The sequence below is a fragment of the Corynebacterium marinum DSM 44953 genome (genome assembly GCF_000835165.1).
In the GTDB taxonomy this organism is placed as follows: domain Bacteria; phylum Actinomycetota; class Actinomycetes; order Mycobacteriales; family Mycobacteriaceae; genus Corynebacterium; species Corynebacterium marinum.
Map to the genome: position 1 here is coordinate 1131959 of NZ_CP007790.1, position 114280 is coordinate 1246238.

The 114280-nt window shown below is 67.6% G+C and carries 104 protein-coding genes, 2 tRNA genes, 3 rRNA genes and 1 pseudogene (2 of these 110 cut by a window edge); 77 read left to right on the forward strand and 33 right to left on the reverse strand.

What is annotated here, in order from left to right; translation table 11 throughout:
- Positions 1–513 carry the 5' portion of an NUDIX hydrolase gene (locus B840_RS05445; protein ID WP_042621306.1) on the reverse strand. Its footprint begins 492 nt before the window's first position, so the window shows 513 of its 1005 coding nt (coding positions 1–513); it begins with the start codon at positions 511–513; its stop codon lies beyond the left edge, outside the window.
- 107 nt (positions 514–620) lie between these two features.
- Between B840_RS05445 and B840_RS05450 the strand changes: the two genes are divergently transcribed.
- Together B840_RS05450 and B840_RS05455 are read left to right on the forward strand one after the other, a co-directional pair.
- Positions 621–1661 (forward strand): NAD(P)H-dependent glycerol-3-phosphate dehydrogenase, encoded by a 1041-nt coding sequence (locus B840_RS05450; RefSeq protein WP_042621307.1) that lies wholly within the window; start codon positions 621–623, stop codon positions 1659–1661.
- A gap of 6 nt (positions 1662–1667) precedes the next feature.
- Positions 1668–2753 (forward strand): D-alanine--D-alanine ligase family protein, encoded by a 1086-nt coding sequence (locus B840_RS05455; RefSeq protein WP_042621308.1) that lies wholly within the window; start codon positions 1668–1670, stop codon positions 2751–2753.
- Here B840_RS05455 and B840_RS05460 read toward each other — a convergent pair.
- Entirely contained in the window at positions 2725–3651 is a 927-nt protein-coding gene (locus tag B840_RS05460; protein WP_042621309.1) for a DUF3515 domain-containing protein, read from the reverse strand. The two genes, B840_RS05455 and B840_RS05460, sit on opposite strands and share 29 nt — an antisense overlap.
- Here B840_RS05460 and B840_RS05465 point away from each other — a divergent pair.
- From B840_RS05465 to B840_RS05500, 8 genes are read left to right on the forward strand one after another with little or no spacing between them, the layout of a single operon-like run.
- Positions 3650–4648 carry a thiamine-phosphate kinase gene (locus B840_RS05465; protein WP_042622544.1) on the forward strand — a complete coding sequence of 333 codons (999 nt, stop codon included), beginning with the start codon at positions 3650–3652 and terminating at the stop codon, positions 4646–4648. The two genes, B840_RS05460 and B840_RS05465, sit on opposite strands and share 2 nt — an antisense overlap.
- Complete coding sequence (locus tag B840_RS05470) at positions 4633–5295, forward strand: uracil-DNA glycosylase (RefSeq protein WP_042621310.1); 663 nt, start codon at positions 4633–4635, stop codon at positions 5293–5295. The genes B840_RS05465 and B840_RS05470 overlap by 16 nt, the downstream gene beginning before the upstream one ends.
- An 11-nt stretch (positions 5296–5306) precedes the next feature.
- Positions 5307–6749: a DAK2 domain-containing protein gene (locus B840_RS05475; RefSeq protein WP_042621311.1), complete on the forward strand. Its 1443-nt coding sequence runs from the start codon at positions 5307–5309 to the stop codon at positions 6747–6749.
- 2 nt (positions 6750–6751) lie between these two features.
- A complete protein-coding gene (locus B840_RS05480) occupies positions 6752–8842 on the forward strand; it encodes an ATP-dependent DNA helicase RecG (RefSeq protein WP_042621312.1) in 2091 nt (696 codons plus the stop codon).
- Positions 8843–8852: 10 nt separating this feature from the next.
- Positions 8853–9062, forward strand: coding sequence for a biotin/lipoyl-containing protein (locus B840_RS05485; protein WP_042621313.1), 210 nt, complete (start codon positions 8853–8855; stop codon positions 9060–9062).
- A complete protein-coding gene (rsmD, locus tag B840_RS05490; protein WP_042621314.1) occupies positions 9059–9631 on the forward strand; it encodes a 16S rRNA (guanine(966)-N(2))-methyltransferase RsmD in 573 nt (190 codons plus the stop codon). Before B840_RS05485 ends, rsmD begins: the two co-directional genes overlap by 4 nt.
- Positions 9628–10113, forward strand: coding sequence for a pantetheine-phosphate adenylyltransferase (gene coaD, locus B840_RS05495; RefSeq protein ID WP_042621315.1), 486 nt, complete (start codon positions 9628–9630; stop codon positions 10111–10113). The genes rsmD and coaD overlap by 4 nt, the downstream gene beginning before the upstream one ends.
- A 60-nt stretch (positions 10114–10173) precedes the next feature.
- On the forward strand, positions 10174–10869 hold the full coding sequence (locus B840_RS05500; RefSeq protein ID WP_042622545.1) for a sulfite exporter TauE/SafE family protein: 696 nt from the start codon (positions 10174–10176) through the stop codon (positions 10867–10869).
- Positions 10870–12156: 1287 nt separating this feature from the next.
- On the opposite strand, the gene B840_RS05510 is transcribed toward B840_RS05500, so the two are convergent.
- A complete protein-coding gene (locus B840_RS05510) occupies positions 12157–12849 on the reverse strand; it encodes an SDR family oxidoreductase (protein ID WP_042621316.1) in 693 nt (230 codons plus the stop codon).
- A 23-nt stretch (positions 12850–12872) separates the two neighbouring features.
- Here B840_RS05510 and B840_RS05515 point away from each other — a divergent pair, with 23 nt between their 5' ends.
- Both B840_RS05515 and B840_RS05520 read left to right on the forward strand, forming a co-directional pair.
- A complete protein-coding gene (locus B840_RS05515; protein WP_156971851.1) occupies positions 12873–13541 on the forward strand; it encodes a TIM barrel protein in 669 nt (222 codons plus the stop codon).
- Positions 13541–14065 (forward strand): NUDIX hydrolase, encoded by a 525-nt coding sequence (locus B840_RS05520; protein WP_042621318.1) that lies wholly within the window; start codon positions 13541–13543, stop codon positions 14063–14065. The genes B840_RS05515 and B840_RS05520 overlap by 1 nt, the downstream gene beginning before the upstream one ends.
- Here B840_RS05520 and B840_RS05525 read toward each other — a convergent pair.
- The 5 genes from B840_RS05525 to B840_RS05545 form a co-directional block, all read right to left on the reverse strand.
- On the reverse strand, positions 14062–14826 hold the full coding sequence (locus tag B840_RS05525) for an amino acid ABC transporter ATP-binding protein (RefSeq protein ID WP_042621319.1): 765 nt from the start codon (positions 14824–14826) through the stop codon (positions 14062–14064). The genes B840_RS05520 and B840_RS05525 overlap by 4 nt on opposite strands.
- Complete coding sequence (locus B840_RS05530; protein ID WP_042621320.1) at positions 14823–15728, reverse strand: amino acid ABC transporter permease; 906 nt, start codon at positions 15726–15728, stop codon at positions 14823–14825. The genes B840_RS05525 and B840_RS05530 overlap by 4 nt, the downstream gene beginning before the upstream one ends.
- Positions 15725–16618, reverse strand: coding sequence for an ABC transporter substrate-binding protein (locus B840_RS05535; RefSeq protein ID WP_042621321.1), 894 nt, complete (start codon positions 16616–16618; stop codon positions 15725–15727). The genes B840_RS05530 and B840_RS05535 overlap by 4 nt, the downstream gene beginning before the upstream one ends.
- Complete coding sequence (locus B840_RS05540; protein ID WP_156971852.1) at positions 16618–17535, reverse strand: DUF368 domain-containing protein; 918 nt, start codon at positions 17533–17535, stop codon at positions 16618–16620. Before B840_RS05540 ends, B840_RS05535 begins: the two co-directional genes overlap by 1 nt.
- Positions 17536–17599: 64 nt before the next feature.
- On the reverse strand, positions 17600–17869 hold the full coding sequence (locus B840_RS05545; protein WP_042621323.1) for a hypothetical protein: 270 nt from the start codon (positions 17867–17869) through the stop codon (positions 17600–17602).
- Between the two features lie 111 nt (positions 17870–17980).
- Between B840_RS05545 and B840_RS05550 the strand changes: the two genes are divergently transcribed.
- Positions 17981–20005, forward strand: a complete 2025-nt coding sequence (locus B840_RS05550; protein ID WP_042621324.1) for a glycoside hydrolase family 3 protein — start codon at positions 17981–17983, stop codon at positions 20003–20005.
- On the opposite strand, the gene B840_RS05555 is transcribed toward B840_RS05550, so the two are convergent.
- Positions 20006–20082 (reverse strand) — tRNA-Leu (locus B840_RS05555).
- 96 nt (positions 20083–20178) lie between these two features.
- Between B840_RS05555 and polA the strand changes: the two genes are divergently transcribed.
- The gene (polA, locus tag B840_RS05560) at positions 20179–22800 is read left to right on the forward strand and encodes a DNA polymerase I (protein WP_042622547.1); all 2622 of its coding nucleotides are present in this window, start codon (positions 20179–20181) and stop codon (positions 22798–22800) included.
- 121 nt (positions 22801–22921) lie between these two features.
- Here polA and B840_RS05565 read toward each other — a convergent pair whose 3' ends face one another.
- Both B840_RS05565 and B840_RS05570 read right to left on the reverse strand, forming a co-directional pair.
- Positions 22922–23854 carry a hypothetical protein gene (locus B840_RS05565; RefSeq protein ID WP_052491103.1) on the reverse strand — a complete coding sequence of 311 codons (933 nt, stop codon included), beginning with the start codon at positions 23852–23854 and terminating at the stop codon, positions 22922–22924.
- A 71-nt stretch (positions 23855–23925) separates the two neighbouring features.
- On the reverse strand, positions 23926–24675 hold the full coding sequence (locus tag B840_RS05570; RefSeq protein WP_042621325.1) for a class I SAM-dependent methyltransferase: 750 nt from the start codon (positions 24673–24675) through the stop codon (positions 23926–23928).
- 212 nt (positions 24676–24887) lie between these two features.
- Between B840_RS05570 and rpsA the strand changes: the two genes are divergently transcribed.
- From rpsA to coaE, 3 genes are all read left to right on the forward strand, one after another.
- Complete coding sequence (gene rpsA, locus B840_RS05575; RefSeq protein ID WP_042621326.1) at positions 24888–26348, forward strand: 30S ribosomal protein S1; 1461 nt, start codon at positions 24888–24890, stop codon at positions 26346–26348.
- A 367-nt stretch (positions 26349–26715) separates the two neighbouring features.
- Positions 26716–28701, forward strand: a complete 1986-nt coding sequence (locus B840_RS05580) for a glucose PTS transporter subunit IIA (protein WP_042621327.1) — start codon at positions 26716–26718, stop codon at positions 28699–28701.
- A gap of 20 nt (positions 28702–28721) precedes the next feature.
- Complete coding sequence (coaE, locus tag B840_RS05585; protein WP_042621328.1) at positions 28722–29318, forward strand: dephospho-CoA kinase; 597 nt, start codon at positions 28722–28724, stop codon at positions 29316–29318.
- Here coaE and B840_RS12850 read toward each other — a convergent pair.
- The gene (locus B840_RS12850) at positions 29315–30145 is read right to left on the reverse strand and encodes a YdcF family protein (RefSeq protein ID WP_052491104.1); all 831 of its coding nucleotides are present in this window, start codon (positions 30143–30145) and stop codon (positions 29315–29317) included. The two genes, coaE and B840_RS12850, sit on opposite strands and share 4 nt — an antisense overlap.
- 53 nt (positions 30146–30198) lie before the next feature.
- On the opposite strand from B840_RS12850, the gene B840_RS05595 reads away from it, so the two are divergent.
- Both B840_RS05595 and B840_RS05600 read left to right on the forward strand, forming a co-directional pair.
- On the forward strand, positions 30199–30561 hold the full coding sequence (locus tag B840_RS05595) for a DUF4259 domain-containing protein (protein WP_042621329.1): 363 nt from the start codon (positions 30199–30201) through the stop codon (positions 30559–30561).
- Positions 30558–31178: a cation efflux transmembrane domain-containing protein gene (locus B840_RS05600; protein ID WP_042621330.1), complete on the forward strand. Its 621-nt coding sequence runs from the start codon at positions 30558–30560 to the stop codon at positions 31176–31178. The genes B840_RS05595 and B840_RS05600 overlap by 4 nt, the downstream gene beginning before the upstream one ends.
- A gap of 4 nt (positions 31179–31182) precedes the next feature.
- Here B840_RS05600 and B840_RS05605 read toward each other — a convergent pair whose 3' ends face one another.
- Both B840_RS05605 and B840_RS13680 read right to left on the reverse strand, forming a co-directional pair.
- Positions 31183–31833 carry a hypothetical protein gene (locus B840_RS05605; RefSeq protein WP_052491105.1) on the reverse strand — a complete coding sequence of 217 codons (651 nt, stop codon included), beginning with the start codon at positions 31831–31833 and terminating at the stop codon, positions 31183–31185.
- Positions 31755–32264 carry a hypothetical protein gene (locus B840_RS13680; protein ID WP_169745262.1) on the reverse strand — a complete coding sequence of 170 codons (510 nt, stop codon included), beginning with the start codon at positions 32262–32264 and terminating at the stop codon, positions 31755–31757. Before B840_RS13680 ends, B840_RS05605 begins: the two co-directional genes overlap by 79 nt.
- A 139-nt stretch (positions 32265–32403) precedes the next feature.
- On the opposite strand from B840_RS13680, the gene B840_RS05610 reads away from it, so the two are divergent.
- Positions 32404–32886, forward strand: a complete 483-nt coding sequence (locus tag B840_RS05610) for a heme-binding beta-barrel domain-containing protein (protein ID WP_042621331.1) — start codon at positions 32404–32406, stop codon at positions 32884–32886.
- Here the strand turns inward: B840_RS05610 and B840_RS05615 are convergent.
- Positions 32883–33416, reverse strand: coding sequence for a hypothetical protein (locus tag B840_RS05615; protein WP_042621332.1), 534 nt, complete (start codon positions 33414–33416; stop codon positions 32883–32885). The two genes, B840_RS05610 and B840_RS05615, sit on opposite strands and share 4 nt — an antisense overlap.
- A 406-nt stretch (positions 33417–33822) precedes the next feature.
- Between B840_RS05615 and B840_RS05620 the strand changes: the two genes are divergently transcribed.
- Positions 33823–34743 (forward strand): LppP/LprE family lipoprotein, encoded by a 921-nt coding sequence (locus B840_RS05620; protein ID WP_042621333.1) that lies wholly within the window; start codon positions 33823–33825, stop codon positions 34741–34743.
- A 236-nt stretch (positions 34744–34979) separates the two neighbouring features.
- Here B840_RS05620 and B840_RS13060 read toward each other — a convergent pair whose 3' ends face one another.
- Positions 34980–35825, reverse strand: coding sequence for an HTH domain-containing protein (locus B840_RS13060; RefSeq protein ID WP_211255107.1), 846 nt, complete (start codon positions 35823–35825; stop codon positions 34980–34982).
- A 180-nt stretch (positions 35826–36005) separates the two neighbouring features.
- Here B840_RS13060 and uvrB point away from each other — a divergent pair, with 180 nt between their 5' ends.
- The 3 genes from uvrB (at position 36006) to B840_RS05635 (ending at position 39065) form a co-directional block, all read left to right on the forward strand.
- Positions 36006–38096 (forward strand): excinuclease ABC subunit UvrB, encoded by a 2091-nt coding sequence (uvrB, locus tag B840_RS05625; RefSeq protein WP_042621334.1) that lies wholly within the window; start codon positions 36006–36008, stop codon positions 38094–38096.
- Between the two features lie 9 nt (positions 38097–38105).
- Positions 38106–38561: a universal stress protein gene (locus tag B840_RS05630; RefSeq protein ID WP_042621335.1), complete on the forward strand. Its 456-nt coding sequence runs from the start codon at positions 38106–38108 to the stop codon at positions 38559–38561.
- Positions 38562–38624: 63 nt separating this feature from the next.
- Positions 38625–39065 (forward strand): universal stress protein, encoded by a 441-nt coding sequence (locus B840_RS05635; protein WP_042621336.1) that lies wholly within the window; start codon positions 38625–38627, stop codon positions 39063–39065.
- An 85-nt stretch (positions 39066–39150) separates the two neighbouring features.
- Here B840_RS05635 and B840_RS05640 read toward each other — a convergent pair whose 3' ends face one another.
- The 6 genes from B840_RS05640 to B840_RS05665 form a co-directional block, all read right to left on the reverse strand.
- Positions 39151–40995 carry a DUF262 domain-containing protein gene (locus tag B840_RS05640; protein WP_042621337.1) on the reverse strand — a complete coding sequence of 615 codons (1845 nt, stop codon included), beginning with the start codon at positions 40993–40995 and terminating at the stop codon, positions 39151–39153.
- A gap of 87 nt (positions 40996–41082) precedes the next feature.
- Entirely contained in the window at positions 41083–42663 is a 1581-nt protein-coding gene (locus B840_RS05645) for a DNA/RNA helicase domain-containing protein (RefSeq protein WP_229676571.1), read from the reverse strand.
- A gap of 160 nt (positions 42664–42823) precedes the next feature.
- A complete protein-coding gene (locus tag B840_RS05650) occupies positions 42824–43144 on the reverse strand; it encodes a nucleotide pyrophosphohydrolase (protein ID WP_042621339.1) in 321 nt (106 codons plus the stop codon).
- Positions 43145–43363: 219 nt separating this feature from the next.
- Positions 43364–45532 (reverse strand): HelD family protein, encoded by a 2169-nt coding sequence (locus B840_RS05655; RefSeq protein ID WP_042621340.1) that lies wholly within the window; start codon positions 45530–45532, stop codon positions 43364–43366.
- A gap of 120 nt (positions 45533–45652) precedes the next feature.
- Positions 45653–46561 carry a DoxX family protein gene (locus B840_RS05660; RefSeq protein ID WP_042622550.1) on the reverse strand — a complete coding sequence of 303 codons (909 nt, stop codon included), beginning with the start codon at positions 46559–46561 and terminating at the stop codon, positions 45653–45655.
- Positions 46562–46636: 75 nt separating this feature from the next.
- Entirely contained in the window at positions 46637–47239 is a 603-nt protein-coding gene (locus B840_RS05665; RefSeq protein ID WP_042621341.1) for an MBL fold metallo-hydrolase, read from the reverse strand.
- A gap of 101 nt (positions 47240–47340) precedes the next feature.
- On the opposite strand from B840_RS05665, the gene uvrA reads away from it, so the two are divergent.
- Together uvrA and B840_RS05675 are read left to right on the forward strand one after the other, a co-directional pair.
- Entirely contained in the window at positions 47341–50190 is a 2850-nt protein-coding gene (gene uvrA / locus B840_RS05670; RefSeq protein ID WP_042621342.1) for an excinuclease ABC subunit UvrA, read from the forward strand.
- Positions 50191–50196: 6 nt separating this feature from the next.
- Positions 50197–50928: a DUF1648 domain-containing protein gene (locus tag B840_RS05675; RefSeq protein WP_042621343.1), complete on the forward strand. Its 732-nt coding sequence runs from the start codon at positions 50197–50199 to the stop codon at positions 50926–50928.
- Here the strand turns inward: B840_RS05675 and B840_RS13065 are convergent.
- Positions 50809–52761 carry a DUF2339 domain-containing protein gene (locus B840_RS13065; protein ID WP_156971853.1) on the reverse strand — a complete coding sequence of 651 codons (1953 nt, stop codon included), beginning with the start codon at positions 52759–52761 and terminating at the stop codon, positions 50809–50811. The two genes, B840_RS05675 and B840_RS13065, sit on opposite strands and share 120 nt — an antisense overlap.
- A 76-nt stretch (positions 52762–52837) precedes the next feature.
- Here B840_RS13065 and B840_RS12855 point away from each other — a divergent pair, with 76 nt between their 5' ends.
- The 34 genes and pseudogenes from B840_RS12855 to xerD all read left to right on the forward strand — a co-directional run bounded on the left by B840_RS12855 (position 52838) and on the right by xerD (position 88948).
- Positions 52838–53419, forward strand: a complete 582-nt coding sequence (locus B840_RS12855; protein WP_052491106.1) for a hypothetical protein — start codon at positions 52838–52840, stop codon at positions 53417–53419.
- A 35-nt stretch (positions 53420–53454) separates the two neighbouring features.
- Positions 53455–54264 carry a hypothetical protein gene (locus B840_RS05685; RefSeq protein WP_052491107.1) on the forward strand — a complete coding sequence of 270 codons (810 nt, stop codon included), beginning with the start codon at positions 53455–53457 and terminating at the stop codon, positions 54262–54264.
- Positions 54265–54501: 237 nt separating this feature from the next.
- Positions 54502–55068, forward strand: coding sequence for a translation initiation factor IF-3 (gene infC, locus B840_RS05690; protein WP_042621344.1), 567 nt, complete (start codon positions 54502–54504; stop codon positions 55066–55068).
- A gap of 34 nt (positions 55069–55102) precedes the next feature.
- Positions 55103–55297, forward strand: a complete 195-nt coding sequence (rpmI, locus tag B840_RS05695) for a 50S ribosomal protein L35 (protein ID WP_042621345.1) — start codon at positions 55103–55105, stop codon at positions 55295–55297.
- Positions 55298–55351: 54 nt separating this feature from the next.
- Positions 55352–55738 carry a 50S ribosomal protein L20 gene (gene rplT / locus B840_RS05700; protein ID WP_042621346.1) on the forward strand — a complete coding sequence of 129 codons (387 nt, stop codon included), beginning with the start codon at positions 55352–55354 and terminating at the stop codon, positions 55736–55738.
- A gap of 165 nt (positions 55739–55903) precedes the next feature.
- The gene (locus B840_RS05705; RefSeq protein WP_084602816.1) at positions 55904–56296 is read left to right on the forward strand and encodes a TM2 domain-containing protein; all 393 of its coding nucleotides are present in this window, start codon (positions 55904–55906) and stop codon (positions 56294–56296) included.
- A gap of 172 nt (positions 56297–56468) precedes the next feature.
- Positions 56469–57287, forward strand: coding sequence for a TrmH family RNA methyltransferase (locus tag B840_RS05710; RefSeq protein WP_042621347.1), 819 nt, complete (start codon positions 56469–56471; stop codon positions 57285–57287).
- A gap of 64 nt (positions 57288–57351) precedes the next feature.
- Positions 57352–58398: a phenylalanine--tRNA ligase subunit alpha gene (gene pheS, locus B840_RS05715; protein ID WP_042622554.1), complete on the forward strand. Its 1047-nt coding sequence runs from the start codon at positions 57352–57354 to the stop codon at positions 58396–58398.
- A 32-nt stretch (positions 58399–58430) separates the two neighbouring features.
- Complete coding sequence (gene pheT, locus B840_RS05720) at positions 58431–60938, forward strand: phenylalanine--tRNA ligase subunit beta (protein WP_042621348.1); 2508 nt, start codon at positions 58431–58433, stop codon at positions 60936–60938.
- Between the two features lie 109 nt (positions 60939–61047).
- Positions 61048–61518, forward strand: coding sequence for a hypothetical protein (locus tag B840_RS05725; RefSeq protein ID WP_052491108.1), 471 nt, complete (start codon positions 61048–61050; stop codon positions 61516–61518).
- A gap of 63 nt (positions 61519–61581) precedes the next feature.
- On the forward strand, positions 61582–62622 hold the full coding sequence (gene argC / locus B840_RS05730) for an N-acetyl-gamma-glutamyl-phosphate reductase (protein ID WP_042622556.1): 1041 nt from the start codon (positions 61582–61584) through the stop codon (positions 62620–62622).
- Between the two features lie 22 nt (positions 62623–62644).
- A complete protein-coding gene (gene argJ / locus B840_RS05735) occupies positions 62645–63805 on the forward strand; it encodes a bifunctional glutamate N-acetyltransferase/amino-acid acetyltransferase ArgJ (protein ID WP_042621349.1) in 1161 nt (386 codons plus the stop codon).
- Between the two features lie 10 nt (positions 63806–63815).
- On the forward strand, positions 63816–64757 hold the full coding sequence (gene argB, locus B840_RS05740) for an acetylglutamate kinase (RefSeq protein WP_042621350.1): 942 nt from the start codon (positions 63816–63818) through the stop codon (positions 64755–64757).
- Positions 64750–65934 carry an acetylornithine transaminase gene (locus tag B840_RS05745; protein WP_042621351.1) on the forward strand — a complete coding sequence of 395 codons (1185 nt, stop codon included), beginning with the start codon at positions 64750–64752 and terminating at the stop codon, positions 65932–65934. The genes argB and B840_RS05745 overlap by 8 nt, the downstream gene beginning before the upstream one ends.
- Complete coding sequence (gene argF / locus B840_RS05750) at positions 65931–66899, forward strand: ornithine carbamoyltransferase (protein ID WP_042621352.1); 969 nt, start codon at positions 65931–65933, stop codon at positions 66897–66899. The genes B840_RS05745 and argF overlap by 4 nt, the downstream gene beginning before the upstream one ends.
- 5 nt (positions 66900–66904) lie before the next feature.
- Positions 66905–67381 (forward strand): arginine repressor, encoded by a 477-nt coding sequence (locus B840_RS05755; RefSeq protein ID WP_042621353.1) that lies wholly within the window; start codon positions 66905–66907, stop codon positions 67379–67381.
- Between the two features lie 75 nt (positions 67382–67456).
- Complete coding sequence (locus tag B840_RS05760; protein ID WP_042621354.1) at positions 67457–68656, forward strand: argininosuccinate synthase; 1200 nt, start codon at positions 67457–67459, stop codon at positions 68654–68656.
- A gap of 3 nt (positions 68657–68659) precedes the next feature.
- Positions 68660–70093 carry an argininosuccinate lyase gene (argH, locus tag B840_RS05765; protein WP_042621355.1) on the forward strand — a complete coding sequence of 478 codons (1434 nt, stop codon included), beginning with the start codon at positions 68660–68662 and terminating at the stop codon, positions 70091–70093.
- Between the two features lie 111 nt (positions 70094–70204).
- Positions 70205–70393, forward strand: a complete 189-nt coding sequence (locus B840_RS05770) for a Trm112 family protein (protein ID WP_042621356.1) — start codon at positions 70205–70207, stop codon at positions 70391–70393.
- Positions 70394–70433: 40 nt separating this feature from the next.
- Positions 70434–71702, forward strand: a complete 1269-nt coding sequence (gene tyrS, locus B840_RS05775; RefSeq protein ID WP_042621357.1) for a tyrosine--tRNA ligase — start codon at positions 70434–70436, stop codon at positions 71700–71702.
- 666 nt (positions 71703–72368) lie between these two features.
- A 16S ribosomal RNA gene (locus tag B840_RS05780) occupies positions 72369–73886 on the forward strand.
- 474 nt (positions 73887–74360) lie between these two features.
- Positions 74361–77443, forward strand: a 23S ribosomal RNA gene (locus B840_RS05785).
- A 148-nt stretch (positions 77444–77591) separates the two neighbouring features.
- A 5S ribosomal RNA gene (rrf, locus tag B840_RS05790) occupies positions 77592–77709 on the forward strand.
- The 16S, 23S and 5S rRNA genes sit together here, the layout of an rRNA operon.
- Before the next feature lie 116 nt (positions 77710–77825).
- Positions 77826–78737, forward strand: a pseudogene (locus tag B840_RS05795) (hypothetical protein); the annotation flags it as partial.
- 47 nt (positions 78738–78784) lie between these two features.
- A complete protein-coding gene (locus B840_RS05800; RefSeq protein ID WP_042621359.1) occupies positions 78785–79768 on the forward strand; it encodes an HAD-IIA family hydrolase in 984 nt (327 codons plus the stop codon).
- Positions 79762–79926, forward strand: coding sequence for a hypothetical protein (locus B840_RS13685; protein WP_169745263.1), 165 nt, complete (start codon positions 79762–79764; stop codon positions 79924–79926). Before B840_RS05800 ends, B840_RS13685 begins: the two co-directional genes overlap by 7 nt.
- Positions 79927–79936: 10 nt before the next feature.
- The gene (locus tag B840_RS05805) at positions 79937–80761 is read left to right on the forward strand and encodes a TlyA family RNA methyltransferase (RefSeq protein WP_042621360.1); all 825 of its coding nucleotides are present in this window, start codon (positions 79937–79939) and stop codon (positions 80759–80761) included.
- Positions 80758–81696 (forward strand): NAD kinase, encoded by a 939-nt coding sequence (locus tag B840_RS05810; RefSeq protein ID WP_042621361.1) that lies wholly within the window; start codon positions 80758–80760, stop codon positions 81694–81696. The genes B840_RS05805 and B840_RS05810 overlap by 4 nt, the downstream gene beginning before the upstream one ends.
- Positions 81697–81741: 45 nt before the next feature.
- A complete protein-coding gene (gene recN / locus B840_RS05815; protein WP_042622557.1) occupies positions 81742–83469 on the forward strand; it encodes a DNA repair protein RecN in 1728 nt (575 codons plus the stop codon).
- A 50-nt stretch (positions 83470–83519) separates the two neighbouring features.
- Positions 83520–84704 carry a putative cytokinetic ring protein SteA gene (gene steA, locus B840_RS05820; protein ID WP_042621362.1) on the forward strand — a complete coding sequence of 395 codons (1185 nt, stop codon included), beginning with the start codon at positions 83520–83522 and terminating at the stop codon, positions 84702–84704.
- A 15-nt stretch (positions 84705–84719) separates the two neighbouring features.
- The gene (locus B840_RS05825; RefSeq protein WP_042621363.1) at positions 84720–85655 is read left to right on the forward strand and encodes a copper transporter; all 936 of its coding nucleotides are present in this window, start codon (positions 84720–84722) and stop codon (positions 85653–85655) included.
- 85 nt (positions 85656–85740) lie between these two features.
- Entirely contained in the window at positions 85741–87375 is a 1635-nt protein-coding gene (locus B840_RS05830) for a CTP synthase (protein ID WP_042621364.1), read from the forward strand.
- A gap of 5 nt (positions 87376–87380) precedes the next feature.
- Positions 87381–88046: an NUDIX domain-containing protein gene (locus B840_RS05835; protein WP_042621365.1), complete on the forward strand. Its 666-nt coding sequence runs from the start codon at positions 87381–87383 to the stop codon at positions 88044–88046.
- Entirely contained in the window at positions 88043–88948 is a 906-nt protein-coding gene (gene xerD / locus B840_RS05840; RefSeq protein WP_042621366.1) for a site-specific tyrosine recombinase XerD, read from the forward strand. Before B840_RS05835 ends, xerD begins: the two co-directional genes overlap by 4 nt.
- Here the strand turns inward: xerD and B840_RS05845 are convergent.
- Positions 88896–90416, reverse strand: a complete 1521-nt coding sequence (locus tag B840_RS05845; RefSeq protein ID WP_042621367.1) for an ABC-F family ATP-binding cassette domain-containing protein — start codon at positions 90414–90416, stop codon at positions 88896–88898. The two genes, xerD and B840_RS05845, sit on opposite strands and share 53 nt — an antisense overlap.
- Before the next feature lie 199 nt (positions 90417–90615).
- Here B840_RS05845 and B840_RS05850 point away from each other — a divergent pair, with 199 nt between their 5' ends.
- The 3 genes from B840_RS05850 to B840_RS05860 all read left to right on the forward strand — a co-directional run bounded on the left by B840_RS05850 (position 90616) and on the right by B840_RS05860 (position 93393).
- Complete coding sequence (locus B840_RS05850) at positions 90616–91569, forward strand: hypothetical protein (RefSeq protein WP_052491109.1); 954 nt, start codon at positions 90616–90618, stop codon at positions 91567–91569.
- Between the two features lie 148 nt (positions 91570–91717).
- The gene (locus tag B840_RS05855) at positions 91718–92599 is read left to right on the forward strand and encodes a ParA family protein (RefSeq protein WP_156971854.1); all 882 of its coding nucleotides are present in this window, start codon (positions 91718–91720) and stop codon (positions 92597–92599) included.
- The gene (locus B840_RS05860) at positions 92596–93393 is read left to right on the forward strand and encodes a segregation and condensation protein A (protein WP_042621368.1); all 798 of its coding nucleotides are present in this window, start codon (positions 92596–92598) and stop codon (positions 93391–93393) included. The genes B840_RS05855 and B840_RS05860 overlap by 4 nt, the downstream gene beginning before the upstream one ends.
- Positions 93394–93406: 13 nt before the next feature.
- Here the strand turns inward: B840_RS05860 and B840_RS05865 are convergent, their stop codons facing one another.
- Positions 93407–93970 (reverse strand): GNAT family N-acetyltransferase, encoded by a 564-nt coding sequence (locus tag B840_RS05865; RefSeq protein WP_042621369.1) that lies wholly within the window; start codon positions 93968–93970, stop codon positions 93407–93409.
- Positions 93971–94057: 87 nt separating this feature from the next.
- On the opposite strand from B840_RS05865, the gene B840_RS05870 reads away from it, so the two are divergent.
- From B840_RS05870 to der, 5 genes are all read left to right on the forward strand, one after another.
- The gene (locus B840_RS05870) at positions 94058–94822 is read left to right on the forward strand and encodes a sulfurtransferase (protein WP_042621370.1); all 765 of its coding nucleotides are present in this window, start codon (positions 94058–94060) and stop codon (positions 94820–94822) included.
- A complete protein-coding gene (scpB, locus tag B840_RS05875; RefSeq protein ID WP_042621371.1) occupies positions 94807–95373 on the forward strand; it encodes an SMC-Scp complex subunit ScpB in 567 nt (188 codons plus the stop codon). The genes B840_RS05870 and scpB overlap by 16 nt, the downstream gene beginning before the upstream one ends.
- A 61-nt stretch (positions 95374–95434) precedes the next feature.
- Positions 95435–96373, forward strand: a complete 939-nt coding sequence (locus tag B840_RS05880; RefSeq protein ID WP_042621372.1) for a pseudouridine synthase — start codon at positions 95435–95437, stop codon at positions 96371–96373.
- Positions 96370–97065, forward strand: coding sequence for a (d)CMP kinase (gene cmk, locus B840_RS05885; RefSeq protein WP_042621373.1), 696 nt, complete (start codon positions 96370–96372; stop codon positions 97063–97065). Before B840_RS05880 ends, cmk begins: the two co-directional genes overlap by 4 nt.
- Positions 97062–98609, forward strand: a complete 1548-nt coding sequence (der, locus tag B840_RS05890; RefSeq protein ID WP_042621374.1) for a ribosome biogenesis GTPase Der — start codon at positions 97062–97064, stop codon at positions 98607–98609. Before cmk ends, der begins: the two co-directional genes overlap by 4 nt.
- Before the next feature lie 30 nt (positions 98610–98639).
- On the opposite strand, the gene B840_RS05895 is transcribed toward der, so the two are convergent.
- The 3 genes from B840_RS05895 to B840_RS05905 form a co-directional block, all read right to left on the reverse strand.
- Positions 98640–98981 (reverse strand): hypothetical protein, encoded by a 342-nt coding sequence (locus tag B840_RS05895; protein ID WP_156971855.1) that lies wholly within the window; start codon positions 98979–98981, stop codon positions 98640–98642.
- A gap of 346 nt (positions 98982–99327) precedes the next feature.
- Positions 99328–99939 (reverse strand): fasciclin domain-containing protein, encoded by a 612-nt coding sequence (locus tag B840_RS05900; protein ID WP_042621376.1) that lies wholly within the window; start codon positions 99937–99939, stop codon positions 99328–99330.
- A gap of 104 nt (positions 99940–100043) precedes the next feature.
- Positions 100044–100907 (reverse strand): class I SAM-dependent methyltransferase, encoded by an 864-nt coding sequence (locus B840_RS05905; RefSeq protein WP_042621377.1) that lies wholly within the window; start codon positions 100905–100907, stop codon positions 100044–100046.
- On the opposite strand from B840_RS05905, the gene B840_RS05910 reads away from it, so the two are divergent.
- The 7 genes from B840_RS05910 to B840_RS05940 all read left to right on the forward strand — a co-directional run bounded on the left by B840_RS05910 (position 100906) and on the right by B840_RS05940 (position 108776).
- Positions 100906–102366, forward strand: a complete 1461-nt coding sequence (locus B840_RS05910; RefSeq protein WP_042621378.1) for an ABC transporter transmembrane domain-containing protein — start codon at positions 100906–100908, stop codon at positions 102364–102366. The two genes, B840_RS05905 and B840_RS05910, sit on opposite strands and share 2 nt — an antisense overlap.
- A complete protein-coding gene (locus B840_RS05915; protein ID WP_042621379.1) occupies positions 102363–104111 on the forward strand; it encodes an ABC transporter ATP-binding protein in 1749 nt (582 codons plus the stop codon). Before B840_RS05910 ends, B840_RS05915 begins: the two co-directional genes overlap by 4 nt.
- Complete coding sequence (locus tag B840_RS05920; protein ID WP_052491110.1) at positions 104108–104944, forward strand: CE1 family esterase; 837 nt, start codon at positions 104108–104110, stop codon at positions 104942–104944. The genes B840_RS05915 and B840_RS05920 overlap by 4 nt, the downstream gene beginning before the upstream one ends.
- A gap of 11 nt (positions 104945–104955) precedes the next feature.
- Complete coding sequence (locus tag B840_RS05925) at positions 104956–106002, forward strand: diacylglycerol/lipid kinase family protein (protein WP_042621380.1); 1047 nt, start codon at positions 104956–104958, stop codon at positions 106000–106002.
- A 91-nt stretch (positions 106003–106093) separates the two neighbouring features.
- Positions 106094–107074, forward strand: a complete 981-nt coding sequence (locus B840_RS05930; RefSeq protein WP_042621381.1) for an ABC transporter substrate-binding protein — start codon at positions 106094–106096, stop codon at positions 107072–107074.
- Complete coding sequence (locus tag B840_RS05935; protein ID WP_042621382.1) at positions 107071–107982, forward strand: ABC transporter permease; 912 nt, start codon at positions 107071–107073, stop codon at positions 107980–107982. The genes B840_RS05930 and B840_RS05935 overlap by 4 nt, the downstream gene beginning before the upstream one ends.
- Positions 107983–107984: 2 nt before the next feature.
- The gene (locus B840_RS05940; protein WP_042621383.1) at positions 107985–108776 is read left to right on the forward strand and encodes an ABC transporter ATP-binding protein; all 792 of its coding nucleotides are present in this window, start codon (positions 107985–107987) and stop codon (positions 108774–108776) included.
- A gap of 54 nt (positions 108777–108830) precedes the next feature.
- Here the strand turns inward: B840_RS05940 and B840_RS05945 are convergent, their stop codons facing one another.
- On the reverse strand, positions 108831–109208 hold the full coding sequence (locus B840_RS05945; RefSeq protein ID WP_042621384.1) for a thioredoxin family protein: 378 nt from the start codon (positions 109206–109208) through the stop codon (positions 108831–108833).
- Positions 109209–109359: 151 nt separating this feature from the next.
- On the opposite strand from B840_RS05945, the gene B840_RS12860 reads away from it, so the two are divergent.
- Positions 109360–110712, forward strand: a complete 1353-nt coding sequence (locus B840_RS12860) for an HNH endonuclease signature motif containing protein (protein WP_156971856.1) — start codon at positions 109360–109362, stop codon at positions 110710–110712.
- 71 nt (positions 110713–110783) lie between these two features.
- Here the strand turns inward: B840_RS12860 and B840_RS05955 are convergent.
- From B840_RS05955 to B840_RS05970, 4 genes are all read right to left on the reverse strand, one after another.
- A tRNA-Pro gene (locus tag B840_RS05955) sits at positions 110784–110857 on the reverse strand.
- Between the two features lie 67 nt (positions 110858–110924).
- Positions 110925–111584, reverse strand: a complete 660-nt coding sequence (locus B840_RS05960; protein ID WP_042621385.1) for a type 1 glutamine amidotransferase — start codon at positions 111582–111584, stop codon at positions 110925–110927.
- Positions 111585–111623: 39 nt separating this feature from the next.
- On the reverse strand, positions 111624–111995 hold the full coding sequence (locus tag B840_RS05965) for a YchJ family protein (protein ID WP_042621386.1): 372 nt from the start codon (positions 111993–111995) through the stop codon (positions 111624–111626).
- Entirely contained in the window at positions 111992–113152 is a 1161-nt protein-coding gene (locus B840_RS05970) for a bifunctional alpha/beta hydrolase/OsmC family protein (RefSeq protein WP_042621387.1), read from the reverse strand. The genes B840_RS05965 and B840_RS05970 overlap by 4 nt, the downstream gene beginning before the upstream one ends.
- 99 nt (positions 113153–113251) lie before the next feature.
- Here B840_RS05970 and secA2 point away from each other — a divergent pair, with 99 nt between their 5' ends.
- Positions 113252–114280, forward strand: the beginning of a protein-coding gene (gene secA2 / locus B840_RS05975; RefSeq protein WP_042621388.1) for an accessory Sec system translocase SecA2. It continues 1212 nt past the right edge of the window; 1029 of the gene's 2241 nt are visible here — the first part of the coding sequence; the start codon lies at positions 113252–113254; its stop codon lies beyond the right edge, outside the window.

Sequence of the window (114280 nt, forward strand, 5' to 3'; positions counted from 1 at the left end):
CGGCAGGCGGAACCGCTTCTCGGCCTTGTCCAGCACGTGCCGGTCCACCTCGTAGCTCAGCAGCGCCCGGGCCTCCGGCAGCGGCAGCCAGCGCAGCTCATCGACCTCCTCGTTGGGGGTGAACCCGCCGCCCAGGACCTCGCCCGTCCAGTAGTAGACGATCTTCGTGCGGTCGAGCACCGGGTAGGTCACCTTGCCGAGCAGCTTGCCCAGGCGGATCTCGTAACCGGTCTCCTCCAGGATCTCCCGGGCCGCGGTCGTGGGCAGGGACTCGCCCGGATCCACCTTTCCCTTCGCCAGCGACCAGTCGTCGTAGGAGGGGCGGTGGATGACGGCCACCTCGACGGTGTCCAGATCGTGGATGTCACCGCGCCACAGCACCGCGCCGGCCGCCAGCATCGAACGCTTGAACTCCTTCGCCGGGTCAACCGGGATCACCTGATGACGGCCGTTGACCAGCAGTTCCGGCCCCTGATCCTTGTCCACCTCGTGAGGTTGCGGATTCTTCGCCATGTTTCTCCTTCGGCGGTGTCGGTTACGATTCCCCCCATTTTCACCCACCGCCGCGCGGTTCGCACGGCCAACCCGCCCTTTGCTTCCTTTAAGCTGGCTTGCGGACAGTGGTCGAACGAGTGAGGGAGCAACGCGTGGTCAAGGTCGCGATCATGGGCGCAGGTTCGTGGGGCACCACCCTGGGCAAGGTGTTCGCCGACGGCGGCAACACCGTCACCCTGTGGGCGCGCCGCCCCGAGCTGGCGCGGCAGATCCAGAAGACCCGCGCGAACCCGGACTACCTCCCGGACATCAAGCTCCCGGACTCGGTGACCGCCACCGACGACCCCGCCCTGGCCCTGGCCGGTGCCGACATCGTGGTGTTCGCCGTCCCCAGCCAGACGATGCGCGACAACCTCAAGGTGTGGACCCCGTTGCTGCCCCCGGACTCCACCCTGGTGAGCATCTCCAAGGGCGTGGAGACGGGCACGCACCTGCGCATGAGCGAGGTCATCGCCGAGATCACCGGCGCCGGCACCAACCGCATCGCGGTGCTCTCCGGCCCGAACCTGGCCCGGGAGATCGCCCAGGAGCAGCCTGCCGCCACCGTCATCGCGTGCGCGGACGAGAACCGCGCCAAACTGGTCCAGGCCGCCGCCGGAACCCCTTACCTGCGCCCGTACACGAACACCGACGTCGTCGGCGTGGAACTCGGCGGCGCCTGCAAGAACGTCATCGCCCTGGCCTGCGGCATGTCCGCGGGCCTGGGCTTCGGCGAGAATTCCATGGCGACCCTGGTCACCCGCGGCCTGGCGGAGATCTCGCGGCTGGGCGAGGCACTCGGCGCCGACCCCCGCACCTTCGCCGGGTTGGCCGGCCTGGGCGACCTGGTGGCCACCTGCACCTCGCCGCTCTCGCGCAACCGTTCCTTCGGCGTCCGCCTCGGCGAGGGCGGCACGCTGGCGGAGGCCAAGAAGGCCACCCACGGGCAGGTGGCGGAGGGCGTGATCTCCTCCAACTCGATCTTCCAGCTGGCGGAGGCGCACAAGGTGGAGATGCCCATCACCGAGGCCGTGTACGCCGTGTGCCACCGCGGGCTGGACGTGCGCGACATGATCGCCGCACTGATGGGTCGTTCCAGGAAAGCGGAATACAACCCGGTAGGCTGACCCCTCATGGAACAGCCACAGCGCATCACGGTCGGGGTCATCTACGGGGGACGCAGCAGCGAACATTCAGTGTCCTGCGTGTCTGCGGGTGCGGTGATGTCGCACCTCGACACGGGCAGGTACGCGGTGGTGCCCATCGGCATCACCCCCGAGGGGATGTGGACTGCGGGGGAGTCCGACCCCAACGCACTGATGATCCGGGACGGGCGGCTGCCGTCGGTGGAACCCGGCGCGGAGCTCGCCCTCTCGCTCAACCCGGCCGACCGCGGCCTGGTGCGCAACCTCGCCACCGGCGCCGAGCACGCGCGTCTTGACGTCGTCTTCCCCGTCCTCCACGGCCCCTTCGGCGAGGACGGCACCATCCAGGGCCTGTTAGAGCTCGCCGGGATCCCCTACGTGGGCACCGGGGTGCTGTCCTCGGCGTGCGGGATGGACAAGGAGTTCACCAAGAAGCTCGCCGCGGCGGAGGGCCTGCCCATCACCGCCGAGGTGATCCTGCGCGGGACGGGGACCGACCTCGACGAGGCCCAGCGCGACCTGCTGGGCCTGCCCGTCTTCGTCAAGCCCGCCCGCGGCGGCTCCTCGATCGGGGTGTCCAGGGTGAGCGACTGGGCGGACCTGCCCGCAGCCGTGGAACTGGCCCGGGAATCGGACCACAAGGTCGTCGTCGAGGCCGAGATCATCGGCGCCGAGGTGGAGGTCGGTGTGCTCGAGCACCCGGACGGCTCCCTCGTGGCCTCCGTGCCGGCGAAGCTCAATAACACCGGCGACTCGGACGAGGGCTTCTACGGTTTCGAGACCAAGTACCTCGACAACGTGGTCACCCCCACCATCCCGGCGCCCTTCGGCGAGGAGACCAACGACCTCATCCGGGCGATGGCGGTCGACACCTTCCGCGCCCTGAACTGCCAGGGCCTGGCTCGCGTCGACTTCTTCCTCACCGACGCCGGCCCCGTGCTCAACGAGATCAACACCATGCCCGGCTTCACCCCGATCTCGATGTACCCCCAGATGTTCGCCGCCTCCGGGGTGCCCTACGAAGAGCTTCTCGACATCCTCGTCGCTACTGCTCTGCAGTCCGAGCGGAGATAACCTCGCCCAGCGCGACGACGGCGGCGTTGCCGGTCTCCTGCGGGACGCTGACGGCGATGTCGACGTCGCGGCCCAGGGCGAACCACGTCGATGACGTGGTGCCGTTGGCCAGGGTGGTGTCCTCGAACCAGACGATGTCGTTGACCTGGTTGAGCTGGATGCCCGGCTGGTAGTTCTCCGGCGGGGCGACGCCGCAGCGCAGGACGACCGGCTCGAGGCCGTTGGCGGCCCACGCGGCGGTGAGGGGCTCGGCGACGTCGATACGCGAATACTCCTCGGCGAGGGTGTCCGGCAGGTTGTCCAGCAGATCCCCGCACCGGGCGCCGTCCCCGGCGGCGAGCTGCGACAACGGCGCGGGGAAGGGCTCGTGGCCGGCCGCCGGCAGCGCGGAGGCTCCGAGGTCCTCGACCGGGTTGTCCGCGCGGCCCAGGGACTCCTCGTCCGCGGTGACGGCGACGACCGGGGTGCGGTCCACGGTGAACCAGGACGCGAGGGTGGAACCGGGGGTGGCGTCGGTGATCAGCAGCCACTCGACGCCGTCGATCGTCTCGGTCGGGGCGTAGTCGGTGTACTGCAGCGGCAGGTCGACGCCGCAGCGCAGCGTCACCCTCTCGACCGAGCTGGAGGCCCAGGCGGCGACACCGTCGGGGGCGGGCTCAGCGATCTCGGCGCGGTCGTGGCCGATGAGTTCGTCGGGGAGTCCGGCGATGAAGTCGGCGCATTCCGGTGAGTCAGCCAGCGGCGCAGGAAGGTCGCTCATGGCCACGGGCTGTTTGGCGGCGCGGTCGAACACCAGCTTCGCGCCGACGACGACACCGAGGACCAGCGCCACCGCCAGCACCAGGGAGAGGTAGATGGCGGTTCGTCCGGAGCGGCTAGGTTGATAAGTGGAGCTCATGAACTGGAAGTCTATCGAAAGGGATGGCGTGACCATCTTCCCCGCCCACTATTCCGGCCCGACCCTCGGGGAGGTCGGCGAACACCGGGCGATCGAGGCGATCATCACCGCCGCGCCCTCGTCCCGCAACGGCGACGACGCCGCCGTCCTCAACCACGCCTCGCCGAACTCCCGGGCGGTGGCGACGACGGACATGCTCATCGAAGGCCGCCACTTCCGGGCGGACTGGTCCACGCCGGAGGAGATCGGACAGAAGGCGATCGTGCAGAACTTCGCCGACATCGAGGCCATGGGGGCCCGGCCCATCGCCGCCCTCCTGGCCATCGCCGCCCCGCCGCACACCCCGGTGTCCTACATCCGCGGCATCGCGGCGGGCATCAACGAGCGGGTGGGGGAGTACTCCGCGGAGCTCGTCGGCGGGGACCTCACCTCCGGGGACCACCTTGTCCTCTCGGTCACCGCCATCGGCTCCCTCGGCGGCTCGCGCCCCGAGCTCACCCTCGACCGCGCACGGCCGGGGCAGCGGGTCGTCGCCCACGGCAGCATCGGCTGGTCCGCGGCCGGCCTGGCCCTGCTGGAACGATTCGGGCGGGACGCCGTGCCGGAACAGTTCACCCCGCTCGTCGAGGCCCACTGCGCCCCCCGCCTCAACCCCGGCCGCGGCGTCATCGCGCGCGCGACCGGCGCGACCGCCATGACCGACAACTCCGACGGCCTCATCGCCGACCTGGGCACCATCGCCCGCCGCTCCGGGGTGGGCATCGATCTCCACTCCGCCGACGTCGCCCCGGCACCGCTGGTGGCCGAGGCCGCCGAGCTGCTGGGCGCCGACCCCTGGGAGTGGGTCATGTCCGGCGGGGAGGACCACACCCTGCTGGCCACCACCGCCGGGGATCCGCCCTCGGGTTTCCGCTCCATCGGCCGGGTGGTGCGCGGCGACGGCGTGACCATCAACGGCGAGGACCCGAAATACACCCACGGATGGGTGAGTTTCTGACCATGCTTCCCGTGCACTCCACCTGGCGGCCGGCCCTCGCCCCCGTCGAAGACCAGATCCACGAGCTCGGCGATTTCCTGCGCACCGAACCGGACTACCTTCCCGCGGGCGGCGACATCCTGCGCGCCTTCCAGGATCCCTTCGACGAGGTCAAGGTGCTCATCGTCGGCCAGGACCCGTACCCCACCCCCGGCCACGCCATGGGGCTGAGCTTCTCCACCCGCCCCGGGGTGCGCCCCCTGCCGCGCAGCCTGGCCAACATCTACCGCGAACTCAATTCCGACCTGGGCCTGCCGATCCCGGAGGACGGCGACCTCAGCGCCTGGTCCCGGCAGGGGGTGCTGCTGCTCAACCGGGTGCTCACCGTCCGGCCCGGCGAACCCGCCTCCCACCGGGGAAAGGGCTGGGAGCAGGTGACGGAGGCGGCGATCCGGGCGCTCGTCGACAGGCGACGGCCGCTGGTGGCCATCCTCTGGGGACGCGACGCCCAGACCGCCGGCCGTTTCCTCGGCGACACGCCACGCATCGAGTCAGCACACCCCTCCCCGTTGTCGGCTTCCCGGGGCTTCTTCGGGTCCCGGCCCTTTTCCCGGGCGAATGAGCTGCTCGTGTCCGCCGGGTCAGAAGAGGTGGACTGGCGGCTGTAGACTACGGCGTTATGTCCCATCCGCGAGAGCTCAACGGCAGCCGACTCCACGACTGGGCGGCCCGGGCCGTGGCCGAGCTGTCCGCCCGCCGCGCGGAGATCAACGCCCTCAACGTCTTCCCCGTCCCGGACGCGGACACCGGCTCCAACATGGCGCACACCATGGAGGCCGCCCTCGCGGAATCCGGCCGGCTGGCGGGGGAGCCCAGCGTCGGGGAGGTCGCCCGCGCACTGGCCGTCGGCAGCGTCCGGGGGGCGCGGGGCAACTCCGGGCTCGTGCTCAGCCAGGTCCTGCGGGCCATCGCGAATTCCACCAACCACGGCAACGTCGACGGCACCTGCATCGCCGAGTCGCTCACCCTGGCGGTGCAGCTGGTCGACCGCGCTATCGCGGAGCCCGTCGAAGGAACCGTGATCACCGTCCTGCGGGCCGCCGCGATCGCCGCCGAAGCCGCTGAAGCCGCGGGCAGCGACCTGCACGAGGTCGTGTCCTCCGCGGTCGACGCCGCCCGCACGGCGCTGGCCAACACCCCCTCCCAGCTCGACGTCCTCCGGGAGGCCGGGGTCGTCGACGCCGGGGGAGCGGGCTTCGTCGTTCTGCTGGAGGCCCTGCTCGCCGAGATCGAGGGGGCCGCAGCCGCCGCATCCACCGCCCCCGAACCGGGCTCCGTCGGCCCGCAGCTGGAGGTCATGTTCTTCTTCGACGGCGACCTCGGCACCCTCGAGTCCGCCCTCGCAGGACTGGGCGACAGTCTCGTCATCGCGCGCGCCGAGGAGACCAGCGGCCGAGTGCACATCCACTCGCACACCGCCGGCCGGGTCATCGAGAAGGCCTTCGCCCAGGGCGGGGTCTCCGACCTGCGGATCGAGGTGCTTCCCGACGCCCCCCAGGTCGCCACCCCGCGCCGCGTCGTCGTGGCGGTCACCCCGCCCGGCTCAGTCGCCGACCTGTACCGCGAGGCGGGCGCGGTCGTCGTCGCGCCGGGCGAGGACGTCGTCTCCGACATCCTCTCCGGGGTGCGGAACTCCAGCGCGCAGGAACTGATCCTGCTGCCCAACGGGCTGCTCGACCACCGCCAGCTTGTCTCCGTGGAACGGGCCACCCACGCCTTCGAGCAGTCCATCACCATCGTGCCCACCGGGCGGTTGGTCTCCGGCATCGCGGCCCTGAGCGTCCACGACGCGCAGGCTCCCGTCGGGGTGGCGGCCTACACCATGTCCGAGGCCGCCGCCTCGATGCGCACCGCCACGCTCAGCGCCGAAGACATCACCACCACCGTCGAGGACGCCGTGGAAGCCGCCTGCCGGACCCTGCTCGCCGAGGGGGGCGAGCACGTGATCCTGCTGACGGGGACGCAGGTGGACGTCGAGAAGCTCGACGAGGCCCTGCGTGTCGACGTCATGGCGTACCCGGCCGACGGGCTGGGCCATCTGGTGGAGATCGGGGTCGAGTAGCGGTGCTCGGCTGGACCGACGACCGGAAGCTCGCCGACGTCCTCCCCGACAAGGAGGCCAAGGCGCTGACCAAGGCCCTCGGCTACGTCACCTGCCACGACCTGCTCGAGCACACCCCGCGGGCCTGGTCGCGCCACGGCTCCGGCGTGCTCGCCGAGGACGCCCTCGAGGGCGACATGATCACGTGCGTCGGCGAGGTAATCGCGGTCCGCGAGTTCCACACCCGCGACGGCAAGACCGTCACCCGCCTGACCATCAACGACGGGCGCACCGTCTTCACCGCCTCCTTCTTCAACTCCGCCTACGTCACCCGGCTCCTGCGCCAGGGCTCGAAGGCGATGTTCTCCGGCAAGCTGAAGTTCTACCGGGGCGAACCGCAGCTCCAGCACCCGGACTTCCTCATCCTGCCCGGCCCCGGAGAGAAGGCCGCCGGGTCGCTGAAGGCCTTCACCCTCTACGGCGACCCCGACGAACAGCTCCGCGACCTCGATTTCGTGCCCATCTACCCGGCGACCGCGAAGATGGCCTCGTGGCGCATCATGGCCGCCATCCGGCACATCCTGCGCACCCTCGACCCGGTGCCCGAGCCCCTGGGGGAGGTCCCCGCGGGGCACGTCAGCTTCGACGAGGCCATCCGCGGCGTCCACTTCCCCGGCCCCGAGGGCCCCGAACCGCACCTGGAGCGGCTCAAGTACAACGAGGCGCTCACCCTCGGGCTGGTCATGGCTCTGCGCCGACTGGAGACCCTGCGCCGCACCGCCCCCGCCCTGCCCCCGGTCGAGGACGGGCACCGCACGCGCCTGCTTTCCGGACTCCCCTTCGAGCTGACCGACGGCCAGCGCACCGTCATCGCCGAACTCGAGCAGGACCTGAGCCAGGGCGAACCCATGAGCCGCCTCCTGCAGGGCGAGGTCGGCTCCGGAAAAACGGTCGTCTCGCTGGTGGCCATGCTCCAGGCAGTCGACGCTGGCCGGCAGTGCGCCCTGCTCGCCCCCACCGAGGTGCTCGTCGCCCAGCACGCCCGCACCCTCACCGGCCTGTACACCGGCGTGAAGATCGTCGCCCTCACCGGCTCCATGCCCGTGGCCGCGAAACGTCAGGCCCTGCTGGACATCGTCTCCGGCGAGGCGGACATCGTGGTGGGCACGCACGCGCTCATCCAGGACACGGTCGAGTTCTTCGACCTGGGGCTGGTCGTCGTCGATGAGCAGCACCGCTTCGGCGTCGAGCAGCGCGCCCGCCTGCGCGCCAAGGGCCGCGACGGCAAGACCCCGCACCTCCTGGTCATGACGGCCACCCCCATCCCGCGCACCATCGCCATGACCGTGTTCGGCGACCTCGAGGTCTCCACGCTGCGCGAGCTGCCCGACGGCCGGCGCCCCATCGAATCCGTCGTCGTCCCGGAGTACAAACCCGCCTGGGTCCGCCGCGCCATCACCCGCATCGGGGAGGAGGTCGAGGCCGGCCGGCAGGCCTACGTCGTGTGCCCGCGCATCGACGGCGAGGGCGGAGTCCTCGAGGTCTTCGACATCCTCGGCCGCGGCCCCTTCCGCAATTTCGTCGTCGGCTACCTCCACGGCCGGATGTCGGGCGAAGAGAAGGACTCCGTCATGAGCCGTTTCGCAGCCGGGGAGATCCATATCCTCGTGGCCACCACCGTCATCGAGGTCGGCGTCGACGTACCCAACGCCACCGTCATGCTCATCCGCGAGGCAGAGAACTTCGGCGTCTCCCAGCTCCACCAGCTGCGCGGCCGCGTCGGCCGTGGCGGCCACGCCTCGCTCTGCATCTTCCACACCCTCGCCGAGGAGAACTCCGAGGCCGACCGCCGCATCCGCGACGTCGCCGCCACCTCCGATGGTTTCCAGCTCGCAGAACTCGACCTCATCCACCGTCAGGAGGGAGACGTCCTGGGTACCAGCCAGTCCGGCACCACCCGCACCGTCCGGCTGCTCAACCTGCTCGAGGACTACGCCATCATCGAACGCGCCACCAGCGACGCCGCCGTCCTCGTCGGCAGGCATCCGCTGCTCGCCCAACGGTTGGTCCTGGAGATCGACCGCACCGACCGTGAGTTCCTGGAGAAGAGTTAGGGTGTAGGGCATGGATATCTGCGCCCCCTTCGCCGGCATCGTGCGCTACCACGTAGCCACCGGCGACACCGTCGCCACCGGCGACGCCCTGGCCACCGTGGAGGCAGTCAAACTCGAGGCACCGGTCCTCGCGCCGGGCCCCGGCACCGTCGGTTCCCTCGCCCGCGGGGATTACTCGGACGTCGTCGGCGGCGAGTTGCTCATGGAGGTCTCCGAATGACCCGCATCATCTCCGGGGAGGCCCGAGGCCGCAGGCTCAAGGTCCCGCCCGCCGGCACCCGCCCCACCTCCGACCGTGCTCGGGAAGGCCTCTTCTCCTCCCTGCAGGTGCGCTTCGGCTTCGGGGACGCACGCGTGCTGGACCTCTTCGCCGGCTCCGGCGCCCTCGGCCTCGAGGCCGCTTCGCGGGGCGCGGCCGAGGTCGTCCTCGTGGAGAGTGACCACGCTGCGGTGGAGGTCATCCGGCACAACGCGGGCGTCGTGAAGCATCCGGCGGTGCGGATCGAGGAGATGAAGGCGTCGACCTACCTCGCCAACGCGCCGCGCGACTACTTCGACATGGTGCTGGCGGACCCGCCCTACGAGCTCGCCGACGAATCCGTCCGCGAGATGCTCGAGGCGCTGGAACCCGCGCTTGTCGACGGCGCGGCTGTCGTCGTCGAGCGCCACGTCTCCTCGCCGGAGACCGACTGGCCCGCCGGATTCGAGCCCACCACCCAGAAACTGAAGAAGCGCACCTACGGCATCGCACGCATGGACATGGCCGTCTACCGAAAGGACACCCAGTGAAAGCCGTCTGCCCCGGTTCCTTCGACCCGGTGACCATGGGCCACCTGGACATCTACCGCCGCGCCGCCGCCCACTTCGACGAGGTCGTCGTGCTGGTGACCGGTAACCCCAGCAAGAAGTCCGGCCTGTTCACCATCGACGAGCGGATGGAGCTCATCCGCGAAGTGACCAGCGACGTGCCCAACCTCCGCGTCGACTGGTGGGGCGGCCTGCTCGTCGACTACACCACCGAGCACGGCATCCATGCGCTGGTCAAGGGGCTGCGCACCGCGCTCGACTACGAGTACGAGCTACCGATGGCGCAGATGAACCGGCGACTGACCGGCATCGACACCTTCTTCCTGCTCACCGACGAGAAATACGGCTACATCTCCTCCTCACTGCTCAAGGAAGTGGCCAAGTACGGCGGGGACGTGCACGGCCTGCTGCCCGATGCGGTCGTCGACGCGGTCAAGGAGAAGTACCGCACGATAGACGGGTAGTCTGTTCGGGTGCCAGCCGAACTTCTCCTCATTTTCCTCATCGTCGCCGTCGGTTCCGCCATGCAGCGGATCTCCGGCATGGGCCTGGGCCTGATCGCCGGCCCGGTGCTCGCCGTGACGATGGGTCCGGTCGAGGGCATCCTCGTGGTCAACGTGCTGGCGTTCTTCAACGCAGCTGCCACGACCGCCACCGTCCGCGAGTACGTCGACTGGCGCAAGTTCGCCGTCATCGCCTCGGTCCTCGTCGTCGGCGCCGTGCCGGCCGCCCTCCTGGTGCGCGAGGTCTCCGGCTCCCTCCTCCAGGCCTTGGTGGGCAGCCTGCTCCTCATCGCCCTGGCGGTGACCACCTTCGGCAAGAAGTACATCCCCCGCGCCGAGGGCACCGTCCCGGCGGTCGTCGCCGGCATCGCGGGCGGCTTCATGAACACCCTCGCCGGCATCGCCGGACCGGCGATCACCGTGTACGCGCAGGCGTCCCGCTGGCCGCAGCAGTCCTTCGCCGCCACACTCCAGCCGATCTTCATGGTGGCCGGCGCGCTCTCCTTCATCACCAAGATCCTTTCGGGCGCCGGGTCACTCACCGACACCGACTGGCTCATCTGGCCCGTCGGCCTCCTGGGCATGGCCCTCGGCCTGTGGGTCGGTGTCCGGCTCAGTGAGAAGGTCAGCCGACCACGGGCACGCAACATCGCCCTCGTCCTCGCCTCCGCCGGCGGCGTCACCGCCCTCGTCCGCGGTGTCTCGGGTCTGCTCTAACAGCTCATCCCTGGCCCGCTTCCGGGCCTGTGCCGCCTGCCGGGCGCGCTGGTTGCGGGCGTCGCGGCGCTGCACGAAGGTCTGCACCCACCGCCTGGAATCCGCGGCGAGCGGCCCCTCCGGGAGGTCCTCGACCCAGATGCCGTTGGGCAGCAGCCAGATGACGTGGCCGGTGACCGCGTCGAGGACGTAGCGGATGTGGCCGGCGGTCTTGAGGTTGTGGTGGTGCCGGCACAGGTTGACCAGGTTGCCGGCCGAGGTCGTGCCGCCGTCGGCGTGGTTGAGCATGTGGTCGTTGTCGCAGAACTGCGCCGCCACGGAGCAGCCCGGGTAGCGGCAGACGCCGTCCCGGCCCTCGATGAGCGCCTCCAGGAGCGCCGGGGTCTGGTACGCGCCGGTGCTGGTCTCCGCAGCGGCGTCCAGGTCGCGGACGGTTGAGACCTTCGCCAGCCACTCCGCGGCCCGCTCGGGGTTGAGCCATCCGGCGCGGGGCAGATGCACGGGGGCCTCCGCCACGTCGTGCGCCCGGTAGAGGTTCAGGTGGACTTTTACACCCGCGTCCTCACCGGTGAGCAGGAGCGCATGCGCCGCCGCGTGGCCGATCTTGCGTTCCTTGGCCAGGGCCCGCACGCGGGCGTCGATGGCGGCTGCGGTGGGGACGTCGAAACGCGCGAAGAGGTCGGCGGTGCCGTTGTCGTGAATCTTCATGGAGTAGGTCGTGCTGGGCAGTTCCGGGTCCTCCTCGTCGGTGGCGAGGGAGGCGTCGAGCTCGTCGAGCAGAGCCTTGATCCTCTGGCGGATGGCCTTCGGCGACGGCAGCGGCTGGTTGGGGCGGGTGGCGGTGAGGTAGCGGGTCAGGCGGGCGTCGAGCTCCGGGAAATACGCCCGGTCGGCCATGGCGAGGGCTGATTCGATGGCGCGCAGCCGGGACATGTCCAGGTGGTGGAGCTGCTCCTGGTGGGCCCGCAGCGCGGGCAGTTCGTCGAGGGTGGACATGGCCATCAGGGCGAGTTCCACCGTGTGCCGGCCGAGGCCTGTGCTGCGGCTGATGGTGGCGTAGGTGACATCGCAGTCGACGGTCTCGTCGACCGTATCGGCGAGCATGCGCCAGAGACGGTAGGTGGCGCGGGTGACCTCGTGGGAGGCCACGGCGTGGGGGTCGTCGGGATTGTTGACGGAGTAGTAGTTCCTGATCGGAGCTCATGTCCTCACGTGGCATCGGCGGTTCGATCGGCTGTTCGACACGCACGCTAGACCACGACCCCGACACGCCACCCCCTTCCGGGGTTAACCCCGGCCCAGGTAGGGCATCCCGGCGGCGGTCACGGTCACCTGGTCCACGCTGACGTCGGCGGGCATGGAGGCCACCGCCACCAGCAGACGTGCGGCCTCGGCGGCATCGAACATGGGCTCGGAGCCGGTGAAGGAACCCAGCAGGGCGGTGCGGGCATTGCCGATGTCCAGTTCCGTCGCGGTGATCCCGTAGGGGCGGCCGTCCAGGGACGTGGACACCGTCAGGCTGGCCACCGCCGCCTTCGACGCCGCGTACGCCGCGACGCCCGCACGCGGGGAGTGGCCCGCGATGGAGCCGTTGTTGATGATCCGCCCGCCGCCGTTGGCGGCCATCCACTCGAAGGCCTGCTGCGTGCACAGGAAGGTGCCGGTGATGTTCGTGTCGAAGGTGGCCCGCCACTCGGCCGGGGGGACCGTGTGCAGCTCGCCGGTGGGGCCCGGCACCCCGGCGTTGTTGACCAGCAGGTCCAGTCGCCCGTAGTGCCCGGTGACCTCCCGGAAGGCGGCGGCCACGCTGGCCTCGTCGGAGATGTCGCAGGGCACGGCCAGCCCGCACCCCGTCTCCTCCAACGTCTTCCGGGTGCGGCCCAGGAGGGCGAGGTCCCAGCCGTCGGCGGCCAACGCCCGGGCGAACATGCGGCCGAGGCCGGCACCGGCCCCGGTGACTACTGCAACCTTCTTGTCCATGCGCCCATCGTAGAGTGGGCGGTGTGATCACTGCGATGAACTGCTCCATCGGCCGCGCGAGCCTCACAGAAGGCCTCGACGCCGCCACTACGCCCGCCGTCGAACTCTGGTGGCCCTTCGCCGTCCCCGATCCCTCCCGCGCGGAGATCGACGCCGTCGTCGCCGAGCTGAGGAAACGGGACCTCACCCTGGTGGCGCTGAACATGTTCGGCGGGGACCTGGCGAAAGGCGACCGCGGAATCCTCCACGAACGCGACATGCCGGCCGCGCATATCGACGCCGTCGAACGCTTCCACGACCTCACCGGCGTCCCGCGCTTCAACCTGCTCGTCGGCCGCGGCGGGCCGCAGCTCACGGCCGCGCAGGTGGACAGGTTCGGGGCGGTGGCCGGCGACGTCGAAAAGCGGTTCGGGGGAGTGGCGATGATCGAGCCGCTCTCCGGCGCCGCGGACTACCCCGTGAAGTCGCTTGCCGACGCCGCGCTGCTCCCCGGCGCCCTACTGCTCGACCTGTACCACCTCGCCGTCAACGGCCCGGTGGACCTCACGGGTGTCATGCCCGAGCACGTGCAGGTCGCGGACAGCCCGGGGCGAGGTGCCCCGGGCACGGGCACCCTTCCGCTGGCGGAATGGGTGCGGCAGCTCCGCGGCGCCGGCTACGAGGGGCACGTCGCGGGGGAGTGGCTGCCCTGATGGAGATGTGGGACCTCTACGACGTCGACCGCATACCCACCGGGGGAACCGTCCGGCGGCAGAACGGCCTGCCGGAGGGGCAGCTGCACGTCGTGGTGCACGTGTGCCTGTTCGACGAGGCGGGAAGGCTGCTCATCCAGCGCAGGGACGAGGGCAAGCAGAACTGGCCGGGGCTGTGGGACTTCAGCGTCGGCGGCAGCGTCCACGCGGGGGAGACCAGCCGCGCGGGCGCCGTCCGCGAGGTGAGGGAGGAGCTGGGCCTTGAGCTGGATCTCGCCCGCCCCAGCTTCACCTTCAACTTCCAATACGGCTTCGACGACTTCTATCTCCTGCGCACCAACGCCGCCCTGTCCGACCTCGCCGTCCCCAACGACGAGGTCGCCGAGGTCCGCTGGGCGGATCTCGGCGAGGTGCTGCAGCTGCTGCGCTCCGGCCGGTTCATCAACTACCGGGAGCCGGTGGTGCGCTTCGTCTTCGACTTCCTCGACCAGCGCAACATCTTCGACCTCCGGCAGGGCATCTAGAACAGGGAGGACAGGAACGCGCGGGTGCGGCCCTCCCGCGGGTTGTCCAGCACCTCGGCGGGCGGCCCCGCCTCGACCACCCGGCCGCCGTCCATGAACACCACTGTGTCGGCGACCTCGCGGGCGAAACCCATCTCGTGGGTGACCACGAGCATGGTCATGCCGTCGTCGGCCAGCTTGCGCATGACGCGCAGCACCTCACCGACCAGCTCGGGGTCGAGGGCGGAGGTGGGTTCGTCGAAGAGCATGAGCTTCGGTTCCATGGCGACGGCGCGGGCGATGGCCACCCGCTGCTGCTGGCCGCCGGAGAGCTGCACGGGGTAGGCGTTGGCCTTGTGAGCCAGGCCGACGTCGTCGAGAAGCTCCATGGCGCGCTCTCGGGCCTGTGCGGACGGGACGCCCTTGACGTGCACCGGCGCCTCCATGATGTTCTCCAGGGCGGTGCGGTGCGGGAAGAGGTTGAACTGCTGGAAGACCATGCCGATGTCGGCGCGCTGCCTGGCGGCGTCCTTCTCGGAGATTTCGTGGAGCACGCCGTCGCGCTCGCGATAGCCGATGAGGCCACCGTCGACGTAGAGGCGCCCGGCGGTGACTTTCTCCAGGTGGTTGACGCAGCGCAGGAACGTGGACTTGCCGGAACCGGAGGGGCCGATGAGACAGGTGACCTCGCCCTTGCGCACCTGCAGGTCGATGCCCTTGAGCACCTCGAGCTGGCCGAAGGACTTGCACACCTGCTGGGCGTCGATCATCAGGTCGGTCATGGGGTCTCCTTCACGGTGACGTTGCCGGGGATGGTGCCCTCGGCGTCGGCGAGCGAGGCGAGCTGTCGGGCGGTGAGTTCGCGGCGCGCACCCTTCTCGAAGTGCTTCTCCAGGTAGTGCTGGCCCACCATCAGCAGCGAGGTGACGGCCAGGTACCAGGTGGCGGCGACCAGGAGCATCGGCACCGGCTCGAAGAGCGCGGCGGCGATGTCCATGGATCGGCCGTAGAGCTCCAGCGTGTACGGGATGGCGACCACCAGCGAGGTGGTCTTGAGCATGGAGATCAACTCGTTGCCCGTCGGCGGGATGATGATGCGCATCGCCTGCGGCAGGACCGTGCGGCGCATCGTCATCCCCCAGCTCATGCCCAGGGCCTTCGACGCCTCCATCTGGCCCTCCGGCACGGACGAGATGCCGGAGCGGACGATCTCGGCCATGTACGCGGCCTCGTTGAGGCCCAGGCCCAGGACGGCCAGCAGGAAGGCGTTCCTCAGCAGCGGTTCCAGCTCCACCTCGGCGAAGCCGACGTTGATGGTCTGGTATAGGGATCCGAGCAGGCCCCAGAACACCAGCTGCACGTAGACCGGGGTGCCGCGGAAGATCCACAGGTACACCCATGCCACGCCGCGCAGCACGGGGTTGGGCGACATCCGCATGACGGCCAGGGTGGCGCCGAGGGCGACGCCGATCAGCATCGCCAGGACGGTCAACGCCAGGGTGTGCAGGGCGGCGGTGGCGACCCGGGTGTCGAAGAGGTAGGCGCGGTAGGTGTCCCAGCCGTAGGCCTCGTTGGTCAGCGCGCCGATCACGAACCAGGCCGACAGGCCCAGCACGATCGCCGCGAGGACCCAGCGTCCCGGGTGGCGCAGCGGTTTCGCCTGGATGGGGGCGGGGGTGGTCATGCGTCGGGCTCCTTCTCGTTGATCATGGCCTGCTCGACCAGCCCGGTCTCCACGCCCCACTGGGCGAGGATGCGCTGATAGTCGCCGGTGTCGATGAGGTGCTGCAGGGCGGCTGCCATGGCCGGGCCGAGCGGGGAATCCTTCGGCACGGCCCAGCCGTAGGGGGCGGCGGCGAACATGTCGCCGGTCAGTTCCAGTTCCCCGTCGGAACGGGCGACGGCCCACGCGGTGACGGGGGAGTCGGCGGACAGGGCGTCGGCGCGCCCGATGAGTGCGGAGAGCGCGGCGTTGTCGGAGGTGTCGTAGGAGAGGATGGTGACGGGCTCTTCGCCGGCGGCCTCGCAGGCCTCCGACTTCGGCCGGACGTCGTCGGTCTCGGAGACGGTGGTGCGCTGCACGGCCACGGTCAGCCCGCAGGGGTGCTCCGGGTCGACGTTTCCGCCCGCCGGCTGCGCCCACTGGATACCGGCGTAGAGGAAGTTGACGAAGTCGACGGTCCGGCGGCGTTCCTCGTTGTCCGTGAACCCCGAGACCCCCACGTCGACGGTGCCGGCCTGCACCGCCGGGATGATCATGGCGAAGTCCTGCTCAACGGGCTCGAACTCCAGGCCCATCACCGCCGCGACGGCGCGGGCGAGGTCGATCTCCATGCCGACGATCGATCCGCCGGAATCCTTCACCTCGAAGGGCGCGAAGGGCGGGTTGGTGCCGCCCGAGAGAACACCGTCGGCGGCCACGGATTCCGGCACCATGGCGGAGATCTCCGGCACGGCGTCCGGGGTGATCCGGGTCCATCCCTCGGGATGGACCTCCTCCACGTTGGTCACGCAGGCGCTCATGCTTATCGACGCCGCCGCGATCGCCGCCAGCGCGCTCAAGCGGCGGCGCATCACGCCGGCAGGATTTCTGCGATGATTTCGGACTCGCGGCGGGTGGTGGCCACGCGGTCCGCGACGATGAAGACCGCCACGATCACGGCGCCCAGCACGACCAGTCCGACGATGGCCAGGACGTTGCCGCCCGGGGACAGCAGGTCGGCGGTGTCGGACTGCCACGGCCACAGGGAACGCAGCGACCCGAGCATGAGGCCCGCCATCAGCGTCAGAGAGATGGTGCGGTGCTTCTCCAGGGCCCAGGTGAGCACGCGGATGAACAGCGCGATGCCGACCAGAGCGCCGGCCATGAAGGTGAAGATCACCGGCCACTCACGGTCGGAGATGGCTCCCATGACCGGCGCGTACAGGCCGACGGCCAGCAGGAAGAAGGACCCCGAGACACCCGGGAGCACCAGAGCGCAGATAGCAATGGCGGCGGCGAGGAAGATTACGATCAACGGGGGGTTGTCCTGCGGCGCCGATGTCAGGCCGGTGCCGAAGAAGCTGATCAGCGCCGCCCCGAGGAACAGCGGAATGACCAGCTTCCACTTCCGGCTGACGTCCTTCGGGTCCATCATCGCCACCGGAACCCAGATGGATACCGCCACCATGCCCATGAACAGGGCGCGGGCGTACTCGGGGGAGTTCTCCACGAAATCGTGCAGCACCGTCGACATGGTGAAGACCGCGGCGACCATGCCCACACCCACGGCGATGAGGAAGGGCCAGTCCACCGCCTTGAACTGCCGGCGGAACAGCTGGTTGCCGGTGTTCAGCGCACGTTCGTAGATGCCCACGACGAGTGCGACCGTGCCGCCGGAGATGCCCGGCACCAGTTCGGCCATGCCGATCAGCGCGCCGCGGACGATATTGGCCACGACGGACAGCGGGGTACGCGGCGTCTTGGCGGGGTAATGATGAGGGGTGGTCATGGCTTCTCGGCGCACGCCTTCCATGATGAGTCGGCTCGAATTGTCAGCCCCTTACCTTACGGCACTAACGCAGCGCCGCCGAGACGGCCTGAATGACGCTGCCCAGCACCGCGACCCCGATGAAGCCGACCAGCCAGTCGCGGCCGATCAGCGCAGCGCCCTCCTTCATCTGTTCCTCCGACGGGTTGGAGGAGAGCAGCTGGGCTCCGGAGGAACCCAGGCGCATGTCGGCCGGAAGCTCGTTGAGCTGCGAGGAGGGGGTGGCCTGCACGGCAGGGACGACGCCCAGCGTGAGGGTGGCGGCAGTGCTCAGGGCAATGAAAGTACGGCGCATGTGGCGGAATCCTTGGTAGGTGGGAAACGGGACCCGTCCACTTTAACTGTCGATGCGCGGAAACTTCCGGCAACGTCGGCGTTATGACGCGGGCGTCGATACGGTGGGATCATGACTGCCTCCACACCGATTCAGCCGACCCTGGGCACCCGGACCGGGCGCCTCATCACGCAGGACGGACTGCAGTTCCGCGACCTCAACGGCGACGGCGAGCTCAACCCCTACGAGGACTGGCGCCGGAGCCCCGAGGAACGGGCGGTCGACCTCGTCCGCCGTATGACCCCGGAGGAGAAGGCGGGCCTGATGATCATCGGCTCGCACCACCCCGGATACTCCTCATTTCTGCCGCACGCGGAGGAGGGGCAGCTGCTCAACCCGCAAGACGTCTGGCGCGACGCCAACCCCATCACCTCCCAGCCCTACCCCGAGCCGGTCCTGGTGACCTCCTCGACGGACAACGCCATCCACCTCCGCCACCAGCGTTTCCTCATCTGCCGCGACAACCTCGAGCCGAAGGACCTGGCGACCTGGACCAACGCCGTCCAGGAACTCGCCGAGAACTCCCGCCTGGGCATCCCCGCGGTCTTCGCCTCCAACCCCCGCAACCACGTGGCTCTGGTCGCCCAGTTCGGCGTCAACGAATCCGCGGGTGTGTTCTCCGAGTGGCCCAACGAACTCGGCCTCGCGGCGCTGGAAGATCCGGGGCTGATGGAGACCTTCGGCGAGGAGATCGCCAAGGAGTGGCGCGCCGGGGGGCTGCACAAGCTCTACGGCTACATGGCCGACGTCGCATCGGAGCCGCGCTGGTCCCGGTTCAACGGCACCTTCGGCGAGGACGTCAAGCTGGTCACCTCCTACATCGGCAACCTCGTGCGCGGCATGCAGGGCGAGGAGCTCTCCGAATCCTCCGTCGCCTGCACCATCAAGCACTTCCCCGGCGGCGGCGTCCGCCTGGACGGCCACGACCCCCATTTCGAGTGGGGCCAGACCAACGAGTACCCGACCGAGGGTGCCCTGGAACGCTACCACCTGCCGCCCTTCCAGGCCGCCTGCGTCTCCGGCGCGAGCTCGATCATGCCGTACTACGCCAAGCCGGTGAACACCTCGGCCGCGCAGCTCGACGAACAGTTCTGGCAGGGCCCGACCACCCAGTTCGCCGAGGTGGCCTTCGCCTACAACGAGGTTTTCCTGGAGGAGCTCCTGCGCCGCCGCCTGGGCCACCGCGGCTACGTCAACTCCGACTCCGGCGTCATCGACGCCATGGTCTGGGGTGTGGAATCCCTGACCAAACCCGAGCGCTTCGCCGCGGCGGTCAAGGCCGGCACCGACGTCTTCTCCGACATGGCGGACCCCGCCGAGCTCATCCGCGCCATCGAACAGGGCCTGCTTTCCGACGCCGACCTCAACCAGGCCTGCATCCGCCTGCTCAGCGAGATCTTCGCGCTGGGCCTGTTCGAGAATCCCTACGTCGACCCCGAGGCCGCCGAGACGGTCATCGGCGGCGGGGAGGTCGCGGCGCTGGGGGAGAAGGCGCAGCGCCAGTCGGTCACCCTGCTGCGCTCCTCGGAACTGCTGCCGCTGAAGCTGGCGCGCGAGGTGAAGGTGTACCCCTTCGTCACCGGCCGCACGCTCATCGGCGACGTGCAGGCCAAGCTGGAGGAGTCCATCACCCGCGTCTGGTCCGGCGCCCACATCGTCGGGACGCCGGAGGAGGCGGACATCGCCCTGGTATGGGCCCGCCCCGAGATCGCCCTGTTCGAAGACGACCGGGAGGGCGTCCCGCTGTCCGTCGACCCCCGCGCCGACGGCGTGGACGTGGACCGGGTCCGCGCGATCGAGCAGACCGTGCCCACCCTCCTCGTGGTCAACTTCACCAACCCGTGGCTGCTCGGCGAGATCGAACCCGACGCCGCGGCGGTGGTCGGCTCCTTCGAGATCCACCCCGACCACCTGATCCGCTCCCTGGCGGGGGAGGACGGCGGCCCCGCCGGGCGGCTGCCCATGAGCCTGCCAGCCTCGGTCGAAGCGATCGAGAACTCCCCGCGGGACGTCCCCGGCAAGTACTGCGGGGAGGACTACCCCTACCGCGACCGCGACGGCAATGTCTACGCGCAGGGCCACGGCCTGCGCTTCTGATGGTGCCCCCGGTGGGACTCGAACCCACACTGAACGGGTTTTGAATCCGTTGCCTCTGCCAATTGGGCTACGGGGGCGGCAAGTGGTCAGTTTAGTGCACGGCCCGCCCGTCGTGGGAATCGGGCTGGCTACACTTGGCTCTTGTGACTGAGACGACCGAGAACAACCGCCTTCTGCTCATCGACGGGCACTCGATGGCCTTCCGCGCCTTCTATGCCCTGCCCGCCGAGAACTTCTCCACCACGGGTGGCCAGCACACCAACGCGGTGTACGGGTTCCTCTCCATGCTGGCGAACATCCTGGCCGAGGAGAAGCCGGCGCACGTGGCGGTCGCCTTCGACGTCGGGCGCAAGACCTTCCGCACGGAGATGTTCCCCGAGTACAAGGCCCAGCGCGAGGCCTCGCCGCCGGAGTTCAAGGGCCAGGTGGACATCCTGCAGGAGGTCCTGGGCACGCTCGGCATAACCACGCTGAGCATGGAGAACTACGAGGCCGACGACATCCTCGCCACCCTGACCACGGCCGCCAAGCCGTTGGGGTACGAGACGCTCATCATCACCGGTGACCGCGATTACCTGCAGCTGGTCGACGAGATGACCACGGTGCTCTACCCGATGCGCGGCGTGTCCAACCTCCACCGCTTCACCCCGGCGGCCGTGGAGGAGAAGTACGGCCTGACCCCGGAGCAGTACCCGGATTTCGCGGCTCTGCGCGGCGACCCGTCCGACAACCTGCCCAACATCCCCGGTGTCGGCGAGAAGACCGCCACCAAGTGGATCCAGCAGTACGGCACCCTGGACAACCTCCTCGACCACGCCGCGGAGATTAAGGGCAAGGCCGGCGAGAACTTCCGCGAGCGCATCGACCAGGTCCGTCTCAACCGCCGCCTGACCCACATGCTCACGGACATGGAGTTGCCCGTGGGCCCGGACCAGCTGGTGCTCCGGCCGGCGGACGTCGCGGCCGTGGCCCGGCGTTTCGACGATCTCGAGTTCGGCGCCAACCTCCGCGAACGCGTCCTGGCCGCCGTGCCCACCGAGGGGGCCGTCGAGGCCTCCGAGGAGCTTGCCGACGTCGTCGTCGACCACACCCCGCTCGCCGACTGGCTAGCGGCCCGTCAAGGCCAGGGACTTGCCCTGTACGTGACGGGCACGGCGACGCCGAACCAGGGGGATACGGGGGCGATCGCGGTCGTCGATAAGCAGCGGCACGCGGTGAGCGCCGAACTCGCCGACCTCAACCCCGCCGACGAGAAGGCCCTGGCCACCTGGCTGGCCTCCGGGGACCCGAAGTACCTCCACGAGTCGAAGGCCGCGTTCCACATGCTCGCCGGACGCGGGATGGAGCTGCACGGCGTGGCGCACGACACCGCCATCGCCGCCTACCTCCTGCGCCCTGGGCAGCGCACCTACGACCTCAAGGATGTCTACCAGCGGCACCTGCAGCGCCAGCTCGCCGAACCCGAGGAGCAGCTCTCCCTGCTCGGGGACTCCACGCTCGTCGACTCCGCCGCTGCCGTCCTCGAACTCACCGAAGAACTGACCCGGCAGCTGCAGGAGATCGACTCCTTCGAGCTCTACCACGACCTGGAGATCCCGCTGGCCGGCATCCTCGCCCGGATGGAGGCCACCGGCATCGCCGTGGACGTGGACACCCTCGAGGAGCAGCTGGCCACCTTCGTCGGGCAGGTCGCGGAGGAGGAGGCCGCCGCGCGCGAACTCGCCGGCGACGACACCCTCAACCTCTCCAGCCCCAAGCAGCTGCAGACGGTGCTCTTCGAGACCTTCGGCATGCCCAAGACCAAGAAGACCAAGACCGGCTGGTCCACCGCCGCCAAGGAGATCGAGCAGCTGGCGGTCAAACACCCGCACCCCTTCCTCGACCACCTGCTGGCGCACCGCGAGTACCAGAAGATGAAGACCACGCTCGAGGGACTGATCAAGACCGTCCAGTCCGACGGCCGGATCCACACCACCTTCAACCAGACCGTCGCCTCCACCGGGCGGCTGTCCTCCACCGAGCCCAACCTGCAGAACATCCCCGTGCGCACACCGGCCGGCCGGAAGATCCGCTCCGCCTTCGTGGTGGGCTCGGGTTACCAGACGCTGCTCACCGCCGACTACTCGCAGATCGAGATGCGCGTCATGGCGCACCTCTCCCAGGACCCCGGCCTGACCGAGGCGTACAAGGAGGGCGAGGACCTGCACAACTACGTCGGTTCCAAGGTCTTCGACGTGCCCATCGACCAGGTCACCCCCGAGCTGCGCCGCCGGGTCAAGGCCATGTCCTACGGCCTGGTCTACGGACTCTCCGCCTTCGGCCTGTCCCAGCAGCTCAACATCCCCGCCGGCGAGGCCAAGACCATCATGGACAACTACTTCGAGCGCTTCGGCGGCGTCAAGCGCTACCTGGCGGAAGTGGTCGAGCAGGCACGCAAGGACGGCTACACCTCCACTCTCTTCGGTCGCCGCCGCTACCTGCCCGAACTCAACTCCGACAACCGCGTGGCCCGCGACAACGCCGAGCGGGCCGCCCTCAACGCGCCGATCCAGGGGACTGCGGCGGACATCATCAAGGTGGCCATGATCCGGGTCGACCGTTCGTTCCGTTCGGCCGGGGTGAAGTCGCGGGTGCTGCTCCAGGTCCACGATGAGCTGGTCGTCGAGATCGCCCCCGGTGAGCTGGAGCAGGTCCGGGAGATCCTCGAACGCGAGATGGGCTCGGCCATCACCCTCCGCGTACCGCTGGAGGTCTCCGCGGGCTCCGGGGTGAACTGGGACGCGGCGGCGCACTAGGTACGTGGCCGGCCTCACGCCGGCCCTGCGGCAAACGGCGCGATCTCAACGGCGCAAGGGGACCCTCAAAGTACGCAAGGGCGGGGCAAAGGGCGCGATCGCGTAGTCGGGATCGCGCCCTTCAGCCGAGGGCCTGCCGGTGCATCTCCTCGCGGCCGCGCAACGCGTCGAGCACGATGCCGAACATCGGGCACCAGCCGGCCTCGTCCAGATGCAGATCCTCCGCCCGGACCCGCCGGATCTGCAGTCCGAGGTTGAGCAGGAGAACTTCCCGCTCCCGCTCCCTGAGCAGGGTTTCCCGGGTCGTGCGTCCGAAGGCCCCCTCCTCATATTTGAGTTCGCCGTCGAACTCCAGCGCCAGCCAGCCGTTGAGGAGCAGGTCCACGGGGAAGCTGCGCCCGCCGGCCTCGAAACGGACCTGAGTCCGGATGCTCTCCACTCCGGGTAGCCGGGCGACGATCAGCCGGACGCGGGCGAGGGACTCCTGGGGGCTGCCGGAGTCGGGGACGGACAGTTCGAGCATCTTCCGCACGGTCGCCATCCCCTTGAAACGCGGACCCCGGAACATGCCTGCCTCCCATTGTCCGAGGCTCCACTTCGGCCATTTCCGGCGGGCCGAGTCGAGGGCGACCACCCCGTCCGCGAGGCTGTGCAGCACGGCGATGTCGCGGACCGTGCGGTGCGAGTCGGTCACCCGGATCCCGTGGTGCTCCCGGATGCTGCCCGCGTCGAGATTCCGGTACCGGAAGCGGACGCCCTCCGGCCAGTACCGCCGCCCACCGGGCTTCCGGTTCCCGGGGTAGGTGACCTCGACGGTGTCCTCCCAGCCCGGCATCTCGATCCCGATCAGCCGCGCGGCGGATTTCCCGCAGATCACGGCGCTGTCCATGGTCAGGCCGACGGCGAACGCCCGCGCCGCGGATTTCTCCCACGGCGCCAGCGGACCCCACATGCTGTCGGCCACCGCGATCTCCGCGGTGAGCAGCGTGTGCCCCGCGCGGCCGCCCAGCGTGCGCACGTCGGCGAAGCCGAGTTCTCCCCCCCAGTTCCTCATACCCGGATCGTCGCTTATCGACGCCCCCTCGTCCACCGTCCGGCGCCGCGTCCCCGGGATCTGTGGACAACTCAGCCGGCGGCCTGTGCGATGAAGATCGCGGTGCCGGGGAAGATCGCCCCGCGCTCGGGGGACCACTGCCCCCAGGTCTGCGTGAGATCGCCGGGCCACTCCGGCTCGAGGATGTCCTGCAGGGTGAAGCCGGCGGCGGTGAGGGCGCGGACCCAGTCGCCGAAGGTGCGGTGGAACTCCGCGTAGGTGACCCGGCCGTCCTCGCCGGTCTCCACGTACTCGCGCTCGAAGTAGCTGATCTGCGCCTCAAACTCGGCGGGGTCGTCGGGGAAGATCCAGCGCACGGGGTGGGTGACGGAGAAGACCAGGCGGCCGCCGGGGCGGAGGACGCGGGCGACGTCGATAAGCACGGGTGCGACGTCGGGGACGAAAGGCAGGGCGCCGAAGACGGAGAACGCGACGTCGAAGGAATCGTCGAGGTAGGGCAGGGCCTGGGCGTCGGCCTGGACGAGGGGGACGGTGCCGTCGGCGTGGCGGAGCATGCCGAGGGAGATGTCGAAGGCGGTGACGAAGCGCGCGCCGTCGCGGGCCAGCCAGGAGGAGCAGGGGGCGGAGCCGCAGCCGATCTCCAGGACGTCGGAGTCGCGGACGTCGCCGAGCAGGCGGGCGTCGGCCTCTGCCAGCATCTCGGGGCACCAGTGGAAGCCCTCGAGGTAGCCGGGGTGGCGGGCGTGGTAATCGGCGGCGTCGCTGTCCCACCAGGAGCGGTTGGCTGAGGCGGCTGCGTCGGGTGAGGTGGGTGAGTTCAAGGTCGTGAATTCCTTCTCCGTGGTGTTTGCCCCTGCGTCGGTCAGGCGGTAGGGTTCTAGGCGCGTGTCTGTGCTTTGCGGTGCTACGGGCTGTAATAGGAGGGTCCGGGCAGTCGCGGGGTGAGATCGACCTGCCGGGTGAGCCGGCGGACAACGAGAGACATGTTCCTGTCCACTTACTATCTCCTATCCAATTCGGAGCAACTCAACACATGTCCAACACCACTACCCCTCAGGTTGCCATCAACGACATTGGCTCCGCTGAGGACTTCCTCGCAGCAGTCGACGCGACCATCAAGTACTTCAACGACGGCGACATCGTTGAAGGCACCGTCGTCAAGGTCGACCGCGATGAGGTTCTGCTCGATATCGGCTACAAGACCGAGGGCGTCATCCCGTCCCGGGAGCTGTCCATCAAGCACGATGTCAACCCGGACGAGGTCGTCGAGGTCGGCGACCAGATCGACGCACTGGTCCTCACCAAGGAGGACAAGGAGGGTCGCCTGATCCTCTCCAAGAAGCGCGCACAGTACGAGCGTGCATGGGGTGCGATCGAGGCTCTGCAGGAGAAGGACGAGCCGGTCACCGGTACCGTCATCGAGGTCGTCAAGGGCGGCCTCATCCTGGACATCGGCCTGCGCGGCTTCCTGCCGGCCTCCCTCGTCGAGATGCGCCGCGTCCGCGACCTGGACCCGTACATCGGCCAGGAGCTCGAGGCGAAGATCATCGAGCTGGACAAGCACCGCAACAACGTGGTCCTGTCCCGCCGTGCATGGCTCGAGCAGACCCAGTCCGAGGTCCGCTCCGAGTTCCTGCACCAGCTGCAGAAGGGTCAGGTCCGCAAGGGCGTTGTCTCCTCCATCGTCAACTTCGGCGCCTTCGTCGATCTCGGCGGTGTCGACGGCCTGGTTCACGTTTCCGAGCTGTCCTGGAAGCACATCGACCACCCGTCCGAGGTTGTCACCGTCGGCGACGAGGTCACCGTCCAGGTGCTCGACGTCGATCTCGACCGCGAGCGTGTCTCCCTGTCGCTGAAGGCGACCCAGGAGGATCCGTGGCGCGTCTTCGCCCGCACCCACGCTGTGGGCCAGATCGTCCCGGGCAAGGTCACCAAGCTCGTCCCGTTCGGCGCCTTCGTCCGCGTCGAGGAGGGAATCGAGGGCCTGGTCCACATCTCCGAGCTGGCTCAGCGCCACGTCGAGGTCCCGGACCAGGTTGTCACCGTCGGCCAGGAGGCCATGGTCAAGGTCATCGACATCGACCTCGAGCGTCGCCGTATCTCCCTGTCCCTCAAGCAGGCTGACGAGGATTACACCGAGGAGTTCGACCCGTCCAAGTACGGCATGGCCGACTCCTACGACGAGCAGGGCAACTACATCTTCCCGGAGGGCTTCGACTCCGAGACGAACGAGTGGCTCGAAGGCTTCGACGAGCAGCGCGAGGCCTGGGAGGGTCGTTACGCGGAGGCGGATCGCCGCCACCAGCTGCACACCGCTCAGATCGAGCGTCACCGTGTCGCTGCTGCCGAGGCAGCCGAGCAGGCGGCCACCAACTACTCCTCCGAGTCCGAGGATGCTGCTCCGGCATCCGAGGACGCACCGGAGACCACCGGTGGTTCCCTCGCTTCCGACGAGCAGCTCGCTGCTCTGCGCGAGAAGCTGGCCGGCAACTAACTGCTGACCGAGAACTAACCGCGGTGTGAGGATCATCCTCACACCGCGGTTTTTCTGTTCCCTGGTGCCGCTGGTTATGTCCACCAGCTGCCCGTCCGGGCGGACAGCACTCCACATAAACAGAAAACCCGTTCAGACTTTGTCTTCCATACGGGCACGGTAAGGCATAAGATCAAGTGGAGTCGATCACTTTCGGCCGCGGTGCCACGAGCACGTCTCACTGAATCGCTTACACGATGAGACCGGGTTCGCAGCACCGGTTATCACCGGGCCCCAACCATGCCGGCCCGGACGAGACAGACCCGTGGTGCGGCGGAACGGACAATCACCTGGAACGCCACCCGGGCCCGATGAAAGGTCCCTGAAGATGGCCTCCACGACAACGTCCACCTCGCAACACATCCTGCGTGAGGTCGGCGGCGCAGAGAACGTCGCCAACCTCACCTACTGCGCCACCCGCCTTCGTTTCCAGCTCCGCGACCAGAGCAAGGTCGACGTGGAGAAGCTGGAGTCCGACCCGGCCGTGCTCGGCGTGGTCAAGCAGGGAACCACCGGCGTCCAGGTGGTGATGGGCGGCGGCGTGGCGGACTTCTACAACGACATCGTCAAGGAACCCGGGATGGGCGATTCGGCGGCCGATTCCGCCCCCGCCTCGGGGAAGAAAGAGTACGACGGCGTCCGCGGCAAGTACTCCTACGTGGACTTCGCCTTCGAGTTCCTCTCCGACACCTTCCGCCCGATCCTGTGGGCGCTGCTCGGTGCCTCGCTGATCATCACCCTGCTGGTGCTGGCGGACACCTTCGGCTGGCAGGAGTTCCGTGCCCCGATGGATGAACAGCCGGACACCTACGTGTTCATGCACGCGATGTGGCGCTCGGTGTTCTACTTCCTGCCCATCATGGTCGGCGCGACCGCCGCGAGGAAGCTGGGTGCGAACGAGTGGGTCGGCGCGGCCATCCCGGCCGCGCTGCTCACTCCGGAGTTCCTGGCGTTGGGCTCGGCGGGCGACACCGTCACCGTGTTCGGCCTGCCGATGGTCCTCAACGACTACTCCGGCCAGGTCTTCCCGCCGCTGATCGCGGCCATCGGGCTGTTCTGGGTGGAGAAGCTGCTGAAGAAGATCATCCCCTCGGCGGTGCAGATGGTGTTCGTGCCGTTCTTCTCCCTGCTCATCATGATCCCGGCCACGGCCTTCCTGCTCGGCCCCTTCGGCATCGGCGTGGGCAACGGCATCGCCAGCCTGCTCGAGGCGGTCAACGGGTTCTCGCCGTTCATCCTGGCGATCATCATCCCGATGCTCTACCCGTTCCTCGTGCCGCTGGGCCTGCACTGGCCGCTCAACGCCATCATGATCCAGAACATCGCCACCCTGGGCTACGACTTCATCCAGGGCCCCATGGGCGCGTGGAACTTCGCCTGCTTCGGCGTGGTCACCGGCGTCATGATCATCTCCATCCGCGAGAAGAACGTGCCGATGCGCCAGGTCTCCCTCGGCGGCATGCTCGCCGGTCTGCTGGGCGGCATTTCCGAACCCTCGCTCTACGGCGTGCTGCTGCGCTTCAAGAAGACCTACGCGCGCCTGCTGCCGGGTTGCTTCATCGGCGGCGTGGTCATGGGCATCTTCGATGTCAAGGCCTACGCCTTCGTGTTCACCTCCCTGCTGACCATTCCGGCGATGGACCCGATCCCGGGTTACGCCCTCGGCCTGGCCGCCGCGTTCTTCACCTCGATGCTGCTGGTCGTCTTCTTCGACTACCGCGGCAAGGACGAGAAGGCCGAGGCCCTGGCCCGCATCGAGGCTGAGCAGGCCGCCGCCAGCGAGGCCGAAGAGGAGCGTATCGACGCCGCCTCCGGCCCCGCAGCGGGCCCCGTCGCCGACACCATCGCGATCTCCACCCCGCTCGCCGGCCGCGTCGTCCCGCTGGCGGAGGTGCCCGACGAGGCTTTCGCCGCCGGTGCGGTGGGCAAGGGCATCGCCATCGACCCCTCCGGCGACACCGTCTTCGCCCCGGCCGAGGGGTCCGTGATGGTGGCTTTCCCGACCGGCCACGCCATCGGGCTGAAGCTGGACAGCGGCGTGCAGCTGCTGGTGCACATCGGCATCGACACCGTGAACATGCAGGGCGAGGGCTTCGAGCTGCTCGTGGCCAAGGGCGACCGCGTCACCGCCGGCCAGCCCCTGGTTCGCTTCGACCGCGCCGCCATCGAGGCCGCCGGCTACAGTGCCATCACCCCGGTGGTGGTGACCAACCACCGCAAGCTCGCCGACGTCGTCGCGCTCACCGCGACCGGCGACGTCGCCATCGGCGACCAGATCATCGACGCCACCCCGAAGGTCACCGAGAAGGTGTGAGCCTGGCTACCATGGGTCCCATGATCAAAGTGGGACTCACAGGTGGCATCGGAAGCGGAAAATCGACGGTGACGGGCCTGCTCCTCGAACGCGGCCTGCCCGTGGTGGACGCCGACCAGATCGCCCGCGACATCGTTCAACCCGGCCAGCCCGCGCTCGCGGAGCTGGCCGAGGTGTTCGGGGAGGACATCATCCGGGGGGACGGGAGTCTCGACCGGGCGGGGCTGGCGGCTAAGGCGTTCGTCGACGCCGAGCACACGGCCCTGCTCAACTCCATCACCCACCCGCGTATCGCGGCGGAGACCGCCCGGCGTTTCGACGCCGCCGAGAAGGCCGGCGAACAGGCCGTCGTCTACGACATGCCGTTGCTGGTGGACAAGGGCCTGGACCGGGGGATGGACCTGGTCGTGGTGGTCGACGTCGACGTGGAGGAGCGGGTGCGCCGCCTCGTCGGGAGCAGGGGACTGGGGGAAGAGGACGTGCGCCGCCGCATCGCTGCCCAGGTCCCGGATGACGTACGCCGCGCCGCGGCGGATGTGGTCATCGACAACAACGGATCGCTCGAGGACCTGCCAGCACAGGTGGATGCCCTGGTGGAGCGCATCCGGGCCGTTTAGGCCAGGAACCAGTTCACCACGTCGCGGTAGGTCCAGATGAGGCCGGGCATCTCCGTCGGGGGATCGTTCGGGGCGCCCACACCCGCGACCTCGGTGCCGAAGGCGAGGGTGAAGTCGACCACCGCGCGGTGGATGTGATTCTCGGAGGTGACCACGATGACGGCGCCGGTGTCCGGCAGCAGCTCGCGGGAGTAGCGGGCGTTGGTGACCGTGGAATTGGCGCGGTCCTCCACGAGGATCCGCCCGGCCGACACCCCGTTGTCGACCAGCCAGGTGCGCATGACCTGCGCTTCGACGAAGCCGTCCGGGGTGGCGCCGCCGGAGACGACGACGGTGGCGGTGGGGCGGGCGAGGGCGAGATCGCGGGCGGCGACGAGCCGGTTGAGCAGGTTCGGGTGGACGGTGCCGTCGGTACCCAGCCCGTTGCCCAGCACCACGATGGGGGCGTCGGCGGTGACAGTGGAGGGCTGGCGGACGGGGGAGTGCAGCGCGCTCAGCGCAGCCTGGACCTGCGCACGCCGCTCGGACCCAAGCGCGCCCAGGGCGGCGTCACGGGCTGCACTGTTGCCTTCGAAGTCGGCGGAGAAGACCGCCGCGCTGAGCAGATCTTCCCCGGTGGCCGCAGCCGGGTTGAGGCCGCCGCCCTGGACCTCCGGGGAGATGAAGTAGGGGCCGTAGCCGGGGACGTCGACAAGCACGATCTGCTCGGTGCCGGGGATCGAGGAGGACACCGGGAAGGAGGAGAGCGAGGACGTGAACGCCTGGGCGGGTGCCGTCGGCAGGAGAGCTACCGCTGCCACAGCGGCGAGGAGGGGGCGCAATCGCATGCCCGAATCCTATCGCGCGGATCGCCGGCGCGGGCCGGAGTAAGGTATCGGTCATGGAAATCTGGAACACCGGCCCCTTCGACAACCACGAAGCCGCGGAGCTGCTCAACGACGTCCGCAGCGGCGACCTCTACCTCGAGGAGCTGTTGCCCGATTCGGGCACCCGCTTCATCGACGCCGACCAGGGCGCGCTGATCGTCGCCCTGGCGCACCTGGCCGCCGGCGACCTCCCCGAGGGCATCGAACCCGCCCACGTTACGCAGCTGCAGACCCCGGAGATGAAGGAGCGGCTGCGCCAGAGCCTCGAGGCCGTGCTCGCCGACGGCACCGTCTCCGAACTCGCCGGCCACTGGGCCGAGCAGGGCACCGACCAGCTCTATGAGTGGAAGGCGAAGGCACACGTCAGCCTGTCATGAGTGACATCGTCGAACGCGGCCAGCTGCGCCGCATCGTCCTGATCGTGGCGCTGCTCAACTTCGCGTACTTCTTCGTGGAGTTCGGCGTCGCGGTGACCATCAGCTCCGTCTCGCTCATGGCAGACTCGGTGGACTTCCTCGAGGACACCGCCGTCAACCTGCTCATCTTCATGGCGCTCGGCTGGGCGGCCAGGTCGCGGGCGATCGCCGGCAAGGTCGCCGCCGTGATCATCCTCGTGCCCGCGCTGGTGGCGGGCTGGCAGGCCATCGACAAGGCCTTCGACCCCGTCGCCCCGGAACCGGCCAGCCTGATCCTGGCCGCCAGCGGTGCCGCGGTGGTCAACGTCGTCTGCGCCTGGCTGCTCGTGCGGGTGCGCCGGCACGCCGGTTCGCTCGGGGCGGCGGCCTTCCTGGCGGCGCGCAATGATGTCCTGATCAACCTCGCCATCATCGCCATGGGCCTGCTCACCTGGGCGACCATGAGCGGCTGGCCCGACATCATCCTCGGCGTGATCATCATCGCGCTCAACCTCACCGCGGCCAAGGAGGTCTGGGAGGTGGCGGAAGAGGAGGAGCTGGCGGCCAAGGCGCTCGCGGGCGAGGACATCGACGACTGAGAAGCTATTCAAGGTCCGAGGTTTCGGAGGCGTTCATCAACGCAGCGGTGGAAAAGTATCGGCGGCCGCCCTTGGCGAATGCCGTTCCACGCCCCCGCTTATCGTGGGCGATCGGGCGTTCGGAGCTGGTTCTCAGCGTCCGGGGATCATCCGGCGGACTCAACAGGTAGACCTCGAAGCTTTCCTCACTCCGAAAACCCGCCTGGATCGCGTAGCTCATGACTTTGCCGAGTTGCTTTTCCTCCGGGTCCCCCGACTTCTTGAGCCGGTTGGCTTCCGTGGTGCTCCACACGGTCGGAACGGTCACCTGGAGAATCCGGGCGAAATGGGGTTCGATGCGCTGACCGTGGTAGAAGCCCAGATAGCTGACGGGGGCGATTTTCCTGGCCGTGGGGTTGATGAGGGCATTCACCCGCCGGTAGAGCTCATAGTTGCAGTTGCTGGCGTCGCCGATGATGACCGCGTTCATCTTCGGTGGAATCGGACGGGCATCGACGACCCCTGTGACCTGCTCGATACTCCCAATCCATCGGCCTGCGTCAGGGTCGACCCAGCGGGCGAGTTTGATGATCTTCTTCAGCTCGACTGAGGGGTCGAATCCCAGAAGAGAGTCCTGGTGCGCGCACCGGTTGCGCAGCTCGAAGAGATCTTCCATGGCGTTGAGGACAGTCTTCCGGTCGCCGCGGGAGTGGGGAAGGCTCTTCGCAGGGTGGTTCGCCAGAGGTCCTCGTTGTCGGCAGGCTTGTCCTGGAGGAACTGTTGCCAGTACCCGAGATTCAGATTGGCGATGATGTCGTCAGGATCGGCCGATACACCTGCGCTTCGTCGCTTCTTCTGGGCTATCTGATGGATCGTCGAGTTGTCGGAGTGCCACGGGTACTGCAACGGGTGCAGTGTCTCAAGCTCCGCGATCATCGCATTACGCAGCAGAACCTTTACATGATGGATGCATTCGGAAAGCGCGGATGACACTCGCGCGTTCCACTCGTAAGGCCTCCAGGCATCGTCTTCACTTCCCCCGCATTCTTCGAAATAAGGCTTGAATCGTGCTTCGGACACCCATGAACGTTGTCGTTTGACCCCCATGGTCCTGATGGTATCGTCAACGGCATGCCGCCTCTTGCGCCAGGAGCGCAACGCGGTGAGGGTCCGGATGTAGCCTCTGACGCCAGGAGCGTTAACGCTTGCCGGGCCCTCGTCTTTTTCTCGCCTACGATCTGCAGGTATGGAACTCCACCCGAACCTGCAGCCCTACGCCTTCCTCCTCGGCACCTGGAAAGGGGAGGGGCGCGGCTACTATCCCACGATCAGCGACTTCGCCTACTCCGAGACCCTGACCTTCGCCCCGGCCCCCGGCAAGCCCTTCTTCCGTTACGAGCAGAAGACCATGGGCCCCAATGGCCCGATGCACACCGAGGTCGGTTTCTTCCGGCCCGTCGGCGACGGCAACCTCGAGTTCATCATCGCCCAGCCGATGGGGCAGACCGAGCTGCTGGCCGGCCGCGCCGTCGAGGACGAGTACTTCCTCGTCTTCGAGTTCGAGCCCTCCACCGTGGTCAACTCGCCCACGGCCAAGCAGGTCGACGCCACGGCCCGCAGCTACTCCTTCAACGGCGATCGCACCTCGGTCACCCACCGCTTCCACATGGGCGCGGTCGGCCAGCCGATGCAGCAGCACCTGGAGAGCGAGCTGACGAAGGAGGCTTAGCTCAGCTCCACGCCGTCCCGGCTGACCGCGAAGCTGTAGAAGCCGACCGCGCACATCACCGTGACCCCGTGTGCCGGGACGGCGCAGCTGACGGGGCCCTCGACAAGCTTCGAGCCCGGTTCCAGGACCCTGGTCCGGTTGTGTGCGGTGAAGATCCGGTTGACGTTGTGCGTGGTCGCCGGCTCGCCCTCGCGCACCGAAACGGCGTTGTCGTCGCCCTCGCCCTGGTGGGTGCACATCGCCGTCGCCGGATCGTCCGCGTACATCTCGCAGTAGGTGCCGTCCGGCCCCTGGAACTGCAGACCCGGTTGCGCCGGGTAGATCAGCGACGAGGAGTACGGGGCGGAATCGGTCTCGGGGAGCTCGGCGATCTCGCCGACGAAACGGCTGCCGGGGATGCCGATGTAGTCGCTGGATGCTGTGGTGGTGCTTATCGACGCCGTCGTTTCCTCGACGATGTCTTCGCTCCCGCAGGCGGCCAGGGTGGCTCCTCCGAGCAGCGCTGCGAGTAATTTCTTCGGGTGGCTCACTTGGATCACGCTCCTTGAGACGGAGCCTACTTCTCCTCGATCACCGACCAACGGCAGTGCGGTCACATCTGGGCAACGTCTGACCTACCCCGCTTATAGATCCCCTGTGCCCCGCGATATGTGAAGTAAGCGCACGTCACGCCTGGTGCAAGGAGGCCCGATGAAACTACGCAGATTCTTCCCCCTGGGCTTCGTCTTGGCTCTGGCGCTCGCCGGATGCACCCCCGACGTGCTTGACGCCCCATCCCCGGTGAGCGAAACCCCCGAGGTCACCCTCGGTAGGGCTCCGTCATCCGCGTTGCCTGCCACCACCGAAATTTCGACCACCCCCGTCAGCACCCGGCGACCACCGCCGCAGCAGCCCTCTCAGCCGCCGGCGGAGTGTGGGAGCCCGCACCTGGACCTGATGTCGACCCCCCTGGGGGCCTGGCTTGGCTCCCAAATCATCCCTACCGATCAGCCTGGAACGTCCTATTATTTCAGCGTCGCGGACAACCAGTTCGACCCGTGCGTCGAGCTGAGCTGGGTGACGTTGTCGGGGACGAACGGCAACGCAGGGCAGGACGACGGCAACGGCAGCAGATTCGTCCACGCAGTGGTGTTTTTCGCCGGCGAAGAACTGATCACTGAGCCCGCGCCGCGCCAGTTCAACGGCACCGCCGCAGTGGAGCGCATCGACGCCCGCTCCATCACCGTGACCCATCGCGACACCGACGAGCGCGGCACCGAGACAGCGCCAATCACCTACACGCTGGCGGAGGGACAGCTCCTGGGCGAGGGACAACTGCCTCCCGATCGGCGCGACAACGTGCGCCTGGATCTCACCCGGGCGGGGCCGCCGGCAGAAGGAGCGCCACGACCCTACGGCAACGCCAATTACCGTCCGTGGGATGAGGAACGTCCGATGGGCCGCCAGTACTCCCTGATGATGGGCGAGGAGAAGATCACCTGCGACTTCGCGCTGTTCAACGGTGTGCAGCTGGTCTGCTACTCAGAGACTTCCACGCCCTGGCCCCGGACACGGGAGATTCCCGAGGAAAAAGGCACCTCGGCGAACATCGCCCGGCTGAACTTCCAGGACCCCTGGGAGATCCGGACGTCCACCGGCACATTCCCCGCGCCAGGTTCAGACTTCGAGATGCTCCCCGGTGGCTCCGTCACCAGGATCGGCGACATCTTCATCGACACCCGCAGCGAGGTGGTGAAGATCCACGACGTGAACCGGGCCTACCTCCTCGGGGAAGGTGTCGCCGAGCCCGTCGAGGTGCCGACCTTCCAGCTCGACACGTCACGGCATCCGCAGGATCTGTTGCGGTGGGAGGGATGAGGGAGGAGCTTTATACAGATCCTGGAGATCGGCGAAAGCGAGGTAACGCCGGGGCTACTGGAGGAATCACATTGGTGGACCGTCTCGGTGTAAAGAACTCCTAAATCCCGGCACCGAGGAAAACTGGATTCCTCGGCGGTTGTAAGACACCGTGGCATCCCGTTGGTACCCTGACGGATGCGTGTTGAACCACACTCCAAAGTGTTGGCTCTAAGAAGGATGTTGAGGCTATTTGTCTAGCGGAACTGTTTTCCGACTTCGTGCCATAGTCTCCTCTTGCGTTCATTCTCAATGGCAGGATCCACTTCTTGAATAAACTCGAGCGCTTTGAAACCGTCCCCTTGGCGACGGTTTTGTGGAGGTTCAAGTCCTTCGATCATCAAGGCTTCCATCGTGGCAATCAGCGCTTCGATGGACATTCCAGGAGGTGGGACTTCACCCAGTTTTCCATCATCACCCACGCTGCGGACCCCGAACCACGAGAATTTATCCCATCGAGCCTTCAGCCGATCCCTGGTGTGTTGCGACAATCGCGCCCCCAAACGGGACTCGGTTACTCGGCCAACATAAATGACCCTGTTCCCCTCATGTAAGAGGTATATACCCGCCTGCTCGGAAAAATCGATTGGATCGCCACCTGTCAACTGGACACCTAGGAGTCGAACCTTGGGAGTGCGCCAGTCCACTTCATTCCTGTGCCAAAACATGCCGAACGATCCAATTAATCCTGCTTCACTTTCCAGAGGATCGGTAGCAGTTTTTACTGCTGATGGTTCGTTCAACGCGGAAACCCGGGTTGCTTCTTTAACAATTTCATCAGACTCAGAATCCGACGTCATGGACTTCTTTAGTAACGATCGCAGTTTAGAGGGGAGGATGTAATAACCTCGCTCGGTCTTGACGATCTGATCTTTCAGAGCATCGCTGCCGAGGAACGAAGCGACCGTGCTGCTTGGAGTGGCACCGACATCTCGCCGCAGCCCCTGATCGATAACAGCTTGAGCAATTTCCGTGTAGTGCATCGGTTCGTCTACTTGACCTAGGACCCGGAGAATTGCATCTCGCCATTGCATATTGGACATTGCTGCTCCTCTGGTAGATGAAACTTTCCTTAGAAACAACGATAGCTGGAGCGGTGGCTTACCAGTTGAACTTGAGCGAGCGAACTTTCACGTGCTGGGCTTGTGGCCCAACATGCTTGGCACAAACCGCCCCAATCACGCCCGTCGACCCCCACCCCTAACCCGCGTACCCTGTAGAGCATGGCTTTTGCTGCTGAACACCCTGTGCTGTCCCATTCCGAGCACCGCCCGGTGGGCGAGATCGAGCGCTCGGACGCCAAGTTCGAGGTCATCTCCGAGTTCGAACCTGCCGGTGACCAGCCGGCGGCGATCAAGGAGCTTGATGAGCGGCTCAACCGCGGCGAACGTGACATCGTGCTGCTGGGCGCCACGGGTACGGGTAAGTCGGCGACGGCGGCGTGGCTGATCGAGAAGCAGCAGCGCCCCACGCTGGTGATGGCTCCGAACAAGACGCTGGCGGCGCAGCTGGCCAACGAGCTGCGTGAGCTGCTGCCGAACAACGCGGTCGAGTACTTCGTCAGCTACTACGACTACTACCAGCCGGAGGCGTACATCGCGCAGACGGACACCTACATCGAGAAGGACTCGTCGATCAACGAGGACGTGGAGCGACTGCGTCACTCCGCAACGTCGAGCCTGCTCTCGCGTCGCGACGTCGTCGTGGTCTCCTCCGTCTCCTGCATCTACGGCCTGGGCACGCCGCAGTCCTACCTGGACCGCTCGGTGGTGCTCAAGGTCGGCGACGAGGTGGAGCGCGACCGTTTCCTGCGCCTGCTGGTGGACATCCAGTACGAGCGCAACGACATCGCCTTCCAGCGCGGCACCTTCCGCGCGAAGGGCGACACCGTGGACATCATCCCGGCCTACGAGGAGCTGGCGGTGCGGGTGGAGTTCTTCGGCGACGAGGTCGACGCGCTCTACTACATTCACCCGCTGACCGGCGACGCCGTACGCCAGGTGGAGGAGATCCGCATCTTCCCGGCCACCCACTACGTCGCCGGCCCCGAGCGGATGGAGAAGGCCGTCGCGGCGATCAAGGCGGAGCTGGCGGAGCGGCTCGCGGACCTGGAGAACCGCGGCAAGCTGCTCGAGGCCCAGCGTCTGCGCATGCGCACTGAGTACGACCTGGAGATGATCGAGCAGGTCGGTTTCTGCTCCGGCATCGAGAACTACTCCCGGCACATCGACGGCCGCGGCGCAGGCACCTCCCCGGCCACGCTCATCGACTATTTCCCGGAGGACTTCCTCACCATCATCGACGAGTCGCATGTCACCGTGCCGCAGATCGGCGGCATGTTCGAGGGCGACATGTCGCGCAAGCGCAACCTGGTGGAGTTCGGCTTCCGCCTGCCCTCCGCCATGGACAACCGCCCGCTGACGTGGGAGGAGTTCGAGGACCGCGTCGGCCAGACCGTCTACCTCTCCGCGACCCCGGGCAAATACGAGATGGCGGCCGCCGGCGGCGAGTTCGTCGAGCAGGTCATCCGCCCGACCGGTCTGGTGGACCCGAAGGTCACCGTCAAGCCCACCCAGGGCCAGATCGACGACCTCATCCACGAGATCCGCGGGCGCACCGAGCAGAACGAGCGCGTCCTGGTGACCACCCTGACCAAGAAGATGGCCGAGGACCTCACCGACTACCTCCTGGAGAACGGAATCCGGGTCCGCTACCTGCACTCGGACATCGACACCCTCCAGCGCGTCGAGCTGTTGCGCCAGCTGCGCCTGGGGGAGTACGACGTCCTGGTGGGCATCAACCTTCTGCGGGAGGGCCTCGACCTCCCCGAGGTTTCGCTCGTCGCCATCCTCGACGCCGACAAAGAGGGCTTCCTACGCTCCGCCACCTCGCTCATCCAGACCATCGGCCGCGCCGCCCGAAACGTCTCCGGCGAGGTGATCATGTACGCCGACAAGATCACCGACTCCATGGCCCAGGCCATCGAGGAGACCGACCGCAGGCGCGAGAAGCAGGTCGCCTACAACACCGAACACGGCGTGGACCCCCAGCCGCTGCGCAAGAAGATCGCCGACATCCTTGACCAGGTCTACGAGTCGGGCGATGGAGAACGCAGCGGGGGAGAGGCGGCCGTGGTCAAGCGGCCGGACACCTCCGCCATGCCCGCCGGGCAGCTGCAGAAGCTTATCGACGACCTCACGGCTCAGATGGGAGCCGCCGCCCGGGAGCTCAAGTTCGAGCTGGCCGGACGCCTGCGCGACGAGATCGCCGAGCTGAAGAAGGAGTTGCGGGGCGTCAAGGACGCGGGGATGTAAAATAGCACCATGATCAAATACTCGAAGATTGCAGTCGGCACCGACGGTTCCGAGACATCCATGGCCGCGGTCCGCGCCGCCGCCAGCCTGGCCCGCCTCTACGAAGCGAAGCTGGTGATCATGTCCGCATGGCACGCGGCTTCCGGCCCTCTGCTCAACTCCTCCCATCCGGATCTCGCCTCCGTCGCCGTCAGTGAGGAGGAGGCGGCCGAGCAGCAGCTCCTCAAGGCGAAAGCCGCGGCGGAAGAGGAGGGCGTGTCCGAAATCGAGCTGCGCAAGGTCGCGGGTGTCCCCGCAGAAGCGATGACCAAGGAGGTCCAGGAAACCGGCATTGACCTGCTCGTGGTGGGAAACAAGGGCATAAACACCCTGACAGGGAGGGTCTTCGGCAACATCCCCACCGAGGTCGTGCGCAGCTCTTCGGTGAACGTGATGATCGTCAATACCGCGGAGCACGGGTCTTAGTCCTTAAAGGTTGTTAAACTAGGGCGCAACCAACATTCCTGAGGAAAGGTCCCAACAGATCCCATGAGCGACTACCAGAAGATCGTCGTCGGCACGGACGGCTCGAAGTCTTCCCTGCTGGCTGTTGAGCGCGCTGCCAAGATTGCCGCTGCCTTTGACGCGACCCTCATCATCGGCTGCGCCTACTACGAGAACAAGGACGAGGCCTCCCAGACCCTCCGTCAGGATTCCGTTACCATTCTCGGCGATGACACCGCCCAGAAGAACCTCGCCGCAGGTGAAGAGGCCGCCCGCAAGGCTGGCGCCACCAAGGTCGAGCAGGCCGTCCGCCCGGGCACCCCGGTCGAGGCCCTTATGGCCATCGTCAACGAGTCCAACGCCGACCTGCTGGTCGTGGGCAACCGTGGCATCAACTCCCTGACCGGCCGCCTGCTGGGCTCCGTCCCGGCTGACGTCGCGCGTCAGTCGGACTGCGACGTGATGATTGTTCACACGGTCTCTTAAGCGGCTTGTGCCTCAGAAGCACTGACGCGGCCCCCGGGAGGAGATCCTGGGGGCCGCGTTGTCGTTAATGGTGGGGTGAGACCATCTATTCCTCCTCCGGGTTCCCCTCCACGAAGGCTTCCTCTTCAAAGTGGGAAGAATCCTCGGCGGCGGTCCCCTGACTGATGTCCCGCTGGACCTTCTTGTCCAGCACAGATTCGATCAAGAGGCAGAGCTGCTCCCGGCGGGTGCTGAAGAAGTTCCGGAAGTTATCTGTACGCAGATTTTCCGGCTCAATCAGGTGGCCCCTGAGCAGAGCATCGAGCATCTCGTCGTCGATGCCGGCCTGTTCCTTGATCTTGTCCAGGTAGGACGACGGGGCCACACCTCCGATGACGCGGTTGGTGCGGGCACCGAGCATGGTCTTGTTCACGATGCTCTCCCGGTGTTCATCATCGATGCCGTTTTCATTGCACCAGCGCTGCGGGAAAATATGGTGAATGTCCACCGCCATGTCCTTGTGCTGGACCGCCCCAAAAGCCTTGTCCTCCATCCAGTCACGGGCACCGCCCGCCATGACCAAGGCGGCGACTCCCTTATAAGCGGCAGAGTTGCGGGTCCGCATGGAATGCAGTCGGGACTCTGTGAAGTTGGCGTCCGCCACGGTCCGGGGAGTCGGGCTCTCCCCATCGACCGCCCAGGCAGGCACACCCTCGATGTCCCGAACGAAGCGTGTCTCAGTCGCAGAACCGTACAGCTCACCCAACACACCGGACCAGAACCAGGTGGACAACCGGGCACTGACCGAATGCATGTCCGCCTTCTGGCCCAGCACTACCCGGATGGCTGCCAGAGGAACCAACTGCTTCGGGTACGGAACATCACGGTGGCTGAAAATATGGCGATCTGCCAAAAACCCGGAGGCCCAGATGAAGGCGTCTCGCAGCGGGTCTCGCCATTCGAGGTAGTCGGTCAGCTCGAGCTTGAGGACATCTTCACGTTTCGCCGAGATCGCGGGTGGGCGGGTGGAGGTACTGGCGAGATTTCGCTTGCGGGTGGCCAGCATCGTGACCGCCTGGAGGAAATCCGTGTTCTCCACGCCCGCCAGGACAGGAAAATCCACCCATTTCTTCTTTGTCTCCTGCCAGTCATCATTGAGCCGGAAATCGGAACCGGTCTCGTTGTAGAAATCGGCGTCGCCAGCGAACACCGCGGTGAGGAGCTCAAAGACGTTCAGCGGCAGGCCGCCGATGTTGACTTTCTCGAAGACCGTGGCCACAGCAGCCTTGTCCGTCTGTGCGTCCAGCTCAATGGCGGGGATGTTGTACTTCCCGGCCTGGGAGACGAATTTGTCCTGGAAGCTGAACGCGAGACTCTTATCTTCGTGGCCGAAAAGCCATTCCATTGACCCGGTAGCGTCGAAAAGTAGGTTCAGTGGGTAGTAACCTTCTGCACGCTGCTTTTCCGGCGTGCTGAGATCCAGGACGATATCGCGATCGAAGTTCTTCCTGATCACTCCGTCTCCGGGTACTGATATCACCGCTTCGTCCATACGGTTCACGTCTTCGAGGGCTCGCGCCATGTGGGCGAAGTACCGGCGCTCAAGGAGCTTGCCGCGAACATCCTTGGTGTGGACCACCCCGCCACCGGTCAGCGCCTGTGTGAGCGAGGTCAGACGCTGCTGTCCGTCAAGGAGGAGCTTCTCAGGCTCGGTACCGGGCTCCAGGTCGACGCCGGTGATCGGGCGAGGCTTGAAGCGCACCAGTGCGTTGTTGGTCTCCAGCAACATCACCACGCCCATGGGATGGCCTCGCAGCACCGTGATCAACAACTGGCGGATCCGTTCGTCGTCCCACTTGTAACCGCGCTGGAAATCAGGCAGTTGGATCTTCCCCGAACGGGTTTCCTCCAGGTACTGGGACAACGTATACATCGGGGTCTGGAAACCCATGGCGACTCCTTGAATTGAGAGCAGTTTTTTAAAGGCTTCTAAATCCAAGGTAGGTGAAAATTAAGAATGCCGTCTCTTCAATCGCATTCAAGCAACCACCGGGAAGTACCTGCCGAGATATTTCCGCAACCCCGGGTCGACAACGTGGATGAAGGTGCCGCGGATACCGCGCGTCATCAGGACAGCGTAGATGTTGGTGATCAACGACTGGAGAAATTCATTCGTCGTGGGGCGATTACGCACCGTGATGTTCTGCTTGCCGAAGGAATCGTGGTAGCTGTCGCGGTCGATGAACAACTCGTTCCTCCACGGGTCGTAGCGCAGGTCGGGCCCGATGATCACACCCGCGTAGTTGAGGTCGTAGCCCTGGATGGTGTGGATGGAGCCGGCCTCCTCGAGGGCCGTGGGTGAATTCACCCAGTCGACGACAACTCTGTTCCATTGGAACTCAACACCCTCACCGAGGTCGATGTCCATGGCCGTCTTGTCCTTCTTCGACTTCCACGGCCAGGCGTAGCCCGCGACGATGCGGGACAGGCCGTGCTCGGCCTCCCGCGCTTTGATCAGTTCGACGAGCCTGCGGGGAGAGTCGACCAGCCCGACTTCGTAGTTGCCGAAGGTCAGGCGCTCTGAAGGGGGAGCGGGGGAGAAGACGTTGTAGACGTAACTGATGTAGTCGTTGCCGCCCATGCTCCGCATCTGGGTGTGGAGTTTGTAGCGTCGGTCGCGCGGCACGTCGGATAGCAGCTCAAGGTACTCCTCCTCCGGCAGGTCCTGGGGCCGGACGGACTGCTTGAGGTCGAGCATCAGAATCAGATTCTTCGCCTTGGCCCGCAGCCAGTCGAGCTGGGAAGCCTGGGGGCGGTCACCGCCGAAGAGGTCGGCGTTGATGCTCTGGAATCTCTTGTTGGCGGGCCCCGAGGACTGGGAGGAGAACTGGTTGAGCCGGTGTGCCTCGTCCACGATGAGAATGTCGAATTCGCCCCGATCCTCCGCCACCTCGTGCGGCGTCATCACCATCTCTTCCTTCAACCCGGGGGTTTTGGTGAAGACGTTTTTCAGCGATTTACGCAGGGATTGCTGCGGGATGACCATCCCGATCCGAAGCCCCTCGAAAAGCCGCACTGTGTCCTCGACGAAAAACTCGGAGAACATTGTGTCGGTGTCTGCCTCATGACGGTCGCGGTGGACGGAAATATCGGAGATCAGTTTCATCAGGTAGACGGCCACGACGGTCTTTCCCGTGCCGGGATCACCTTCGATGACGACGAGGTTGTTCTGTTCCTTCTTCTTCGACAGATCCTCGACCAGACCCTCCATGATGTCCACCGCCGCGATGGCCTGGTCTTCGTTGAGCGCCTTGAAAGGGGAGAGCTTGAACAGCTCGGAGTTGACGATCTCCGGGATGCCCCGGTTGAAGACCCCGGCCGTGAGCAGCTCGTTGAAGATCTCGTCGAAGACCCGGGTGTACTTCTCCCGCTCGTAGTAGTCGGCGTCGACCACGCCGGTGTTGCGGTTGAGGACGTCATTCGTCCCGTCGCCGGCGGCGTACTTGATCAGGTACGACTCAAGATCCAGGCACACCGATTTGTTGAAGGTGTCGTCCAGCACCACCCGGATCGTCTTGAGCTTCTCCTGCTTCTCCTTGTTGTCCAGGTGCTGACGCATGCGCGAGCTGAAGTTTCGCGTTTCTCCCAGGTAGATGGACCCCCTGGCGCCTCTACCCTCGGGTGGGCTGTTGAGGACGTAGACGACGGGCCAGTTGCTCAATTTCGACGCCCTCGGCAACTCTCTCACCGAGCCGGAAGTAAATTCAAACTCTTCTATCTTAAAGCCGGTCATATTTATCCGATCGTCCGCGGGACTTCTCCACCGGGTACTTCTCATTGGTGATCGCCAGTTTCGCCCTCACGAGCTCGTCGGGATTTTCGCCGAGGAGATCCGCCAGCAGATAGGCGTAGGTGAGGACGTCCGCCAACTCGCTCCTGAGCTCCTCGGGCTCCGCGGAATCGTTCCACTGGAAACACTCGAGAAGTTCGGCGGCTTCGATGCTGATGCTTTTGGCGAGGGTCTCAGGAGTATGGAATTGGGCCCAGTCCCGTTCGCGAACGAAGTCGCGGAGCCGCGCGAGAATTTCTTCACTGGCCATTGCACCAGTGTATCCGTGCCCCGTAGGCGGAGGTCACTACGTTCGGCGAGGAGCCGGGCGTTCCTGGGGTGGGTACCACCGGAGTCGAAACCAGGAAGTCGAGATCAGGGAGAGGAGTTCGCCCCTGCTCTCGACCTCGAGGGTAGCCCTCTCGACTCTCTGATCTCCTCCAGGCGGGGAGCCTCACCGACCCGCCGCCACCCCGGACAGTCACAACCCCTACTCCGGCAGCTCGCCCACCACCGTCAACGTCTGCGTCGCCCGCGTGACCGCCACATAGAGGTCCTGCCAGCCCTGCGGGGAGGCCTCGACAATCTGCTTCGGGTCAACGACCACCACGTGGTCGAACTCCAGGCCCTTGATCTCGGTGACGTTCGAGACGTCGATAACCTTGGTCAAGCCCTCCGCAGGCGTCTCCCAGGAAGAACCCGCCGGCAGGAAACGAACCGGTACGCCGGACTCGCGGATGGCCACGGCCGGGGTGGCGTCCGGGTCGATGCGCGCGAGAACGGCGTTGGCCACCTCCATGATCTCCACCGGGGTGCGGTAGTTCACGGTCAGCTCGTGGTGGCGGAAACGGGTTCCCACATAGGGCTCCATCGTCGCGGCCCAGGTGTCCACGCCGGCGGGGGAGCCGGTCTGGGCGGTGTCGCCGACCAGGGTCATCCAGCGGGCCGGGCTGCGGCGGAAGACCATGCGCCATTCCATGGGGGAGAGCTCCTGGGCTTCGTCGACGATGACGTGGCCGTAGGCCCACTGCAGGTCCGCGCGGGCGCGTTCGGCGGTGGAGCGGGAGTCGCGCACCAGCTGGCGGGTGGCGAGTTCCTTGGCGGAGATGACGTCGGTGGCGGCGAGGTGCTCGGCGTCGAAGATGTCGCCGAGGTCGTCGTCGTCCACCGATGCGGAGGATTCGAGGATGTCCAGTGCGTCCTGGGCGTCCTCGATCTGCTCGTCCCAGCTCTGGGCCTCGGCCTTCTCCTCGTCCGGCAGGCCGACCAGCACGGCGAGCTCGTCGAGCAGCGCCGCGTCGGAGGCCGCCCAGGCCGAGCCCTCGGGCCGCCAGAGCGCTTCACGGGTCTCGTCGTCGTAGCCGGCGGCGGCGACGTCGATGGCGGCGGCGTCCTCCAGCAGCCCGCGCAGGACACCCTCGGGGCTGAGCTCCGGCCAGAACTCCTCGATGAGCTTCTCCACGCCCGGTTCCTCCGCCAGGTCGTCGTGCAGCTGGTCGATGTCTGCCCGAGAGAGCAGGTTGGCCCCGCCCAGGGGATCCTCGCCGATGCGCTTGGCCAGCTGCGCGGCCAGCAGTTCGATGAGGTGCTCCGCGAAGACTGCTCGGGCCTCGTTGTGCGGCCGGCGCGAGCGGCGGGCGCGGGTGCGGGCGGCCTTGACCATGGCGGCGTCGACAAGCAGGCGCAGCGAGCCGTGGGGGAGTTCGACGGGGGCGTCGGGAAGCGTCTGGTGGGCGCGCACGGCCTCGCGGAGGATGGTCACCATCTCCTCCGAGCCCTTGATCTCCCGGGTGAGCAGGGACTCGGGAGCGGCGCCGTGGACGCCGGGGTAGAGGTCACCGACGGTGCTCAGGACCACGCCGGTTTCGCCGAGTTCCGGCAGGACGCGGGAGATGTAGTCCAGGAAGGTGCGGTTGGGCCCGACGATGAGCACGCCGGACTTCGTCAGCTGCTCGCGTGCGGTGTAGAGCAGGTAGGCCACCCGGTGCAGCGCCACTGCGGTCTTGCCGGTGCCGGGGCCGCCCTCGACGACCATGACGCCGCGGGTCTCGTCGCGGATGATGAGGTCCTGCTCGCGCTGGATCGTCTCCACGATGGACTTCATGTGGCCGGTACGCGCGGCCTTCATCGCCGCCACCAGCGCGGACTCGCCGCCGACGCCTTCCAGGCCCTCGCCGGCGTGCTCGCCGGAGAGCCACTCGTCGTCGACACCGGTGACCTCGCGGCCCTTCGTCCGGATGTGCCGGCGCAGGGTCACCCCCTCCGGCTGGGCGGTGGTGGCCAGGTAAAAGGGGCGGGCCATGGGCACGCGCCAGTCCAGCAGCAGGGTGCGGTAGCCCTCCTCGCGTACGTCCAGGCCCATGCGGCCGATGTAGCGGCGGTCCAGCTCCGGGTGGCCGGGGACCGGGTTCTCGGGGTCGTCCGAATCGATGTCGATGCGCCCGAACACCAGACCCAGCTGCGCCAGGTTGAGACGGTCGAGCTTGGAGTTCAGGGCGTGGTACTCGGTCTCACGCCGGATCAGCGCATCCGCGTCCGGGTTTGCGGGGTCCACCTCCAGCTGCACCTGGCGCAGCCGCTCGTTGGCGGTCGAGACTTCCTCGTCGAGCCGGGCGAAGAGGTCGTCGACGTAAGCCTGTTCTTTCGCGATCTCACTCACGTGTGCATTACCTCCCTGAGACAAACGGATGATCCACCATACCCGAGGCCCTGGGCCCGGGAAACAGCGAAGCGGGCCCGGCCCCCGCGTGGGGAGCCGGACCCGCCGGATCGGTGACGACTAGAAGTTGCCGATCTTCTTCTGCGCCTTCGTGATCGCCTTGTCCGCGCGGCCCTGCAGCTTGTCCGCGTTCTTGCGGGCGGTCTTGGCTGCGCGGCCGGACTTCTTCTCGGCGGCGACGAGAGCCTCGTCGGCGCGGTCCTGGGCGACGGCGGCGGCCTTGACGATGCCCTGGCGGGCGGTCTTCGCGTTATCGCGCGCCGCGCCGAGCCAGTCGTCCTTGTTCTCGGCGACGTAATCGGAGACCTTGTGGGCCGCACCGGCGGCGGCGGTCGTGGCGGCCGCCGCGGTGGCGGTGGCGGTGTCCCGCCACTCGTCCTTGTGGTCCACGTAGAAGTCCTGCGCGCGGTGGGCGTACTCGGTGACCCGCTCGGAGGCGTCATCCAGCCACTCACGGGTGGAGTCGCCGGCCTTCTCCGTCTCCGACTTGGTCGGCAGCGCGGCGTGGACCTTCTTGTTGGTCACCTCGGCGGCCTTGGAGGCGCGCCACTTCAGGCCCGGCTTGCCGGCGGTGTCCGTGGAGGTGATCAGCAGGCCGCCAAGCAGCGCCAGGTTGGTGAGGAAACCGGAACGGCGGGCGTTGCGCTCCGCCTTGTCCTGGGTCTCCCAGAACGCGTGGCGGGCCAGCATCGTCGGGACCGCGGTGGCGGCGAGCACGGTGGCGGAGACCCGCGGCAGGAAACCGACGGCCAGGGTGGTGCCGGCGCCGACCTTCGCGGCGGCGACGGAACGGACCACCAGCTCCGGGTCGCGGGGGATGCGGCGGGCGTAATTGCGGGGGAGGATGGCCCGGGCGCGCTTGACCAGCAGCTCCGCGCTCTCCACATGTTCGGAGGTGTGGAGCAGGCTGTCGGCTCCGTCGGCGATGTAGACCGAGGCGATCATGGGGCGGGCGATCTTGCGGATGATCATGGTGCTCCTTGAATGTTTGTCGACTGTATTTCCATGCGTCGGTTGTACTTCATCCAGTCTAGCGACGAATTTCTACCAGCGACGCTCCCACCAGACATCCAGCTGCGGTCGCTCGGCGCCGAGCGTGGTGTCGTCTCCGTGGCCGGGGTGGACTATCGCGTCGTCGCCGTGGACGTTGAAGAGCCGCTCGGTGACGTCCTTGAACAGGCGGACAAAATCGCTTTCCGACGTCGTCTTCCCCAACCCGCCGGGAAACAGGCTGTCGCCGACGAACAGGTGCGTCTGGCCGTCGATCTCCGCGGCGAGGGCGGCGCCGCCGGGGGTGTGGCCGCGGAGGACCACCACCGGAAGATCGTGGCCGGCGAAGTCGATGACGTCGCCCTGGTTGAGCTCCACGTCGACGTCGGCCGGCAGCGCCGGGGCGTCGAGGAAGGAGGCGTAGTGGGTTGCGCCGGTCTTCTCGAGCACCTCGACGAGTGCGCGGTGGTGGTCGGGGTGGCGGTGGGTGGTCAGCACGGCGGTGATCTTCGCGCCGGCCTGCTCCGCCAGGGCGAGGATTGCGGGGGCGTCGTCGGCGGCATCGATGAGCAGGGCCTCATCGCCGGCGACGAGGAGGAAGCAGTTGTTGTCCATCTCTGAGACGGAGATCCGGTGGAGTTCGAGGGTGTTTGTCATGTCACCAAGGGTAGCGCCGGAGGTGCACTCGTTGGTATGTTCGAGGATGTTTGTGGGTCGGAGTAACCGGCTCAACCAACGTGACGGAGGGCTAGGGAACTGTGGCTGATCGCCTCGTCGTGCGCGGTGCGCGCGAACACAACCTCAAGGGTGTGGACATTGACCTGCCCCGCGATAAAATGGTCGTCTTCACCGGCCTGTCGGGCTCAGGCAAGTCCTCGCTGGCCTTCGACACGATCTTCGCGGAGGGGCAGCGCCGCTACGTCGAGTCGCTGAGCTCCTACGCCCGCATGTTCCTCGGCCAGATGGACAAGCCGGACGTCGACTTCATCGACGGCCTCTCGCCGGCGGTGTCCATCGACCAGAAGTCGACCAACCGCAACCCCCGGTCCACGGTGGGCACCATCACGGAAATCTACGACTACCTGCGCCTGCTCTTCTCCCGCGCCGGCACCGCGCACTGCCCGGTGTGCGACGAGAAGATCGCGCGGCAGACCCCGCAGCAGATCGTCGACCAGGTCATGGCGATGGAGCCGGGCCTGAAGTTCCAGGTGCTGGCCCCCGTGGTGCGCACCCGCAAGGGCGAGTTCGTCGACCTGTTCAAGGACCTCGCCGCCCAGGGATACGCCCGCGTCCGCGTCGACGGTGAGGTGTACCCGCTCTCCGAGCCGCCGATCCTGAAGAAGCAGATCAAGCACGACATCGACGTCGTGGTCGACCGCCTCCAGGTCAAGGAGTCCCAGCAGCAGCGGCTCACCGACTCGGTGGAGACCGCCCTCGGGCTCGCCGACGGCCTCGTGGCCCTGGAGTTCATCGACCGCCCGGCTGATTCCGCCGACCGGTTCATGATCTTCTCCGAGAAGCTCGCCTGCCCCAACGGTCACCCGCTGGACATCGACGAGCTGGAGCCGCGCGCCTTCTCCTTCAACTCGCCCTACGGCGCCTGCCCGGCCTGCGACGGCCTGGGCACCCGCACCGAGGTCGACATCGACCTGATCATCCCGGACCCGGACGCCCCCGCCATCCGTTCCATCCAGCCGTGGACCTCCAGCCCCAACGCCGGGTACTTCGAGAAGCTCGTCGAGGGCCTGGCCGCCGCCCTCGACTTCGACCCCGAGACCCCGTACTCCCAGCTCAGCGCCACGCAGCGCAAGGCCCTGGTGCACGGCACGAAGACGGAGGTGTCGGTCCGCTACAAGAACCGCTACGGCCGCGTCCGCAACTGGACCGCCCCCTTCGAGGGCGTCATGGGCTACCTGCACCGCAAGATCGACCAGGTGGAGTCCGAGTGGTCCAAGGAGCGCTTTCTGGCCTACACCCGCGAGGTCGCCTGCCCGACCTGCGAGGGAGCGCGGCTGAAGCCGGAGATCCTCGCCGTCCGCCTGGACTCCAGCTCCCACGGGCAGAAGTCCATCGCCGGGCTGACCGAGCTGTCCATCACCGACGCCAGCGAGTTCCTGGGCTCCCTCGTCCTGGGCCGCAAGGAGGAGATGATCGCCGGGGCCGTGCTCAAGGAGGTCCAGGCGCGCCTCCAGTTCCTTCTCGACGTCGGCCTGGCCTACCTCACCCTCAACCGGGGAGCCGGGACGCTCTCCGGCGGCGAGGCCCAGCGCATCCGCCTGGCCACCCAGATCGGGTCCGGACTGGCCGGCGTGCTCTACGTCCTCGACGAGCCGTCCATCGGCCTGCACCAGCGCGACAACCAGCGGCTGATCGCCACCCTCAAGCGGTTGCGCGACATCGGCAACACCCTCATCGTGGTCGAGCACGACGAGGACACCATCCGCGCCGCCGACTGGCTCGTGGACATCGGCCCCAAGGCCGGCGAATACGGCGGCGAGGTGGTCTACCAGGGTGAACCCGAGGGAATCCTCAGCGCGGAGGGGTCCATCACCGGTGACTACCTCTCCGGGAAGCGCACCCTCGGTGTGCCCGACGAGCGCCGCGCGATCGACCCCGGGCGCCAGCTCACCGTCATCGGCGCCCGGGAGAACAACCTCCGCGGCATCGACGTCTCGGTGCCGTTGGGCGTGCTGTGCTGCATCACCGGCGTCTCCGGGTCCGGCAAGTCCACCCTGGTCAACCAGATCCTGGCCAAGACCCTGGCCAACCAGCTCAACCGCGCCCGCCAGGTGCCCGGCCGCGCCAAGCGCGTCGAGGGCGTGGAGCACCTGGACAAACTCGTCCAGGTGGACCAGTCGCCGATCGGCCGCACCCCGCGCTCCAACGCGGCGACGTACACGGGCGTGTTCGACAAGATCCGCAAGCTTTTCGCCGAGACCACCGAGGCGAAGGTCCGCGGCTACAAGGCCGGCCGCTTCTCCTTCAACATCAAGGGCGGGCGCTGCGAGGCCTGCCAGGGTGACGGCACCCTCAAGATCGAGATGAACTTCCTGCCCGACGTGTACGTCCCCTGCGAGGTGTGCAACGGCGCGCGCTACAACCGCGAGACCCTCGAGGTGCACTACAAGGGAAAGAGTATCGCCGAGGTGTTGGGCATGCCCATCTCCGAGGCCGCGGACTTCTTCGAGCCCATCAGCTCGATCCACCGCTACCTGAAGACGCTCGTCGACGTCGGCCTCGGCTATGTCCGGCTCGGCCAGTCCGCCACCACCCTCTCGGGCGGCGAGGCGCAGCGTGTCAAGCTCGCCTCCGAGCTGCAGAAGCGCTCCCAGGGCCGCACCGTCTACATCCTCGACGAGCCGACCACCGGCCTGCACTTCGAGGACGTGCGCAAGCTCATGCTGGTCATCCAGGGGCTGGTGGAGAAGGGCAACTCGGTGATCGTCATCGAGCACAACCTCGACGTGATCAAGTCCGCGGACTGGATCATCGACATGGGGCCCGAGGGCGGCTCCGGCGGCGGCACCGTCGTCGCGGAGGGCACCCCGGAAGACGTGGCGGCCGTCGAAGGCTCCTACACCGGGAAGTTCCTGGCCGAAGTTCTCTAGTTCCTTATGACTGAGATGCCCGACCTGCCGCGGATCCCCGTCGCCTGGCGGTGGGTCTGGGCCACGGTCGTCTCCACCGCCGTCATCGTCGCCGCTCTGGTGGCATTCGAGTATCCGCGGCTGCCGGACCCCATGCCCGTCCACTGGAACGCCGCCGGCGAGCCGGACGGCTTCCGGCCGAAGTCGATGGATGCATTCCTGGGGCTGGTCCTGCTGGGACCGGGGGCCCTCATCCTGACGATGCTGGGGACGATGGGGTTGATCTCGATGCAGTCCACGTCGATCACCGGCATGGGCGGGGCGAAGACTCCCGCCGAGGCCCACCGCACCTGGCACGGCTACCGCATCGTGCAGGGCAACCTGGGTTGGTACCTGTTCCTGTTGAACCTGGTGGTGCTCTTCATGCTCGCCCGCAGCTACGGAGGGAACACCGCGCCTTTCGAGCTGCCCCTCATGCTCGCGCTGATCTTCGCCCTGACCGCCGCGTTGATCGTGCGCCAGGTGCACCAGCAGAAGGCGGTGGAGGAGGAGCACCCGCGCCCCGCGGGGGAGCGGGCGAAGTGGCGGGGCATCTTCTACCACGACCCGGAAGATCCCCGCATCCTGGTCGACACCGGGTCAGGGAGCAACTTCACCTTCAACACCGGACGCCCGGCCGGCCGGGTGCTCGCGGGTCTGCTCTTCGCCCTGCCGGCCCTGCTGCTCCTCTGGATCGGGATCGCGGCCCTCGGCGGCTGAGGGCCGGCGCCGCGTCCGCAGCGCGGCGATCGCCAGCAGCGCCACGCCGGAGACGAGGAAGGCCATGGCCCGCGGAAGCCCCTCCAGCGTGCCGAGGTCGAAGAAGATCAGCTTCACCACGCCGGCGACCGCCAGCACCACGCCCGCTCCGAGCGAGGCCCGGTCGGACATGCCCTTCGCCGCGAGCAGGATCCAGGCCGCCAGCACCATCCACAGGATGCTCACCAGCGCGTGACCGGTGAGGTAGCCGAGCCACATCCCCGGATTGCCGCCGATCAGGTTGCCCAGCCAGGTGGCCGCGGTGACGACGGTGACCATCGACAGGTGCAGCCCAGCCACGGCGAACACCACCTGCGCCCACACCGGGAACCCGGCCAGCGCCCGGCGGCGGGCGACAGCCACACCCAGGAACACCGCGATGAGCAGCGCCTGCACCAGCGCGACATGGTCGATCAGCCACACCGGGGACTTGCCCAGCACGTTGCGCGACAGGTGCATGGTGACCACCAGCGCGGCGCCCAGCCAGAAGGCCCACGGCCACACGCTGGTCTCCTTCCGGTGTTCCAGCCACAGGATGGTGAGCACGGCCGCCGCGAAGAAGACGGCGGTGACGATGGTGGCGTCGACAGGCGCGCCCGCCCCCAACGGCGGGGTGAGCAGCCAGACCAGGACGAAGGCCACGGCTGTGGCGCACACGCCGATCATGCCCAGCAGATCCTGGTGCAGGTAGCCGATCGCCGCTAGACCGACGGCCGCGGGCACCAGCAGCCAGATCGCCCACGTGTCGTTGGCCGGGGGCGCGGCCAGCAACAGCAGGATCAGCGGGGCGATGATGCCGGTGAGCAGGTTGGCGTTCTCGTTCTCCTTCTGGAACCGGAGGGTCATCCCGGCGAAGGCGAGCGCGGAGACCATCCCCAGCAGCGCGATGCTGATATCGACTGCGGGCGGCGTGAAGAAGACCACGTTGACCATGTCGTTGACCAGCCACGCCTGCAGCAGCACGGCCACCGCAGCCGTGACGACCCGGACCTCCGGGTGCTTCCGCCCGAGTGTCACCGCCAGCAGCGTCAGCGGCAGGAGGGTGACCAGCCAGGTGAGCGGTTCGCGGAAATCGTAGAACACGGTGGCCACCGGCAGGATCGACAACCCCATCGACACCGCGACGGGCGAGAGCCGGCGTAGCACCGCCACGGCCAGGAACGTCAGCCACACCGCCATGAGCACCAGCGCTCCGAGCCAGGCCGGCCACCACTCCAGCTCCTGAACGAGGGCGTAGATGATCGTCGCGGACACCAGCCAGGAGGTGACCACCAGCGCCGTCACCCCGGCCACCATGCTGTTGGAGTCGCGGTCGCCAGCCTTGTGCCGGTAGCGGTCCAGCCACAGGCCCGCCCCGAGCAGCGCGACGGCCAGCAGCACCGAGAGCAGCACCCTTCCCAGCGGGCCGAGCAGTCCCGCCTGGATCGCCAGCGTCACCGCCAGTGCCACGCCGGCGACGGTGATCAACGAACCGACGACCGCGATCCCGCGGATGACCTTCGTCTCCGTGGGCACCGGCGGCTTCTTCGGTTTCCGGGGCTTCGCGGACCCTATCGGCGAAGGCTCGGCCCGGTGGCCGAACCGGAGGAAGGGCTCCCGGCCGAGTGCGGGAGCGGGAGCGGGGGCCGGGGCCGCGGCGGGCGAGGGGGCAGGCGCTTCCGTAGGTTGAACACCCGCCTGCCGGGAGAGGACGGCATCGAGGGAGCGGCGGGCGTCGGCAAGCGCCGCTTCGGCTGCCTCGAGGCGCCGCAGCGTGAGGCGCAGCTCCAGGGCGTCGCGGGGATCGGTGGTCATAACCACAGCGTAGGCCTGTCTCGTGCGCAGGTGCAGTGTTTAGGATGGGGAGACTCGAAGCCCATCAGGAGGACCCATGACCCGGCCACAACCGGAATACCACCCGGCGACGCAGCAACCCCGCCGGGAACGGTCCGGGCTGGCGTTCCTGCTGCTGGCGGCGCTTGTGCTCGGTGCGGTGGTTCTCGGCGTGTGGATGTACAACGCCCTCCTGCGCGGGGACGTGCCGGAGGAGGGGCCGGCCGCGGCTCCCACTACAACCAGCACGGGCGCCATGGCCCCGGCCACGTCCTCGCCGGCGTCCGCGCCGACGACCACGGTGACCTCGACGGTGACGCCAACGACCCCCACTACCGAGCCCGCGCCTGAGCCCGAGCCGGCCTACCGCGCGCCCGACTCCGCGGTGCAGTGCGCGGCGAACGTCAACTGGCGCATCTTCCGGGCCAACGACCGGACCAGCTGCGGCCTGGCGGAGGCAGTGGCGGTGGAGATGGCCCCGTACTCCGGGGCGCCCGGCAGCGTACTGGTCACGGCGCACAGCCCGGTGACCGGCGGTGACTACGAGATGGCCTGCGCCGCGCAGGGCGGGAACTCCTTCGTCTGCGAGGGAGGGGACAACGCCGTGGTCATCCTCGAGGACCGCTCGGTGCGTGATTGAGGGCGCGGGAACCCGGCCGGGTATGGTGTCGCTTTGTGAAGTGGTGGTCTCCGGCTCCGGCCCTGGTGATGGCCGGCCTGCTGGCCGGATGCGTCTCGGACGTCGAAAGACAGCCCGATGTTGACGGCCGGGGGGATGTCGTGGCGGCCGAGGAGGAATCGACCTACCTCGGCCCCGAGGAACTCCGCGGGGAATTGCGGTCCCTGATCCGCGACGTCAACGCCGAGCACGGCGGACGCAGCGGCGTCGCAGTGGCTACCGCGGACGGGGTGGCGCATTCGGGCCTGTCGGGCAATTCCTGGGCGTGGTCGACGATCAAGGTTCCCGTGGCGTTAGTGGCCGATGAGCGTGGAGTGGCCACCGAGGAACTGATCGAGGCGTCCATCTCGTCCTCCGACAATGACGCTGCCTACGCGCTCTCGACGCTGCTCGAGGGCGACTACGGCGAGCTCCCGCACGTCCCCGAGATCACCGAACCCCCCGGGGAGACCAAATGGCGGCTGGAGGATCAGGCGCTGTTCGCCACGCAGCTGCCGTGCGTCGACGAGGCCGGCACCACCTACGGGGCAATGGGCGACATCGTCGAATGGCAGCAGCGCGGGCTGGCGGAAATCCCGGGCGCACACTTCAAGGGCGGCTGGGGCTACGACACCGACACCATCTACACCCTGCGGCAGTTCGGCACCGCGGAGGTCGACGGAGGGGTGGTCGGGTTGGCCCTGATCACCCATCCCGACGACGGTTCCCACGACACCGCCGAGGCGATCCTCGACGATCTCGGCGACGGTCTGAAGAAGCTTCTCGACGCCCGTTCCATCGGCCCCGCCGTCACCTGCTCGGCGTGATTTGCCCCCCGCCCGCGACGTCTGTTACGGTTACCGGCACTACCACCCGCGCACCTTCTCCAGGAGCTCGGGCCACAAGCGGAGATCATCCCACCTCATGCCGCCGGGTCAACCGGATGGATACAGGTCAAGAGTAGGACGACAGGCCTTTGGCGCCTGCCGTTCTATTTGTGCGAGATCTCCCGCCGCCGGATTCACCGGCAGGCGGGATTTTGTCGTGGGGGACAGGCCCCGCAAGTGGCACGGTACGTATCACGAAACCCGCTACTTGAGGAGTCACACATCAGCGCTGAAGTTCGCATTAATGAGCGTATCCGAGTTCCCGAAGTCCGCCTCGTCGGTCCGGGCGGTGAGCAGGTCGGTATCGTCCGCACGGACGATGCCCGCAAGCTCGCGTACGACGCCGATCTTGACCTGGTCGAGGTTGCCCCGGAGGCCAAGCCGCCGGTAGCCAAGATCATGGACTACGGAAAGTTCAAGTACGAGCAGGACCAGAAGGCCCGCGAGTCACGCAAGAACCAGCAGCAGACTGTGGTCAAGGAGCAGAAATTCCGCCCCAAGATCGACAAGCACGATTACGAGACGAAAAAGGGCAACGTGATCCGCTTCCTGGAGAAGGGATCCAAGGTCAAGGTGACCATCATGTTCCGCGGCCGTGAGCAGTCCCGACCAGAGCTCGGTTACCGGCTCCTGGAGCGACTGGCTGAGGAAGTTGCAGAGTACGGCGTCGTCGAGACCCGCGCGAAGCAGGACGGCCGCAACATGACCATGGTCCTCGGGCCGGTCCGCAAGGGCAAGAAGTAGCAACCGTCAACCGGGATTTAAGGACTTAATTCTCATGAAGCAGAAGACCCACAAGGGCACCGCCAAGCGCGTGAAGATCTCCGGCTCCGGCAAGCTGCGCCGCGAGCAGGCCGGCCGCCGCCACCTCCTCGAGGGCAAGGCTTCCACCCGCACCCGTCGCCTCAAGGGCACCGTGGACGTGGCCCCGGCAGACGTCAAGCGCATGAAGCGCCTCCTCGGCAAGGCCTAATTCAGGCCGCCTGAAACCCCCACATCTCTCAGAAGTAGTTAAGGAAGTAACAACGTGGCACGTGTCAAGCGGTCCGTCAACGCCAAGAAGAAGCGTCGCTCAATCCTGAAGTCGGCCAAGGGCTACCGCGGCCAGCGCTCCCGCCTCTACCGGAAGGCGAAGGAGCAGTGGCTGCACTCCATGACCTACGCCTACCGCGATCGCCGCGCGCGTAAGTCCGAGTTCCGCAAGCTGTGGATCCAGCGCATCAACGCCGCTGCCCGCATGAACGACATCACCTACAACCGTCTCATCCACGGCCTGCGCCTGGCTGAGATCGATGTCGACCGCAAGATCCTGGCCGAGCTCGCGGTCAACGACTTCGCCGCCTTCTCCGCACTGTGCGAGGCTGCCAAGGCAGCCCTGCCGGAGGACGTCAACGCTCCGAGGGTCGCCGCCTAAGCTTCGGCACCTTCCGTCACAGCCCTTGCCCGTTCCCCCCCTGGGGGATGCGGGCGAGGGCTTTCGTGATGTCCGGGCACGCCTGTTCGATGCCCGCTACCGGATGTCCGGGCAGCAGGTTAGAGTCAGCCCCATCCCGCACCACCCGCACACAGGAGAACCACCATGTCCCAGCCTTTCAACCAGAACCAGTACGGCCACTACGACAAGGACGGTCTCCCGGTCGCGCCGCCGACGTACCCGACCCCGCAGCAGCAGGCCGCGCCCATGCCGATGTACGCCGCCATGCCGCAGGCGGCCCAGCAGAAGTCGTGGTTGGTGGCGGTGCTCCTGGCCTTCTTCCTGGGCACTCTGGGCCTCCACAACTTCTACCTCGGCAACACCGGCCGGGGCGTGGCACAGCTTTCGCTGACCGTCCTGGGCTGGGTCACCGCCCTCATCCTCATCGGCTTTGTCTTCCTCGCGGTGGTGGGCCTGTGGGTCTTCATCGACTTCGTCCTGCTCCTCCTGCGCTCCGGCTCGATGAGCACGGATTCGCGCGGAGTTCCGCTGAACTGACCACTCCCACCCGGACCCCGCCACCTTCCGGTGGCGGGTTTTTTCGTGCCCGGGCCGAACACCGGCGCCGGGGAATCCGCCGTCGGGTGGACACCGGCTCCGCCACAGCCCCGTTTCGGCTCCGAGGTCCACCCGGCGGACGGTTCAGCGGCCCACTGCTAGCGTATGGGCCATGACTCTGGATTTCTCGGACCCGTTCACCGAGCGCACACCCCGCATCGTCAACGCCGCCAAGCTGCACCGTTCGGCGGCGCGCAAGAAGGCCGACCAATTCATCGTGGAGGGGGAGAACGCGGTGGAGGCGGCCGTGGCCACCGGGGCGGCCCGCGACGTGTTCGTGACGGAACAGGCCGCGGAGCGCTTCGCGGAGATCCTCGTCACCTGCGGCCACATGGGCGTCTACGTGCACCCGATCACCGACAAGGCGGCCAAATCCCTGTCGGACACGGTCACCACCACCGGGCTCTTCGCGGTGTGCGAGCCGGTGCTGTGGACGGCGGGCAAGGCGCTGCGGGGCCGCCCGCAGCTGGTGTCGGTGCCGGTGGCGACCTCGGAGCCGGGGAACGCCGGAATGCTCGTCAGGGTGTCGGACGCCATGGGCGCCGATGCCGTGATCTTCGCCGGCGAGACCGTCGACCCGCAGTCGAGCAAGGCGGCGCGCGCGTCGGCGGGGTCGCTGTTCCACCTGCCGGTGGCACGGCACACCAACGTCAAGGACGTGCTGGGGCAGCTGCGCGCCGCGGGCCTGCAGATCCTGGCCACGGCGGCCGACGGGGAGGTGGAGCTGGACGACGCGGAGGAGCTGCTGACGAATCCGACCGCGTGGCTCTTCGGCAACGAGGCCCACGGGCTGGGGAAGGACCTGCTGGCGCAGGCCGACCACCGCGTGCGCATCCCCATCCGGGGGCGGGCGGAGTCGCTGAACCTGGCGACGGCCGCGTCGATCTGTCTCTACGAGTCGGCGAAGGCCCAGGCGAAGTCCCGCGGGTAGCACGGGTATGCTGTGCAGGTCTGAAATATAGCGTCAACGAGAAGAAGGGTTCGGGTTGGGCCACGTGTCTGAGACTCCTGAAATTGAACTGACCGAGGCGGGGCTGACCGCCGCCGCCGAGACGGCCGTCGCCGCCTTCGACGCCGCCCCGGATCTCGAGTCACTCGCCGTCGCCCGCCGCGACCACCTGGGCGACGACGCGCCGATCCCGCAGGCCCGCCGTGCGCTGGGCACTCTGCCCAAGGATCAGCGCAAGGACGCGGGCCGGCTGGTGAACATGGCCCGCGGGCGCGTCGAGAAGCATTTCGCGCAGGTGCACGAGGCCCTGGAGATCAGGCAGCGCGCGGAGCAGCTCGTGGCGGAGAAGGTCGACGTCACGGTGCCCACGACGCGTGCGCAGGCCGGCGCGCTGCACCCGATCACCTCGCTCATGGAGAGCATCTCCGACATCTTCCTCGGCATGGGCTGGGAGATCGAGGACGGCCCGGAGGTCGAGGCGGAGTACTTCAACTTCGACGCCCTCAACTTCCTTCCCGACCACCCGGCCCGCACCCTGCAGGACACCTTCCACGTCGGACCGGAAGGCTCCCTCCAGGTGCTGCGCACCCACACCTCGCCGGTGCAGGTCCGTTCCATGCTGGAGCGCGACGTGCCGCTCTACATCGCCTGCCCGGGCCGGGTGTTCCGCACCGACGAACTCGACGCCACCCACACCCCGGTGTTCCACCAGGTCGAGGGGCTGGCGGTGGACAAGGGCCTGACCATGGCGCATCTGCGCGGGACGCTGGACCACCTGGCCAAGACGCTGTTCGGCCCGGAGACGAAGACCCGCATGCGCGCGAACTACTTCCCGTTCACCGAGCCCTCGGCCGAGGTCGACGTGTGGTTCCCGAACAAGAAGGGCGGCGCCGGCTGGATCGAGTGGGGCGGCTGCGGCATGGTCCACCCGAACGTGCTCACGGCCGTCGGAATTGACCCGGAGGTCTACACCGGCTTCGCGTTCGGCATGGGCCTGGAGCGCACCCTGCAGTTCCGCAACGGACTGTCCGACATGCGCGACATGGTCGAGGGCGACGTCCGCTTCACCCTGCCGTTCGGCATCAACAAGTAACCCCAGTTCCGGCAACACAAGGAGAATTCAGCATGCTCATCGCACAGAACTGGGTGACCGGACTGCTGCGTCACGCCAACCCCGACTTCGGCGTCACGCCGGAGGAGCTCGACGCGGGTTACGTACGGGTCGGTTTCGAGACGGAAGGCTACGAGCCCATCCCGGAGACGACCGGACCGCTGGTCATCGGCGTCGTGGCGAAGATCGAGGAGCTCACGCAGTTCAAGAAGCCCATCCGCTACTGCCTGGTGGACGTCGGCGACGCCAACGGCACCGGCGAGCTGCAGGGCATCGTCTGCGGCGCCCGCAACTTCGCCGAGGGCGACACCGTCGTCGTGTCCCTGCCGGGCGCGGTCCTGCCGGGCGGATTCGAGATCGCCGCACGCGAGACCTACGACCACGTCTCCAACGGCATGATCTGCTCCGCCTCGGAGCTGGGCTTCACGGAGAAGCAGAACGCGGGCATCATCACCCTGGACCCGACTTCCGGCAAGCCGGGCGAGGACGCCCGTGCGGTCCTCGGCCTGGGCGACACCGTCTTCGACGTCAACGTCACCCCGGACCGCGGTTACGCCCTGTCCGCCCGCGGCCTGGCCCGCGAGCTGGCCTCCGCCTTCGGCCTGGAGTACACGGACGTCGCGAAGCAGCCGCAGGTCGCCGGCGTCGACCTCTCCGGCGTCCCGGCCCCGGCCGGCGAACTGCTGGACATTGATGTCCGGCCGGAGACGAAGACCGTCCGCTTCGGCCTGCGCAAGGTCACCGGCATTGACCCGGCGGCGGAATCCCCGCTGTGGATGCAGCGCGAGCTCATGCTCTCGGGCCAGCGCCCGGTCAACGCCGCCACCGACGTGACCAACTACCTCATGCTGCTGCTCGGCCAGCCGATGCACGCCTTCGACGCCACGCGGATCACCGGCGGCCTGACCGTCCGCACCGCGGAGGCGGGCGAGAAGTTCGAGACCCTCGACCACGTGGTGCGGGACCTGGACGCCGAGGACGTCGTCATCTGCGACGACACCGGCATCCAGTCCCTGGCCGGCGTCATGGGCGGCACCCGCTCCGAGATCGCCGACGACACCACCGACGTCTACTTCGAGGCCGCCACCTGGGACCCGAAGACCGTGGCCCGCACCTCGCGCCGCCACAAGCTCAGCTCGGAGGCGTCGCGGCGTTTCGAGCGCGGCGTCGACCCGGCCGTCGTCGAGGTCGCCCTGGACATGGCGTGCGCCCTGCTCGCGGAGATCGCGGGCGGCACCGTCGAGGCGCAGCGCACCCTCGTCGGCGAGGTCCCGGCCATGCCGGAGATCACCATGGACGCCGGCCACCCCTCGCGCCTCGCCGGCGTGGAGTACTCCCGCGAGACGGTCATCGCCCGCCTCGAGGAGGTCGGCTGTGCAGTGTCCGCCGACGGTGACCGGCTCACCGTCACCCCGCCGACCTGGCGCCCGGACCTGGGCATCCCCGCCGACCTGGTCGAGGAGGTCCTGCGCCTCGAGGGCCTGGAGGACATCCCCCTCGTCCTGCCGACCCCCGTCGGCGGCCGCGGTCTGTCCCCGGCGCAGCGCCGCCGCCGCGCCGTCGGCCACGCCCTGGCCTACAACGGCTACGCGGAGATCCTGCCCAGCCCCTTCATCGCCAACGACACCTTCGACGCGTGGGGCCTGACCGCCGACGACGAGCGCCGCAATGCGGTGACGGTGCAGAACCCGCTGGAGTCCGACCGCGCGATCCTGGGCACCACCCTGCTGCCGACGATGCTCGACGCCGTCGTGCGCAACGTCGCCCGCGGGCGCAACGACGTCGCCCTCTTCGGCCTACAGCAGGTCTCCTTCGCCCGGGCGGAGCGTTCCCCGATGCCGTCGGTGGCGCAGCGCCCCTCCGGGGAGACGGTCGCCGAACTCATCGGGACCCTCCCGCACCAGCCTCTGCACGTGGCCACCGTCGCCACCGGCAACCACGAGCACGAGGGCCCCTGGGGTCAGGGCCGCGTCTACTCCTGGGCGGACGCCATCGAGTCCGCCCGCGTCGTGGCCCGCGCCGCCGGCGTCGAGTTGGACGTCGAATCCGCCGAGCAGCTGCCGTGGCACCCGGGCCGCTGCGCCGCCCTGCTTGTCGACGGCCGCGTCGTCGGCCACGCCGGCGAGCTCCACCCGCAGGTCCTCGAGACCCTCGGCCTGCCGGCGCGCACCTGCGCCATGGAGCTGGACCTCAGCGCCCTGCCGCTGACGGAGAACTTCCCGGCGCCGATCCTGTCCAGCTACCCCGGCCTGCACCAGGACATCGCGCTCGTCGTCGACGAGGACATCCCGGCCGAGCAGGTCCGCCGCATCGTCGAAGAGGGCGCCGGCGAGCTGCTCGAGGAGGTCAAGCTCTTCGACGTCTACCGCTCGGAGCAGCTGGGCGAGGGCAAGAAGTCGCTGGCATTCTCCCTGCTCTTCCGCGCCACCGACCGCACCCTGACCGACGAGGAGGCCAACGGGCACCGCCTCGCGGTGGCCGAGCTGGCGGCGGAGCGCGTCGGCGCGGAGATGCGCGGCTAGCCCGACGTTCCGCCCGAACAGCCCCCGGTTTCCCCTCGGAACCCGGGGGCTATCCGGTATGGTCCGGGTCACAGGGAAAAGTTCGGACGACCGCACTCGGAGGACGAGGATGACCGGCAGGACGTCAGGCAGGGTGGTGGCCGCCACGGTGCTCGGGGGAGCGCTGTTGGCCGGGGGAGCGTCGGAGGCCTCGGCGCAGTCGGGGAACGTGCAGTTCATCACCACCGGCGGGGACGTGCGTTGTGATGTCATCATGATTGACGGTGGACCGCACGTGACGTGTGTCAGCGAAGGAGCGCGTTCGACCATGCCGGAGTGCACCCCGCCGCAGGAGAAGATCCCGGCCGTGCAGGTGCTCGGCAGCGGGCCCGGCGACGTTCTCTGCTGGAATCAGGGGCTGGTCGGCACTCCGCGGGTTCTCCACCCCGGTACGTTGGGCAACGCCCACGGGGTGACGGTCATCGCTGATCCGCTGGGAGGCCTGCACGTGCTTTCACCCGCGCTGGTCTACATCGCCTACGCCGGCCCGAACACGGTGGGCACGTCCCCGCTGGCAGTCAGTTCCGCGTCCAGCCGCTGATGCGGTGAGGGAGAGGAGGATGCATACTTTTCATTCAGGTGCATAAATGTTAGGGTGATGGGCATGACGATCAAGGTTGCAGTCGCCGGTGCCTCCGGATATGCGGGCGGGGAGATCCTCCGCCTGCTCCTCGGGCATCCTTCCTACCTCTCCGGTGATCTGGAGATCGGTGCGTTGACCGCGGGATCCTCGGCCGGTACTCCGCTGACGGATCTCATGCCGCACCTGCCGCAGCTGGCGGACCGGGTCATGGAGGACACGACGCCGGAGATTCTGGCCGGCCACGCCGTCGTGTTCCTCGCCCTTCCGCACGGGCACTCCGCCGCCATCGGAAAGGCGCTCGAGGACACCATCGTCATCGACTGCGCCGCTGATTTCCGCCTTCAGGAGGCGGGGGAGTGGGAGCACTACTACGGCTCCGAACACCAGGGAACCTGGCCCTACGGCATCCCGGAGATGCCCGGCCACCGGGAGCAGCTGCAGGGCGCGACGCGCATTGCCGTGCCCGGCTGCTTTCCCACGGGCGCGACGCTCGCCGCCCTGCCCGCCGTGGCCGCGGGCCTGGTTGTCCCCGACCTGGCCATCGTGTCCATCACCGGCGTGTCCGGCGCGGGCAAGAAAGCTTCCGTGGGGATGCTCGGCTCCGAGGTGATGGGCAGCCTCAAGGCCTACAACACCGCCGGAAAACACCGCCACACCCCCGAGGTCATCCAGAACCTCTCGGAGGTCACCGACGGCGAGGTCTCGGTCAGTTTCACCCCCATCCTGGCGCCGCTGCCCCGCGGCATCCTCACCACCATCACCGCCCCGCTGAAGCAGGGCGTCACGCAGGACGTGGCGTATGAGACCTACCGCGCCTTCTACGCCGACGAAACCTTCGTGCACCTGCTTCCCACGGGGCAGCAGCCGCAGACGCAGAACGTCCTCGGCTCCAACATGTGCCACGTCCAGGTCGAGGTGGATGAGCGTGCGGGTGTCCTGCTGCTCACCTCCGCCATCGACAACCTCACCAAGGGCACGGGCGGCGCAGCCGTCCAGTGCATGAACCTCGCCCTCGGCATCGACGAGGCCGCCGGCCTCCCGCAGGCCGCCGTAGCCCCCTGACAGCAAGGAAGACCACACACGTATGAGCACCACCGGTATCACCGCCCCGGCAGGTTTCACCGCCGCCGCCCTCACCGCAGGCATCAAGCCCTCCGGCAACCCCGACATGGCCCTCGTGGTCAACAACGGCCCCGAGTTCAACGCCGCCGCGGTATTCACCCGCAACCGCGTCGTCGCCTCACCGGTGAAGGTGTCTCGCCAGGCCATCGGTGACGGCCGGATCCGCGCGGTCATCTTCAACGCCGGCAACGCGAACGCCTGCAACGGAGCTCAGGGTGATCTGGACGCCGCGGAGACCCAGCAGCGCGTCGCCGGCCTGCTCGGCCTGGAGCCCACCGACGTGGGAGTCTGCTCGACCGGGCTGATCGGCGAGCTGCTCCCGATGGACAAGGTCCGGGCGGGCGTGGACCAGCTCGTGCCCGCCCTCGGCGACCACGGCGCCGACGCTGCGGAGGCCATCATGACCACCGACCTGGTGAAGAAGGAGACCGTGGTCAAGGGGAAGGGCTGGACCCTGGGCGGAATGGGTAAGGGCGTCGGAATGATGTCGCCGTCGCTGGCCACCATGCTCGTGTGCCTGACCACCGACGCCTCCGCCACCCCGGAAATGCTGGACACCGCGCTGCGCGCCGCCTCGAAGGTCACCTTCGACACCCTCGACATCGACGGTTCCACCTCCACCAACGACACCGTCTTCCTGCTCGCCTCCGGGGCATCGGGTGTGACCCCGAGCCAGGAGGAGCTCAACGCGGCGGTGCTCGAGGCCAGCGAGGACATTGCCCGCCAGATGCAGGCGGACGCGGAGGGAGTTACCAAGCGCGTCACCGTCACCGTGGAGGGAACCACCAACGAGGAACAGGCGCTCGACGCCGCCCGGACCCTGGCCCGGGACAACCTCTTCAAGTGCGCCATGTTCGGCTCCGACCCGAACTGGGGCCGCGTGCTCGCCGCCGTGGGCATGGCCGACGCGGACATGGACCCCGACCACATCTCCGTGTACTTCAACGGCCAGCCCGTGTGCGTCGACACCACCGGCGCCCCCGGCGCCCGCCAGGTCGACCTCTCCGGCGCGGACATCGATGTGCTGGTCAACCTCGGCGTCGACGGCCCCGGCCGCGCGACCGTCCGCACCACGGACCTGTCCCACGACTACGTCCACATCAACTCCGCCTACTCCAGCTAGAAAGCACCCCATGGATTCCCTGAAGAAGCTCAGCCCCGAGGCGCGCGCCCACGTGCTCGCGGAGGCCCTGCCGTGGCTCCAGCACTTCCGCGACAAGATCGTCGTGGTCAAGTACGGCGGCAACGCCATGGTCGACGAAGAACTCAAGGCGGCCTTCGCCGCGGACATGGTCTTCCTGCGCACGGTCGGCGCCAAGCCGGTCGTCGTCCACGGCGGCGGCCCGCAGATCTCCGACATGCTCTCCCGTGTCGGCCTGGAGGGCGAGTTCAAGGGCGGGTTCCGCGTCACCACGCCCGAGGTCATGGAGATCGTCCGCATGGTGCTCTTCGGCCGCGTCGGCCGCGACCTGGTCGGACTGATCAACTCCCACGGCCCCTACGCGGTGGGCACCTCCGGTGAGGATGCAGGTCTGTTCACCGCCACCAAGCGACTGGTGGACGTCGGGGGAGTGCCCACCGACATCGGCCTGGTCGGCGACATCACCGACGTCAACCCGGCGGCCCTCATGGACATCATCGAAGCCGGCCGGATCCCGGTCGTCTCCACCATCGCCCCCGGAGAGGACGGCGAGGTCTACAACATCAACGCCGACACCGCCGCCGGTGCACTGGCCGAGGCCATCGGCGCCGAGCGCCTGCTCATCCTCACCAACGTGGAGGGCCTGTACACCGACTGGCCGAACCGGGACTCCCTGGTGTCCAAGATCGTCACCTCCGAGCTGGAGAACCTCCTGCCGGACCTGGATTCCGGGATGATCCCGAAGATGGAGTCCTGCCTGCGCGCCGTCCGCGGCGGCGTGTCCGCCGCGCACGTCATCGACGGCCGCATCGCGCACTCCGTTCTCCTGGAGCTGCTGACCATGGGCGGCATCGGCACGATGGTGCTGCCCGACGACTACGACCGCGCCGACTACCCCGCAGGCACCGTCCTGAGGAAGGACACCGATGACTGACGCACTCACCCAGTGGAACCAGGTGCTGATGAACAACTACGGCACCCCGCCGATCGAGCTGGTCTCCGGCAAGGGGGCCACCGTGCAGGACTCGCAGGGCCGGGTCCACATCGACATGCTGGCGGGTATCGCCGTCAACGCACTGGGCCACGCCCATCCGGCGATCATCGAGGCGGTCAGCCACCAGCTCAGCCAGCTGGGCCACGTGTCCAACCTCTTCGCCACCAGGCCGGTCGTCCAGCTCGCGGAGACCCTGAAGGAACGCGTCGGCGACGACTCCGCGCGCGTGTTCTTCTGCAACTCCGGAGGCGAGGCCAATGAGGCAGCCTTCAAGCTCGCGCGCCTGACCGGCCGCTCCCGGGTGCTGGCGGCCGTGGACGGCTTCCACGGACGCACCATGGGTTCGCTGGCGCTGACCGGCCAGCCGGACAAGCGCAAGCCCTTCGAGCCCCTGCCCACCGGCGTGGAGTTCTACCCCTACGGCGACATCGACTACCTGACCAAGCTGGTCGAGGTGAACCCCACCGACGTCGCGGCCATCTTCCTCGAACCCATCCAGGGCGAGACCGGGGTCATCCCGGCGCCGGAGGGATTCCTCCGCGCCGTGCGTGAGCTGTGCGACACCCACGGCATCCTCTTCGTCGCCGACGAGGTGCAGACCGGCGTGGGCCGGACCGGCGACTTCTTCGCCTTCCAGCACGACGGCGTACTCCCCGACGTGGTCACCATGGCCAAGGGGCTGGGCGGCGGCATCCCCATCGGCGCCACCATCGCCCGCGGGAAGGCGGCAGAGCTCTTCACCCCCGGCTCCCACGGGACCACCTTCGGCGGCAACCCGGTCGCGTGCGCCGCCGCCAACGCGGTGCTCAGCATCGTCGACGACGCCTTCTGCGGGCAGGTCGCCCGCAAGGGGGAGTTCTTCGCCGAGAAGCTGCGCGCCATCGACGGCGTGACGGAGGTCCGCGGGCGCGGACTCATGCTCGGCGTGGTGCTGGAGCACGACGTGGCCAAGCAGGCTGTGGCACGGGGCTTCGACCACGGACTGATCCTCAACGCGCCGGCGGGCAACGTCATCCGCCTCACCCCGCCGCTGGTGATCAGCGACGACGAGATGAACGCGGCCGTCGAGAAGCTCACCGAGCTGCTGACCGAACTGAACAAGGAGAACCGATCATGACCGCCCCCAACGTGCGGCACTTCCTCGCCGACGACGATCTCACCCCGGCGGAGCAGGCGGAGGTGCTCCAGCTCGCCGCCGAGCTGAAGAAGAACCCGCTCTCGCGGCGCCCCCTCGAGGGACCCCTGAGCGTGGCGGTGCTCTTCGACAAATCCTCCACCCGCACCCGCTTCTCCTTCGACGCCGGCATCGCCCACCTGGGCGGCCACGCCATCGTCGTCGACTCGGGCAAGACCCAGATGGGCAAGGGGGAGTCCTACCAGGACACCGGCGCAGTGCTGTCGCGCTACGTGGAGATGATCGTCTGGCGCACCTACGCGCACCAGAACTTCCACGAGCTGGCGGAGACCGCCACCGTGCCGGTCATCAACTCCCTGTCCGACGATCTGCACCCCTGCCAGATCCTCGCGGACCTGCAGACCTGCGTGGAGAACCTCTGCCCCGCGGAGGGCCCCGCGGGGCTGAAGGGTAGGAAGGCGGTCTACCTCGGCGACGGCGACAACAACATGGCCAACTCCTACATGATCGGCTTCGCCACCGCCGGGATGGACATCGCCGTCATCGCGCCGGCCGGTTTCCAGCCGAAACAGGAGTTCGTCGAGCGTGCCCGCCGCCGCGCGGAGGAAACCGGCGCGACCGTGACCGTCACCGACGACGTCGCGGCGGTGGCCGGCGCTGACGTGGTCATCACCGACACCTGGGTCTCCATGGGTATGGAGGAGGACGGCAAGGACCGCCGCACCCCCTTCCTGCCGTACCAGGTAACCGCCGAGGTCATGGCGAAGGCGGGGGAGCAGGCCATTTTCCTGCACTGCCTGCCGGCCTACCGCGGCAACGAAGTCACCGCCGAGGTCATCGACGGGCCCGCCTCCCGCGTGTTCGACGAGGCGGAGAACCGCCTGCACGCGCAGAAGGCGCTCATGGTCTGGCTGCTGGACAACCAGCCCGCGGGCCGGTCGGAGTAGCAGTCATGAGCCACCCGGCGACCCGCACCGCCCGCCAGGCGAAGATCCTGGAGATCCTGGATAAGACCAGGGTGTCCAGCCAGGTGCAGCTGTCGGAACTCCTTCTCGACGAAGGCTTCGACATCACCCAGGCCACCCTGTCCCGCGACCTCGACGAACTCGGCGCGAAAAAGATCCGTCCCGATCAGGGGCGGGCCTACTACGTCGTCGGTTACGTCGAACAGGCCCTGGCGGAGCAGCTCACCGGCCCGAAGGAGAAGCTGCGCCGCATGCTCGACGAGCTGGTCGTCGCGGTCGACCACTCGGGCAACACGGCCGTGCTGCGCACCCCGCCCGGGGCGGCCCAGTACCTGGCCAGCTTCATCGACCGGGTCGGCCTGGACGAGGTCGTCGGCTCCATCGCGGGCGACGACACCATCTTCGTCCTCGCCCGGGAACCACTCACCGGCCGCGAGCTGGGGGACCTGCTCACCGGCCGGTGAGCCCCCGGTATCCTGGTCGGGACTGAGAAACACCTAATCTTTTCTTTCACTTTTCACCACACAAGGAGAATCCATATGTCTTCACGCGTTGTCCTCGCCTACTCCGGCGGCCTCGACACCACCGTCGCCATCCCGTACCTGTCCAAGATGACCGGCGGCGAGGTTGTCGCCGTTTCCCTCGACCTCGGTCAGGGCGGCGAGGACATGGAGTCCGTGCGCCAGCGCGCACTGGACTCCGGTGCCGTCGAGTCCATCGTCATCGACGCCCGCGACGAGTTCGCCGAGGAGTACTGCCTGCCGACCATCAAGGCCAACGGCATGTACATGAAGCAGTACCCGCTGGTCTCCGCGATCTCGCGCCCGCTGATTGTCAAGCACCTGGTGGAGGCCGCCAAGGAGCACGGCGGCACGCACGTCTCCCACGGCTGCACCGGCAAGGGCAACGACCAGGTCCGTTTCGAGGTCGGCTTCCGCAACGCCAACCCGGATCTGGAGATCATCGCCCCGGCCCGCGACTACGCCTGGACCCGCGACAAGGCCATCGCCTTCGCCGAGGAGATCAACCTGCCGATCGAGCAGTCCGCCTCCTCCCCGTTCTCCATCGACCAGAACGTGTGGGGCCGCGCCATCGAGACGGGTTACCTCGAGGACCTGTGGAACGCCCCGACCAAGGACATCTACGCCTACACCGAGGAGCCGACCCTGGGCAACGCCCCGGACGAGCTCATCATCTCCTTCGAGGCGGGTAAGCCGGTCGCCATCGACGGCAAGCCCGTCACCATGCTCGAGGCCATCGAGGAGCTCAACCGCCGCGGCGGCGCCCAGGGCGTCGGCCGCCTCGACATGGTCGAGGACCGCCTCGTGGGCATCAAGTCCCGCGAGATCTACGAGGCGCCGGGCGCCATGATCCTCATCAAGGCGCACGAGGCCCTGGAGGACGTCACCGTCGAGCGTGAGCTGGCCCGCTACAAGCGCCTCGTCGACGCCCGCTGGTCCGAGGAGGTCTACGACGGCCTGTGGTTCGGCCCGCTGAAGCGCTCCCTCGACGCGTTCATCGAGTCCACCCAGGAGCACGTCACCGGCGACATCCGCCTCGTCCTGCACGCCGGCTCCATCACCGTCAACGGCCGCCGCTCCGGCCACTCGCTCTACGACTTCAACCTGGCGACCTACGACTCCGGCGACACCTTCGACCAGACCATGGCCAAGGGCTTCGTCAAGCTGCACGGCCTGTCTTCGGAGATCGCCAACAAGCGCGACCGCGAGGCGAGGTAATCCATGGACCAGCACGGAACCAACGAGGGCGCCCTCTGGGGCGGCCGGTTCTCCGGCGGCCCCTCGGAGGCCATGTTCGCGCTGAGTGTGTCCACCCACTTCGACTGGGTTCTGGCGCCCTACGACGTGCTCGCCTCCAGGGCGCACGCCCGGGTCCTGCACTCCGCCGGCCTGCTCTCCGACGCAGACCTGGCCACCATGCTCGACGGCCTCGACCGGCTCGGGCGTGACGTCTCCTCCGGCGAGTTCCGCCCCGAGCCCACCGACGAGGACGTCCACGGGGCCATGGAGCGCGGTCTCATCGACCGCGTCGGCCCCGAGGTCGGCGGCCGCCTGCGCGCGGGCCGTTCCCGCAACGACCAGGTGGCCACCCTGTTCCGCATGTGGGTCCGCGACGCGGTGCGTGACATCGCCATCGGCGTCACCGAGCTTGTCGACGCCCTCGTCGACCAGGCCGCCGCCCACCCCGACGCCATCATGCCGGGCAAGACCCACTTCCAGGCCGCCCAGCCCGTCCTCCTCGCCCACCAGCTGCTGGCGCACGCCCAGCCGCTGCTGCGCGACATCGAACGCATCCGCGACCTGGACAAGCGTCTCGCCGTCAGCCCCTACGGCTCCGGCGCGCTGGCAGGTTCCTCGCTGCAGCTCAACCCGGAGGCCATCGCCGAGGAGCTCGGTTTCGACTCCGCGGCGGACAACTCCATCGACGCCACCTCCTCGCGCGACTTCGCCTCCGAGACGGCCTTCGTCCTGGCGCAGACCGCGGTGGACATGTCGAGGCTGGCGGAGGAGATCATCGCGTGGTGCACCCCGGAGTTCGGCTACGTCACGCTCGCCGACGCCTGGTCCACCGGCTCGTCGATCATGCCGCAGAAGAAGAACCCTGACGTCGCGGAACTGACCCGCGGCAAGTCCGGCCGCCTGATCGGCAACCTCACCGGCCTGCTGGCCACCCTGAAGGCGCAGCCCCTGGCCTACAACCGCGACCTGCAGGAGGACAAGGAGCCGATCGTCGACTCGGTCAACCAGCTCAATCTGCTGCTGCCCGCGATGACCGGCCTGGTGTCCACGTTGACCTTCCACGAGGACCGTATGCGCGAGCTCGCGCCGGCCGGGTTCACCCTGGCCACGGACCTCGCCGAGTGGATGGTCCGCGAGGGTGTGCCGTTCCGCGAGGCGCACGAGGCCTCCGGCGCGTGCGTGCGTCTGGCGGAGGAGCGGGGCGTCGGCCTCGACGAGCTGACGGACGAGGAACTGCGGGGCGTCGATGAGCGGCTGACCCCCGCGGTCCGCGACGTCCTCACCATCGACGGCGCGGTCGCCTCCCGCGCCACCCGCGGCGGCACCGCCGGGGTAAGAGTCGCGGAGCAGCGGGACCGGGCGGCGAACGCCGCCCGCGACCACTACACCTGGGCGACGACCCCGGTCCGCGCCTAGACCTGCGCTGCGGCGGCCCGGCGGAGCAGTTCCACTGTTCCGCCGGGCCGCTTTGCGCATCCCCCCTGTCCAGTCCGGCCGGTGGCCAGGGGCCGGGTACGATACTGAACCATGAGTCTCGATCCGAAGTTGCTGGAAGTCCTGGCCTGTCCCAGGGACAAGGGCCCCCTGACGTATCTGGAGGACCAGCAGGTCCTCGTCAACGAACGTCTCGGGCTGGCCTACCGCATCGACGACGGCATCCCCGTGATGCTCATCGACGAAGCGACGCCCTGGCCGCCGGCCCCCGACACTGAATAAGCCTCCGCCTCACGACACCCAAGGATCGAAGAACACACCCATGAACATCATCGACGAGCTGACCTGGCGTGGCCTGATCAACCAGTCCACCGACCTCGACGCACTGCGCGAGGCCTGCGAACAGCCGATCAGCCTCTACTGCGGTTTCGACCCGACCGGCGACTCCCTCCACGCGGGCCACCTGGTGCCGATGGTCATGCTGCGCCGCTTCCAGGAGTTCGGCCACCGGCCGATCACCCTGGCCGGCGGTGCGACCGGCATGATCGGCGACCCGCGCGACGTGGGGGAGCGGACCATGCTCACCGACGAGATCGTCGCCGAGAACATGGAGTCCATCAAGGATCAGCTGCGCAGCTTCGTCGACTTCGACGACACCCGCGAGAACCAGGCCATCATGGTCAACAACGCCGACTGGACGATGAGCATGAACGTCATCGAGTTCCTCCGCGACGTGGGCAAGAACTTCTCGCTCAACACCATGCTCGACCGGGACACCGTGAAGCGCCGCCTGGAATCCGACGGCATCTCCTACACGGAGTTCTCCTACATGCTGCTGCAGGCCAACGACTTCGTGCGGCTGCGCCGCAACTTCGACTGCATCCTCCAGATCGGCGGCGGCGACCAGTGGGGCAACATCGTCTCCGGCGTCGACCTCAACCGACGCATGGACGGCGCGAAGGTGCACGGCTTGACCGTCCCGCTGGTCACCGACGCAGAGGGCAACAAGTTCGGCAAATCCACCGGCGGCGGCAAGCTGTGGCTGGATGCGGATAAGACCAGCCCGTACTCCTGGTACCAGTACTTCATCAACGCAGGCGACGCCGTCGTCATCGACTACCTGAAGTGGTTCACCTTCCTCACCCAGGAAGAGATCGCCGAGCTGGAGACCGAGGTTGCCGAGCGCCCCTTCAAGCGCGAGGCGCAGAAGCGGCTCGCCCGGGAGATGACCAACCTCGTGCACGGGGAAGCGGCGACCGAGGCAGTGGAGCTCGCGTCGCAGGCGCTGTTCGGCCGCGCCGAGCTCGCCGACCTCGACGAGAAGACCCTCGCGTCCGCGGTCTCGGAGACCGAAGTGCTCGAGATCGGCGTCGGCGAGAACCGCGGGATCGTCGACCTGCTCGTGGGCACCGGGCTCGTGGAGTCACGGGGTGCGGCCCGCCGGGCGATCAAGGAAGGTGGCGCATACGTGAACAACGTGCGAATCGAATCCGAGGACTGGGAGCCCGCTGACACGGACCTCCTCCACGGGGCCTGGCTGGTTCTGCGCCGCGGCAAGAAGAACTTCGCCGGCGTGAAGATCAACAACTGATCGTTGTAGCCGCACCGGAACCCCGCTTGACCATGCGATTTGGGAAAAGCGGGGGACGTGCGTAACTTAATGGGAGTCGCACAGAGCGCCGCGGGAAACCGCGAGATGCACAGTGTGGCCGGGAGATGAACTGCAAGTTGACACCGTGACAAACGGTGAACTACAGTGAGAAATCCAGCCGCAAATGACCGAGCCCTTAAGGGTGAGAGATTAGCGTGCGTGTGTTGTTTGAGAACTCAATAGTGTGCCAATGTACTTTTGTTTGTGACTTTGGTTGTGTCGTTCATCGGCTGCATGTCCCCTTGTGGGGGGTGTGTGGTGGGTGTGTGCCGGGTGGTACCTGCTGCAATGGGTGCCACTGTAAATAATGCGCGCGGTTGTTGTGATCGTGTGAGTTGTTGTGGTGCAGGCATGGATCATGGTCGCGTTTGGAAAGTGGCGGCCTCCGTAGTGCTTTTTCCCCGTCAGGGTTGGAGTGGGGGTCGTTTGTTTTTTGTGATCATGGCGTTTCCTGCTGCGCGGTTGTGTGGTGGGGGGTGTCTGTGGTTGTTTTTGATGGACAATTTTGTGTGCCATCGTCTCCGTTGTGGGGGTGGTGGTGTGCTGGTTGTTTGTTTTTGGTTGGGTTTTGGGCTTTTCACAGCTCTGATTTCTTCTGAAGTTTATTTTGTGGAGAGTTTGATCCTGGCTCAGGACGAACGCTGGCGGCGTGCTTAACACATGCAAGTCGAACGGAAAGGCCCCGCTTGCGGGGTACTCGAGTGGCGAACGGGTGAGTAACACGTGGGTGATCTGCCCTGCACTTCGGGATAAGCCTGGGAAACTGGGTCTAATACCGGATATGACCTTCTTTAGTGTGGGGGGTGGAAAGATTTATCGGTGCAGGATGAGCCCGCGGCCTATCAGCTTGTTGGTGGGGTAATGGCCTACCAAGGCGTCGACGGGTAGCCGGCCTGAGAGGGTGGACGGCCACATTGGGACTGAGATACGGCCCAGACTCCTACGGGAGGCAGCAGTGGGGAATATTGCACAATGGGCGGAAGCCTGATGCAGCGACGCCGCGTGGGGGATGACGGCCTTCGGGTTGTAAACCTCTTTCGACAGGGACGAAGTGAAAATGACGGTACCTGTATAAGAAGCACCGGCTAACTACGTGCCAGCAGCCGCGGTAATACGTAGGGTGCGAGCGTTGTCCGGAATTACTGGGCGTAAAGAGCTCGTAGGTGGTTTGTCACGTCGTCTGTGAAATTCCGGGGCTTAACCTCGGGCGTGCAGGCGATACGGGCAATACTTGAGTGCTGTAGGGGAGACTGGAATTCCTGGTGTAGCGGTGAAATGCGCAGATATCAGGAGGAACACCAATGGCGAAGGCAGGTCTCTGGGCAGTTACTGACGCTGAGGAGCGAAAGCATGGGTAGCGAACAGGATTAGATACCCTGGTAGTCCATGCCGTAAACGGTGGGCGCTAGGTGTAGGGGACTTCCACGTTCTCTGTGCCGTAGCTAACGCATTAAGCGCCCCGCCTGGGGAGTACGGCCGCAAGGCTAAAACTCAAAGGAATTGACGGGGGCCCGCACAAGCGGCGGAGCATGTGGATTAATTCGATGCAACGCGAAGAACCTTACCTGGGCTTGACATACACCGGACCGGCGTAGAGATACGTCTTCCCTTGTGGCCGGTGTACAGGTGGTGCATGGTTGTCGTCAGCTCGTGTCGTGAGATGTTGGGTTAAGTCCCGCAACGAGCGCAACCCTTGTCTTATGTTGCCAGCACGTGATGGTGGGGACTCATGAGAGACTGCCGGGGTCAACTCGGAGGAAGGTGGGGATGACGTCAAATCATCATGCCCCTTATGTCCAGGGCTTCACACATGCTACAATGGTCGGTACAGCAGGTCGCGAACTCGTGAGAGTAAGCCAATCCTTCAAAGCCGGCCTCAGTTCGGATTGGGGTCTGCAACTCGACCCCATGAAGTCGGAGTCGCTAGTAATCGCAGATCAGCAACGCTGCGGTGAATACGTTCCCGGGCCTTGTACACACCGCCCGTCACGTCATGAAAGTTGGTAACACCCGAAGCCAGTGGCCCAACCCTTGTGGGGGGAGCTGTCGAAGGTGGGATCGGCGATTGGGACGAAGTCGTAACAAGGTAGCCGTACCGGAAGGTGCGGCTGGATCACCTCCTTTCTAAGGAGCTTAAACAAATCCCGCACGACCGGTGGTCGTGTCCAAGGTGCCTGTCGGTTGGGGTTGCGAGTGTCAATCCGCCGGCATGAATAATCGGGTGGACGCGCACCGTCACGGTGGGCGATGACAGCCAGAAGATAAGTCATGAACATGTAGACGGGTATGTTGGCACGCTGTTGGGTGTCTGGGACAACATGGTTGTTTCGGTGATCATCTGTGACTTGTCGCCTGCTGGTGGGATGGTCTGCTGCCTCTTTGTGGGGGTGGTGGGGTGTTTCTGGTGGGTGGTGGGGCAGGTGGTGTGTTGTGTGAGAACTGTATAGTGGACGCGAGCATCTTTATTTTTTTGTGTGCCGTATGCGCCGATGATCCTGGTTGTGTTCCCTGTGTGGGGGTGTGGCCGGGGTGGGTGTGTGCGGTGTGTTTTGTTCGAGTAGGTTCACCTGCCGGCGCCCGTTGGGGTGGCCGGTGGATGTGTGTTTGTGTAAGGGCACATGGTGGATGCCTTGGCATACTGGGCCGATGAAGGACGTGTGAGGCTGCGTTAAGCCTCGGGGAGCTGCCAACAGAGCGTTGATCCGAGGATGTCCGAATGGGGAAACCCGGCCGCCGTGATGGGCGGTCACCCTTCAGTGAATTCATAGCTGTTGTGGAGGTTGACGCGGGGAAGTGAAACATCTCAGTACCCGTAGGAAGAGAAAATAACTTTAATGATTCCGTTAGTAGTGGCGAGCGAACGCGGATGAGGCTAAACCGTGTGTGTGTGATACCCGGCAGGGGTTGCGCATGCGGTGTTGTGGGATGCGATGTGGGTGGTCTGCCGGCCATCTGCGCGTGCATGCGTGGTCAGCGGAAGTGGTCTGGGAAGGCCCACCGGAGTGGGTGAGAGTCCCGTACGTGAAGACTGTGTGTGGCGTGTTGTCGTATTCCCGAGTAGCAGCGGGCACGTGAAATCTGCTGTGAATCTGCCGGGACCACCCGGTAAGCCTAAATACCCAGTATGACCGATAGCGGATTAGTACCGTGAGGGAATGGTGAAAAGTACCCCGGGAGGGGAGTGAAATAGTACCTGAAACCGTGTGCCTACAATCCGTCAGAGCACCTCTTGTGTGTGATGGCGTGCCTTTGGAAGAATGAGCCTGCGAGTCAGCGGCATGTCGCGAGGTTAACCCGGTGAGGGGTAGCCGTAGCGAAAGCGAATACTAACTAGTGTGGATTAGTGGCATGTCCTGGACCCGAAGCGGAGTGATCTACCCATGGCCAGTGTGAAGCGACGGTAAGACGTCGTGGAGGCGCGAACCCACTTAGGTTGAAAACTGAGGGGATGAGTTGTGGGTAGGGGTGAAAGGCCAATCAAACTCCGTGATAGCTGGTTCTCCCCGAAATGCATTTAGGTGCAGCGTTGCGTGGTGCTTGCCGGAGGTAGAGCTACTGGTTGGTTGAGCGGGACTACAATCTTAGCAATGTCAGCCAAACTCCGAATGCCGGTTAAGTTAGCGCAGCAGTGAGACTGTGGGGGATAAGCTTCATGGTCGAGAGGGAAACAGCCCAGATCGCCGGCTAAGGCCCCTAAGGGTGTACTAAGTGGAAAAGGATGTGGGATCGCGAAGACAGCCAGGAGGTTGGCTTAGAAGCAGCCATCCTTGAAAGAGTGCGTAATAGCTCACTGGTCGAGTGGTCCTGCGCCGACAATGTAATGGGGCTCAAGTACACCGCCGAAGCCGCGGCAATGATCTTCAGTGATCGTTGGGTAGGGGAGCGTCGTGCACGCGGTGAAGCAGTACCGTGAGGGGCTGTGGAGTGTGTGCGAGTGAGAATGCAGGCATGAGTAACGAATTGGCAAGTGAGAATCTTGCCCGCCGGATGACTAAGGGTTCCTGGGTCAAGTTCGTCTTCCCAGGGTGAGTCGGGACCTAAGGCGAGGCCGACAGGCGTAGTCGATGGACAACGGGTTGATATTCCCGTACCCGTGTATGTGCGCCCATGGTGAATCAGTGATACTAACCACCCATAATCCTTCCGTGTCGGGCTTTGCCCGGTGTGGTCGGGGCGTGCGTGGAGCCTGATCTGGTAGTAGCCAAGTGATGGGGTGACGCAGTGGGGTAGCCGTGCCACTTATTGGATTGTGGTGTAAGCGTGTAGCACGAGGGGACAGGTAAATCCGCCCCTCATACAAGTGTGAGACGTGATGCGTAGCCCCTTTGTGGGTGATGTCGGTGATCCCGTGCTGTCGAGAAAAGCCTCTAGCGATGTACATACATGGCCCGTACCCCAAACCGACACAGGTAGTCAGGTAGAGAATACTAAGGCGTTCGGGTGAACTGTGGTTAAGGAACTCGGCAAAATGCCCCCGTAACTTCGGGAGAAGGGGGGCCTGCGCTGGTGAAGCATCTTGCATGTGGAGCTGGTGTGGGTCGCAGAGAATAGAGGGAAGCGACTGTTTATTAAAAACACAGGTCCGTGCGAAAACGATAAGTTGATGTATACGGACTGACGCCTGCCCGGTGCTGGAAGGTTAAGAGGACCGGTTAGGGGAGTAATCCCCGAAGCTGAGAATTTAAGCCCCAGTAAACGGCGGTGGTAACTATAACCATCCTAAGGTAGCGAAATTCCTTGTCGGGTAAGTTCCGACCTGCACGAATGGCGTAACGACTTCCCTGCTGTCTCAACCACAGGCCCGGTGAAATTGCAGTACGAGTAAAGATGCTCGTTACGCGCGGCAGGACGAAAAGACCCCGGGACCTTCACTATAGCTTGGTATTGGTGTTCGGTTCGGTTTGTGTAGGATAGGTGGGAGACGTAGATCACATCACGCCAGTGGTGTGGGAGTCGTTGTTGAAATACCACTCTGATCGGACTGGACACCTCAACCTTGGCCCATGATCTGGGTCGGGGACAGTGCCTGGTGGGTAGTTTAACTGGGGCGGTTGCCTCCTAAATAGTAACGGAGGCGCCCAAAGGTTCCCTCAGCCTGGTTGGCAATCAGGTGTTGAGTGTAAGTGCACAAGGGAGCTTGACTGTGAGAGTGACAACTCGAGCAGGGACGAAAGTCGGGACTAGTGATCCGGCACCAACTAGTGGATGTGGTGTCGCTCAACGGATAAAAGGTACCCCGGGGATAACAGGCTGATCTTCCCCAAGAGTCCATATCGACGGGATGGTTTGGCACCTCGATGTCGGCTCGTCGCATCCTGGGGCTGGAGTAGGTCCCAAGGGTTGGGCTGTTCGCCCATTAAAGCGGCACGCGAGCTGGGTTTAGAACGTCGTGAGACAGTTCGGTCTCTATCCGCCGCGCGCGTAGAAACTTGCGGAAGGCTGTCCCTAGTACGAGAGGACCGGGACGGACGTACCTCTGGTGTGCCAGTTGTTCCGCCAGGAGCAGGGCTGGTTGGCTACGTACGGAAGGGATAACCGCTGAAAGCATCTAAGCGGGAAGCCTGTTTCAAGATGAGGTTTCATTTGAGGTTCCCCATAGATGATGGGGTTGATAGGCCGGATCTGGACGCACAGCAATGTGTGGAGGTGACCGGTACTAATACACCGACAACAACACACCACCCCCCACGTGTGGGAGGTGTGGACTTACGCACCGTAACAAAATCAAGCAAACACTCAAGGTTTGCCCGCGTCCACTATGCAGTATCTGACACAACACACCCGTATCACCGGGCACACCCCCCCAGGGGGGTGTTGTTCCGAGGGTGTGTCGGTGGTTGATAGCGGCAGGGAAACGCCCGGTCCCATTCCGAACCCGGAAGCTAAGCCTGCCCGCGCCGATGGTACTGCACCCGGGAGGGTGTGGGAGAGTAGGTTACCGCCGACACTAAAAATTTCACAGAGAAAACGTCGAAGGCGCGGTCCGGTGAGTTGAGAAGGTTTTCTCCTCACCAGACCGCGCCTTAGACGCATATACCCACCAGGGTAGAGACTATGGGAGAGAATAGCCGCATGTCCGATCGCCCCAGCCGTGACAGCCAGAACAATCCCCGCGGAGGACGTCCGCAGCGCCCCGCCGGCTCAGGCCGCCGAGATGAGCGCCGCGATGACCGTGGCAGCCGCGGAAACCGCGGCGAACGGGCTGGCGACGGCGACCGCCGCCATTCACAGCGGGCCGGCTCGGACCGCCCCTCCTTCGACCGCTCGGGTCCCCAGCGTTCCGGCTTCCGCGAGGAACGCCTGAACAAGCGGATGACCGAGCCGGATCTCCCCGACGACATCGAGATCACTGATCTGGACCCCATGGTGCTGCAGGATCTGAAGGTCCTGTCCAAGGACAACGCAGATGCGGTCGCCCGCCACATGATCATGGCCGCGACCCTCATGGAGGACGACCCCCAGCTGGCGCTGCGCCACGCGCGGGCGGCGAAGGAACGTGCCGGCCGTGTGGCCGTCGCGCGGGAGACCAACGGCATCGCCGCCTACCGGGTCGGCGAGTGGCGCGAGGCCCTCTCCGAGCTGCGTGCGGCCCGCCGTATGCAGGGTGGACCTGGCCTGATGGCCGTCATGGCCGACTGCGAGCGCGGTCTGGGCCGGCCGGAGAAGGCCGTCGACATGGGCCGCTCCGATGAGGCCCGCATGCTCGACCGCGAAGGCGCGGTGGAGCTGGGCATCGTCATCGCCGGAGCACGCCTGGACATGAGCCAGCCGGAGAGCGCCGTGGTCACCCTCCAGCGCCTCAACCCGGACAAGTCCTCCACCGGGCAGGTCAACGCGCGCCTGTCCTACGCCTACGCGGACGCGCTGTCCGCCGCCGGCCGCACGGCCGAGGCCGTCGAATGGTTTACACACGCAGACAAGATCGACGAGGAAGGCCAGCTGGACGCGGCGGACCGCATCGCCGAACTGTCCTGACGCCCTACGGCACCCGAGCCGTACCAACCTGATTACACTGGGAAAACATGAGCCTTCTCGCCACGCATGATGCCCTGCTCCTCGATCTCGACGGAACCGTCTGGGAAGGGGGGCGCGCCATCCCCGGGGCGGTGGAGGCGGTCAACGCCTCGCCGCTGCCGGGTGTCTACATCACCAACAACGCGATGCGCGCCCCCTCCGAGGTGGCGGAGAAGTTGCGGGCCATCGGCCTGGACGCCGCCGAGGATGATGTCGTGACCTCCGCGCAGGCCGCCATCGAGCTGGCGGGGGAGTCGCTGGAGCCGGGGGACGCCGTCTATGTGATCGGCACCCCCTCTTTCAAGGAGCTGGCGTCCCGCGCGGGTTACACCGTCGTGGACTCCGCCGACGAGAAACCCAAGGCCGTGCTGCAGGGCCTGGACCCGGAGGTGACGTGGGCGCAGCTCTCGGAGGCCGCACTGGCCATCCGGGGCGGCGCCGCGTTCTTCGCGTCCAACCTGGACACCACCCTGCCCACCGAGCGGGGGCTGATGGTGGGCAACGGATCGATGGTTGCTGCGCTGGTGTCTGCCACGGGCGTGACGCCGACCTCCGCTGGAAAGCCCCTGCCGGCGATGCTCATCGCCGCGGCGCGCCGTCTGGGTTCCCGGCGGCCGCTGGTGGTCGGGGACCGGCTGGACACGGACATCGAGGGCGGCAACGCCGCCGGCATGCCCACATTCCAGGTGCTCACGGGCGTTTCGGGGCACATGGCGCTGCTGGAGGCACCCAAGGAGCAGCGCCCCACCTACGTCGCGGAATCGCTGGCGGAGCTCACCTCCCCGGCCGCCAGCCTGACGCCCGGTGCGCAGGGCGGGTTCACCGCCCGCGTCGACGACGGCGACATCCTGCTCGAGCGCGGCTCCGGGGCGTCGACGTCGGTCCAGGCGCTGCGGACCGTGCTGGAGGTGGCGTGGGCGCTGCCTAAGCCTCCGGCACTCATCCGCCCGATGAGCGACGACGCCTACCGTGCGGTGGAGTCCTGGTGGTGAACCCCGGCGACCTGGCGCGCACGCCGTTGAGTGGGGCGGACGTCGAGAAGCAGCTGGCGGAGGTTCTCGGAGAGGACACCTCCGGCCTGGCCGACGAGGCAGATCAGCTCACGCGTGCGCACGCGGTGCTGCACCGCGCACTGCAGGACAACGGATAGGAGCTGATTCATGGCTGTCGCACGCAGGCGCCTGGACGCCGAACTGGTGCGCCGCAAGATAGCCCGTTCGCGGGAACAGGCCGTGGAGATGATCAGGGCCGGGCGCGTGTTCGTGGGTGGTTTCCAGGCGATGAAGCCGGCCACCGTCGTGGAACCGGAGGTGTCCATCCGCGTGGAGGAGACCGGTGACGACGACTGGGCCTCACGGGGCGCGCACAAGCTGCTCGGCGCCCTCGAGGCCTTCGAACCCCAGGGGCTGACGGTCGCCGGACGGAAGGTCCTCGATGCGGGCGCCTCCACGGGCGGGTTCACCGACGTGCTGTTGCGTCGCGACGCGGCCGAGGTGGTCGCCGTCGACGTCGGCTACGGCCAGCTCATCTGGCGCCTGCAGAACGATCCCCGCGTGACGGTCCTCGACCGGACCAACATCCGCAACCTCACACCGGAGATGTGCGGCGGGCAGTGCGACATGATGGTCGGCGACCTGTCGTTCATCTCGCTGCGGCTGACGCTGCCGGCGATCGCGGCCTCGCTGACCGAGGGGGCTGATCTGCTGCCGATGGTCAAGCCGCAGTTCGAGGTGGGCAAGGACCGCCTCGGATCGGGCGGGGTGGTGCGTAGCCCGCAGCTGCGCGCAGAGGTCACCCGGGAGGTGGCGGAGTTCGCCCTCACCCTAGGGCTGAGTTGCCGCGGTGCGGTGGCGTCCCCGTTGCCCGGGCCCAGCGGAAACGTAGAATACTTTCTGTGGCTGGTCAAGGACGGCGGCGCATCCGCGCCCGCGCCTGAGCAGCTGACCTTGATGATCGAGCAGGCCGTGCAGGAGGGCCCCCAATGAGTGAGCACCTGAACGACGAACACCGTGAGATCCTGCTGGTCCCGCACACCGGGCGCAGCAAGAACCTCGTGGCCGCGGAACGCACCGCCGAGCTTCTCGACTCCGCCGGCATCACCGTCCGCGTCCTCGTCCACCAGGACGGGCGCCCCCTGGAGGGCAGCCCGGTGCTCTCCCGTCTATCACGCGTCACCCACACCGCCGACGCGGCCGAGGGGTGTGAACTGGTGCTCGTCCTCGGTGGCGACGGCACGTTCCTCCGCGCCGCGGACCTCGCCCATTCCGTCGACGTCCCGGTCCTGGGCATCAACCTCGGGCACGTGGGGTTCCTCGCCGAATGGGAGGTGGAGTCCCTGGACGTGGCCGTCCGGCGGGTCATCGACCGGACCTACCGCGTCGAGGACCGCATGACGGTGGACGTCACCGTCCTGGACAACGACCTGGAGGTCATCGGCCGCGGCTGGGCGCTCAACGAGGTCAGCGTGGAGAACCTCAACCGCCGCGGCGTCCTCGACGCCATCCTCGAGGTGGACGGGCGCCCCGTGTCCTCCTTCGGCTGCGACGGCGTCCTCATCTCCACCCCGACGGGCTCCACCGCCTACGCCTTCTCGGCCGGCGGCCCGGTGCTGTGGCCGGAGCTTGACGCCATTCTGGTGGTGCCCAACAACGCGCACGCCCTGTTCACGAAGCCGCTGGTGGTCTCCCCGCGGTCGACGGTCGCGGTGGAGTCCAATCCGGAATCCTCCCCGGCGATGGCGGTCATGGACGGTTTCCGGCCGATTCCCATGCCGCCCGGCTCGCGGGTCGAGGTCGTCCGCGGTTCCCGCCCGGTGCGGTGGGTGCGTCTCGACGACTCCACCTTCACCGACCGGCTGGTGACCAAGCTGCGGCTGCCCATCTCGGGCTGGCGAGGTCCGCGCGCGACCAAGACCCCGTAGCGCCCGCCGCGCGATTGGTACAGGTGTTCGGGTAGGGTGGTCGGCATGCTCGCCGACATCGCCATCGAGAACCTGGGCGTCATCCCCGCCGCCTCCGCAGACCTGGCAGAAGGGCTGACCGTGCTGACCGGTGAAACCGGCGCCGGCAAGACCATGGTGGTCACCGGTCTCCGGCTGCTGGCCGGGGGCCGCGCAGACGCCTCCCGGGTGCGCACCGGTGCGCCCCAGGCAGTGGTCGAGGGCCGTTTCGTCACCTCCTCGCTCGCGGCGGAGGCGGCGGGTCAGGTCGCCGAGCTGGTGGACGCCGCCGGTGGCGCCCCCGACGAGAACGGCGAGTTCATCGCCTCCCGCACCGTCAACGCCAACGGACGTTCCCGCGCCCACCTGGGCGGGCGTTCCGTCCCCGCGGCGACCCTGGCGGAGTTCGCGGCGCCGCTGCTGACCATCCACGGGCAGAACGACCAGCTGCGCCTGCTCGCCCCGGAGCAGCAGCTCGTCGCGCTCGACAGGTTCGAACCGGCGGTCGGGCCCCTGCTGGAGAACTACCGGCGGGCGTGGCGGGAATGGCGCGCGCTGGAGAAGGATCTGCGCCAGCGCACCGAATCCCGCCGGGAGCTGGCCCAGGAGATCGACCGGCTGCAGTTCGCGCTGGACGAGATCGAAGCCGTCGACCCCGGGCCGGGGGAGGACGCGGACCTGCTCACCCGCATCCGTCGCCTGCAGGACGTGGACACGCTCCGGGAGGACGCGGCCACCGCGCTCTCGGCCATCGACGGCCCGGAATCGCTCGGTGGCTATTCTGAGGACGATCCCGCGTCCACGCTCCTGGGCCGGGCGGAGTCCGCGCTCAGCGGTTCCGAGGACCCCCAGCTCAAGGAGCTGGGGGAGCGGTTGACGGAGATCACCACGCAGCTCTCCGAGATTTCCGTGGAACTCGGCGGCTTCCTGGCGGATCTGCCCGCGGACCCGGAGCAGCTCGAGGAGCTTCTCCAGCGTCAGCAGCAGCTGAAGATGCTCACCCGCAAGTACGCCCCCGACATCGACGGCGTGCTCGCCTGGCGCGACAAGGCCCGGACGCGGCTGAGCAGGATCGACATCTCCTCGGAGGCGCTCGACGAGCTGAAGAAGCAGGTGGCCGCCGCGAAGAAGGCGATGACGGCCGCCGCCCGGAAACTCAGCGCCGCCCGGCGCAAGGCCGCCGTCCGCCTGGCAGAGGAGGTCTCTGCGGAGCTGCAGGGCCTCGCCATGGCGAAGGCGCGGCTGGTGGCGGAGGTGCGCGCCGTCGCTCCGGGGCGCGACGGCGCCGACGAGGTCGAGCTCATGCTCGCCCCCAACGCGGGCAGCGAACCCCGGCCGTTGGCCTCCTCGGCCTCCGGCGGCGAGCTCTCCCGCGTCATGCTGGCGCTCGAGGTCATCCTCTCGGCCGGAACGCAGGGGGCGACGCTGGTGTTCGACGAGGTCGACGCTGGCGTGGGCGGGCGCGCCGCAGTGGAGATCGGCCGACGGCTGGCCCGGCTGGCCACGCGGAACCAGGTCATCGTGGTCACCCACCTGCCACAGGTCGCCGCCTACGCGGACACCCATCTGCACGTGGCCAAGGACGTCGGCGACGAGGCCGTCACCTCCGGTGTCCTCACGCTCAGCCCGGAGCAGCGGGTGGAGGAGCTGGCACGCATGCTCGCCGGGCTGGACGGAACCGAGACCGGCCGTGCGCATGCCGCGGAGCTGCTGGAACACGCCCGGACGGAACGCGAGGAGTTTCGTCGCGCCTGAGTCCCGCGCGCCTTCGCCATTCGGGTGGACCGGACCGCCACAATAGCCCCATGAGCCTGTTCTCCCGCACCGCCGACCTGCCCGGGCTTCAGGGCACCCTGCGCGACTGCACGACCGGGGGCAAGGGATATTCCCGCCTCCGCGCCGGCGACATCGCCGTGATCAACACCCCCGACATCACCCGCCAGGAGGCCCAGCGCCTCCTCGACGCCAAGCCTGCCGCCATCCTCAACCTGTCGCAGTTCTCGACCGGCGCCGTCCCCAACTTCGGCCCCCATATGCTCCTCGAGCCCGGGACCCTGCTCGTGGAGAACGTCGGCGCAGAGATCGGCACCGCCCTCAAGGACGGCAAGAAGGGCCGGGTGACCGAGGACGGCGTGCTCCACGTCGGCGACCGCGAGATCGGCGGTGGCACCGTGGTCACCCCGATGAGCGCCGAGCTGACTTTCGTCGAGGCGCAGCAGTCCCTCGTGGACCGCATGGAGGCGTTCTTCGGGAACACCATCCAGTTCATCCACCAGGAGGGTCCGCTGCTCATCGACGGTCTGGGGATCCCTGACACCGGCATCAAAATCCGCGGCCGGAAGGTGCTCGTGGTCAGCCCGGGCCCGGAGCACCGCAACGAGATCAAGCTCCTGCGCAACTTCATCCGGGAGTACGACCCGGTGGTCATCGGCGTGGACTCCGCCGCCGACACCCTCCTCGAGCTCGGTTACAAGCCCGACCTCATCGTGGGCAACCCGGCCGGGATCGGGGCGGACACTCTGCGCAGCGGTGCGCGCGTGGTCCTCCCCGCGGACCCGGACGGCCACGCCGCCGGACTCGAGCGGATCCAGGACCTGGGCGTCGGGGCGATGACCTTCCCGACGACCGTCGATTCCGCCACCGACCTGGCTTTCCTGCTCGCTGGCTACCACGGTGCGCAGCTGATCGTCCACGCCGGCAGCCCCTTCAACCTGGACGACGTCTTCGCCGGCCAGTCGGGCGCCACCCCCTCGGCCATGCTCATCCGCTCGAAACTCGGGCCGAAGCTCGTGGACGCCAACGCCATCGTCGGCCTCTACACCGTGGGCGGCGGCAGGGGAGTGGCCTGGCTGTGGGCGGTGCTGGGCATTCTGGTGGCGGTGGCCGCGATCGTGCTCGTCATCGGGTTGGCCGGCCCGGACTCATTCACCGACAACCTCATCGACACCTGGAACAGCATCGCGCTGACCTTCCAGGGCTGGTTCCGTTAAGGGGAGCGACGACACATGGCACGAGGAAGCGGAAAGGCCGGTTGGCTGGTCGGCGGGCTGGGATTCGGCGTAGCCGCAGGCGTGCTGCTGGGCACGCTGGTGATCGCCCCGAACATGCCGGAGGGTTCCGGACCCTCGGCCGGTGTCCCCACGGAGAAGCTGGCGGCCGCGGAGACCCGCGCGGACATCGCCGAGGCGCAGGCGGCCTCCTCCGACAGCGTGGTCGGCGAGTTGGCGGCCGCGGCGGTCGAAGGGGCGCTCGCGGACCGTCCGGTCCTGGTGGTCCGGACCGCGGACGCGGCCGGGGAGGATGTGGCGGGCGTCGAGAAGCTGCTTGCCGACGCCGCCGCCGTCCCCGCCGGCACCCTCACCCTGGGCGGGGAGTTCTTCAGCCCCGCCGGGGCGGACCAGCTCAAGGCCATCGTGGCGAACACCCTGCCGGCGGGGGCGCAGCTCTCGGAGGACCGGCTCGACCCCGGCCTGCACGCCGGTGAGGCGCTGGGCTCCGCGCTGCTGCTCAACCCGGAGACGGGTGAGCAGCAGGCCACCGAGGACGAGCGCGCCCTGCTGCTGCGCGCCCTGCGGGACGCGGGTTTCCTCGACTACGAGGACGGCACCATCTTGCCCGCGCAGGTCATCGTGGTGGTGACGGGGGACTCGGACGGCGGCGGGGACACCGGTCTGGCGGCCCGCAACCTGGCCGATTTCGTCGCCGCCCTGGACACCCGAGGTAACGGGGCCGTGCTGGCCGGCCGGATCCGGACGGCCTCGGACACCGGCGCCGTCGGGTTGCTCCGCGCGAACCCGGACAACGGCGTATCGACGGTCGATTCGGTGGATCGTGCCGTGGGGCAGATGGCGGCCGTGCTGGCCGTCCGTGAACAGCTGGCGGGGGAGACCGGGGCCTACGGCTCAGCGGAGTCCGCGGAGGCGGCCACCCCGGCTCCCTGACCCCCTGGGGTTCCTATCTGTCGATAGATAGGTTATTCTGGGATCCCGTAGTGCTCCACCACCTACGGACCCACGGGAGGCACCCATGCCTGCAACCGCACCCCACACCACCCGCCACATCATCGTCACGGGGGGAGTCGTCTCCTCGCTGGGCAAGGGCCTGACGGCCGCCAGCCTGGGACGCCTGCTCATCTCCCGCGGACTGCGGGTGACCATGCAGAAGCTCGACCCCTACCTCAACGTCGACCCCGGCACGATGAACCCCTTCGAACACGGCGAGGTCTTCGTCACCGACGACGGCGCGGAAACCGACCTCGATCTGGGCCACTACGAGCGCTTCCTCGACCGGGACCTGACCCGCGACGCCAACGTGACCACCGGTGCGGTCTACTCCGCCGTGATCGCGCGCGAACGCCGCGGCGGCTACCTGGGCAAGACCGTGCAGGTCATCCCGCACATCACCGACGAGATCCGCGACCGGATGGTCGCAGTGGGCGAGGGCGTCGACGTCGTGATCACCGAGATCGGCGGCACCGTCGGCGACATCGAGTCCCTGCCCTTCCTCGAGGCCGCCCGGCAGCTGCGCCACACCGTGGGCCGGGAGAACATCGCCTTCATCCACGTCTCCCTCGTGCCCTACCTCGCACCCTCGGGGGAGCTGAAGACCAAACCGACGCAGCACTCGGTGGCCACGCTGCGCTCCATCGGCATACAACCCGACGCCATCGTCCTGCGCTGCGACCGCGAGGTGCCGGAGGCCCTCCGGCGCAAGATCGCGTTGATGTGCGACGTCGACGAGACCGGCGTCGTCTCCTGCGCGGACGCGCCCTCCATCTACGACATCCCCGAAGTCCTCCACGACCAGGGGCTCGATGCCTTCCTCCTCGAACGGCTGCGGCTCCCGGCCGGGGAACCCGACTGGCGGACCTGGCGCGACCTCCTCGACCGTGTCCGCCACCCGCAGACGACGGTGACGGTGGGCATCGTCGGCAAGTACACCGAGCTTCCCGACGCCTACCTCTCCGTCGTCGAGGCGATCCGCGCCGCCGGATTCCACCACCGGGTCGACGCGCGGGTCGAGTGGATCTCCGCCGACGACTGCGCCACCCCCGAGGGTGCCGCCCGTGCCCTCGCGGGCGTCGACGCCGTGATCATCCCCGGCGGCTTCGGCCAGCGGGGTATCGAGGGCAAGATCGGCGCGGTGACCCACTGCCGCGCGCACCTCGTGCCGCTGCTCGGCATCTGCCTGGGGCTGCAGACCGTGGTCATCGAGGCCGCCCGGTCCGCCGGGCTGGACGGCGCCACCTCCACCGAGTTCGACCCGGACACCGACACCCCGGTGATCGCCACGATGGCGGAGCAGCGGGCGGCCGTCGCCGGGGAGGCCGACCTGGGCGGCACGATGCGCCTCGGGGCCTACCCGGCCACGCTCGCGGAGGGGTCCGTCGTCGCCGGGACCTACGGAACACTCGAGGTCAGCGAGCGCCACCGCCACCGCTACGAGGTCAACAACGCCTACCGCGCGGAGATCACGGCCGGATCGGGACTGCAGTTCTCCGGCACCTCGCCGGACGGCCGGCTGGTGGAGTTCGTCGAATACCCCCGCGACCAGCACCCCTACCTCGTGGCCACGCAGGCTCACCCCGAGTACCGTTCGCGGCCGACACGGGCGCACCCGCTGTTCGTGGGGCTGCTGGGCGCGGCGCTGTCGGTAGATTAGTCAGCATGACAAGCCCCGGCACCCACGATTTCCGCGTCCTGGACACTGAACTGCTGCTCGAGTCCCCGATCCTGGCGGTGCGCCGCGACACCCTCGCGATGCCCGGCGGGGACACCGGACGCCGCGAGATCGTCGAGCACTTCGGGGCAGTGGCGGTCGTCGCCGTCCGCGACAACGGGGACCTTGCCCTGGTGCGCCAGTACCGGCACAGCGTCGGGGCCCACCTGTGGGAGCTGCCGGCCGGGCTTTTGGACGTGGACGGGGAGGACGAGATCACCACCGCCCGGCGCGAACTCGCCGAAGAGGCAGGCCTGGGGGCCGGGCGGTGGGACGTGCTCTGTGACCTGGTGACCTCGCCCGGCTTCTGCGAGGAAACCGTCCGGGTGTTCCTCGCCCGGGATCTGCACGAGGCGGAGCGGGGCGAGGTCGAACACGAGGAGGCCGACCTGCTCCTCGAGTGGACCCCGCTGGACGAGGCCCGCGAGATGATCATGTCCGGCGAGATCATCAACTCCATCGCGATCTCCGGGATCATGACCGCCGCCGAGGTCCTCGCCGGACGCGCCGAACCCCGGCCGGTCGACGCACCCAACCCGTGGCGGCCGACGTCGCTGCCACGGCGGCGTCGGGAAGCGGGCGCCGGGCCGGACCTGAAGAAGCTGCCGCAGTGACCACGGCGCGCGAATGCGCGGCGACGTGGCTGGACCACCTCGCCGTGGAGCGGGGGCTCTCGGCGAACACCCTGAGCAACTACCGGCGCGACGTGGAGCGCTACCTCAGTTGGCTGGAGGCGGCGGGGCGCACCCACCTCTCGGACGTCTCCACCACCGACGTTGAGGCCTATGTCGCTGACCTGCGCCGCTCCGGGCTGGCGGCGAGCTCGACCGGCCGGGCGCTGGTCGTCGCCCGCGGGCTGCATAAATTCGCCGTGCGCGAAGGTGTCGTCGGCGTCGACGTGGCGTCGGAGGTTTCGCCGCCGGTGGGCGGGCGGCACCTGCCCGACACCCTGAGCATCGCGGAGGTCGCGCGGTTGCTCGACGCCGTCCCCACCGACGACCTCGCCACGCCCGTGGACCTGCGCGACAAGGCGCTGCTGGAACTGCTCTACGGCACCGGCGCGCGCATCTCCGAGGTGACGGGGCTGCTCGTCGACGATGTCGTCGACTGCGACGGCATCCTCCGCATCACCGGCAAGGGCGGCAAACAGCGGCTGGTGCCCGTCGGCTCCAAAGCCCTCGAGGCGGTCGATTCCTACCTGGTGCGCGCCCGCCCGGCCTTCGCGCGGGGGAGAAGCCATGCCCTTCTGCTGAACACCCGGGGCGGGGCGTTGTCCAGGCAGAGTGCGTGGGCGGTGCTCAAGACCGCGGCGCAGCGGGCCGGGCTGGACCCGGCGCGGATCTCACCGCACACCCTGCGCCACTCCTACGCCACCCACCTGCTGGAGGGCGGCGCCGATGTCCGCGTGGTGCAGGAACTCCTCGGTCATTCCTCGGTGACCACCACGCAGATCTACACCCACGTCACCGCCGAGAATCTCCGCCAGGTGTGGCGGGAAGCGCACCCCAGGGCCTGATCTTCAGGCGCGGCCAATGGGCCGTATCCCGGAGCATCTGCCGGTCGTGGGTGACCAGGACGACGGCCGCCGAGGTCTCCTCCAGCGCACGGGTCAGCCGGGCGACGGCGTCGATCGACAGATGGTTGGTGGGTTCGTCGAGGAGCAGGACAGCAGGCCCGGTGGCGAGCAGACGGGCGATGTCGCGGCGGCGGCGTTGGCCGGTGGACAGGGGTGCCGCATCATCCTCGGACTCCTGGCTGAGGCGGCCTATCCGGGTGGGGTCCGGGACTGCCAAGCTGCCGGTGGTGGCGGCCAGCCGTCCGGTGAGGACGTCCAGCAGCGTGGATTTCCCGGCGCCGTTGGGTCCGGTGATGACGAGGCGGTCCCCGCCGCGGACCGTCAGGTCGACAGGGCTTCTCAGGCGCCCGGCCACGGATATGCACTCGGCTCGGAGATAGGTGTGCCCGGCACGGGCGGGGAGACGGGGGAAGACGAACTGGGGCGGGGGCGGCGGGAGGGTCACCGCGGATGCTTCGAGGGCCTCCTGCCGGCGCCTCACCGCCTGGACAACTGACGGGGCATGCGATTGCCGGGCGTGCTTGCCCGTGCCTTTGGGCGGGCGCCAACCGGCGGACAGACGGGCCTGGGCCTGCTCGAGATCGGACCGCAGCTGTGCCTGGCGGGCGGTCTGCGCCGCGTATTCCTCCGCCCACGCCTGTTCCAGGGCGGCGCGCCCGTGGCGGTAGCCCTCGTAGCCGTTGCCCCAGGTGCGGGGCAGCCCGTCCGGGGTGGGATCGAGGTCGATGACGGTGGTGGCCAGGTCCGACAGGAGGGCGCGGTCGTGCGAGACGATGAGCACCGATCCCGGACGCTGGCTCAGCTGCGCAGTGAGAAACGCCAGGCCGGCATGGTCGAGGTGGTTGGTGGGTTCGTCGAGAAGCAGATGGTCCTGGTGGCCGCCCAGTAGGCAGGCCAGTCGGACGCGGTAGCGCTGGCCGACGGAGAGAGTGTCCAGCGCGACGTCGTCGCCGAAGTCGGCGTTCAGGGCAGCCAGCGCGGAACGTACCCGTCGACGGGCGTCCCAGGCGTCGAGGAGCTCGGCGTCGTCGAGCGCGGCCTCGTATTCTTCGGGGTCCGACTCGATCGTGATGAGGGCGTCGTCGAGACGCTCGAGGGCCTGCTCCGCGGGACGGATGGTTTCCCGGACGGCGTCGCCGACGGTGCGGCCGTCCCCGGCGGGCATCTGCTGGTCGGCGATCGCGATGCTGCCGTGCCGGGTGATCCGGCCGGAATCCGGGAGGATGCGGCCGACGAGCGTGTTGAGCAGGGTGGTTTTCCCGCGGCCGTTCTCGCCGACTACGAAGACCCGGTCGCCCGGGGACAAAGACAGGGACAGATGAGTGAAGATCTTTCGGGTGCCGAGCGTCACGGAGACGTCGTCGGCCACCAACTGGGCACGATGGCGTGCCGGAAGAGGGGAATTCATGGAGGGGCTTTCTGCACTGGACTGTGGGGGACCGGCCGATGCGCGCCGACAGACCGGCAGCCGCCCGTTGAGAGCGGGGCCGGAGGGCGCACGAGGGGTTCCTACAGGAAGTACAGATGCATGACGCTGAGTTTACTCGAGAGGGAAGCCGGGACGGTAGGGTGAGCAGTCGATTCCGGACCTCCGAAGAAAGGACGCTGTGCGCCGCGTCATCACCATCGCCACTTTCACTGTTCTCCTGGGGACGGCGCCTGCCGCCTTGGCACTCCCTGCCCTTCCCCCGGGGGTCAATGTCCAGGACATCGTCGGTGCGCCGATTTCGGTTCCGGCCGGGCAGACCACCACCGTCGACCTCGGGGTGCCGGTCAGCGTCAGCTACCACGCAGACGGCTGGTCGGTCGTCTCCGCGGGCACGGCAGTCTCGGTCACGCCGCCTGCGGAGGGAAGCACCAGCATCGTGGTCCCGGTTTCAGCGGCTGGATACAGCGCGAACCTGACGCTGGTGGCGGAAGAGGACGCTTCTGCGCCTGTCCCTCCTGCCTCGGCGGGCACCTCCGGCGGTGGAGAGGCTCCGGCCGGTGCCTCAGGAGGATCCCCGGAAGTCGCCGGAGAAAGGGAAACGCCTGCGGGTGCTCCGGGGGGCATCTCCCGGGACGACCGGTCCACGGCCTACCCGGCAGAGCGCAGCGGGGCCGAGCTCATTGATCTGGAGTCGACGGTCGAAGGAAACCGCATTGTCGCATCCATGGGGATGATGCAGGCGCTGAAGCTCTTCAACCAGTTCAAGGACGTCTCCCGCGAGGGCCTGACCCTGCGTTACCTGGACGCGGAAGGGAGGGTGATCGAGGGCGTGACCCGCGACGTCGACGAGGTCTCGCGCACACTGACGTTGACCTATCCCGAGGGCGAGATGCCCGACAACCCGTTCATCATGGAGCTCGTGCGTGACGGCGCCGCCGTGGCAGTGGTCACCCTCACCGACCCCCGCACCCCGACCGCCGCGCGTGAGGGAGCAGAGGAGCCGGCCGAAACGGCGATCCCCGTCGCGGCCGGCTCCAGCACGGGATGGCTGGCCGTGGCGGGAGTTCTCGTGCTTCTGCTCGGTGTGGGGGCGGTTTCACTCCTCGCCCGTCTGAGGCGTTCCCGAGGATGAAGTGGCAACTATTGACTCGTTAAGTCTAGTTCACAAGGTTGACTTCTGGTTTGTCTGCCGTGTCGCTGAGGCGCGGTCTATCAACGATGTAACCTGTTGAACAGCAGAGGCGTTCAGCGCCGCAGTGGAGTGGGTCAAGGAAGAGGGGATGACTGTGAGCCGAAAGGGACAGTCCGATGATCTCGACGTCGAGCTCGGCCTGACCGGCCGGCCGGTGCGCGAGCTTCCGGAGCCGGAACCGCTGGAGAAGCACGGGCCCGCGAAGATTATCGCGATGTGCAACCAGAAGGGCGGCGTGGGGAAGACGACCTCCACGATCAACATGGGTGCCTGCCTCGCCGAGCTCGGCCGCAAGGTGCTGCTCGTCGATCTCGACCCCCAGGGTGCGCTCTCGGCGGGTCTCGGCATCCAGCACGACGAGCTGGACATCACGATCTACGATCTGCTCCTGGACAACCAGACCTCCATCCACTCGGCCGTCCACCAGACCTCCATCCCGGGCATGGACATCGTCCCCGCCAACATCGACCTGTCGGCGGCGGAGATCCAGTTGGTCAACGAGGTCGGCCGTGAGCAGACCCTCGCCCGGGCGCTGCGTCCGGTGATGAAGGACTACGACTTCATCATCCTCGACTGCCAGCCCTCCCTCGGCCTGCTCACCGTCAACGCCCTCGCCTGTTCCGACGGCGTTATCATCCCCATGGAGTGCGAGTACTTCTCCCTGCGCGGCCTGGCGCTGCTCAACGACACCGTGGAGAAGGTCGCCGACCGGCTCAACTTCGACCTGGAGGTCCTGGGCATCCTGGTCACCATGTTCGACCGGCGCACCAGCCACGCCCGCGAGGTCATGTCGCGGGTGGTCGAGGTGTTCGGGGACAAGGTCTTCGACGCGGTGATCACCCGCACCGTCCGGTTCCCGGAAACCTCGGTGGCCGGGGAGCCCATCATCACCTGGGCACCCAACTCCCAGGGGGCGCAGCAGTACCGGCACCTGGCGCGCGAGGTGCTGGACCGGACCTCCGGCCGGTGACCCCGGCCCCGGAAGCCGGCTTCCGAGTCGCCCTCAACAACTTCGAGGGCCCCTTCGATCTACTGCTCCAGCTCATCGGCGCCCGGAAGCTCGACGTCACCGAGATCGCGCTCGCCGAGGTCACCGACGAGTTCATCGCTTATACCCGAGCTCTCGGCGAGACCGCGGACCTGGACGAGACCACTGAATTCCTGGTCGTCGCCGCCACCCTGCTGGACCTCAAGGCCGCCCGGCTCCTGCCGCGCGGGGACGTCGACGATGTCGAGGACCTCGCGCTGCTGGAGACCCGCGACCTCCTCTTCGCCCGGCTCCTCCAGTACCGGGCGTACAAGCAGGTGGCGGACATGTTCGCGAGGTGGCAGCGGAAGGCGTTGCGCCGCTACCCGCGCGCCGTCGGACCGGAGGAGCGGTTCGCCGACCTGCTGCCGCCCGTGGTTCTCGGCCACACCCCGGCCACTTTCGCGGAGCTGGCAGTCGGGGTCTTCCGGCCCCGCCCCCCGGAGCGGGTGGGGACGTCGCACCTGCACCAGTCCGCCGTGTCGGTGCCCGAACAGGCGGGCCGCATCCTGGACACCCTCCGGCTCATGGGGCCGGGCCGCTGGCTCACGTTTCCCGCCCTCGTCCGCGACTGCACCGTGTCCATGGAGGTCATCGGCCGCTTCCTGGCACTGCTCGAGCTGTACAAGGTGCAGGCAGTGGAGACCCGCCAGGAGGGGCCGCTGGAGGAACTGGCGGTCTCCTGGACGGGCCTCGACGTCGATCCGGCAGTGGTTGCCGCGACGGAATGGGACTAGCGGGGCGGGAGCGTCAGGGGCGTGCCTTGAGGAACTCGAGGATCTCCGGCTGCAGGTCGCGGTCCGCGTAGAGGCGAACGTCGGGCTCAGCCGGATCCTCCTCGGTGCCCACGCGCCGGCCTTCCCAGACCGGTCGGAAGCCGAGCTTCTCCAGGATGCGTGCGGAGGCCGGGTGGTTGGTGGTGATGCGCGCCGTGACCGGGGTGTCCGGGTCCATGCGGCGCACGGCCTTGAGGGCGGCCTCCGCGACCTCGGTGGCGTAGCCGTTGCCCCACTTGTCGGGGCGGAAACGGTACTTCAGGTCCCACACCCGCCCGTCGACGAGTTCGATGCCGCCGACCCCGATGAACTCGGAGGGCTGGTCGCGCAGATACACGCCCCAGGGGCCGAGGTCCTTGGCCGCCCAGGAGGCCTGGGTGCGGCCGATGAGCTGGTGGGTTTCGCGCACGTCCTCGTGGCGTGCCTGGGGACGGTGGGCCCAGATGCGCTGGTCGCTGTAGACCTTGTAGGCCTCCTCGTCATGCTTGCTGCTCAGGGGCATGAGGATGAGGCGCTCGGTTCGGGTGATGGTAGCCATAAGGGAATGTTACACACATCACAACCTCCCGCAAAAGTGATTAGCAACAAAATCTTTGCCGAGTGTCACACGCATAGACTGGCGGGCATGAATCCGTTGATCACGGCAGAGGAACTCGCGGTCCTGCTCCGCGGGGAAGCACCCGTTGTCCTGTGCGCCTCGATGGGGCCCAACCCGCCCACGCGGGGTATCCCCGGGTCCTTTCCGGCCGATCTGGAGGGGGACTTCTCGGACCCGGCTAACCCGTTGCCGCACACCGCGCCCGACGATCTGACCGGGCTATTCGAGTCCTACGGCGTCTCCGACGGCACCCCGGTGGTGGTGTACGACGATCAGGCCGGGGCTTCCGCGCCGCGCGTGTGGTGGCTGGCGAAAGCCGCCGGCGTCGACGCCCGCGTCCTCGACGGCGGCCTGAACGCATGGTTGGCCGCCGGCGGGTCGGCCGCGGAACTTGCGCGACCCGCCGCCCGGGGATCACTCACCGCCGTGCCGCGGCCGCACCTGCTTCTCGACGCTGACCGGGTCACCGCAGGAGGCCGCCTCGTCGTCGACGCCCGCAGCGCAGGACGCTTCACGGGTGCGGAACCGGAGCCCCGCCCAGGACTGCGTGCCGGACACATCCCCGGCTCGGTGAACCTGCCGTACACCCGGGTCTACGACGGGGCCGGCCGGCTGCGCCCCGAGAAGGAGCTGCGCGAGATGTTCCGGGAGGTGGCGGGCGGGGAGCGGGCGCTGACCTTCTCCTGCGGGTCCGGGGTGACCGCGTGCGTCACCGCACTGGCCGCCACTGTCGCCGGCTACCGCGATCTCGCGGTCTACGAGGGCTCCTGGGCGGAATGGGGGCGGGCGTGAGCGATCTGCCCCTGATCAGCCAGCTGCGCTCGCGGCTGGAATCGGTGCTGCTGGTCATCGACTCACCGGTGAGCGTCGCGACGCTCGCCCGCGTGCTGGAGGCGGAGGAGGACACCGTGGCCGGCGTCCTCAAGGCCACAGCCGCCGAGTTCGACGAACGCGGCTCCGGTTTCGACCTCCGGGAGACCGGCGAGGGGTGGCGCCTGTACACCCGCCCCCTGAACGCGCCGGCGGTCGAGCACTTTCTCCTGGACGGCACCCAGAGCAAACTCTCCCGCGCGGCGCTGGAGACCCTCGCCGTGGTGGCGTACCGCCAGCCGGCGACCCGCTCCCAGATCTCCGCGGTCCGCGGCGTCAACGTCGACGGTGTCATGCGCACCCTCCAATTGCGGGGCCTGATCCGGGAGGTCGACACCGAGGAATCGACCGGCGCCCACCGCTATGTCACCACCGAACTCTTCCTGGAGCTGCTGGGCATCGACACGCTGGACCGGCTGCCTGATCTGGCGCCGCTGCTGCCGGACGTCGACTCCATCGACGAGGAGTTTTAGGCCTTCGTCCGGTATGGTTGATCAGAACCAACTTCATAGCAGAGATAAGGACACGATTCCCGTGACTCCACCCGCTCGCCGTGACGGCACACCGGAAAATCAGGGCAGAAAGCCCCGAGCATCCGAGATTCCGCTGTCCAACGCCCGCCCCGCCCGCCACCAGAACGTCTCCGCCCAGGAGCTCCGTAAGAAGGCCTCCACCGCACGCTCCGTCGCCGAGAGTCTCGGCGCGGACTGGCTCTACGAGGGGGAGAACGCCCCCGAGGCCGCCGGCGTGCGCCTGCAGAAGGTGCTCGCCCAGGCCGGTGTCGCCTCCCGACGCCACGCTGAGGTCCTCATCGAGAAGGGCCGCGTCGAGGTCAACGGTAAGATCGTCAAGACCCAGGGCATGCGCGTCAACCCGAACGTGGACGTCATCCGCGTCGACGGCGTGCGCATCAACGTCAATGAGGACCTCGAGTACTTCATCCTCAACAAACCGCGCGGCGTGCTCTCCACCATGTCCGACGACGAAGGCCGCCACTGCGTGGGCGACATCGTCGCCGAGAAGATCGCCTCCGGCAAGCGCCTGTTCCACGTCGGGCGCCTCGACGCCGACACCGAGGGCCTGCTGCTGCTGACCAACGACGGCGAGCTGGCCAACCGCCTCATGCACCCGAAGTACGAGGTGGTCAAGACCTACCTGGCCACCGTGCTCGGCGAAGCCGACCGCAAGCTCGTGCGCACCCTCAAGGACGGCGTCGAACTCGACGACGGCCCGGTCAAGGCCGACTACGTCCAGATCGTGGACACCCACGAGGGGCATTCGCTCCTGCGCGTCGAGCTGCACGAGGGCCGCAAGCACATCGTGCGCCGCATGCTCAAGGAGGCCGGTTACCCGGTCGAGCGCCTGGTCCGCACCAAGATCCACACCGTCCAGCTCGGCGAGCAGAAGCCGGGCACCCTGCGTGCCCTCAACAACGCTGAGCTGACCTCCCTTTACAAGGTGGTGGGAATGTGACGTACGTGAACATACCCGGCGGCGGCCTCATCCTGGCTGTCGACGGTCCCTCCGGCACCGGCAAGTCCACCACCTGCCGCGCGCTGGCCAAGCGCCTCGACGCCCGCTACGTCGACACCGGCGCGATGTACCGCGTGGCCACCCTCGCGGTGCTGCGCGCGGGCGTGGACCCGGCGGACGTCGACAAGGTCATCGAGGTGACCCGCGACCTGCCGCTGGCCGTCAACGACGACCCCGATTCCAGCGAGGTGCTGCTGGCCGGTGAGAACGTCGCCGAAGAGATCCGCGGCGCGGAGGTCACCCGGAACGTCTCCGCGGTCTCCGCAGTGCCGGAGGTCCGCGAGAACCTCGTCGCCCTCCAGCGTCGCCTGGCGGCCGACGCCCACCGCGCCATCGTGGAGGGCCGCGACATCGGCACTGTCGTGCTCGCCGACGCCCCTGCCAAGGCCTACCTCACCGCCTCGGCCGAGGTGCGCGCCCGCCGTCGCTACCAGCAGGACCGCTCCGCGGGCCGGGAAGCCGACTTCGGCACCGTGCTGGCCGACGTGATCCGCCGCGACGAGATGGATTCATCCCGCGCCACCTCACCCCTGCGTCCCGCCGTGGACGCCACCATCATCGACACCTCCGAGCTGACCCTCGACCAGGTGCTCGAATCCCTCATCGAGCTCGTGAAGGAGTCCTCCCGATGACTGAAGAGAACAACCACGAGGACGACACCCAGTTCGTCTTCCATTCCGCTGACGGCGGAGAAATGGACGCCGAGGGCGTCTTCGTCGACGAAGACGAGCTCGCGCCCGGCGACGGGTGGGCCTCGGACGACTTCGACGCCGGGGAATTCAACTTCGAGGACATGACCGAGGAACAGTGGGCCTCCCTCGAGGAGCGGATGGGCGTCGAAAACGAGGAGCACCTCGCCGAGGAGCTCTGTACCGTCGCTATCGTCGGCCGCCCCAACGTGGGTAAGTCGACGCTGGTCAACCGTTTCCTGGGCCGCCGGGAAGCCGTCGTCGAGGACTTCCCCGGAGTGACCCGCGACCGCATCTCCTACCTCGCGGAGTGGAACGGCCGCCGCTACCTGGTGCAGGACACCGGCGGCTGGGACCCCAACGTCAAGGGCATCCACGGCGCGATCGCCCGCCAGGCCGAGGTGGCCATGGAGACCGCCGACGTCATCGTCATGGTCGTGGACACCAAGGTCGGCATCACGGAGACCGACGCGGTGATGGCCAAGATGCTGCAGAAGGCGGACGTGCCCGTCCTGCTGGTGGCCAACAAGTTCGACTCCGACTCCCTCTACGCGGACATGGCGGAGTTCTACGCCCTGGGTCTCGGCGATCCGTGGCCGGTCTCCGCCCTTCACGGCCGCGGCGGCGCCGACGTGCTCGACGAGGTGCTGGCCAAGTTCCCGGAGAAGCCCCGCGCTTCCTCCATCGTCGAGGGCCCGCGCCGCGTCGCCCTGGTGGGCAAGCCCAACGTGGGCAAGTCCTCGCTGCTGAACAAGGTGGCCAAGGAGGAGCGCTCGGTCGTCGACAACGTGCCCGGCACCACCGTCGACCCGGTCGACTCGCTGGTCCAGCTGGATCAGAAGCTGTGGAAGTTCGTCGACACGGCCGGACTGCGCAAGAAGGTCAACACCGCCCAGGGCCATGAGTACTATGCTTCCCTGCGTACCCGCGCGGCCATCGACGCGGCCGAGGTGTGCGTCATGCTCATCGACGCCTCCGAGCCCATCTCTGAACAGGACCAGCGCGTCCTGAACATGATCCTGGAGTCGGGCAAGGCCCTGGTCATCGCCTTCAACAAGTGGGACCTCATGGACGAGGACCGCCGCGACCTCCTCGACCGCGAAATCGACCAGCAGCTCAGCCACCTGCCGTGGGTGACCCGCATCAACATCTCCGCCCAGACCGGCCGCTCGCTGCAGCGCCTCGAGCCGGCGATGATCGAGGCCCTCGAGAGCTGGGACAAGCGCATCACCACCGGCCAGCTCAACACCTGGCTGCGCGAGACGATCGCGTCGAACCCGCCGCCGATGAAGTCCGGCCGGCTGCCGCGCGTCATGTTCGCCACGCAGGCCTCGAGCCGCCCTCCGGTGATCGTGCTGTTCACCACGGGCTTCCTGGACGCAGGTTACCGCCGCTACCTGGAACGCAAGTTCCGCGAGCGCTTCGGTTTCCACGGCTCGCCGGTGCGGATCGCCGTGCGTATGCGTGAGCGCCGCGCGAGGAAGTAGCGGCCACCTACCGCTGGGCGGCGGGCGGCGCTACAGACGCCCGGTCGCACACCAGGTGTAGAAAGCCGTCAGCCCCTCCCGGTGCGAGGGGTAGGTGTGTTTCCCTTCCCCCAGGACGAGCGTGAGGTCGCGCGGGATGGTGTCGGTTCCTGCAATGGCGGTGGCGATCTCCACCGTGCAGCCGGATTCGTTGTCGTGGATGAACCCGGTCCGCGAGATGAGCAGGTCGTCCGTCCCGCGGAAACCCAGGTCCTGCGCGGCCACCGGGAAAGCCTGCGTGGTCACGGCGATGAGGTCGGTGGAGTTCGGCTCCCCGTAGGTGACCCAGTCCAGGGTCTGATCGACGAGCTCAGTCACGTCAGGTGTTGTCATGGCTCCACATTAGGCGCCGCGCGGGGGATTCTGCCACGCCGGGGACATGTCCGCTGCCTCTTCGGCTGGGCCATCGACAGGCGTCGGGTGGTGACGTCGATCATCCTGTCTACGGCCTCTCCCGCTTCGTCGATTGAACGCGGTGGAAGATCATGCGCGCATTCATCCCGATTCTCACTCTGTGCCTGGCGCCCTGCGGGCCGGGCCGTGCGAAGTGATGGCTGAGCGCAAGGATCGCCATGCCTCCACGGATACGCCGCACGTTCTGAGCGGCGGCAGGGGGGAAGAACCAAGATCCGGCCGCACCCTGGAGAGGGTGCGGCCGGATCTGTTGATCGCCCGGTGATTACAGGGTGGGCAGGAGGACAGCGTCGAGGACGTGGATGACGCCGTTGCTGGCGTCGACGTCGGTGCTGACGACGTTGACCCGGTTGCCGGAGTTGTCGACCAGGGTGACCTGCTCGCCGTCGACCTCGATGGTCAGCTCCGCGCCCTGGACGGTGGCGACGGACTGGCCGTCCATCTCCAGGACGTCGGCGGCCATGACCTCACCCTCGATGACGTGGTACTTGAGGATCTCGGCCAGGTCCCCGGTGGGATCTGCCAGAAGCTCGTCGAGCGTTCCCTCCGGGAGAGCGTCGAAAGCCTCGTCGGTGGGGGCGAAGACGGTGAACGGTCCCGGACCCTTGAGGGTCTCCACCAGGTTGGCGGCCTCCAGCGCCGTGGCCAGGGTGGTGAAGTCCCCGGCGGCGACTGCGGTGTCCACGATGTCGGTGGTGGCTGCTTCGGCCGTAGTGGTTTCGGTGACCTCGGTGGTTTCGGTCGCCTCGGTCGTGGTGGTCTCAGCGACGGTTGCCGTGGTGGTATCGGCAGAGTCTCCTGAGTCGGTCGACTCCGCACACGCCCCGAGGGCGAGCGCGAGGCTGATGACGCCGGCTACTGCGATGCTCCGCTTCATGGGGAACCTTTCGTTGTGGGTCAGATCACTTTGTGTGACTGAAAACTATCTTGCCAGGCGTACTAATGACGTGTCCACAATTTATGAGAATATTCAGCAAATTACTAGGAAAATCCCGGCGCCTGGAGGTTTCCTGTCGTGGGGCTGTGCGGGATGCTCCTCTCCAGGACGAAGGCATCGGTGCGGTAGGGGATGGGCAGCAGCTGCCCTTCCTGGAAGCCGAGGCGCTCGAAGAGGTACCAGTCCAAGTTGCGGGTCATGCGCTCGCGGATCTTCTGCGGGGAGCGCAACCAGTAGGAACGCGTCTGCATGAGTTGATGCACCTCACCGGTGCGCAGATGCTGGACCCAGCCGGTGCGCAGCTCGAAGGTGATGCGCCAGGGGTCGTGGACCTCCGGAAGGAAACCCGGACGCTGGATATCGCCGGAGTGCATGATGCGGGCCAGACGCAGGATCCACGGGTGGGAGACGTCGAGGTTGTTCCACACCAGCACCACCCGCCCGCCGGGGCGCACCACCCGGTCCAGCTCCCGGCAGGCGGCGGCCGCATCGACCCAGTGCCAGGCCTGGGCGCAGGTGACGGCGTCGACGGAGGCGTCGGCAAGCGACGTGACCTCGGCGGTGGCCCGCCACACGGGCACACCCAGGCGGGCGAGGACCCGGACCATGTCGGGGCTGGGGTCCGAGGCCAGGACCTCGTGGCCTGACTCGATGAGCCGGGACGTGAGCTTGCCGGTGCCGGCGCCGACATCCAGGACCGTCCGGCGGCCGGCCACGAGGTCGACGACTTCGTCCGGGTAACCGGGCCGGACGAAGTCGTATGTGTCCGCGCCGGTCCGGAAGGCGGAGGCGGAGCGGTACCGGTGGGCGTCGTCGAGGAACTCCGGCGCGTCCTTGGCGGAGGCTGGCCGGGAAAGGGAATCGCGTGGCACGGGGTCAAAGTTACCTGTCGTATGCTTGGGCACCATGAATCGACTTCCCGCAGCTGACGACCCACGTTGGTTGCCCCGGACGGTGATGTCCCGGTGGCGGTGGACCATCCCCTCCGCACTGCTCATGGCGGTCAGTTTCCTCACCAACGGGTTGTCGCCGGTGATCATCGGGCAGGCCATCGACGACGCCATCGCGGAATCGGATCCGCGCCGGCTGGGAATGTGGATCGGGGTGCTCGCCGGCACCTTCCTCGTCGGCATCGTGGCCAGCTGGTTCGGCCGTCGACTGCTCAACCGTTCGATGCTGGTGATCGGGCACGATCTGCGCATGGAGGTCACCGACCGGATCCAGCACCCGCGCGGCGTGGGCGGGCGGCGCCGCACCGCCGGCGAGCTGCTGTCGATCGCATCCTCTGACACCCAGCGGGTGGCCGACGCCGTGTTCATGACGGTGTTCCCCGTTGCGGAGGTGGCCTCCATCCTCTACGTCGGCGCCGTCATGCTCACCATCAACGTGCCGCTGGGCATCGCCGTCCTTGTCGGCGGACCAGTGATCGTGTGGGTTGCGCTCAACGCCTCCGGCCCGCTGCGCCGCAAGTCGACGAACCGGCAGCACGCGCTTGCCCGGGCGGCCGCCACCGCGACCGATGTGGTGCAGGGCCTGCGGATCCTCAAGGGGCTCGGTGCCGTGGACATCGTCCGGGGGCGCTACCGTTCCGTGTCCGACGAGGCCTACGCCCGCACCGTCGACGCCAACGCGGCCCAGGCCCGCCTCAACGTCACGACCGAGAGCACCGGTTCCCTCTATGTCATCGTCATCGCCGTCGCCGCGGCCTGGCTGGCGCTGCAGGGCCGCCTGAGCATCGGCGAACTGATCACCATCATCGGGCTGACCCAGTTCATCATCATGCCGATGACCATGCTGGGCAAGAACATCGCCTCGCGGTGGGCCGCGGCGCAGGCGTCGGCGGCCCGCATCCGCGAGGTGCTCGACGCCCCCTACGAGCTCGGCCCGGAACACACCGGCGTGCCGGATCTGCCCCCGGGCCTGTCCGTGGTGACCGGACACGCCCCGGAACAGCTCATCCTGGCCCCGCGCGACCGTGTGATCGTCGCACCCCATTCGGCGGACCTGTTCGAAGGCTCCGTCCTGGCCAACGTCCACCCGGACCCCGACCGGGCGCGGGCCGCGCTGCACACCGCGGCGGTGGAGGACCTGCCCGGCGGCCCGGAGCGCGAGGTGGGGGAGAACGGCCGGAACCTCTCCGGCGGGCAGCGCCAACGCGTGGCGCTGGCCCGTGCGGTGGCCGCCGACGCGGAGGTGCTCGTCCTGCAGGACCCGACCACGGCGGTGGACTCGGTGACCGAATCGAGGATCAGTCAACGGGTGGCCGCCTGCCGGGCGGGCCGGGCGACAGTGGTGTTCACCGACGCCCCCGCCTGGAAGGCCGTGGCCGACCGGGTGGTCGGCGGGGCAGAGGAGTTGAGCGTATGAGCGACCTGAGATTCCCGCTGGCGGACCTCGCCCAGGTCCGCCGCGAAGTGGGTCGGCAGATCAGCGCCGTGCCCGGCGCGCGGGCGCAGGCACTGCTCGCCGTCCTGCTGCTCAGCCTCGGGGCGGGCGCCACCGTCGCCATCCCCTGGCAGCTGGGCAGAATCGTCGACCTCGTCATCGAGGAGGGCGCCGGCCTGCTCTCGGCCGGCGGCTGGCTGGTCCTGGCGGCCGTGGCGGGCGCGGGCCTGAGCGCGGCCGGGTTCTTCCTCATCTCCCGGCTCAGCGAGCGGATCATCGCCACCCTGCGCGAGGAGATGGTGGGCACCGCCCTCGGCCTGCCGGTCCACCGGGTGGAGGACGCGGGCACCGGCGACCTGGTGTCGCGCTCCACCGACGACGTCTCCCAGCTGTCCTCGGCCGTGACGGAGACCGTGCCCATCCTCAGCAGCTCCCTGTTCACCATCCTCGCCACGGCCGTGGCGCTGGTGTCACTGAACTGGCGTTTCCTGCTCATCCTCGTGGTGGTCGCGCCGATCTACTTCTTCGCCGCGCGCCGCTACCTCCAGGTCGCGCCGGGCCGCTACGCCGCGGAGCGGGCGTCGATGGCGGACCGGGCCCGCCGGCTGCTCGAGGCGATCCACGGGCGCCACACCGTCCGTGCCTACCGGATGGAGGCGGTGATGCACGAGAACATCCGCCAGGCGTCGCAGGCCGTGGTGGACAACGGATTCTCCGCGCGCCTGTCCATGATCGCCCTCCAGGTGTGGATGTCGCTGGCCGAGTTCCTCATCCTCGCCGGCGGGCTTGTCGTCGGCTATCTCACCGTCCGCGAGGGGTCGCTGACGGTCGGCGCCGTGACAGCCGCGATGCTCATGCTCATCCGTCTGCGCGGTCCACTGATGATGTTCATGCGGGTGCTCGACACGGTGCAGTCCGGGTACGCCTCGCTGACCCGCATCGTCGGCGTGGTCATCGACCCACCCGCCGCGGTCCCGGATTCCGGCGCCCCGGCGAAGGTGGGGGAAGTGGTCGTGGACGGCGTGAGCTTCAGCTACGGCTCCGGCTGGGCCGTGCGCGACGTCTCCCTGCGGATCCGCCCCGGCGAGACGGTCGCGCTCGTCGGCGCCTCGGGTGCCGGAAAAACCACCGTCGCCGCGCTCCTGGCCGGGTTGCGCATCCCGGATCAGGGCAGTGTGACCGTCGACGGGGTTGAGGTGTCCTCGCTTTCCGACGCCGAGCGGGTCGCCCGCCTGGCCATGATCTCCCAGGACGTCCACGTCTTCTCCGGCACCCTGCGCGAGGACCTCACCCTGGCCAGCCCGCAGGCCACCGACGCCGACCTGCTCGACGCCCTCCGGCGGGTCCGCGCCGACTGGTTCCCGGACCTGGCGGACGGTCTGGACACCGAGGTCGGTGCCCGCGGCCATCAGCTGGACCCCGTGGCCGCCCAACAGCTGGCGCTGGCGCGCATCCTGCTCCTGGACCCGAAGGTGGTCGTCATGGACGAGGCCACCGCCGAATCGGGTTCCGCCGGCGCCGGCGACCTGGAGGCCGCCGCGGAGGAGGTCACCGGCGGTCGCGCCGCCCTGGTGGTGGCGCACCGGCTCGACCAGGCCGCCCGCGCCGACCTGGTCCTGGTGATGGAGGAGGGGCGGATCGTGGAATCCGGGACTCACACCGAGCTGGTCACCCGGGGCGGCCGCTACACCGACCTGTGGTCCGCCTGGGCCAGGGGACGCGCATGAGGGCCGCTCTCACCCTGATCACTGCCGCTACGCTCCTGCTCGCGGGGTGCGCCGCACCACCGGAGCGGGGGGAGAACGCGGCGTCGAGAAGCATCGGCGCCCCGCAGAAGACCAGCCAGGGCACACTCACGGTCGACGGCAAGGTGCGGCACTACCGGCTGTCCACCCCGGAGGGCTTCTACCGCGGGGCGCAGTGGCCAGTGATCTTCGCCTTCCACGGCTGGGACGAGACGGCCGCCGCACTGGAGGAGACGACGGGGCTGAACGACGCCCCGGCTCTGGTCATCTACCCTGACGGCGTCGACCGGGCCTGGGCGCCGGCGCCCTACGCGCGGACGAGCGGGGCAGAGGACCTCGCCTTCGTGCGCGCGCTGCTCGACGACGTGGTCTCCGAATACCCCGTCGACCGGCGCCGCATCTTCGCTACGGGCTTCTCCAACGGCGGCGGATTCGCCGCGTACCTCAGCTGCCGCATGCCGGACACCTTCCACGCGGTCGCCCCCGTGGGGGCCGCCTACTATGCGCCGATCCACGCCGACTGCGTCGACCAGCCCGTCGCGCGGCTGGACATCCACGGTACCGACGACCAGGTCATCGACTACCACGGGGGCACACGGCACGGCACGCTCTACGAGTCTGTGCCCGCCGTGCTCGACGAGGTCGCCCGGCGCAACGGCTGCGGGGGGACCGCCATCACGCGCAACAGCCAGCAGGTCATCGAACAGCACTGGCTGAGCTGCCGTCTCCCGCTGGTCCACCTGCGCGTGGGCGGAGGCGCGCACGTGTGGCCGGACCTGGCGACAGCGGAGGTGCGCAACTTCTTCGGTGTGTAGGTTGGGGATTCATGAGCACCAACGATTCCGCTGATTCCGACCGCCGCGTGGCCGTGGTCTACAACCCCGTCAAAGGGGATCCCGAGGATCTGAAGCGTCTGGTGGCCGACGCCGCCGCCGAACACGGGTGGCACGCACCCCTGTTCCTCGAGACTTCCGTGGAGGACCCCGGCTTCGGCCCCGCCCAGCGGGCCGCCGAGGACGGCCACGACATGGTGCTCGCGGCCGGTGGCGACGGCACCGTCCGCGCGGTCGCCGCCGCGCTCCACGGCACGGACGTGGCCCTGGGCGTCATCCCCGCGGGCACCGGGAACCTCCTGGCGCGCAATCTCAAACTGCCGCTGGACATCCCCGAGGCCGTGCAGGCCGCCTTCACGGGGCAGGACACCCGCATCGACGTCTGCACTGCCCTGCTCACCCGCCCCGACGGCGAATCCGAGGAACTCGACTTCGTCGTCATGGCCGGCATCGGCGTCGACGCGGGCATGATCGTCAACACCGACGAGGACCTGAAGAAGAGGGTGAAATTCCTGGCCTACGCCGTGGGTATCGCCAAGTCGCTGACCGGCGGGCGCCGCGTCCGGCTCACCTGGCGGCTCGACGGCGGCCCGGCGCGCCGCACCCGCGTCCACTCCCTCATCGTGGGCAACTGCGGGGACCTGGTGGGCAGCATCCCGCTGCTTCCCGACGCCGTGGCCAACGACGGGCACTTCGACATCGTCTCCCTGCGTCCCACGGGTCTGCCCGGCTGGCTGCAGATCGCCGGGCAACTGGCGCTCCACATGGGCCGTAAGGTGCGCAACCGCCTGGCGCGCCGGGATGAACAGGTCACCGGCGGCGCCAACGACAGCGACACCCTGCGCTACGCCACGGGCACCCGCCTCGAGGTGACCCTGGCGCATCCGGAGGTCTTCGAAGTCGACGGGGACGAGGTGGGCGAGGTCTCCTCCTTCACCGTGACGATGGAACCGGGGAGCCTGGTGGTCCGGGAGCCCGTGCCGGAGCCGCCCACCGAGCCGGGGGAGCCCCGGCCGGGCACCAGGGCATTCGACTCATAATTCCTTAAGGCGGGTGATGGCGGGTGTGACATGGTAGTTAAGTACATTGAACGACGTATCAGATCACACCTGGCAATGGAAGGAACTCCTCATGTTCTCCCCTCGCACCACGGTGGTGGCAGGCCTCACCGCCGCCGCCCTCTTCCTCACCGCATGCTCCTCTGACTCCGATTCCTCCACGGACGCCGCGGGCGACGACGCGTACACCGTCGGAATCAACCAGCTCGTCCAGCACCCCGCCCTCGACGCCGCCACCGCCGGCTTCAAGGAGGCCTTCGCCGACGCAGGTGTGGACGTGGAGTTCGACGAGCAGAACGCCAACGGCGAGCAGGCCACCGCACTGACCATCGCCCAGCAGTTCGCAGGCAAGGACCTGGACATGGTGCTGGCCGTTGCCACCCCGGCCGCGCAGGCCACCGCACAGAACATCACCGACATTCCGGTCCTGTTCACCGCCGTCACGGACCCGGTCTCCGCCGAACTGGTGGATTCCGAGGAGGCCCCGGGCGGCAACGTCACCGGCACCTCCGACGTCGCCCCCATCGGGGACCAGCTCGACCTGCTCAAGGAGCTCGTCCCGGACGCCCGCACCGTCGGCATCGTCTACGCCTCCGGCGAGGTCAACTCCCAGGTCCAGGTCGAGGCCGCCCGGGAGGCCGCGGGTCCCCGCGATCTGGAGATCACCACCCAGACCGTGACCACGGCCAACGACATCCAGCAGGCCGTCGAGGCCCTCGGCGACGTCGACGCCATCTACGTGCCCACCGACAACATGGTCGTCGCCGGCATCGCTTCCCTGGTCCAGGTCGCCGAGCAGAAGCAGATCCCGGTGATCGCGGCCGAGGCCGGCACCGTCGAGGGCGGCGCCGTTGCCACTCTGGGCATCGACTACACCGAGCTGGGCCGCCAGACGGGCGAAATGGCCCTGCGTGTGCTCCGCGACGGCGAGGACACCGCCACCATGCCGGTGGAGAAGGCCACCGAGTTCACCTACGTCATCAACGAAGACGCCGCGCAGCGTCAGGGCGTGACCGTCCCGCAGGCGATCCTCGACGAGGCCGAGACCGTATGATCGGCGCCGTCGAAGTCGGCCTCATCTACGGGGTGATGGCCCTGGGCGTCTTCCTGACGTTCCGGGTCCTCAACTTCCCCGACCTGACGGTCGACGGCAGCTTCACCACCGGCGCAGCCACCGCGGCCGTCGGCATCCTCAACGGTTGGCATCCCGTGCTGGCCACCCTGGCGGGCTTCGTCACCGGTTTCCTTGCCGGCGCCGTCACCGGTCTACTGCACACCAAGGGCCGCATCGACGGGTTGCTCGCGGGAATCCTCACCATGATCGCCCTGTGGTCGATCAACCTGCGCATCATGGGCGGGGCGAACATCCCCATGCTCCGCCAGGAAACGCTGTTCACCCCGCTCCGTGACGCCGGAATCCTGGGGACCTGGGCCGGCGCGGCCATCCTCGCCGTCCTCGTCTCGCTGCTCGGGCTGATCGTGGTGTGGTTCCTCACGACCGACCTCGGCCTGTCCCTGCGCGCCACCGGCGACAACGGGCAGATGATCACGTCCTTCGGCGTGTCCACCGACTTCACCAAGACGCTCACCCTGGCACTGTCGAACGGTTTCGTCGGCATGTGCGGCGCGCTCGTGGGCCAGTACCAGGGCTTCGCCGACATCTCCATGGGCATCGGCCTCATCCTCGTCGGACTGGCCTCGGTCATCCTCGGCCAGGCCGTCCTCGGCCAGCGCATGCTGTGGCTCGCGGTGTTCGCCGTCATCGTCGGCGCCGTGATCTACCGCATCATCATCTTCCTGGCGCTGCAGGTCGGACTCGACCCCAACGACATGAAGCTGATCACCGCGCTCCTGGTCATCGTCGCCCTCCTGGTGCCACGCTGGAAGGGTCTGACCAGCAGAGTCAGCCGCCGGCCCGCAGCAGCGGCCGGCGCCAAGGTTCCGGCCGGAAAGGCGGTGTAGCAGTGCTCAGCATCGACTCCATCTCCAAGACGTTCTTCCCGGGCACGGTCAACGAACGCACCGCACTGGACAACGTGAGCCTGACCATGGACGAAGGCGACTTCGTCACCGTCATCGGCTCCAACGGAGCGGGCAAGTCCACGCTCCTCAACGCCGTCTCCGGCCGCCTTCCCGTCGACTCCGGCACCGTCCAGATCGACGGGAAGAAGGTCAACCGGCTGCCCGAATACAAGCGCGCGCAGTATGTCGGCCGCGTCTTCCAGGACCCCCTGGCGGGCACCGCCCCCAACCTCACCATCGAGGAGAACCTCTCCCTGGCGCTGTTGCGGGGCAAGCGCCGCGGCCTCGGGCGCGGGTTGAACAGGAAGCGGCGTGAAGAGTTCGTCGAGAAGCTCGCCAGCCTGGAGCTCGGCCTCGAGGACCGCCTCGCGGCCAAGGTGGGTCTGCTTTCCGGCGGCCAGCGCCAGGCGCTGTCGCTGCTCATGGCAGGGTTCACCAACCCCCGGATCATGCTTCTCGACGAGCACACCGCCGCCCTCGACCCCCAGCGCGCCGAACTGGTCACCGGCCTGACCGAGAGGATCGTCTCCGAAGGCGGGCTGACGACCCTCATGGTCACCCACAACATGGAACAGGCGATCCGCCTGGGCAACCGGTTGATCATGATGCACGAGGGACGCATCGTCTACGAGGCCGACCAGGCCACGAAGTCGAAGCTCACCGTGAGGGACCTGCTCCAGGAATTCACCAACATCAAGGGCGCCACGCTCTCCGACAAGGCGTTCCTGGGCTGACCGTCCGAACACGGGAATCCGCCGCCGGGCATCCGGCGGCGGATTTTTCTCGTCTCAGTCGACCGCCATACCCTCCACGAACGTGATGAACTCCTTCTCCCGGCTCATGATGTCCAGGAACCGCGGGGCGTCGGGGACGGTGCTGAAGGTGCCGGACTCCGGGCGGGGAGTGGGGTCGCGGTAGATGAGGTCGCCGTCCCGGTAGATGAGCAGCACCGGGATAGTGGAGATCTCCAGGTCCTTGACCAGGCGCTGCTGGATCTCGACCTCGGCGTCGCCGAAGGAGGCCGACGGGACCGCCTCCGAGGCGGTCTTGAAGATGCGGTGGAAGCGCAGGCACGGCCCGCAGGAGGTGGACCAGAAGTTGACCAGGACCAGGCCGTCCCGGCGGGTGAAGTCGTCGAAGGTGTCGTAGGTCAGGGGAGTGATCATGTGTCCATTGTCGCAGGAGAGGTGGACGAATTGGTCGGTTGACCTGCACGTATCTGTTGGCTACCCCTGGAGTTTACCCCCATGTCGGGGTCGTGCTCTAACTTGATTTTCGAACACATAGTCTATCGGCGGGAAGGGAGGAGGCATGGGCATGCGGGCATCATGGGCGGTTCTCGACGCAGACGACTTCTACTACTCTGCCCGGCAAGCGAAAGTCTCCTCCGAGTACGCGTTCTGGCGCATCTGCCAGGTCGGCACGGAGCCGGCTTCCGAGGAGGACTGGACCACGGTCACCGCCATGCTCCACCGGTCCACCGGCATGTCCCACGGCACCATAACCCGCCATCTCGACGCCCTGCACACTCTTGACCGTCTGCCCCGGCTGAAAGCGTTGGTGGAGTCCACCTGGCTACTCGACATGACTCACCTCGGCTACATCGACCGCACGATCATCAAGGCCCCCGCCGAACTGCGGGAGGACGCCTTCTTGTGGGCCGCCCTCGACGACGATCTCATCGAATGTTTCACCCCCTCCCGGGCCCGTCAGCTGCTGCCCGGGAAGAGGGCCATCGTCGACACGGTGAGCAACACCATCCGGAGCGTCGAGGCCGCCGCCGCCCCCGATCAAAAGCCCGAAGGCGGGGAGACGTCCGCAGGGCCGACCCCCTGCGAAGACCCGGCGTCGCTGATGCGTACCCTCCCGCCGCCCGAGGATCCTTTCTCTCCCGTGCTTGACGTGCAGGATCTGGCCGGAGGTGAAATTCGCTTCGAGCTCATCGTCGACCAGGCCACGGGTATCCGGATATCGGACGCTGTCAGCGGGGTCGCCTCCGGCGGCAAGATCAGTCAGGCCAAGGCGATGGTGTCTCTTCTGCTCGGGAACGTCACCGCCACCGTGACGACGTTGCTCTACCAGGCCTCGGACATCGAGCACGCGCCCGCGCTGCACCCCACCCACGGCATTCTCACCGACCGGGCTGCTGAGGTGCTGGCGGGCATGGTCACCCGGACCATCGACATGGCTGGGGCCGCCGAGGCCGTCACCCACGCCTATGTACCGACCTTCGGGATCCGGTGCAGCATCATCGGCCGCGACTGGGTCTGCCGCTGGCCGGGGTGCAACCGTCGGGCTGCCCGCTGCGACGCGGATCACCGGGTCAACCACGCCGAAGGCGGCCCTACGACGGCGGGCAACATGATCATGCTGTGCAGGCACCACCACAACCGGAAGACCGACGAGCAGATCCACTACGTCCTCGACCCCCACACCGGGGATGTGTACTGGTTATTCAAGGACGGCACCTGGACGGTCAGCGAGGCGGTCGGCCCCCTGACTCCGAAAAAGAAACGCTGGGCGCAGACCTACAGCCAGCGCCGGTCCCGTCAGTACGAACGCGCCGCCGCGAAGGCCGCCGCCGAGCGCTTCGAGGCCTACCAGTCGAAGGCGGCGAATGCGCCACCGGCCCGGACTTCCGGGTCCGATCCCGACCCGCCGCCCTTCTAGGGATCGTGGCCGACGGGGCGGGGGAAATAAAAAGGGCCAGTGCCTTTTTCAAGACATTGACCATTACTTTGTCGGACTGACAGGATTTGAACCTGCGACCCCTACACCCCCAGTGTAGTGCGCTACCAAACTGCGCCACAGTCCGCCGTCGCACTCGAAGTGCAACGTGGTTCAGGTTACAACAATGTCATCCGATAAGGCGAATCGGCTGTTCAGCGACACATTTGGACGAAATTCCGGGCAATGGTGCGGCCCGTCGCTGCTACCGCCTCGTCGACCGCCTCCATTCGACGGATCATCGCTTCGGCATCGGCGGGAGTCCAGGCGCCCATGGTCTCCGGGGAGGCTTCGGGGTGGAACTGGAGGCCGACGGCGGAGCCGATGCGGAACGCCTGGATTTCATAGCGCTGCGATGCCGCGAGGAGTGCTGCCCCGTCCGGTAGGGCGCTCACGACGTCGTGGTGGTGCTGGGCCACGGTGAGGGGCGTTGTCAGGCCTGAGAACAGGGGGTCGGTCAATCCTGCGGGCATGAGCTCGATCTCGAACGGGCCATGTTCGCCCTCCAGCCCGAAGGCGATGTCCCCGTCAAGGGCGTCGGCGAGGATCTGGTGGCCCAGGCAGATCCCCAGGACGGGCACCTCCGCGGACAGCCAGGAGCGGATGGACGCGTGGAGTTCGGTGAGCCAGGGGTAGGAGCGGCAGTTGTCCGTGCCGCCGAGGATGATGACGCCGTCCCCGGCGGATTCGGGGACCCCGTCCACGGCAGGGTCAACCAGGTGGAGGGTGGCGCCGGCGTCGGTGAGCCAGCCTTCGAAGCGGTCCAGGGGAGCCCGGGGGTCGGGTTGGACGACGGTGATCTGCGGCGCGTTCATGTACCTATCGTACGATAGGTATCGGGGTCTCCACAAGGGTCAGGACACGTCTCCGGCGGTGTAGACCCATTCGCGTCCGATGCGGCGGAAAGTGGACCGCTCCCGCTGTGAGCCGGCCGGATCCCCCTTGTAGAAGGCCTCGAACTCGACCACCCCCTCCTGGTCCAAAGGCCCGCCGCCGACGGTGTCCAGGATGTCCAGGCGGTAGAACTGCACGGGCAGGTCCACCAGCGTCAGGTCGAAGGGCCGGGTGTCGGGGTCCCAGGTGCGCAGCAGGTAGTCGGCATCACGGGTGACGAAGGCGGAGAAGCGGGAACGCATGAGTGTCTCGGCGGTGGGGGCGACGGCGCCGGCGTGGTAGCGGCCGCAGCACTCGTCGTAGCTCAGGCCGGTGTTGCAGGGGCACCTCATGCGGGGATGTCCATGATCTTGGCGCCGGCGAGCATGTTTTCGACGGGGGAGGTGCGGGCGGCGTCGAGAAGCTGGCGGCGCTGGGCGGCGCTCAGCTCGCCGCGGAGGACGATCTTGCGCTCGAAGATGTTGCGGGAGGCGTTGACGATGGTGACCTCGACGTCGTCGAGCTTCATCCCGGTGGCTGCCTCGCGGATCGCGTGGGTGGAGGCCGCGGCGAGCGCGGCCATGAGCAGGTCCACCGGGGAATGCCCGCGGCCTTTCCCGCCGCTGGTCTTGGGCAGGTCGGACTTCAGTTCGCCGGCGGGGGCGTCGAGCACCACGCCGTACTTTGTCCCGGCGGCCACGTGGGAGGTCACCTCGTCGCTGCGTACGGCTGCCCGCTCGCGGGAGGGGCGCAGGTAGGGGCGCGCCCACTCGGCGATGAGCCGACCGGCCCGCCGGGCGGAGTCGCCGCGGGTGAGCAGATGGTCGGCCTGGTCCATGGCGACCAGGGACTTCGGGTAACGGGTCGCGCTGAAGATCTTCTGTGCGTTTCCCACACCCACGGTCTGGTCCACGGGGGAGTGCAGCAGCAGAAGAGGCTTGCGCATCTCGGGCAGGTAGGCCTCGGGGTTGGTGTCGGCCAGGTCCTCGAGAAACTCGCGGGAGATGTCGATATCCCGTCCGGCGAGGGTGACCGTGACGCAGCCCTCCTCCTCTGCATCGCGGACCCGGTCGGCGAAGTGCAGGACTGAGTGCGCCGGATCGAAGGGGGCACCGAGGGTGGCGACGGCGGCGATGGACTCCATCTCCGGGCGGGTCGCAGCCTTGAGGGCGGCCGCACCGCCGAGGGAGTGGCCGACCAGCAGCTGCGGGGCCTCGTGGTTGTCGGCGAGCCACCGGCTCGCGGCGATGATGTCCTCGACGTTGGTGGTGAACGTCGTGTCCTCGAACTCGCCCTCGGACTGTCCCAGGCCGGGGAAGTCGAAACGCAGTGCCGCGATCCCGTGCTCCGCGAGCGTCTTGCACACCCGCGAGGCCGCGGGCACGTGCCGCGAACAGGTGAAACAGTGCGCGAAAATCGCGTACGCGACGGGCGGGGAGTCAGGGTAATCGATGGTGCCGGCCATCATCGTCCCCCGTGCCGAGGGAATTTTCACGCTCACAGAATGCATGTCACCAAGGATAGCCACCCGCCTCAACTAGGGTGATGAGCAGTACTTGCAGGCCCCACAGGAAGGATCAACGTGGCATTCGACTGGTTCTGGCGGGCAATGGGGGCCCAATCGACCCGTAATCAGAAGCGCAGCCGGACGATCGTCGCCGACGCCGGTGCGCAGACCGCGGAGTTGACCCGGCTTGACGACGCCGCCCTCGCCCAACGCGCCCACGATCTCGCCGCAGGCGGCGAGATCACCGAGCCTGCGGAGTTCCTGGCGCTGCTGGGAGTCGCCGCCGAGCGGACCCTGGGCCTGACACCCTTCCCCGTCCAGTCCCAGGCGGTGCTGCGGCTGGTGGAGGGCGACGTCATCCAGATGGCCACGGGCGAGGGCAAGACCCTGGTCGGCGCGATGGCGGCCACGGGTTTCGCCCTGACGGGCAAACGCGTCCACGTGATCACGGTCAACGACTACCTCGCGGAGCGCGACGCCGAGTGGATGCGCCCCCTGGTCGAGTTCTTCGGATTGAAGGTGGCCCCGGTGACGGAGAAACTGGGCCCGCGGGAACGCCGGGAGGCGTACGCCTCCGACGTGGTGTACGGGCCGGTCAACGAGATCGGCTTCGACGTCCTGCGCGACCAGCAGATCACCCGCCGGGCGGACGCCGTGCAGGCCCCGGCCGATGTGGCCCTGGTCGACGAGGCGGACAGCGTGCTCGTCGACGAGGCCCTCGTCCCCCTCGTCCTCGCAGGCAGCCGCCCCGGGCTGGAGACCACGGGGCAGATCACCGACGTGGTGCGGCACCTGCGCGAGCGGGAGCACTTCACCATCGACGACGAGCGCCGAAACGTCTTCCTCACCGACGCCGGCGCGGACCGCGTGGAACGTGAACTGGGCATCGACTCCCTCTACGACGACGAGCACATCGGCACCACCCTGGTGAAGGTGAACCTGGCGCTGCACGCCCGGGCGCTGCTCATCCGCGACATCCACTACATCGTCGTCGACGGCAAGGTCCAGCTCATCGACGCCTCCCGGGGCCGCGTGGCGGACCTGCAGCGCTGGCCCGACGGACTGCAGGCCGCGGTGGAGGCCAAGGAGGGCCTCGACGTCACCGAGGGCGGACGCATCCTGGACACCATC

What these genes read in the sequence shown, in the direction of transcription:
- B840_RS05455 (WP_042621308.1), top strand. Translation starts at nt 1,668, where the DNA reads ATGGAACAGCCACAGCGCATCACGGTCGGGGTCATCTACGGGGGACGC.
- B840_RS05465 (WP_042622544.1), top strand. Translation starts at nt 3,650, where the DNA reads ATGAACTGGAAGTCTATCGAAAGGGATGGCGTGACCATCTTCCCCGCC.
- B840_RS05460 (WP_042621309.1), bottom strand. Translation starts at nt 3,651, where the DNA reads ATGAGCTCCACTTATCAACCTAGCCGCTCCGGACGAACCGCCATCTAC.
- B840_RS05470 (WP_042621310.1), top strand. Translation starts at nt 4,633, where the DNA reads ATGGGTGAGTTTCTGACCATGCTTCCCGTGCACTCCACCTGGCGGCCG.
- B840_RS05475 (WP_042621311.1), top strand. Translation starts at nt 5,307, where the DNA reads ATGTCCCATCCGCGAGAGCTCAACGGCAGCCGACTCCACGACTGGGCG.
- B840_RS05485 (WP_042621313.1), top strand. Translation starts at nt 8,853, where the DNA reads ATGGATATCTGCGCCCCCTTCGCCGGCATCGTGCGCTACCACGTAGCC.
- rsmD (WP_042621314.1), top strand. Translation starts at nt 9,059, where the DNA reads ATGACCCGCATCATCTCCGGGGAGGCCCGAGGCCGCAGGCTCAAGGTC.
- B840_RS05500 (WP_042622545.1), top strand. Translation starts at nt 10,174, where the DNA reads ATGCAGCGGATCTCCGGCATGGGCCTGGGCCTGATCGCCGGCCCGGTG.
- B840_RS05510 (WP_042621316.1), bottom strand. Translation starts at nt 12,849, where the DNA reads ATGGACAAGAAGGTTGCAGTAGTCACCGGGGCCGGTGCCGGCCTCGGC.
- B840_RS05520 (WP_042621318.1), top strand. Translation starts at nt 13,541, where the DNA reads ATGGAGATGTGGGACCTCTACGACGTCGACCGCATACCCACCGGGGGA.
- B840_RS05525 (WP_042621319.1), bottom strand. Translation starts at nt 14,826, where the DNA reads ATGACCGACCTGATGATCGACGCCCAGCAGGTGTGCAAGTCCTTCGGC.
- B840_RS05530 (WP_042621320.1), bottom strand. Translation starts at nt 15,728, where the DNA reads ATGACCACCCCCGCCCCCATCCAGGCGAAACCGCTGCGCCACCCGGGA.
- B840_RS05535 (WP_042621321.1), bottom strand. Translation starts at nt 16,618, where the DNA reads ATGCGCCGCCGCTTGAGCGCGCTGGCGGCGATCGCGGCGGCGTCGATA.
- B840_RS05540 (WP_156971852.1), bottom strand. Translation starts at nt 17,535, where the DNA reads ATGACCACCCCTCATCATTACCCCGCCAAGACGCCGCGTACCCCGCTG.
- B840_RS05545 (WP_042621323.1), bottom strand. Translation starts at nt 17,869, where the DNA reads ATGCGCCGTACTTTCATTGCCCTGAGCACTGCCGCCACCCTCACGCTG.
- B840_RS05550 (WP_042621324.1), top strand. Translation starts at nt 17,981, where the DNA reads ATGACTGCCTCCACACCGATTCAGCCGACCCTGGGCACCCGGACCGGG.
- B840_RS05565 (WP_052491103.1), bottom strand. Translation starts at nt 23,854, where the DNA reads ATGAGGAACTGGGGGGGAGAACTCGGCTTCGCCGACGTGCGCACGCTG.
- rpsA (WP_042621326.1), top strand. Translation starts at nt 24,888, where the DNA reads ATGTCCAACACCACTACCCCTCAGGTTGCCATCAACGACATTGGCTCC.
- B840_RS05580 (WP_042621327.1), top strand. Translation starts at nt 26,716, where the DNA reads ATGGCCTCCACGACAACGTCCACCTCGCAACACATCCTGCGTGAGGTC.
- coaE (WP_042621328.1), top strand. Translation starts at nt 28,722, where the DNA reads ATGATCAAAGTGGGACTCACAGGTGGCATCGGAAGCGGAAAATCGACG.
- B840_RS12850 (WP_052491104.1), bottom strand. Translation starts at nt 30,145, where the DNA reads ATGCGATTGCGCCCCCTCCTCGCCGCTGTGGCAGCGGTAGCTCTCCTG.
- B840_RS05595 (WP_042621329.1), top strand. Translation starts at nt 30,199, where the DNA reads ATGGAAATCTGGAACACCGGCCCCTTCGACAACCACGAAGCCGCGGAG.
- B840_RS05600 (WP_042621330.1), top strand. Translation starts at nt 30,558, where the DNA reads ATGAGTGACATCGTCGAACGCGGCCAGCTGCGCCGCATCGTCCTGATC.
- B840_RS05605 (WP_052491105.1), bottom strand. Translation starts at nt 31,833, where the DNA reads ATGGAAGATCTCTTCGAGCTGCGCAACCGGTGCGCGCACCAGGACTCT.
- B840_RS13680 (WP_169745262.1), bottom strand. Translation starts at nt 32,264, where the DNA reads ATGGGGGTCAAACGACAACGTTCATGGGTGTCCGAAGCACGATTCAAG.
- B840_RS05610 (WP_042621331.1), top strand. Translation starts at nt 32,404, where the DNA reads ATGGAACTCCACCCGAACCTGCAGCCCTACGCCTTCCTCCTCGGCACC.
- B840_RS05620 (WP_042621333.1), top strand. Translation starts at nt 33,823, where the DNA reads ATGTCGACCCCCCTGGGGGCCTGGCTTGGCTCCCAAATCATCCCTACC.
- B840_RS13060 (WP_211255107.1), bottom strand. Translation starts at nt 35,825, where the DNA reads ATGTCCAATATGCAATGGCGAGATGCAATTCTCCGGGTCCTAGGTCAA.
- uvrB (WP_042621334.1), top strand. Translation starts at nt 36,006, where the DNA reads ATGGCTTTTGCTGCTGAACACCCTGTGCTGTCCCATTCCGAGCACCGC.
- B840_RS05630 (WP_042621335.1), top strand. Translation starts at nt 38,106, where the DNA reads ATGATCAAATACTCGAAGATTGCAGTCGGCACCGACGGTTCCGAGACA.
- B840_RS05635 (WP_042621336.1), top strand. Translation starts at nt 38,625, where the DNA reads ATGAGCGACTACCAGAAGATCGTCGTCGGCACGGACGGCTCGAAGTCT.
- B840_RS05640 (WP_042621337.1), bottom strand. Translation starts at nt 40,995, where the DNA reads ATGGGTTTCCAGACCCCGATGTATACGTTGTCCCAGTACCTGGAGGAA.
- B840_RS05645 (WP_229676571.1), bottom strand. Translation starts at nt 42,663, where the DNA reads ATGCGTCAGCACCTGGACAACAAGGAGAAGCAGGAGAAGCTCAAGACG.
- B840_RS05650 (WP_042621339.1), bottom strand. Translation starts at nt 43,144, where the DNA reads ATGGCCAGTGAAGAAATTCTCGCGCGGCTCCGCGACTTCGTTCGCGAA.
- B840_RS05665 (WP_042621341.1), bottom strand. Translation starts at nt 47,239, where the DNA reads ATGACAAACACCCTCGAACTCCACCGGATCTCCGTCTCAGAGATGGAC.
- B840_RS05675 (WP_042621343.1), top strand. Translation starts at nt 50,197, where the DNA reads ATGACTGAGATGCCCGACCTGCCGCGGATCCCCGTCGCCTGGCGGTGG.
- B840_RS13065 (WP_156971853.1), bottom strand. Translation starts at nt 52,761, where the DNA reads ATGACCACCGATCCCCGCGACGCCCTGGAGCTGCGCCTCACGCTGCGG.
- B840_RS12855 (WP_052491106.1), top strand. Translation starts at nt 52,838, where the DNA reads ATGACCCGGCCACAACCGGAATACCACCCGGCGACGCAGCAACCCCGC.
- rpmI (WP_042621345.1), top strand. Translation starts at nt 55,103, where the DNA reads ATGAAGCAGAAGACCCACAAGGGCACCGCCAAGCGCGTGAAGATCTCC.
- B840_RS05705 (WP_084602816.1), top strand. Translation starts at nt 55,904, where the DNA reads ATGTCCCAGCCTTTCAACCAGAACCAGTACGGCCACTACGACAAGGAC.
- B840_RS05710 (WP_042621347.1), top strand. Translation starts at nt 56,469, where the DNA reads ATGACTCTGGATTTCTCGGACCCGTTCACCGAGCGCACACCCCGCATC.
- pheT (WP_042621348.1), top strand. Translation starts at nt 58,431, where the DNA reads ATGCTCATCGCACAGAACTGGGTGACCGGACTGCTGCGTCACGCCAAC.
- B840_RS05725 (WP_052491108.1), top strand. Translation starts at nt 61,048, where the DNA reads ATGACCGGCAGGACGTCAGGCAGGGTGGTGGCCGCCACGGTGCTCGGG.
- argC (WP_042622556.1), top strand. Translation starts at nt 61,582, where the DNA reads ATGACGATCAAGGTTGCAGTCGCCGGTGCCTCCGGATATGCGGGCGGG.
- argJ (WP_042621349.1), top strand. Translation starts at nt 62,645, where the DNA reads ATGAGCACCACCGGTATCACCGCCCCGGCAGGTTTCACCGCCGCCGCC.
- argB (WP_042621350.1), top strand. Translation starts at nt 63,816, where the DNA reads ATGGATTCCCTGAAGAAGCTCAGCCCCGAGGCGCGCGCCCACGTGCTC.
- B840_RS05745 (WP_042621351.1), top strand. Translation starts at nt 64,750, where the DNA reads ATGACTGACGCACTCACCCAGTGGAACCAGGTGCTGATGAACAACTAC.
- argF (WP_042621352.1), top strand. Translation starts at nt 65,931, where the DNA reads ATGACCGCCCCCAACGTGCGGCACTTCCTCGCCGACGACGATCTCACC.
- B840_RS05755 (WP_042621353.1), top strand. Translation starts at nt 66,905, where the DNA reads ATGAGCCACCCGGCGACCCGCACCGCCCGCCAGGCGAAGATCCTGGAG.
- B840_RS05760 (WP_042621354.1), top strand. Translation starts at nt 67,457, where the DNA reads ATGTCTTCACGCGTTGTCCTCGCCTACTCCGGCGGCCTCGACACCACC.
- argH (WP_042621355.1), top strand. Translation starts at nt 68,660, where the DNA reads ATGGACCAGCACGGAACCAACGAGGGCGCCCTCTGGGGCGGCCGGTTC.
- B840_RS05770 (WP_042621356.1), top strand. Translation starts at nt 70,205, where the DNA reads ATGAGTCTCGATCCGAAGTTGCTGGAAGTCCTGGCCTGTCCCAGGGAC.
- tyrS (WP_042621357.1), top strand. Translation starts at nt 70,434, where the DNA reads ATGAACATCATCGACGAGCTGACCTGGCGTGGCCTGATCAACCAGTCC.
- B840_RS05800 (WP_042621359.1), top strand. Translation starts at nt 78,785, where the DNA reads ATGAGCCTTCTCGCCACGCATGATGCCCTGCTCCTCGATCTCGACGGA.
- B840_RS05805 (WP_042621360.1), top strand. Translation starts at nt 79,937, where the DNA reads ATGGCTGTCGCACGCAGGCGCCTGGACGCCGAACTGGTGCGCCGCAAG.
- B840_RS05810 (WP_042621361.1), top strand. Translation starts at nt 80,758, where the DNA reads ATGAGTGAGCACCTGAACGACGAACACCGTGAGATCCTGCTGGTCCCG.
- recN (WP_042622557.1), top strand. Translation starts at nt 81,742, where the DNA reads ATGCTCGCCGACATCGCCATCGAGAACCTGGGCGTCATCCCCGCCGCC.
- steA (WP_042621362.1), top strand. Translation starts at nt 83,520, where the DNA reads ATGAGCCTGTTCTCCCGCACCGCCGACCTGCCCGGGCTTCAGGGCACC.
- B840_RS05825 (WP_042621363.1), top strand. Translation starts at nt 84,720, where the DNA reads ATGGCACGAGGAAGCGGAAAGGCCGGTTGGCTGGTCGGCGGGCTGGGA.
- B840_RS05830 (WP_042621364.1), top strand. Translation starts at nt 85,741, where the DNA reads ATGCCTGCAACCGCACCCCACACCACCCGCCACATCATCGTCACGGGG.
- B840_RS05835 (WP_042621365.1), top strand. Translation starts at nt 87,381, where the DNA reads ATGACAAGCCCCGGCACCCACGATTTCCGCGTCCTGGACACTGAACTG.
- B840_RS05845 (WP_042621367.1), bottom strand. Translation starts at nt 90,416, where the DNA reads ATGAATTCCCCTCTTCCGGCACGCCATCGTGCCCAGTTGGTGGCCGAC.
- B840_RS05855 (WP_156971854.1), top strand. Translation starts at nt 91,718, where the DNA reads ATGACTGTGAGCCGAAAGGGACAGTCCGATGATCTCGACGTCGAGCTC.
- B840_RS05865 (WP_042621369.1), bottom strand. Translation starts at nt 93,970, where the DNA reads ATGGCTACCATCACCCGAACCGAGCGCCTCATCCTCATGCCCCTGAGC.
- B840_RS05870 (WP_042621370.1), top strand. Translation starts at nt 94,058, where the DNA reads ATGAATCCGTTGATCACGGCAGAGGAACTCGCGGTCCTGCTCCGCGGG.
- scpB (WP_042621371.1), top strand. Translation starts at nt 94,807, where the DNA reads ATGGGGGCGGGCGTGAGCGATCTGCCCCTGATCAGCCAGCTGCGCTCG.
- der (WP_042621374.1), top strand. Translation starts at nt 97,062, where the DNA reads ATGACTGAAGAGAACAACCACGAGGACGACACCCAGTTCGTCTTCCAT.
- B840_RS05895 (WP_156971855.1), bottom strand. Translation starts at nt 98,981, where the DNA reads ATGACAACACCTGACGTGACTGAGCTCGTCGATCAGACCCTGGACTGG.
- B840_RS05900 (WP_042621376.1), bottom strand. Translation starts at nt 99,939, where the DNA reads ATGAAGCGGAGCATCGCAGTAGCCGGCGTCATCAGCCTCGCGCTCGCC.
- B840_RS05910 (WP_042621378.1), top strand. Translation starts at nt 100,906, where the DNA reads ATGAATCGACTTCCCGCAGCTGACGACCCACGTTGGTTGCCCCGGACG.
- B840_RS05905 (WP_042621377.1), bottom strand. Translation starts at nt 100,907, where the DNA reads ATGGTGCCCAAGCATACGACAGGTAACTTTGACCCCGTGCCACGCGAT.
- B840_RS05915 (WP_042621379.1), top strand. Translation starts at nt 102,363, where the DNA reads ATGAGCGACCTGAGATTCCCGCTGGCGGACCTCGCCCAGGTCCGCCGC.
- B840_RS05920 (WP_052491110.1), top strand. Translation starts at nt 104,108, where the DNA reads ATGAGGGCCGCTCTCACCCTGATCACTGCCGCTACGCTCCTGCTCGCG.
- B840_RS05925 (WP_042621380.1), top strand. Translation starts at nt 104,956, where the DNA reads ATGAGCACCAACGATTCCGCTGATTCCGACCGCCGCGTGGCCGTGGTC.
- B840_RS05930 (WP_042621381.1), top strand. Translation starts at nt 106,094, where the DNA reads ATGTTCTCCCCTCGCACCACGGTGGTGGCAGGCCTCACCGCCGCCGCC.
- B840_RS05935 (WP_042621382.1), top strand. Translation starts at nt 107,071, where the DNA reads ATGATCGGCGCCGTCGAAGTCGGCCTCATCTACGGGGTGATGGCCCTG.
- B840_RS05945 (WP_042621384.1), bottom strand. Translation starts at nt 109,208, where the DNA reads ATGATCACTCCCCTGACCTACGACACCTTCGACGACTTCACCCGCCGG.
- B840_RS12860 (WP_156971856.1), top strand. Translation starts at nt 109,360, where the DNA reads ATGCGGGCATCATGGGCGGTTCTCGACGCAGACGACTTCTACTACTCT.
- B840_RS05960 (WP_042621385.1), bottom strand. Translation starts at nt 111,584, where the DNA reads ATGAACGCGCCGCAGATCACCGTCGTCCAACCCGACCCCCGGGCTCCC.
- B840_RS05965 (WP_042621386.1), bottom strand. Translation starts at nt 111,995, where the DNA reads ATGAGGTGCCCCTGCAACACCGGCCTGAGCTACGACGAGTGCTGCGGC.
- B840_RS05970 (WP_042621387.1), bottom strand. Translation starts at nt 113,152, where the DNA reads ATGCATTCTGTGAGCGTGAAAATTCCCTCGGCACGGGGGACGATGATG.